Origin of the sequence: Pseudomonas muyukensis (assembly GCF_019139535.1) — a bacterium.
In the GTDB taxonomy this organism is placed as follows: Bacteria; Pseudomonadota; Gammaproteobacteria; order Pseudomonadales; family Pseudomonadaceae; genus Aquipseudomonas; species Aquipseudomonas muyukensis.
On the sequence record NZ_CP077073.1, the window covers coordinates 3372867 to 3485475 of the forward strand.

At 65.0% G+C, this 112609-nt stretch carries 104 protein-coding genes, 2 pseudogenes and 1 riboswitch (2 of these 107 only partly in view); of the genes and pseudogenes, 47 read left to right on the top strand and 59 right to left on the bottom strand.

All coding sequences use genetic code 11. The annotated features are described in order from the left end of the window. From KSS95_RS15065 to ku, 4 genes are all read left to right on the top strand, one after another. A protein-coding gene (locus KSS95_RS15065; protein WP_217847876.1) for a carboxylate-amine ligase crosses the window boundary here: on the top strand, nt 1-202 show its 3' end. 899 nt of this gene lie to the left of the window's left edge; 202 of the gene's 1101 nt are visible here — the last part of the coding sequence; its start codon lies beyond the left edge, outside the window; its stop codon occupies nt 200-202. 97 nt (nt 203-299) lie between these two features. Continuing rightward, nucleotides 300-1205 (top strand): SDR family oxidoreductase, encoded by a 906-nt coding sequence (locus KSS95_RS15070; RefSeq protein WP_217847877.1) that lies wholly within the window; start codon nt 300-302, stop codon nt 1203-1205. Nucleotides 1206-1287: 82 nt separating this feature from the next. After that, a complete protein-coding gene (locus KSS95_RS24680; protein ID WP_302467645.1) occupies nt 1288-1425 on the top strand; it encodes a PSPA7_2676 family Cys-rich small protein in 138 nt (45 codons plus the stop codon). Between the two features lie 9 nt (nt 1426-1434). After that, nucleotides 1435-2259, top strand: a complete 825-nt coding sequence (gene ku, locus KSS95_RS15075; RefSeq protein WP_217847878.1) for a non-homologous end joining protein Ku — start codon at nt 1435-1437, stop codon at nt 2257-2259. Between the two features lie 194 nt (nt 2260-2453). Here ku and KSS95_RS15080 read toward each other — a convergent pair whose 3' ends face one another. From KSS95_RS15080 to ligD, 6 genes are read right to left on the bottom strand one after another with little or no spacing between them, the layout of a single operon-like run. After that, complete coding sequence (locus tag KSS95_RS15080) at nt 2454-3116, bottom strand: glycosyltransferase (RefSeq protein ID WP_217853993.1); 663 nt, start codon at nt 3114-3116, stop codon at nt 2454-2456. Next, nucleotides 3113-3712 (bottom strand): class I SAM-dependent methyltransferase, encoded by a 600-nt coding sequence (locus KSS95_RS15085; protein WP_217847879.1) that lies wholly within the window; start codon nt 3710-3712, stop codon nt 3113-3115. The genes KSS95_RS15080 and KSS95_RS15085 overlap by 4 nt, the downstream gene beginning before the upstream one ends. Nucleotides 3713-3724: 12 nt before the next feature. Continuing rightward, on the bottom strand, nt 3725-4480 hold the full coding sequence (locus KSS95_RS15090; protein WP_217847880.1) for a PIG-L deacetylase family protein: 756 nt from the start codon (nt 4478-4480) through the stop codon (nt 3725-3727). Next, entirely contained in the window at nt 4477-5520 is a 1044-nt protein-coding gene (locus tag KSS95_RS15095) for an acyl-CoA dehydrogenase family protein (protein WP_217847881.1), read from the bottom strand. The genes KSS95_RS15090 and KSS95_RS15095 overlap by 4 nt, the downstream gene beginning before the upstream one ends. Beyond that, nucleotides 5517-5765 carry a hypothetical protein gene (locus tag KSS95_RS15100; protein WP_217847882.1) on the bottom strand — a complete coding sequence of 83 codons (249 nt, stop codon included), beginning with the start codon at nt 5763-5765 and terminating at the stop codon, nt 5517-5519. Before KSS95_RS15100 ends, KSS95_RS15095 begins: the two co-directional genes overlap by 4 nt. Beyond that, entirely contained in the window at nt 5765-8230 is a 2466-nt protein-coding gene (gene ligD / locus KSS95_RS15105) for a DNA ligase D (RefSeq protein WP_217847883.1), read from the bottom strand. The genes KSS95_RS15100 and ligD overlap by 1 nt, the downstream gene beginning before the upstream one ends. A 168-nt stretch (nt 8231-8398) precedes the next feature. On the opposite strand from ligD, the gene KSS95_RS15110 reads away from it, so the two are divergent. Then, nucleotides 8399-8860: a phosphotransferase system, HPr-related protein gene (locus tag KSS95_RS15110; RefSeq protein WP_217847884.1), complete on the top strand. Its 462-nt coding sequence runs from the start codon at nt 8399-8401 to the stop codon at nt 8858-8860. After that, the gene (locus KSS95_RS15115; RefSeq protein WP_217847885.1) at nt 8860-9090 is read left to right on the top strand and encodes a metallothionein; all 231 of its coding nucleotides are present in this window, start codon (nt 8860-8862) and stop codon (nt 9088-9090) included. The genes KSS95_RS15110 and KSS95_RS15115 overlap by 1 nt, the downstream gene beginning before the upstream one ends. A 67-nt stretch (nt 9091-9157) precedes the next feature. Here the strand turns inward: KSS95_RS15115 and KSS95_RS15120 are convergent, their stop codons facing one another. Genes KSS95_RS15120 through KSS95_RS15145 form a run of 6 tightly spaced genes read right to left on the bottom strand, consistent with a single transcriptional unit; the run spans nt 9158 to nt 13836 of the window. Next, complete coding sequence (locus KSS95_RS15120) at nt 9158-9532, bottom strand: Rho termination factor N-terminal domain-containing protein (RefSeq protein WP_217847886.1); 375 nt, start codon at nt 9530-9532, stop codon at nt 9158-9160. 17 nt (nt 9533-9549) lie between these two features. Then, complete coding sequence (locus KSS95_RS15125; protein WP_217847887.1) at nt 9550-9978, bottom strand: hypothetical protein; 429 nt, start codon at nt 9976-9978, stop codon at nt 9550-9552. 12 nt (nt 9979-9990) lie between these two features. Then, nucleotides 9991-10950: a lysylphosphatidylglycerol synthase domain-containing protein gene (locus tag KSS95_RS15130; RefSeq protein WP_217847888.1), complete on the bottom strand. Its 960-nt coding sequence runs from the start codon at nt 10948-10950 to the stop codon at nt 9991-9993. Beyond that, nucleotides 10950-12152, bottom strand: coding sequence for a cardiolipin synthase ClsB (gene clsB, locus KSS95_RS15135; protein ID WP_217847889.1), 1203 nt, complete (start codon nt 12150-12152; stop codon nt 10950-10952). Before clsB ends, KSS95_RS15130 begins: the two co-directional genes overlap by 1 nt. Next, nucleotides 12149-12922, bottom strand: coding sequence for an endonuclease/exonuclease/phosphatase family protein (locus tag KSS95_RS15140; protein ID WP_217847890.1), 774 nt, complete (start codon nt 12920-12922; stop codon nt 12149-12151). Before KSS95_RS15140 ends, clsB begins: the two co-directional genes overlap by 4 nt. Further along, nucleotides 12919-13836, bottom strand: coding sequence for a DUF72 domain-containing protein (locus KSS95_RS15145; RefSeq protein WP_217847891.1), 918 nt, complete (start codon nt 13834-13836; stop codon nt 12919-12921). The genes KSS95_RS15140 and KSS95_RS15145 overlap by 4 nt, the downstream gene beginning before the upstream one ends. Nucleotides 13837-14009: 173 nt before the next feature. Between KSS95_RS15145 and KSS95_RS15150 the strand changes: the two genes are divergently transcribed. Genes KSS95_RS15150 through KSS95_RS15160 form a run of 3 tightly spaced genes read left to right on the top strand, consistent with a single transcriptional unit; the run spans nt 14010 to nt 15102 of the window. After that, a complete protein-coding gene (locus KSS95_RS15150; protein ID WP_217847892.1) occupies nt 14010-14147 on the top strand; it encodes a hypothetical protein in 138 nt (45 codons plus the stop codon). Between the two features lie 11 nt (nt 14148-14158). Continuing rightward, nucleotides 14159-14536, top strand: coding sequence for a low affinity iron permease family protein (locus KSS95_RS15155; RefSeq protein WP_217847893.1), 378 nt, complete (start codon nt 14159-14161; stop codon nt 14534-14536). 14 nt (nt 14537-14550) lie between these two features. Continuing rightward, a complete protein-coding gene (locus KSS95_RS15160; protein WP_217847894.1) occupies nt 14551-15102 on the top strand; it encodes an ATP-dependent Clp protease proteolytic subunit in 552 nt (183 codons plus the stop codon). 84 nt (nt 15103-15186) lie between these two features. On the opposite strand, the gene KSS95_RS15165 is transcribed toward KSS95_RS15160, so the two are convergent. Continuing rightward, on the bottom strand, nt 15187-19299 hold the full coding sequence (locus KSS95_RS15165) for a CheR family methyltransferase (protein WP_217847895.1): 4113 nt from the start codon (nt 19297-19299) through the stop codon (nt 15187-15189). A gap of 336 nt (nt 19300-19635) precedes the next feature. Between KSS95_RS15165 and KSS95_RS15170 the strand changes: the two genes are divergently transcribed. Together KSS95_RS15170 and KSS95_RS15175 are read left to right on the top strand one after the other, a co-directional pair. After that, nucleotides 19636-19845, top strand: a complete 210-nt coding sequence (locus tag KSS95_RS15170) for a con-10 family general stress protein (protein ID WP_217847896.1) — start codon at nt 19636-19638, stop codon at nt 19843-19845. Nucleotides 19846-19982: 137 nt separating this feature from the next. Continuing rightward, a complete protein-coding gene (locus KSS95_RS15175) occupies nt 19983-20204 on the top strand; it encodes a DUF6555 family protein (protein ID WP_217847897.1) in 222 nt (73 codons plus the stop codon). Between the two features lie 374 nt (nt 20205-20578). Here the strand turns inward: KSS95_RS15175 and KSS95_RS15180 are convergent, their stop codons facing one another. Further along, nucleotides 20579-21193, bottom strand: a complete 615-nt coding sequence (locus KSS95_RS15180; protein WP_217847898.1) for a LuxR C-terminal-related transcriptional regulator — start codon at nt 21191-21193, stop codon at nt 20579-20581. Nucleotides 21194-21299: 106 nt separating this feature from the next. Here KSS95_RS15180 and KSS95_RS15185 point away from each other — a divergent pair, with 106 nt between their 5' ends. Beyond that, nucleotides 21300-22919 carry an ATP-binding response regulator gene (locus tag KSS95_RS15185; protein ID WP_217847899.1) on the top strand — a complete coding sequence of 540 codons (1620 nt, stop codon included), beginning with the start codon at nt 21300-21302 and terminating at the stop codon, nt 22917-22919. Between the two features lie 16 nt (nt 22920-22935). Here the strand turns inward: KSS95_RS15185 and KSS95_RS15190 are convergent, their stop codons facing one another. The 12 genes from KSS95_RS15190 to paaG all read right to left on the bottom strand — a co-directional run bounded on the left by KSS95_RS15190 (nt 22936) and on the right by paaG (nt 33517). Beyond that, nucleotides 22936-23247, bottom strand: a complete 312-nt coding sequence (locus KSS95_RS15190; RefSeq protein WP_225935509.1) for a hypothetical protein — start codon at nt 23245-23247, stop codon at nt 22936-22938. A gap of 338 nt (nt 23248-23585) precedes the next feature. Continuing rightward, nucleotides 23586-24611: a FecCD family ABC transporter permease gene (locus KSS95_RS15195; RefSeq protein ID WP_217847900.1), complete on the bottom strand. Its 1026-nt coding sequence runs from the start codon at nt 24609-24611 to the stop codon at nt 23586-23588. Further along, nucleotides 24608-25570 carry an ABC transporter substrate-binding protein gene (locus tag KSS95_RS15200; protein ID WP_217847901.1) on the bottom strand — a complete coding sequence of 321 codons (963 nt, stop codon included), beginning with the start codon at nt 25568-25570 and terminating at the stop codon, nt 24608-24610. Before KSS95_RS15200 ends, KSS95_RS15195 begins: the two co-directional genes overlap by 4 nt. Further along, on the bottom strand, nt 25567-26343 hold the full coding sequence (locus KSS95_RS15205; protein ID WP_217847902.1) for an ABC transporter ATP-binding protein: 777 nt from the start codon (nt 26341-26343) through the stop codon (nt 25567-25569). The genes KSS95_RS15200 and KSS95_RS15205 overlap by 4 nt, the downstream gene beginning before the upstream one ends. A 116-nt stretch (nt 26344-26459) precedes the next feature. After that, a riboswitch (cobalamin riboswitch) is annotated at nt 26460-26640 on the bottom strand. A gap of 71 nt (nt 26641-26711) precedes the next feature. Continuing rightward, on the bottom strand, nt 26712-27788 hold the full coding sequence (gene paaE / locus KSS95_RS15210; RefSeq protein WP_217847903.1) for a 1,2-phenylacetyl-CoA epoxidase subunit PaaE: 1077 nt from the start codon (nt 27786-27788) through the stop codon (nt 26712-26714). 15 nt (nt 27789-27803) lie between these two features. After that, a complete protein-coding gene (paaD, locus tag KSS95_RS15215; protein ID WP_134690731.1) occupies nt 27804-28328 on the bottom strand; it encodes a 1,2-phenylacetyl-CoA epoxidase subunit PaaD in 525 nt (174 codons plus the stop codon). Further along, a complete protein-coding gene (gene paaC, locus KSS95_RS15220) occupies nt 28315-29073 on the bottom strand; it encodes a 1,2-phenylacetyl-CoA epoxidase subunit PaaC (protein ID WP_217847904.1) in 759 nt (252 codons plus the stop codon). The genes paaD and paaC overlap by 14 nt, the downstream gene beginning before the upstream one ends. Before the next feature lie 8 nt (nt 29074-29081). Next, nucleotides 29082-29363 carry a 1,2-phenylacetyl-CoA epoxidase subunit PaaB gene (paaB, locus tag KSS95_RS15225; protein ID WP_134690727.1) on the bottom strand — a complete coding sequence of 94 codons (282 nt, stop codon included), beginning with the start codon at nt 29361-29363 and terminating at the stop codon, nt 29082-29084. A 27-nt stretch (nt 29364-29390) separates the two neighbouring features. Then, nucleotides 29391-30380, bottom strand: a complete 990-nt coding sequence (gene paaA / locus KSS95_RS15230; RefSeq protein WP_217847905.1) for a 1,2-phenylacetyl-CoA epoxidase subunit PaaA — start codon at nt 30378-30380, stop codon at nt 29391-29393. Nucleotides 30381-30760: 380 nt separating this feature from the next. After that, nucleotides 30761-31210 carry a hydroxyphenylacetyl-CoA thioesterase PaaI gene (gene paaI / locus KSS95_RS15235; RefSeq protein ID WP_217847906.1) on the bottom strand — a complete coding sequence of 150 codons (450 nt, stop codon included), beginning with the start codon at nt 31208-31210 and terminating at the stop codon, nt 30761-30763. Continuing rightward, nucleotides 31203-32720, bottom strand: a complete 1518-nt coding sequence (gene paaH / locus KSS95_RS15240; RefSeq protein ID WP_217847907.1) for a 3-hydroxyacyl-CoA dehydrogenase PaaH — start codon at nt 32718-32720, stop codon at nt 31203-31205. The genes paaI and paaH overlap by 8 nt, the downstream gene beginning before the upstream one ends. A gap of 2 nt (nt 32721-32722) precedes the next feature. Beyond that, a complete protein-coding gene (paaG, locus tag KSS95_RS15245; RefSeq protein ID WP_217847908.1) occupies nt 32723-33517 on the bottom strand; it encodes a 2-(1,2-epoxy-1,2-dihydrophenyl)acetyl-CoA isomerase PaaG in 795 nt (264 codons plus the stop codon). A gap of 497 nt (nt 33518-34014) precedes the next feature. On the opposite strand from paaG, the gene paaY reads away from it, so the two are divergent. Then, nucleotides 34015-34614 (top strand): phenylacetic acid degradation protein PaaY, encoded by a 600-nt coding sequence (gene paaY, locus KSS95_RS15250; protein ID WP_217847909.1) that lies wholly within the window; start codon nt 34015-34017, stop codon nt 34612-34614. A 59-nt stretch (nt 34615-34673) separates the two neighbouring features. Further along, a complete protein-coding gene (gene paaX / locus KSS95_RS15255) occupies nt 34674-35600 on the top strand; it encodes a phenylacetic acid degradation operon negative regulatory protein PaaX (RefSeq protein ID WP_217847910.1) in 927 nt (308 codons plus the stop codon). A gap of 21 nt (nt 35601-35621) precedes the next feature. On the opposite strand, the gene KSS95_RS15260 is transcribed toward paaX, so the two are convergent. The 4 genes from KSS95_RS15260 to KSS95_RS15275 all read right to left on the bottom strand — a co-directional run bounded on the left by KSS95_RS15260 (nt 35622) and on the right by KSS95_RS15275 (nt 43421). Then, nucleotides 35622-38558, bottom strand: coding sequence for an RHS repeat domain-containing protein (locus KSS95_RS15260; protein WP_217847911.1), 2937 nt, complete (start codon nt 38556-38558; stop codon nt 35622-35624). 11 nt (nt 38559-38569) lie between these two features. Next, complete coding sequence (locus KSS95_RS15265) at nt 38570-41422, bottom strand: RHS repeat domain-containing protein (protein ID WP_217847912.1); 2853 nt, start codon at nt 41420-41422, stop codon at nt 38570-38572. A 103-nt stretch (nt 41423-41525) separates the two neighbouring features. Continuing rightward, entirely contained in the window at nt 41526-42509 is a 984-nt protein-coding gene (locus tag KSS95_RS15270) for a fatty acid desaturase family protein (RefSeq protein ID WP_217847913.1), read from the bottom strand. Nucleotides 42510-42536: 27 nt separating this feature from the next. Continuing rightward, a complete protein-coding gene (locus tag KSS95_RS15275; protein WP_217847914.1) occupies nt 42537-43421 on the bottom strand; it encodes a GNAT family N-acetyltransferase in 885 nt (294 codons plus the stop codon). 660 nt (nt 43422-44081) lie between these two features. Between KSS95_RS15275 and KSS95_RS15280 the strand changes: the two genes are divergently transcribed. Further along, nucleotides 44082-44726 carry a PA3715 family protein gene (locus KSS95_RS15280; RefSeq protein ID WP_217847915.1) on the top strand — a complete coding sequence of 215 codons (645 nt, stop codon included), beginning with the start codon at nt 44082-44084 and terminating at the stop codon, nt 44724-44726. Nucleotides 44727-44959: 233 nt separating this feature from the next. Here KSS95_RS15280 and KSS95_RS15285 read toward each other — a convergent pair whose 3' ends face one another. Beyond that, nucleotides 44960-45859: a LysR family transcriptional regulator gene (locus KSS95_RS15285; RefSeq protein WP_217847916.1), complete on the bottom strand. Its 900-nt coding sequence runs from the start codon at nt 45857-45859 to the stop codon at nt 44960-44962. A gap of 92 nt (nt 45860-45951) precedes the next feature. Here KSS95_RS15285 and KSS95_RS15290 point away from each other — a divergent pair, with 92 nt between their 5' ends. Then, nucleotides 45952-46962, top strand: coding sequence for an aldo/keto reductase (locus tag KSS95_RS15290; protein WP_217853995.1), 1011 nt, complete (start codon nt 45952-45954; stop codon nt 46960-46962). Between the two features lie 119 nt (nt 46963-47081). Here the strand turns inward: KSS95_RS15290 and KSS95_RS15295 are convergent, their stop codons facing one another. The 5 genes from KSS95_RS15295 to KSS95_RS15315 all read right to left on the bottom strand — a co-directional run bounded on the left by KSS95_RS15295 (nt 47082) and on the right by KSS95_RS15315 (nt 52599). Continuing rightward, nucleotides 47082-48047 (bottom strand): hypothetical protein, encoded by a 966-nt coding sequence (locus KSS95_RS15295; protein ID WP_217847917.1) that lies wholly within the window; start codon nt 48045-48047, stop codon nt 47082-47084. 51 nt (nt 48048-48098) lie between these two features. Next, on the bottom strand, nt 48099-48719 hold the full coding sequence (locus KSS95_RS15300) for a dTMP kinase (RefSeq protein ID WP_217847918.1): 621 nt from the start codon (nt 48717-48719) through the stop codon (nt 48099-48101). Nucleotides 48720-48775: 56 nt separating this feature from the next. Further along, the gene (locus KSS95_RS15305) at nt 48776-49201 is read right to left on the bottom strand and encodes a PA0061/PA0062 family lipoprotein (RefSeq protein WP_217847919.1); all 426 of its coding nucleotides are present in this window, start codon (nt 49199-49201) and stop codon (nt 48776-48778) included. 73 nt (nt 49202-49274) lie between these two features. After that, entirely contained in the window at nt 49275-51410 is a 2136-nt protein-coding gene (locus KSS95_RS15310) for a hypothetical protein (protein WP_217847920.1), read from the bottom strand. Further along, complete coding sequence (locus tag KSS95_RS15315; protein WP_217847921.1) at nt 51397-52599, bottom strand: DUF3142 domain-containing protein; 1203 nt, start codon at nt 52597-52599, stop codon at nt 51397-51399. The genes KSS95_RS15310 and KSS95_RS15315 overlap by 14 nt, the downstream gene beginning before the upstream one ends. 314 nt (nt 52600-52913) lie before the next feature. On the opposite strand from KSS95_RS15315, the gene KSS95_RS15320 reads away from it, so the two are divergent. Continuing rightward, nucleotides 52914-54281, top strand: a complete 1368-nt coding sequence (locus tag KSS95_RS15320) for a hypothetical protein (protein WP_217847922.1) — start codon at nt 52914-52916, stop codon at nt 54279-54281. Nucleotides 54282-54391: 110 nt separating this feature from the next. On the opposite strand, the gene KSS95_RS15325 is transcribed toward KSS95_RS15320, so the two are convergent. After that, nucleotides 54392-54745 (bottom strand): hypothetical protein, encoded by a 354-nt coding sequence (locus tag KSS95_RS15325; RefSeq protein WP_217847923.1) that lies wholly within the window; start codon nt 54743-54745, stop codon nt 54392-54394. Between the two features lie 305 nt (nt 54746-55050). On the opposite strand from KSS95_RS15325, the gene KSS95_RS15330 reads away from it, so the two are divergent. The 6 genes from KSS95_RS15330 to KSS95_RS15355 all read left to right on the top strand — a co-directional run bounded on the left by KSS95_RS15330 (nt 55051) and on the right by KSS95_RS15355 (nt 60131). After that, nucleotides 55051-55827: an ABC transporter substrate-binding protein gene (locus KSS95_RS15330; RefSeq protein WP_217847924.1), complete on the top strand. Its 777-nt coding sequence runs from the start codon at nt 55051-55053 to the stop codon at nt 55825-55827. 12 nt (nt 55828-55839) lie between these two features. Continuing rightward, nucleotides 55840-56529 (top strand): ABC transporter permease, encoded by a 690-nt coding sequence (locus KSS95_RS15335; protein ID WP_217847925.1) that lies wholly within the window; start codon nt 55840-55842, stop codon nt 56527-56529. A 10-nt stretch (nt 56530-56539) separates the two neighbouring features. Beyond that, complete coding sequence (locus tag KSS95_RS15340; RefSeq protein ID WP_217847926.1) at nt 56540-57238, top strand: ABC transporter permease; 699 nt, start codon at nt 56540-56542, stop codon at nt 57236-57238. Nucleotides 57239-57247: 9 nt separating this feature from the next. After that, a complete protein-coding gene (locus KSS95_RS15345; RefSeq protein WP_217847927.1) occupies nt 57248-58360 on the top strand; it encodes a succinylglutamate desuccinylase/aspartoacylase family protein in 1113 nt (370 codons plus the stop codon). A 19-nt stretch (nt 58361-58379) separates the two neighbouring features. Next, nucleotides 58380-59144: an ABC transporter ATP-binding protein gene (locus KSS95_RS15350; RefSeq protein ID WP_217847928.1), complete on the top strand. Its 765-nt coding sequence runs from the start codon at nt 58380-58382 to the stop codon at nt 59142-59144. An 81-nt stretch (nt 59145-59225) separates the two neighbouring features. Continuing rightward, the gene (locus KSS95_RS15355) at nt 59226-60131 is read left to right on the top strand and encodes a MurR/RpiR family transcriptional regulator (protein ID WP_217847929.1); all 906 of its coding nucleotides are present in this window, start codon (nt 59226-59228) and stop codon (nt 60129-60131) included. Nucleotides 60132-60239: 108 nt separating this feature from the next. Here KSS95_RS15355 and cydB read toward each other — a convergent pair whose 3' ends face one another. From cydB to moaB, 4 genes are all read right to left on the bottom strand, one after another. Beyond that, nucleotides 60240-61256 (bottom strand): cytochrome d ubiquinol oxidase subunit II, encoded by a 1017-nt coding sequence (gene cydB, locus KSS95_RS15360; protein WP_217847930.1) that lies wholly within the window; start codon nt 61254-61256, stop codon nt 60240-60242. 14 nt (nt 61257-61270) lie between these two features. Further along, on the bottom strand, nt 61271-62662 hold the full coding sequence (locus tag KSS95_RS15365; protein ID WP_217847931.1) for a cytochrome ubiquinol oxidase subunit I: 1392 nt from the start codon (nt 62660-62662) through the stop codon (nt 61271-61273). 82 nt (nt 62663-62744) lie between these two features. Beyond that, on the bottom strand, nt 62745-65069 hold the full coding sequence (locus KSS95_RS15370; protein WP_217847932.1) for an FdhF/YdeP family oxidoreductase: 2325 nt from the start codon (nt 65067-65069) through the stop codon (nt 62745-62747). 291 nt (nt 65070-65360) lie between these two features. Next, nucleotides 65361-65900 (bottom strand): molybdenum cofactor biosynthesis protein B, encoded by a 540-nt coding sequence (moaB, locus tag KSS95_RS15375; protein ID WP_217847933.1) that lies wholly within the window; start codon nt 65898-65900, stop codon nt 65361-65363. Nucleotides 65901-66139: 239 nt separating this feature from the next. Here moaB and KSS95_RS15380 point away from each other — a divergent pair, with 239 nt between their 5' ends. From KSS95_RS15380 to KSS95_RS15390, 3 genes are read left to right on the top strand one after another with little or no spacing between them, the layout of a single operon-like run. Next, complete coding sequence (locus KSS95_RS15380; RefSeq protein ID WP_217847934.1) at nt 66140-67057, top strand: LysR family transcriptional regulator; 918 nt, start codon at nt 66140-66142, stop codon at nt 67055-67057. After that, nucleotides 67054-67554 carry a cyclic pyranopterin monophosphate synthase MoaC gene (gene moaC / locus KSS95_RS15385; RefSeq protein WP_217847935.1) on the top strand — a complete coding sequence of 167 codons (501 nt, stop codon included), beginning with the start codon at nt 67054-67056 and terminating at the stop codon, nt 67552-67554. Before KSS95_RS15380 ends, moaC begins: the two co-directional genes overlap by 4 nt. Further along, a complete protein-coding gene (locus KSS95_RS15390; RefSeq protein WP_217847936.1) occupies nt 67554-67805 on the top strand; it encodes a MoaD/ThiS family protein in 252 nt (83 codons plus the stop codon). Before moaC ends, KSS95_RS15390 begins: the two co-directional genes overlap by 1 nt. Here the strand turns inward: KSS95_RS15390 and KSS95_RS15395 are convergent. Further along, on the bottom strand, nt 67802-68332 hold the full coding sequence (locus KSS95_RS15395) for an ankyrin repeat domain-containing protein (RefSeq protein ID WP_217847937.1): 531 nt from the start codon (nt 68330-68332) through the stop codon (nt 67802-67804). The genes KSS95_RS15390 and KSS95_RS15395 overlap by 4 nt on opposite strands. Nucleotides 68333-68420: 88 nt before the next feature. Beyond that, nucleotides 68421-69959 (bottom strand): catalase KatB, encoded by a 1539-nt coding sequence (gene katB, locus KSS95_RS15400; RefSeq protein WP_217847938.1) that lies wholly within the window; start codon nt 69957-69959, stop codon nt 68421-68423. Nucleotides 69960-70130: 171 nt separating this feature from the next. Here katB and KSS95_RS15405 point away from each other — a divergent pair, with 171 nt between their 5' ends. Further along, nucleotides 70131-70736 (top strand): hypothetical protein, encoded by a 606-nt coding sequence (locus KSS95_RS15405; RefSeq protein ID WP_217847939.1) that lies wholly within the window; start codon nt 70131-70133, stop codon nt 70734-70736. 16 nt (nt 70737-70752) lie between these two features. Here KSS95_RS15405 and arfB read toward each other — a convergent pair whose 3' ends face one another. Together arfB and KSS95_RS15415 are read right to left on the bottom strand one after the other, a co-directional pair. Continuing rightward, nucleotides 70753-71166: an alternative ribosome rescue aminoacyl-tRNA hydrolase ArfB gene (gene arfB / locus KSS95_RS15410; protein ID WP_217847940.1), complete on the bottom strand. Its 414-nt coding sequence runs from the start codon at nt 71164-71166 to the stop codon at nt 70753-70755. A gap of 56 nt (nt 71167-71222) precedes the next feature. Further along, nucleotides 71223-72449, bottom strand: a complete 1227-nt coding sequence (locus tag KSS95_RS15415; protein ID WP_217847941.1) for an NADH:flavin oxidoreductase/NADH oxidase family protein — start codon at nt 72447-72449, stop codon at nt 71223-71225. 197 nt (nt 72450-72646) lie between these two features. On the opposite strand from KSS95_RS15415, the gene KSS95_RS15420 reads away from it, so the two are divergent. Continuing rightward, nucleotides 72647-73618: an acetoacetate decarboxylase (ADC) gene (locus KSS95_RS15420; RefSeq protein WP_437179616.1), complete on the top strand. Its 972-nt coding sequence runs from the start codon at nt 72647-72649 to the stop codon at nt 73616-73618. A 28-nt stretch (nt 73619-73646) separates the two neighbouring features. On the opposite strand, the gene KSS95_RS15425 is transcribed toward KSS95_RS15420, so the two are convergent. After that, complete coding sequence (locus tag KSS95_RS15425; protein ID WP_217847942.1) at nt 73647-74075, bottom strand: MerR family transcriptional regulator; 429 nt, start codon at nt 74073-74075, stop codon at nt 73647-73649. A 114-nt stretch (nt 74076-74189) separates the two neighbouring features. On the opposite strand from KSS95_RS15425, the gene KSS95_RS15430 reads away from it, so the two are divergent. Continuing rightward, nucleotides 74190-75020: an alpha/beta fold hydrolase gene (locus KSS95_RS15430; protein ID WP_217847943.1), complete on the top strand. Its 831-nt coding sequence runs from the start codon at nt 74190-74192 to the stop codon at nt 75018-75020. A gap of 69 nt (nt 75021-75089) precedes the next feature. Here the strand turns inward: KSS95_RS15430 and KSS95_RS15435 are convergent, their stop codons facing one another. Beyond that, nucleotides 75090-75539, bottom strand: coding sequence for a MarR family winged helix-turn-helix transcriptional regulator (locus tag KSS95_RS15435; protein ID WP_217847944.1), 450 nt, complete (start codon nt 75537-75539; stop codon nt 75090-75092). A 121-nt stretch (nt 75540-75660) separates the two neighbouring features. On the opposite strand from KSS95_RS15435, the gene aceE reads away from it, so the two are divergent. From aceE to KSS95_RS15450, 3 genes are all read left to right on the top strand, one after another. Further along, entirely contained in the window at nt 75661-78330 is a 2670-nt protein-coding gene (gene aceE, locus KSS95_RS15440) for a pyruvate dehydrogenase (acetyl-transferring), homodimeric type (RefSeq protein WP_217847945.1), read from the top strand. 533 nt (nt 78331-78863) lie between these two features. Then, complete coding sequence (gene cprA, locus KSS95_RS15445) at nt 78864-80021, top strand: cationic peptide resistance protein CprA (protein WP_217847946.1); 1158 nt, start codon at nt 78864-78866, stop codon at nt 80019-80021. A gap of 136 nt (nt 80022-80157) precedes the next feature. Next, nucleotides 80158-81117: a ribonuclease Z gene (locus tag KSS95_RS15450; protein ID WP_217847947.1), complete on the top strand. Its 960-nt coding sequence runs from the start codon at nt 80158-80160 to the stop codon at nt 81115-81117. Between the two features lie 143 nt (nt 81118-81260). Here KSS95_RS15450 and KSS95_RS15455 read toward each other — a convergent pair whose 3' ends face one another. Both KSS95_RS15455 and KSS95_RS15460 read right to left on the bottom strand, forming a co-directional pair. After that, entirely contained in the window at nt 81261-82832 is a 1572-nt protein-coding gene (locus KSS95_RS15455) for a sensor domain-containing diguanylate cyclase (RefSeq protein ID WP_217847948.1), read from the bottom strand. 43 nt (nt 82833-82875) lie between these two features. Further along, nucleotides 82876-83046: pseudogene (locus KSS95_RS15460) on the bottom strand (exodeoxyribonuclease III); the annotation flags it as partial. A gap of 161 nt (nt 83047-83207) precedes the next feature. Here KSS95_RS15460 and KSS95_RS15465 point away from each other — a divergent pair. Beyond that, entirely contained in the window at nt 83208-83708 is a 501-nt protein-coding gene (locus tag KSS95_RS15465) for a DUF4142 domain-containing protein (protein WP_217847949.1), read from the top strand. Between the two features lie 25 nt (nt 83709-83733). Further along, entirely contained in the window at nt 83734-84003 is a 270-nt protein-coding gene (locus KSS95_RS15470) for a hypothetical protein (protein WP_217847950.1), read from the top strand. A gap of 134 nt (nt 84004-84137) precedes the next feature. Here KSS95_RS15470 and KSS95_RS24595 read toward each other — a convergent pair whose 3' ends face one another. From KSS95_RS24595 to KSS95_RS15480, 3 genes are all read right to left on the bottom strand, one after another. After that, a complete protein-coding gene (locus KSS95_RS24595; protein WP_225935511.1) occupies nt 84138-84320 on the bottom strand; it encodes a DUF6021 family protein in 183 nt (60 codons plus the stop codon). 73 nt (nt 84321-84393) lie between these two features. Further along, complete coding sequence (locus KSS95_RS15475) at nt 84394-85224, bottom strand: DNA-binding protein (RefSeq protein WP_217847951.1); 831 nt, start codon at nt 85222-85224, stop codon at nt 84394-84396. An 86-nt stretch (nt 85225-85310) separates the two neighbouring features. Then, nucleotides 85311-86249 (bottom strand): Dyp-type peroxidase, encoded by a 939-nt coding sequence (locus KSS95_RS15480; RefSeq protein ID WP_217847952.1) that lies wholly within the window; start codon nt 86247-86249, stop codon nt 85311-85313. Nucleotides 86250-86578: 329 nt separating this feature from the next. Here KSS95_RS15480 and KSS95_RS15485 point away from each other — a divergent pair, with 329 nt between their 5' ends. The 3 genes from KSS95_RS15485 (at nt 86579) to KSS95_RS15495 (ending at nt 89320) form a co-directional block, all read left to right on the top strand. Next, entirely contained in the window at nt 86579-87367 is a 789-nt protein-coding gene (locus KSS95_RS15485; RefSeq protein WP_217847953.1) for a formate/nitrite transporter family protein, read from the top strand. Between the two features lie 260 nt (nt 87368-87627). Continuing rightward, nucleotides 87628-88926, top strand: a complete 1299-nt coding sequence (locus KSS95_RS15490; RefSeq protein ID WP_217847954.1) for an NAD(P)/FAD-dependent oxidoreductase — start codon at nt 87628-87630, stop codon at nt 88924-88926. A gap of 28 nt (nt 88927-88954) precedes the next feature. Continuing rightward, nucleotides 88955-89320: a cupin domain-containing protein gene (locus KSS95_RS15495; protein ID WP_217847955.1), complete on the top strand. Its 366-nt coding sequence runs from the start codon at nt 88955-88957 to the stop codon at nt 89318-89320. Between the two features lie 113 nt (nt 89321-89433). Here KSS95_RS15495 and feaR read toward each other — a convergent pair whose 3' ends face one another. The 5 genes and pseudogenes from feaR to KSS95_RS15520 all read right to left on the bottom strand — a co-directional run bounded on the left by feaR (nt 89434) and on the right by KSS95_RS15520 (nt 94640). Continuing rightward, nucleotides 89434-90399, bottom strand: coding sequence for a transcriptional regulator FeaR (feaR, locus tag KSS95_RS15500; RefSeq protein WP_217853997.1), 966 nt, complete (start codon nt 90397-90399; stop codon nt 89434-89436). 219 nt (nt 90400-90618) lie between these two features. Further along, the gene (locus KSS95_RS15505; protein ID WP_217847956.1) at nt 90619-91173 is read right to left on the bottom strand and encodes a DUF3156 family protein; all 555 of its coding nucleotides are present in this window, start codon (nt 91171-91173) and stop codon (nt 90619-90621) included. Then, nucleotides 91154-92653, bottom strand: a complete 1500-nt coding sequence (locus tag KSS95_RS15510; RefSeq protein ID WP_217847957.1) for an APC family permease — start codon at nt 92651-92653, stop codon at nt 91154-91156. Before KSS95_RS15510 ends, KSS95_RS15505 begins: the two co-directional genes overlap by 20 nt. Nucleotides 92654-92910: 257 nt before the next feature. Beyond that, nucleotides 92911-93402 (bottom strand): annotated as a pseudogene (locus KSS95_RS15515) (flavin reductase family protein); the annotation flags it as partial. 68 nt (nt 93403-93470) lie between these two features. Then, nucleotides 93471-94640, bottom strand: coding sequence for a p-hydroxyphenylacetate 3-hydroxylase oxygenase component (locus KSS95_RS15520; RefSeq protein WP_217847958.1), 1170 nt, complete (start codon nt 94638-94640; stop codon nt 93471-93473). 283 nt (nt 94641-94923) lie between these two features. Between KSS95_RS15520 and KSS95_RS15525 the strand changes: the two genes are divergently transcribed. The 6 genes from KSS95_RS15525 to KSS95_RS15550 all read left to right on the top strand — a co-directional run bounded on the left by KSS95_RS15525 (nt 94924) and on the right by KSS95_RS15550 (nt 101058). Further along, nucleotides 94924-96411 carry an aldehyde dehydrogenase family protein gene (locus KSS95_RS15525; protein ID WP_217847959.1) on the top strand — a complete coding sequence of 496 codons (1488 nt, stop codon included), beginning with the start codon at nt 94924-94926 and terminating at the stop codon, nt 96409-96411. Between the two features lie 2 nt (nt 96412-96413). Continuing rightward, on the top strand, nt 96414-97070 hold the full coding sequence (locus KSS95_RS15530; RefSeq protein ID WP_217847960.1) for a helix-turn-helix transcriptional regulator: 657 nt from the start codon (nt 96414-96416) through the stop codon (nt 97068-97070). A 76-nt stretch (nt 97071-97146) separates the two neighbouring features. Continuing rightward, the gene (locus KSS95_RS15535; RefSeq protein ID WP_217847961.1) at nt 97147-97965 is read left to right on the top strand and encodes a molybdenum cofactor biosynthesis F family protein; all 819 of its coding nucleotides are present in this window, start codon (nt 97147-97149) and stop codon (nt 97963-97965) included. Further along, nucleotides 97962-98753, top strand: a complete 792-nt coding sequence (locus KSS95_RS15540) for an SDR family NAD(P)-dependent oxidoreductase (RefSeq protein WP_217847962.1) — start codon at nt 97962-97964, stop codon at nt 98751-98753. The genes KSS95_RS15535 and KSS95_RS15540 overlap by 4 nt, the downstream gene beginning before the upstream one ends. After that, nucleotides 98750-99517, top strand: a complete 768-nt coding sequence (locus KSS95_RS15545) for an SDR family oxidoreductase (protein WP_217847963.1) — start codon at nt 98750-98752, stop codon at nt 99515-99517. The genes KSS95_RS15540 and KSS95_RS15545 overlap by 4 nt, the downstream gene beginning before the upstream one ends. A gap of 227 nt (nt 99518-99744) precedes the next feature. Beyond that, nucleotides 99745-101058 carry an alginate export family protein gene (locus KSS95_RS15550; RefSeq protein ID WP_217847964.1) on the top strand — a complete coding sequence of 438 codons (1314 nt, stop codon included), beginning with the start codon at nt 99745-99747 and terminating at the stop codon, nt 101056-101058. 60 nt (nt 101059-101118) lie between these two features. Here KSS95_RS15550 and KSS95_RS15555 read toward each other — a convergent pair whose 3' ends face one another. Beyond that, nucleotides 101119-101997, bottom strand: coding sequence for a Dyp-type peroxidase (locus tag KSS95_RS15555; protein ID WP_217847965.1), 879 nt, complete (start codon nt 101995-101997; stop codon nt 101119-101121). Nucleotides 101998-102168: 171 nt separating this feature from the next. On the opposite strand from KSS95_RS15555, the gene KSS95_RS15560 reads away from it, so the two are divergent. Next, nucleotides 102169-103062 (top strand): bile acid:sodium symporter family protein, encoded by an 894-nt coding sequence (locus tag KSS95_RS15560; RefSeq protein WP_217847966.1) that lies wholly within the window; start codon nt 102169-102171, stop codon nt 103060-103062. 45 nt (nt 103063-103107) lie between these two features. Here the strand turns inward: KSS95_RS15560 and KSS95_RS15565 are convergent, their stop codons facing one another. Then, entirely contained in the window at nt 103108-103569 is a 462-nt protein-coding gene (locus KSS95_RS15565; protein WP_217847967.1) for a sterol desaturase family protein, read from the bottom strand. Nucleotides 103570-103641: 72 nt separating this feature from the next. Between KSS95_RS15565 and KSS95_RS15570 the strand changes: the two genes are divergently transcribed. The 3 genes from KSS95_RS15570 to KSS95_RS15580 form a co-directional block, all read left to right on the top strand. Further along, nucleotides 103642-104412: a class I SAM-dependent methyltransferase gene (locus tag KSS95_RS15570; RefSeq protein WP_217847968.1), complete on the top strand. Its 771-nt coding sequence runs from the start codon at nt 103642-103644 to the stop codon at nt 104410-104412. A 341-nt stretch (nt 104413-104753) separates the two neighbouring features. Continuing rightward, nucleotides 104754-105467 (top strand): MgtC/SapB family protein, encoded by a 714-nt coding sequence (locus KSS95_RS15575; RefSeq protein ID WP_217847969.1) that lies wholly within the window; start codon nt 104754-104756, stop codon nt 105465-105467. A 342-nt stretch (nt 105468-105809) separates the two neighbouring features. Next, a protein-coding gene (locus tag KSS95_RS15580; RefSeq protein ID WP_217847970.1) for an RHS repeat-associated core domain-containing protein crosses the window boundary here: on the top strand, nt 105810-112609 show its 5' portion. Its footprint extends 1972 nt past the window's final position; only the first 6800 of its 8772 coding nucleotides appear in the window; its start codon is at nt 105810-105812; the stop codon falls past the right edge of the window.

The following is a 112609-nucleotide window of genomic DNA, read 5'->3' on the forward strand; positions in this document are numbered from 1 at the left end:
GACCGCCGAGGGCTGGCTGGCGCAGCTGCTGGCACAGCATCCGGTCGACAGCGTCGATGCCGAGCGCGCGGCGCTGCACGCCCGGCGGATACTGCGCGAGGGCACCAGCGCCGAGCGCCAGCTCGAGGCCTTGGCACAGGGGCTGGGGGCGGTCGTGGCGCAGGTGCTGGACGACCATCTGTCGCTGAGCGCGCCAGGTTGAACAAACCATCGCAGGCAGGTTGCCCTCGAACGCAGTAGGGCGCCAGCGCGGGGCCAACCCGCCCACGGTGCCCGCCCATTCACCCAGGAGCCGGCCCATGTCCAGCAAGCCGCAAGACCAATACAGCCTGCAAAATCCCCTGACCCAGTATCCCCATCCGCCATTCCCGGCCCAGGGCCAGGCCGCTCCCGGCCTGGATGCCAAGATGCAACCCAAGCCTGACCACGGCGAAAGCACCTACCGGGGTTTTGGCCGCCTGGCGCGGCGACGCGCCTTGATCACCGGCGCCGATTCGGGAATAGGGCGCGCCGTGGCCATCGCCTTTGCCCGCGAAGGCGCCGATATCGCCCTGAACTACCTGCCCAGCGAAGAGCGCGACGCCCGTGAAGTGGTGCAACTGATCGAGGCCGAAGGGCGCAAGGCGGTGCCACTGCCGGGCGACCTGAAGGATCCGCGCTTGTGCAGCCAACTGGTGGACCAGGCTCATGAACAGCTTGGCGGCCTGGATATCCTGGTCAACGTCGCGGGCAAGCAGGAGGCGCGCAAGGACATTGGCCAGATCAGCCACGAACAGTTCGACCACACCCTCAAGACCAACGTCTATGCGTTGTTCTGGCTGTGCCAGGCTGCGGTGCCGCTGATGCCGGCGGGGGCGACCATCATCAACACCGCGTCGATCCAGTCGTACCAGCCTTCGGCGACCTTGCTCGACTATGCCACCACCAAGGCGGCGATCGTCGCCTTCACCAAGGCCTTGGCCAAGCAGGTGGTCGAGCGCGGCATCCGGGTCAACGCCGTGGCGCCTGGGCCGATCTGGACCGTGCTGCAGCCCAGCGGTGGCCAACCGCCGGAGAAAATCCCCGATTTCGGTGGCCACACGCCGATGAAGCGCCCGGGCCAGCCGGCCGAATGCGCGCCGCTGTATGTGCTGCTGGCCAGCCAGGAATCGAGCTATATCACTGGCGAAGTGTTCGGCGTCACCGGCGGTAACCCACTGCCGTAGGGCAATTGCGACTAAACCTTCAGGGCGCCGCGTAGTCAGTTGCAGTAAGGGCCCGACTTCGCCAGGGCCAGGGAGGTGGCTGATGAAGCTTGTCTGCCTGCTGCGCGGCTGCCAATGGCGCAGCCTGCACATCGATGAGGTTGCTGGGCTGCATTGCCAGTGCTGTGAACGTTGTGGCGCGTTGCGCTACAGCCAGCCCGGGCAACCTTCGGGCGCATAGGAGCCAAGCATGGCCAGGGCTATCTGGAAAGGCGCGATCAGCTTCGGCCTCGTGCATATCCCCGTCTCCCTCAACACTGCCGTGCGCAGCGAGCGCATCGACTTCGACTGGCTCGACAAGCGCAGCATGGAGCCGGTGGGCTACAAGCGCGTGAACAAGGTCACCGGCAAGGAAATCGACAAGCAGCATGTGGTCAAGGGCGTGGAGTATGAGAAAGGGCGCTACGTGGTGATCAGCGAAGAGGAGATCCGTAAGGCGCGGCCCGAGGCGACCCAGACCATCGATATCTTTTCCTTCGTCCAGGCCGGGGAGATTCCCTTGCAGCAGTTCGACACGCCGTACTACCTGAGCCCGGAGCGTCGCGGTGGCAAGGTGTATGCCTTGCTTCGCGAAACGCTGCAGAGCACCGGCAAAGTGGCGCTGGCGACCGTGGTGCTGCATACCCGCCAGCATCTGGCGCTGCTGCGCCCGCTGGATGATGCGCTGGTGATGATCACCCTGCGTTGGCCCGAGGAGGTGCGTGGCCTGGAGACGCTGGAACTGGACAAGAGCGTCACCGACAGCAAGCTCGACAAGCGCGAGCTGGCCATGGCCAGGAAGCTGGTCGAGGACATGAGCGGGCCGTGGACGCCGCACGAGTACCACGATGCCTTCCGCCAGACCATCCTGGAGCTGGTCGAGGAAAAGGCCAGCAAAGGCAAGATCGAGACGGTGGAAAAAGGCGAGGGCATCGCGGCCGAGAAGGGCGCGGACATCCTCGACCTCACCGAACTGCTCAAGCGCAGCCTGAGCGGCAAAAAGCCCGCCAGCAAACGACCGCGCAAGGCATCCTGAGCCTTGCAGGCGAACCGGCAACGCGGTGGCTGGCACCGGCTGCGCCGGTGTTCGCCGGCAAGCCGGCTCCTACACCGATTACCGCCTGCAACACCTGTAGGAGCCAGCCTTGCTGGCGAACCAGGCAACACGGTGCTGGCCGGCAATACCTGTAGGAGCCAGCCTTGCTGGCGAACCGGGCGACGCGGTGGCATTCATGGCAGTTGCCCCAGCAACCCGTTCAGGTAATCCCCAAACCCTTGCCGCGCTCGGCTATCCCGGCGGCTGCTGGTGGCCACGCTGTGCTGGGCGGTCCAGACGATCTGCGCGCCATCGGCCTCGAGCGCAAGCACCAACTGCACATCTTCATGGGCCGGCAGCGGCTGGAACCCGCCAACCCGCTGGTAAGCCTTGGCACAGACCCCAAGGTTGGCGCCGTGGATATGCCGGTGTCCCTCCCGTGCCTGGTAACGCTCCTGGTACAGCCGGCGCAACGCGGTGCCGTGCCAGGGCTGCCAACGCTCGACATGCACCGTGCCGCACACCGCATCGGCCCGCCATTGCAGCTGCGACAGCAGCCAGTGGCGGGGCACACGGCTGTCGGCGTCGGTGAAGGCCAACCACTGCGCGCCGCGCTCGAGCATCAACGCAGCACCGGCGCGGCGGGCGATGCCGACATTGCCTGCGCTCAACTCCAGCGTGCGCACGCCATGGCGCCGGGCGATGGCCAGGCTGGCATCGCTGCAACGGTCGAGCACCACCAGGATGTTCACCTGCAAGCCGGTCAACGCCGCTTGTGCGGCGGCCGCCTGCACCGCCTTGAGGCAATGCCCGAGGCGCCGCGCTTCGTTATGCGCGGGGATCACCACCGCGATCATGGGCACGTCTCGTCCAGATCGACCACGCTGGGCTGGCATGACCAATATTCGAGCAGGAAGTCCGCTTCCTCATGGCGCAGCACCTGGTACAACGGCAAATGCCTGGCCAGTAGCTCATGCACCTGACGGCCATCCTGTGGGCAGCCAGCGACAGGGTGACGCCAGTGGCAGGCGAGCAGGCCGCCGTCGTAAGTCAGGCTGGCCACCGACTGTTCGATCACTTGCCGCCAGTCGGTGGGGTCGAGGTAATAGCCGATCTCGCTGAGCACGATCAGGTCGAACTGCCCAGCGGGCCAATCGCCAGGCAGATGGGCCTGCTCGACGCTGGCGTGGCTGACCCCGGCCAGACGCTGGCGCGCCAGGCCCACCGCGGTGGCATCGATGTCCTGGCACAGCAGGCTGGCGCAGCGCTCGGCGAGCAGCACGCTGAGCTCGCCATTGGCGCAGGCCGGCTCGAACAGCCGCGCATAGCATTGGCGCGGCAGGCTGGCCAGCAGCAGCTCGCGCTTGCGCCGTTCGTACCAGCGGGTGCGCAGCGCCCAGGGATCGTCATTGTTGGCGTACAGGTCGGCGAAATACTGCGCGTCGAGGCTCATGGCGATTCCCTTTTACAAGAACATCAGTTCGAAAGGTTGCAGCAGGCACTCCAGCAAGCGCGGCGCCAGGACCGGCGGGCGCCCGTCGTCGGCCTGCACCTGGCTGGCATGGGCGGCCAGGGCCTGGCGCTTGCGTGCCAGGCGGGTGTCGTCGAGCTGGATGCGCTGGGCCTGGGGCCAGGGCAGGCGCGCATCGTCCGGCTGCGCCCAGTGCCAGGCCCATACCGGCGCTTCGGCCAGTTGCGCCTGGCGCGCCTGGGCCGCCTGGGCACAGGCGCGCCCTGCCGCTTCATGGTCGCAGTGACCATCGCCGCGCCAGGTGCTCAGCAGCAGGTCGTCGGGCTTGAGCAACTGGTTGAGGTGGTTGACCAGGAAGGCTTCGTCGCGGGGCAGGGCGCCGTCCTTCAGGTGCAGGCGGCGCCACTCCAGGCGGCTGAGGTCAAGGTCCAGTTGTTGCAGGGCGTGGCGGCTCTCCAGCGGGCGCTGGCGGCGCAGGCGATGTTCGGTCCAGCGCGCGGAGCCTGGGTGGCTGCCTTCGCCGTCCGTGACCGAGATGATGACCAGGTCCTGTTCACGCCCGCCAAAGCCTGCCAGCAGGCCGCCGGCCATCAGGACCTCATCGTCCGGGTGCGGTGCCACCAGCACCAGGCGCCTGCCTGGCGGGCACAGTTGCTCGGGCCGGAGCCAGCGGGCCCGGGCCAGGTGCGCGCTATGCTGCCAGGCGCTCCACGGTGTGCCTTGGCTGGCCTGAATCAGGTTCTCGCTCATAGCTGCCAGGCCCCCGCGGGCACTGCGGTCACCTGGCGCCCAAGTTCGGCCAGGTCACGCTCGGCATGGCTCTGGCGCAGGAACACCGGCAGGTCGGCGCTGAGCCGGGCGAAATGGCTGCTGCGGCAATACGGCGTGGCGCCCAGCGCCCGGCCGACATGTCGAATGACCTGCTCCACTGCCTGCTCCACCTGGGCGCGGGTACGGCGCACCTCGAAGCTGGCATCGGCCCGTGGCTGGCGGTCGATCCAGCTGGCACATTCGCGCAGCGCGGCGCGGGCGCCATACAAGGCACCGTCCACGGCGCCCAGATGAGCATCGGCGTGCACATCCGCGCGCGGCTTGCGGCAATGCTCGCGCAAGTAATCGGCCAGCGCCTCGGCGGCGCCATACCAGCAGGCGGCGATGCCGGCGCCACCGTGCCAGAAGCCTGGGCGCGACAAATATTGGCCTGCAGCGCCCACGGCCACGCCCGGTGAGTCGTCGAACTCGACGGCCACGCTGGTGGTGGTGCCCATGCCCACCGCCTGCCAGTCATCGGCCTGGATCCGTTGGCTAGGGTCGGACAACTCGATGGCCACCAACTGCGATTGCGCCTGGGCGTCCCAGGCGGTGATCAACGCCCGGTCGATCTGCAGGGCCCCGGAGCACCAGGCCTTGCGCCCTTGCAGGCGTACCTGCGTGCCTTCGCGGCCAACGATCCGGGTCCGGGCGTCGGCTGGCTCGGCTGCCCACATGCCCCAGATGCCGTCTGCCGCCAGGTGTGCGGCGCCACATTCGGCGAGGATCGCCAAGGCGTCGGTATGGCCTTCGTAGAGCTTGGCCAGGGTCAGGTCGCAACCGGCGATGCGCGCCAGGGTCTGCCAGCGCTTTAGGGTATTGCCTTGGCCGGGCAGGGGCAGCAGGTCGAGGTGGTCGGCCTGCAGTGCCTGCAACAGTTCCGGCAGGCGGGTATCGAGGTCGAGCGCCCGCGGCCGCGTGCCGAAGCGCCGCAGCAGGCAGTCGAGGTGGGTCAGGTCGAAATCCTGGACGATGCTCATGGGCTCGGTTCCCCTTGGGTGTTCTTCTTCCAGCCACGCAGGTTCATGGCGCACAGGCAAAACTGCAGGACGATCAGGGCCCAGGCCTGTACCTGCCAGCCCCAGGCCACCCACAGCACATTGCTGCTGATGAAAAAACAGAAGCCGACGCGGCGCCGGCATGGCCGCCGCGAGCCGATGCACCAGGCTGCGGCTACGGTCAGCAGCATCGCCGGCCATTGCAGCAGATCGAGCAGCAGCCCCATCAGGCCAGACCAAGCTGCTTGCGCATGCGCTGGGTGATCGACTGCCGGGTGGTGGTCATCTCGGCCCAGGGATCGTCGACCTCAGCCAACCGCTCGCGCAGATTGTCGATGTTCCACTGGTTGGCGCCCTTGAGCAGGGGCAGTTCGTCACGCCAGATCGGCACCGATACCGGCAGCCCCTCACGGGCGCGCAGGGAGTAGGCGGCGACGGTGGTGGCGCCTTTGCCGTTGCGCAGGTAGTCGATGAAGATCCGCCCCACCCGGTTCTTCGGCCCCGACACTGCGCTGAGGCGGTCGGGGAACAGGCCGGCCATGTGCTCGACCAGGGCATGGCTGAAGTCTTTCACTTCGTCCCAGCCGGCACGGCGCGTCAGTGGCACCACCAGGTGCATGCCTTTGCCGCCGCTGGTCTTGAGAAACACCTTCAGGCCCAGTTCATCGAGCAAGGCCAGGGTCAGCTGGGTGGCCTCGAGCATGGCCTTCCATGGCAGCGCAGGATCGGGGTCAAGGTCCAGGACGAAACGGTCGGGGCGCTGGAAGTCCTTGTCGGTGGCATTCCAGGTGTGCAGCTCGAGCATGTTCATCTGCACCGCGCCAAGCAGGCTGTCGGCGCGGTTGAGCACCATCGCCGCCTGGCCGGCCTGGGCCTTGGTGTAGCTGACAACCTGGGGAATAGGCAGCTGCCCGGCGTTTTTCTGGAAGAACAGCTCGCCACCCAGGCCGTCCGGCGCCCGCACCAAGGCCACCGGCCTGTGCTTGAGCTGCGGCAACAGCCAGTCGGCCACCTGGGCATAGTACGCAGCCACTTGCCGCTTGGTGGCGCCGCAGGTGGCGTCGATGACACGCTCGGGGTGGGTCAGGCGCAGTGTGCCCAACGCGTCGAGCGGCGCCTTGGCGGCTTGCTTGGCTGGCATGGCGCGCTCCAGGTCGATGGCGGTGGCGGGTTTGTCGTCGCGCAGGCCGTGGAACACCGAATGGCGCACGATGCCTTCGCGGGTCATTTGCGCATAGGCCACTTCTGCCAGCAATTGCGGCCTGAGCCAGTGCACGCCACGGGCTTCGGCGCCGGTTGGCGGCTTGGGCAACGCCGGCTGGCTGATTTCCAGGGGGGCCAAGCGCGCATGCAGGGTGTCCAGGGTCGTGGCGCTGAAGCCAGTGCCCACCTTGCCGGCATAACGCAACTGCCCGCCGTCGGGGTCATGCAAGGCCAGCAACAGGGCACCAAACCCAGTACGGCTGCCTTTGGGCTCAGTGAAGCCGACGATCACGAACTCCTGGCGCTGCTTGCACTTGAGCTTGATCCAGTCGCTGCTGCGCCGGCCTGAGTAGGGGCTGCCCAGGCGTTTGCCGATCAGCCCCTCCAGGCCTAGTCGACAGGCGCTGTCGAGCAGCGAGTCGACCGGCTGCTCGAAGGCTTCGGAAAACTTCAGCCGTTCGCTGGCATTGTGCTCGAGCAGTCGCTCCAGGGCCCAGCGCCGATCTTGCACGGGTAATGAGCGAAGATCCCGGCCGCCCAGGTAGGGCAAGTCGAACAGGTAGTAGGTGATCGGTTCGTCATGTTCGGTGTCGAAGGCGTTCTGCAAGGCCTGGAAATCCGCCACGCCATTGCCGTCGACCACCACCATTTCACCGTCCAGCCACGCCGAGTCCAGGCCCAGCGCCTGCAACGCCGCGACTTGCTGCGGCATCTTCGCGCTCCAGTCATGGCCATTGCGGGTGAACAACCGCACCTTGCCTGCGGCGATCTGTGCCATGATCCGGTAGCCATCGAACTTGACCTCGTAGCACCAGTCACCGCCGGGTGGCGAATCCACCAGGGTGGCCAACTGCGGTTGCAGACGCTCGGGCAGGGCCTGCGCCTGCGCCATGCCGAGGCGCTTGGGCGCCTGCTTGGCGGCGCGCCGCGGCAACAGGGTGCGTTCACTGAGCACGCTGTCGGGCAGGGCGTCGACAATGCGGTAGTCAGCTTCGTTGCGCGCCTGCGGGTCGTTGGCCTTGACCAGCATCCACTGCTCCTTCTTGCCCGCCAGATGAGTGCGAAACAGGTTCCACACCCCCGAGAGCTTCTCGCCTTGCAGGCGAAAGCGCAGCTTGCCCTTGGCATAGGCCTCGCGCGGGTCGCCCTCGGGCTCCCAGATGCCCCGGTCCCAGACGATCACGTCACCGGCGCCGTAGTGGCCCTCGGGGATATGGCCTTCGAAGTCGGCATAGTCCAGCGGATGGTCTTCGACGTGCACCGCCAGCCGACGCACCTTGGGGTCCAGTGACGGGCCCTTGGGAATGGCCCAGCTTTTCAAGGTGCCGTCGAGCTCCAGGCGAAAGTCGTAGTGCAGGTGGCTGGCAGCGTGCTTCTGGATGCAGTACTGCAGGGCATGGGCGCGGCGCGCGCGGTTGCGCTTGGCAGCCGGCTCCGGGGTGGCGTTGAAGTCGCGCTTGCGCTGGTACTCCTGCAGGGGCTTGGCCATGGCGGGCTCCGGACGGTTCGCGGGTCTCTTGGTTGGGAGGGGGTGGGCTGGGGCGGAGTTCAAAAAAATGCTGCGGGCACTGGTAACGAGCGCATGCGGGATAAAACTCTGAATCATTTGCCGACCAAGGCAGTCGACCGCCATGAGCCCCACTGAAGGAGACCTGCCATGGCCAGACCCAAAGACCCCACCAGCGCTGCCGAGATCGACGACACCGAGGACCGCATGGGCAGCGTCCATGAACTGGATTTCAGCGAGCGCCGCGACGCGCGCCAGGGCCGGATCGGCGACCAGCGCCCGGCCCGCGAGCTGGCCCAGGACTACCCGCCACGGCGCGTCGCCGAGGGCGGCATGACCGGCGGTGAAGCGCTCAGCGACAGCGCCCACGAGGACAATGTCACCCTCGACGACCTGAGCCCCGACACCCTGTTCGACCAAAGCGGTGCCCGCGATGCCGATGAGCCGGGTCTGGGTGGCCCGGCAGACAAGCATCTGCGCCACGTCGAGGCCGATGAGATCGGTGGCGGCATCGGCCTCGATGAAGCCGAGCTGGCACGTTCCGCGCCGCTCGACGGCCGACCTTGGACGGACGACGTATCCCGTGAAGACGACGAAGGGAGAAACCACTGATGAACGAGCAAAGGTGTTCCTGCAACCACTGTTCCTGCACCGTCGACGCCAACGCCGTGGTCCAGGATGGCAAGGCCTATTGCTGCGAGGCCTGCGCCTCGGGCCACCGCGATGGCGAGCCTTGCCGCATGGCTGACTGCAAGTGCGGCGAGATGACCCAGCCCAGGGAGCGCAATGTCGACAATGCGCTGGATGAAACCTTCCCGGCCAGTGATCCGATTTCACCTTGATGGGTAGGGCGGGGCAGGCCCGTTCCCAGCAATGCTTACAGGCATTCATGGGAACGGGCCGACGCCATCAGCCCTTGCGCAGCGCCTCGATCAATTCTGCCTTGCGCATACGCGAACGCCCGGCGATCGCCTGCTGGCGCGCGCGCTCCAGCAACTGGGCCACGGTCATGTCCTCCAGGCGCTGCCCCGGGCGGGCCAGCCCTTGCTTGGTGGCCACCGCGCGACGCGCCGAGGAGGCGCGCGACCTGGCCTTGGCAGCAGGGCTTTTGGTCTGCCCCGAGCCGCCCTTGCGCTCGCCCCCACCGGACTGCTTGTTGACCGTGGCCCAGGCCCGCGCCTCGGCCTGGTCCTTGGGCACGCCTTGGCTTTGGTAACTGTCCTCGATATGTTCAGCCTTGCGTTTCTGTTTGTCGGTGTACTTGTCTTTGTCTCCACGGGGCATGGGGGTTCTCCTTGCGTTCAGTGGGTCTGCCAGATGCCATCGTTGCGTTGGCAATCGCTGCGTGCCTGGCCCAGGCTCGGGGTGTCGTAGTAGTAGGTGATGATCCGCGCCTCCTTGGGGACGGCGGGGCGCGTGGCGGGTTCGTCACGGCCGGCCGCGTCGGGATTGGCCAGGGTTTCCTGGGTCAACGGCGCGATGCAACTGCCGACGCTGCCGTCGGCGCAGCGTTCTACCGGGCGCTTGCGGCTGTTGAGCATTTCCTTGCTTTGGTTGCTGCAGGGCCAGGCAATCGCTTCGGCGGGCATGTTGCCGAAGCTGTAACAGGTATGCCCCTGCACCGGCTTGACCGATTCGCTGGACGACTGGGTGACGACGTCGCAGCTGGCGGCTTGTGCCTGGCCGCCGGCGAGGCCGACGAGCAGGCTGAACAGCAGAATCGTTCGCATGACAGATCTCCTTTAGCGCGCATCTGGCGCAGGTCTTGTCTGCTGGCGCAGGGCCTTGGCGCGTTTTTCCAGGACCAGGTAGGTGATCACCGCCAGCAGCAACGGGATCAGGTAGTACAACGTGCGGTAGCCCAACAGCGCCGCGACCAGGCTGCCTTGCCCGAGCTGGCCATGCAGCAGGGCCAGGAACACCGCTTCCAGCACGCCCAGCCCGGCGGGAATATGGGCGACCACGCCGGCCACGCAACTGATCAACAGCACGCCGAGCACCGACGGATAGAACAAATCGGCCGGCAGCAGCAGGTGGATCAGGGCCGCCATCAATGCCCAATTGCTCGCGCCCAAGGCCACCTGGCACAGCGCCAGGCGCAGCGAGGGCAGGGTGATCTCATGCCCACGCAGGTGCCAGGTACGGCGCCTGGCGAATGCGCAAGCCAACAGGTAGGCCACCGCCACGGCGATCATCAGCCCGCCGACCAGGCGCAGGCCGCCGGCGCCCAGCGCCCAACTGGCCGGTAACTTGACCTGGCCCAGGGCGAACACCGTGCCGGCCAGCAGCAGGTAGCCCATCCAGTTGGTCAACAGGCCCAGGGTGAGGATGCGGGTAATGGTCGGGGTATCCAGGCCCAGGCGGCTGTACAGCCGATAGCGCAGGGCGACACCGCCGACCCAGGTGGTGAAGTTGAGGTTGAATGCGTAGCACACGAACGCCACCGGCAGTACCTGGCGCGCCGGCAACCGATGCCCGGTGTAGGCCCGCGCCAGCAAGTCGTAGCTGGCGAACACCAGGTAGCTGCACAGGGCCAGCAGCAGGCCCAGGCCCAAGGTGGCGGGCTGGTAGGCCAGCAGCGATTGGCGCACGTCCTGCCAGTCCAGGTTGCGCGCCAGCACCAACAGCAGGCTCGGCACCAGCACGATGAACAGCAGGGTCAGCAGGCGCTTGCCCCAGACCTGCCACGGTTTGCCTGCCATCAGCTGTTGCCTCCGTGGTAGTTGGCCGTTGCCTCGTCCCCAGGGCGCAGCGAGGTGAGGCGCTGGCGGTGGGCCGGGAACCAGCCGGCAATGCGCGGGAAATAGCGGGTGATGTGAAACCCCAGGAAGATCAGCGGCGCGCGCCACCAGTAGCCGCGCACCATGCGCTCGAGCGTCACGACCTTGCACTGCCCGGCGGCCAGCTCGCTGAGGTGTTGGTACAAGCCTTGGTTGAAGGCCCGGTCGCGGATCAGCAGGTTGGCTTCCAGGTTGAACGACAAGCTCAACGGATCGAGGTTGCTCGAGCCAACCGTGGCCCATTCGTCGTCCACCAGCGCCACCTTGCCGTGTAGCGGGCGTTGGCAGTACTCGTGGATACGCACGTTGTCGCGCAGCAGGTAGTTGTAGAGCAGGCGCGACAGTGCCCGCACCCAGCGCATGTCCGGTTGGCCCTGGAGAATCAGGGTCACCTCGACGCCTCGGCGCGCGGCATTGCGCAACTCGCGCAGCAGGCGGTAGCCGGGGAAGAAGTAGGCATTGGCCACGACGATACGTGCGCGGGCCTGGCGAAAGGCCTGCAAGTAGTGCTGCTCGATGTCATTGCGGTGGCGCTGGTTGTCACGCACGGCCAGCAGCGCGCTGCAGCTACCGCTGGCGCGGGTGAGGGGGGTGACCTGGCTGGGCGTGCGCAACACCGCCGCCAGCAGCCGGCAACTGCTGGCATGCACCTGGGCCACCACCGGGCCTGTGACCTCGACGGCGTAGTCCTGCTTGGCCTGGGGCCCGAAGTCGGCGAGGTGATCGGCGCTGTAGTTGATGCCGCCAATGAACGCCCGCTGGCCGTCGATCACCAGGATCTTGCGGTGCAGGCGGCGGAACAGGTTAGTGCGCATGCCGACCAGGCGCGGCTGGGGGTCGAAGGCATGGAAGTGCACCCCGGCCTCGGTCATCGACGCCACGAAGGCATTGTCCAGGTCGGCCGTACCGTAGCCATCCACCGCCACTTCCACCCGCACGCCACGGCGAGCAGCGTCGATCAGCACCTGGCGCAACGGCTGGCCGACCTTGTCGTCGTAGATGATGAAGGTTTCCAGGAGGATTTCCTCCTGGGCCTGGGCGATGGCGGCGAACACGCGCGGATAGTATTGCTCGCCGTTGACCAGCAGCTCGACCTGGTTGCCGTCCAGCCATTGCGCGGTCATAGCGTCACCTGCGCCACCAAGGGCGCGTGGTCGGACAGGTGCGACCAGGGGTACTTGGCTAAAACGCCGGCGCTACTGGCCTGGGCATTGCGCAGGTAGATGCGGTCCAGGCGCAGCAGCGGCAAACGCGCCGGGAAACTGCGCGCAGGTCGGCCGAAAGCCTCGACCAGGCGCTCGGTCAGCACGGCATTGGCCTTCAGGCGCCAGTCGTTGAAGTCGCCGGCGACGATCACCGGCGCCTCCGGCGGCAGCCTGTCGAGCAACTGCAGGAGCAATTCCACCTGGCGTTGCCGCTGTGCCTCGCGCAAACCCAGGTGCACGCAGATGGCGTGCACCTGGGTTTGCCCGGGCACCTCCAGGCGGCAATGCAGCAGGCCGCGCTGCTCGTTGCCGTGAATTGACACATCGAGGTTGTCATAGGCGCTGATGGGAAACTTCGACAACAAGGCGTTGCCGTGGTCGCCCTGGGGATAGACCGCGTTGCGCCCATAGGCGAACTGCGGCCACATGCTGTCGGCGAGAAACTCGTACTGTGGCGCCTGCGGCCAGCTCGGGTGCCGCTCGGCGTGCTGCCGGTGGCTGCCATGCACCTCCTGTAGGAACACCAGGTCGGCCCCGGTGGCGCGCACCGCCTCGCGCAGCTCGGGCAGGATGAAGCGCCGGTTGAACAGGGTGAAGCCCTTGTGCACGTTGAGCGTCAGCACGGTCAGCTGGCGTACCGCGGTGACCTTGTCGATGATGCAGCTGGGGGCCGGCAGGGTAGGGTTCACAGTCGCACCTCCGGCGCCACGCCAGGCTCGGTGACCAATTCGCCGTCCAGTCCCAGCTTGCCCAACAGGCGCCGGGCGTCGTAAGGGGCATGCACCTTCTGGTCGTTGTCGAAATAACAGTAAACGGCGCGCGACGCCCGCTTGGCCGGGGGGCGCGCAACGATCAGCCGTGCATCGTCGGGCTGGCCTCCCTGGCTCCAGGCCTGGATGCGCAAGCGCCAATGGCGCAGCGCCTTGGCGGTGTAGCCGCTGCTGTAGAGCTCGACATCGCCATGCAGGCGCATGTAGATGAAGTCGGCGGTAACGTCCTCGGCATACGGCCATTTGCCCGCGCTGTCGGCGACCACCAGCGCCACCTTGTGCTTGCGCAGCAGCTTGACGAAGGTGCTGCAGAGAAAGCTTGGGTGGCGGATCTCCACGGCATGGCGCAGCCGAGCCTGGCCGCCGATGGCGTTGCCAGCGTTGCCCTCGAGGCGTTCAGCACAGTGTTCAGCGCAGGCGCGAGCGGCCCGCCGGTCCTTGGGCAGGCGCGCGAGGAAGTCAGCGAAGCGCTGTTCATCGAACTTCATCGACGGCGGGAACTGCCAGAGGAACGGCCCCAGCTTGTGGCCCAGCAACAGCGGCCCGGAGGCGAAGAAGTTGGCCAGCGCCTCGTCGATGTCCTTGAGCCGCCGTACATGGGTGATGTAGCGCGGCGCCTTGACGGAGAAGACAAAGTCCTCCGGCGTCTGGTCATGCCATTGGCGATAGCGCTCGGGTGTTTGCAGCGCATAGAACGAGCCGTTGATCTCGATGCTGTTCACCGCGCGCGAGGCGAACGCCAGCTCGTCGTCCTGGCGCAGGCCCTTGGGGTAGAAGTCCTTGCGCCACGGGCCATAGCGCCAACCGGAAATACCAATGCGGATCTCGCTCACGGGGTCTCCCACTGCTTCGTGGACTCATCAGTAGCGACCCGGGGCAGGCAGCGAGGGTTCAGCCTTGTTGACGAGCGGGCTGGCGAGCAACCCAGCGGAACTGTCCGCAGGAACTTTGCCTGGCAAGCGTGCCTCCACCGCATGCCGGCTGCACGAAATGGAGGAGCGGCGCAATGAACGACGACACCGATTGCGATGAGATCGACGAGCCACCGGACCGGCCTGCGCCAACGCCGCAGGATGAACCGGAGGTTCAGCCAAGCGACCCCGACATCGAAGGCCTGCCTGGCGAACAGCAACAACCTGGTTGAGGGCCTGGGCCATGAAATTCGAGCGTTTTGCCCAATGGCTGGCAAAGGTCAGCGGCCGCCCGCTGACCTTCGCCAGCGCCCTGCTGCTGATCATCACCTGGGCCGTCAGCGGCCCGCTGTTCGGCTTCAACGACACCTGGCAACTGGTGATCAATACCTCGACCACCATCATCACCTTCCTGATGGTGTTCCTGATCCAGAACACCCAGAACCGCGACAACGATGTGTTGCACATCAAGATCGACGAACTGCTGCGCACCACCCAGCGCGCCCACAAGGCCCTGCTGGACCTTGAAGACATGGACCCGGCCGAGCTGCATGCCCTGCGCAAGCACTACCAGCAGATGGGCGAGCACGAGGCCCCGGACCCAAGCGATAACCCCGACTGACCTGGGAGGACGGCATGGCCAGACATATCATTCATTACACCGGCCCGATCAACTCTGCCACCTGCGGCAACCTCATCAACACCTGTTCACGGGCGTTGCAGCAAGGCGCCGAGCTGCTGCAGATCAACGTCGCCACCATGGGCGGCGAGTGCAGTTATGGGTTCACCCTGTACAACTACCTGCGCTCGCTGCCGGTGCCGGTGCATACCCATAACCTGGGTACCGTCGAGTCGATGGGCAACATCCTGTTCCTGGCCGGCAGCCAGCGTACGGCCTGCGCCTGCAGCAAGTTCCTGTTCCACCCGTTCCACTGGACCCTGCACGGCTCGGTTGACCATGCGCGGATGGCCGAGTACGCCATGAGCCTGGATTACGACCTGCGGCTGTATGCGCAGATCGTCGCCGAGCGCACCGCGGGCGCCGACGAGGTGCTGGATGTCACGCGTTACCTGATGGCCTATCCGCGCATCCTCGGGCCCAAGGAAGCCCTGGCCAGCGGGATGATCCAGGCCATCGACGAAGTGCCGATCGCGGCGGATGCCTGCCAGTGGAGCGTGCATGCCTGAGGCGTGCGCCGCCGGGTTCGCCGGCAAGGCTGGCGACCAAGGGACGGGGCAGGGCGTAGCCGTTGCCAGCCAGGTCACTGCCGCTCAGTAGGGCAGCGACCCGTTCAGGGCCTCGATCGCCTCGATCAGCTCGTCATAGCCCACCGGTTTGTTCAGGTGCCGATCGAAGCCCGATTGCCGCGACTTGTACTGGTCGGCGCTGGCGCCATAGCCGGTCAGGGCAATGGCCGGGGTATAGCGTAAGTGCTCCAGCGCGCGCAGCGCCTTGATCAGGGCATGGCCGTCCATGCCTGGCATGCCGATATCGGACAGGATGATGTCGTACCGCCCGGCAACAGCCGCTTCCAGCGCCGCGTGCGGGTCGCTGTGGGCCTCGACCTCGGCGCTTTCCATTTCCAGCAGTTGCTGCATGACCTCAAGGATTTCCACCGAGTCGTCCACCAGCAACACACGTACGCCGCTCAATCGTCCCTCGGCGGCTACCAGGTCGGTGCCGGGCTGGGGCTGTTGCCCTGGGTCGCACAACGGCAGGCGCACGCTGAAGGTCGCGCCGCGGCCCAGCCCCTGGGAATAGGCGCTCACCGTGCCTCCGTGGGCCTCCACCAGTTGGCGCACCAGCGACAGGCCAATGCCCAGTCCGTCGCGGCTGTGGCTGGCGAGCTGGGGCGCGGCCTGGCTGAACAGGTCGAACACCGTTTCCAGGTTCTCGTCGGTCAGGCCGACGCCCTGGTCGATCACATCCAGTTGCGCCTGGCGGTCATGCCGGCTCAGCACCAGGCGGATCTCGCTACCGCTGGGGCTGAACTTCAGCGCGTTGTTCAACAGGTTCCAGACGATCTGCTCCAGCCGCGTGCCGTCACCTTCGATATACACCGGCGCGCCATCGGCGGGCAGGGCCAGGCGCACGCTGCAGGCGTGCTGCTCGTTGACCACCAGCGCGTGTATGTCCTGCAGCACCAGGCCCAGGTCGAGCTGCTGGGTCTTGAGCTTGAGCTTGCCGGTGCGGATACGCGCGACATCGAGCAGGTCATCGATGATCCGTGCCTGGCTGGCGACCGCCTCGCAGATAGTCGCCACGGCCTTGCTGGCGGCACTGGCCCCCTTGACCGCCGGGACCCGGCGCAGGATCTCGGCGTTGAGCTGGATCAGGTTCAGCGGATGCTTGAGCTCGTGGGACATGACGGCGAAGAACTCGTCCTTCATGTGGCTGCTGCTCTGGGACTCGGCCAGCTGCTTGGTCTGTTCGTCGTGCAGGCGCTTGTGCCCGGTCAGGTCACGCGCGATCTTGACGTAGCCGCGCAGGCTGCTGCCCTTCAGGCGCGACACCTCGCCGCTGCAATAAAAGCGGCTGCCGTCCTTGCGCACGTGCCAGCGTTCGTCCTGGCCACGGCCATGCAGGCGTGCGGCGCGCAGCTCGCGTTCGGGCACGCCATCGCCGCGGTCCTGCTCGGTGAAGATCAACTGGTAGTGCTGGCCGAGCACTTCGTCCTTGCCGTAGCCGAAAATCAGCGCGGCGCCGGTATTCCAGTCGATGATCAGGCCCTGTTCGTCGAGCAGGATGATGGCGAAATCGTGGGTGCTCTCGGCCACCAGGCGCATGCGCTCCTCGCCCTGGCGCAGGCGCTCCTCGGCGGCACGGCTCTTGCTGATGTCGATGAAGGTCAGCACGGTGCCGTCGACATTGCGCTCGCTGGCCCGATACGGCAGCAGGCGGGCCAGGTACCAATGCTGGTTGTGGCCGAGCACCTCGCGCTCTATGGTGGTTTCGCGCTCGACCACGGCCCGTGCGTCATCGGCCAGGCCTGGATAATCGAGCCGGTGGGTGATGTCGAGCAGCGAGCGACCGGTATCGACCGGCAGCATGCTGAAGATGTCGGTGGCACGCGGGGTGAACCAGCGGATATGCAGGTTGCGGTCGACGAACACGGTGGCGATGTCGGTGGAGGCGATCAGGTTGCTCAGGTAGTCGTTGACCTTGTCGGTTTCCTCGACTTTGGTCTTGAGCTCGTAGTTGACCGTCAGCAACTCCTCGTTGATCGACTGCAACTCTTCCTTGCTGGTTTCCAGCTCCTCGCTGGCCGAGCGCAGTTCGGCGTTTATCGCCTGCATCTCCTCGTTGGAGGCGGTCAGCTCCTGGCTGGAAAACTCCGACTGCTCGATGGTTTCCTGCAATTGCAGGCGGGTGCGGTGCAGCTCGCGCTCCAGGTTGCCCAGCAAGGTGCCCTCGGTCAGTTCGATGGCTGGGCCGACGGCCATGGGTTGGTCTGCTTCGCAGGCCTGGAACACCACCAGCAGGCATTCGCTGGCGCTGGGCTCGTCCTGGTGCGGCTGTACCAGGATGCGCACGTCGCTGCGCTGCTCATCGAGGTTGACGCTGATCGCCCGTGACGTCACCGCCTGGCCGCTGCCCTGGGCCTGCAGCAAGGCGCTGCGCAGGGCTGGGCGCAGCGGGGCGAGCACCAGGCTGAGCAGGTTGTGGCTGAGCTCGCCGCCGGCATGCCGCAAGAACGGCCCGACGCCCTCGCTCATGTGCAGGATATTACCGTCGGCGTCGACGATCAGGCTGGGCGGCGATCGACGCGCCAAGGCGCGGTGATGAATTTCGCCGTAGGCCAGCCGGCGCCCGCCCCGGGCCCTGGCGGGCGGCTGCGCCGGCAGCGGGGCCTTGAGGCGCTCCGGATGACGGCTGCTTGGCACCTCGCGGGCACGGAAGATGCGGTTGCGTTTGTCCACCGCCACGAACAGCTCGGCGGCCAGGTCCGTCGATTCGGAACTGCCCAGGAACAGGTGGCCGCCAGGACGCAAGGCAAAATGGAACAGGCGCAGGATGTCCCGTTGCACGTCTCGGTCCAGGTAGATCAGCAGGTTGCGGCAGACGATCAGGTCGAGCTGGGAAAACGGCGGATCGGACAACAGGTTGTGCCGGGCGAACAGCACTTGCTCGCGAATCGCCTTGCGCACCCGGTAGTGCTGGTCTTGCTTGGCGAAGAACTGCCGCAGCCGTTGCGGTGAAACATCGGCGGCGATCGCCTCGGGGTACAGGCCAAGCCGACCGACCGCCACCGCGCGCTCGTCAAGGTCGGTGGCGAAGATCTGCACCTGGGCACTGCGCTGGGCCAGGGCCAGTTGCTCGGTGACCAGCATGGCCAGGCTGTAGGCTTCCTCGCCGGTGGAACTGCCGGCCGACCAGACGCGGATCTCGTCGTCGCCATGATCATTGACCAGGCCTGGCATCACCTGACGCTGCAAGGCGTCGAACGCTTCGCGATCGCGGAAGAAGTTGGTCACCCCGATCAGCATGTCGGCCAGCAATGCCCGCGCTTCCTCAGGGTGCAGCTGCAGGAAGTCGCGGTAGCCCGCCAGGTCGGTCTGCCCGGTGACATGCAGGCGTCGTTCGAGACGGCGCAATACCGTGGCGCGCTTGTAATGGGCGAAGTCGTGGCCGGTGTTGCCGTGCAGCAGGGCGAGGATTTCCTCCAGCAGCGGGTCGCTGACGGTGGGGTCGCCTTCGCGCTCACCCAGCGCCGGCGGCAGGCTGTCGTCCTCGATGCGCGGCAGCTTGACCGCGCGCGCGGTGCGCCAGAGCGTCACCAGGCGGGTCGGCATCTCGGCCACCGGCAGCAGCAGGTCGACCATCCCGGTGGCCAGCGCGGCCTGGGGCATGTCGGGGTACAGGGCATCCTCGGGGGTTTGCACCAAGGTCACGCCACCTTGTTCCTTGATCCGCGACAGCCCCACGGCGCCGTCGCTGCCTGTGCCTGAAAGCACCACGCAGAAGGCGTGATCCTTGTGCACATCGGCCAGGTCGCGGAAGAACAGGTCGATGGCCACATGGTCGCCACGGCTGCGGTTGGCGGGGCTGACCCGCAGGTAGCCGTCGTTGGTCGACAGCCGGTTGGCCGGGGCGATCACGTAAACATGGTTGCGCTCGATCGGCACCGGGTCGGTGACCTGCCGCACCGGCATCCGGGTAACCGCCTGGATGATGCGGTCGGCCTGGCTCTGATGGTCCGGGGACAGGTGCAGGACCACCACGAAGGCCATGCCGCTGTCTGGCGCCATGTGCTGGAAGAAGGTGCGGATCGCCTCCAGGCCACCTGCCGAGGCACCGATGCCGACCACTGGAAAATCCAGATGGCTGGGGCTCAGCGCCGGATTGTGCGGCGAGGCGAGGGTGGTTTTGCTGGACGACTTCATGGGCACGGGCCTTGTGCGAATCGGGAGATGGCCCTGCCGGGCACGGTGGGCGGATTATAGGCTGCGGATCGGTTGGCAGACGAGCGGTCATGGGCCGTTCGACGACGGCGCCACCGAGCAGCGGGGGCCAACGGAGCCTGGTGCATGGCTGTGACCCTTGGCAGCGGACAAAAGTGCGACCGTTGTTGCCCGGCGGTGGCATTTCTTGCCGTGCTGCTTGCTGCCGCTCGTCCGAACCTTGGCGGCGCCATTGAGCAGATTCGTGCTCGGGCGGTTCGGAACCTGTGCACGGGTGATTCCGTGCCACGTCAAACCAATGGGTAAAGGAGAAACGACATGGCTCGTGACCAGGACCAGGCCGGCCAACGCGGCGGCACCAAGGAAACCAACCCAGGCAACTTCGCCAACGACCGCGAGCGCGCTTCGCGCGCCGGCCACAAGGGCGGGCAGAATTCGGGGGGCAATTTCGCCAATGACCGTGCCCGGGCTTCCGAGGCAGGGCGCAAGGGCGGCCAGAACAGCCACGGCGGCGGTCGCAACCGGTGACTTGAGCGGCATACCTGCGCTGACGCCCGCCTGTGGTTGCAAGGGAGGCGTCGCCTTGTCCGACAATCTTTTGAATTTTTTCGCCAAAGCTGGATCAGTCGAAGTGTCATCCATGGAAAAGAGGAGGGCTTCGCGCAATGCCTAATCCCCAGCTGTACACCATCGAGTACCAACTGCATGGCCAGCCACGCCAGTTCATCATCCGTCTGGAGCACATGGACAATGCCGAGGCTTGGCATTGGGCCAGTTGCGACGCGGGCCTGGGGATCATTCCGAAATTCGGCCGGGAGCGGATCAGGAAAGTCAGCCGACCAATGGCGGAGCGCTATGGGATAACGGAGGTGCGTTGGCGCGAGTAGGGCTTTGCAGGTTGTTGCAGGCGGTGGCGTGGAAGCGACCAGGTGCCAGGCGCTAGCCTTGCGCCGCGCTCGAGATCGAGCGCCGCCCGCGCGGCGCATCGCGGATGAATCCGCTCCTACATTTGTTGCAACGTGGCCATGCCTGTCAGGCCATGGTTGCCAGCCTTGGCGCAGGGCGCGAGAGGGATGGGGCGGCAGCAATGCCCACGCAAAAACCACGTCATGCCAACCAGGCTAACAACCATGGCCTATCAGGCATGGCCACGTTGCAACAAATGTAGGAGCGGCCTTGCGTCGCGATGCGCCGCGCGGGCGGCGCTCGATCGACCTGGCGCTGCCAGCCTGTCGCCGAACACCCCTGCGCCTAACGCGCCTCAACTCCCGGAATACTTCACCGCCGCCGCGGTACGGGTGGGCACGTTGAGGGTCTTGAGCAGCGACGAGACATGGATGCGCACGGTGAACGGCGAGATATCGAGTTCCCGGGCAATCTCCTTGTTGGTCTTGCCCTGGGCGATCAGCCGCAGTACATCATGCTGGCGATGGGTGAGCTGCTCCAGCTCGCTGTCGGCGGCCATCTGCGGCAGCAACCCGGAAGGGACATAGCGCACCACCACGTCACCCTCGCGAATGGCCAGGATCGCCGCCCCGATCTCATCCGGGGTCAGGCTCTTGCCAATGAAACCATCGGCACCGGCGTCCATCACTGCGCCAACCACTTCAGGATCGTCGACCATCGAGGCGATGATCAGGGTAGTGCGCGGCAGTTGCCGGCGCAGCTCGGCGAGGCGGGCGATGCAGCTCAGCCCCGGGAAGCGCAGGTCGAGGATCAGGGTGTCCGGGGGCGTGCCTTGGCTGGCCAGGCGCAGCACGTCCTGGAGGTTGCCGGCCTGGTCGAGCTCGGCGTCGGGCAACAGCCGGCGCACGGTGCTGGCCATGGCTTCCCTGAACAGCGGATGATCGTCCGCCACGATGATGCGGCAGGTCACGTCGTGGAACTCCCTGTTAGCCGACACATGCTAATTTAGCAGTCACCTGCGCCCAATGGCTGGGCACATGCAGGAAATGACTACTGGCGCACAAGGAAGTTACCCCATGAAGTTCGAGAAAAACAACGAACTGGACCAGGCCAACCTGCGCATCATCGTCGCCTCCTGCGCGATCACCTACGTGGCCCTGCTGGGTTTCCTGCCAGGCCGGGAGATCGCGACTTATCTGCCGGTGCTGCTCTATTACGCCTGTTTTGTCGTGGCCTCGGTGGGCATGCGCCAGGCCATCAAGCGTTGGCCGGGGCATTATCCGGCCCGGCGCATCCTCGGCATGCTGGGCGACTACACCGGCACCAGTTTCGGACTGGTGGTCGGTGGCGAGGCGGCGTTGCCGCTGTATGCGGTGATGGTCTGGATCAACCTGGGCAATGGCATGCGCTTTGGCTCGCGCTACCTGGCCATCGCCACGGTGCTGGCCCTGGGGGCGTTGCTGGTGGTGTGGCAGCTGACCCCGTACTGGCAGCAGCAGCCGTTCATGCTGCTGATGTTGCTCACCACCAGCACCTTGATTCCGTTCTACGCCCACCTGCTGCTGGAGCGCACGCGCAAGGCCACGGCCCTGGCCGAGGCGGCGACCCGCGAGAAATCGCGCTTCCTGGCCCAGGCCAGCCATGACCTGCGCCAGCCGATCCACTCCATCGGCCTGTTCACCGCCTGCCTGCGCGAGGCGCGCCTGGGCGATGAAGAGCGGCGCCTGGTGGACAGCATCGACCGCTCGCTGCTCAACGTCTCGCAACTGTTCCGCTCGATCCTCGACCTGTACACCCTGGACAACGGCCGGGTGCAGCCGAAGTGGGAGGCGTTCGCCGTGGAGCCGTTCTTGCGCGAACTGCTGCGCCAGAACCACGAAGCGGCGCGCTGGGCCGGCGTGGAGATGCGCCTGGTGCCCAGCCGGCACTGGACCCGCGCCGACCCGGGAATGCTGGCGACCATGGTGCAGAACGTGCTGTCGAACAGTTTCAAGTACGCCGCCGGGCGTCCCTTGCTGATTGGCCTGCGGCCCCGCGGCGAGGGCCTGGCCATCGTTGTCTGCGACCGCGGCCGGGGCATCGCCGAGGAGCACCAGGACAAGGTGTTCGAGGAGTTCTACCGGGTGCGCGAGCTGCGCGACAAGGACGTCGAGGGCGTGGGCCTGGGGCTGGCCATCGTCAAGCGCCTGGGGCAGTTGATGGGGCTTGAGGTCAGCCTGCGCTCGCGGCCTGGGCATGGCACCTGCGTGACCTTGCAAGGGTTGGCCAAAGTGCCGGCGCAAGTGCCGCGCGCGACGGTCGACCAGGCGATCCAGGCAGGCATGCTCAGTGGGTTGCGGGTGTGCCTGGTGGAGGATGACCATAACGTGCTGCAGGCCACCAGCGCCTTGCTGCAGCGTTGGGGCTGCCAGGTGCAGGCCGAGAGCTCGGCCCAGGGGCTGAGCAGTGACTGCGAGGTGATCGTCGCCGACTACGACCTGGGGCCGCAGGCCACGGGCATCGACTGCATCGATCAACTGCGCGCCCAGCGCGGCGAGCGGGTGCCGGCACTGATCATGACCGGGCATGACCTCGACCGCCTGCAGGGCGCCTTGCAGGCACGCGGCATTGCCGTGCTGGCCAAGCCGGTACGGCCGGCGGAACTGCGGGCGGCGTTGCGGGCATTGCGCGAAACCAGCGCGGCGCCGACCGGCTAGGCGGCGCTGCGGGCGGTCACTGGAAGGTCGGCGCCTGCCCTTCCTTCCAGCAGTTGGGTGACGGGGTGATCAGGCCCATGCCGGCGATGGCCACCATGCCGCCACTGGCCACCTGGCAGTCGAACTGCCCTTTGCCGGTGCTCACGGTGTAGTAGGTGGTGGTGGAGTCGCTGCGCAGGTTGCTGACCTTGCTGACCGGCACGCCGAGGGTGACCTCGGTGCGTTGCTTGAGGGTGTCGGCATTGGGCGAGGCGGTCTGGCAACCGGCCACGGCGGCGAGGCCGGCGAGCAGGACCAGGGACTTGAAGGGGAGGGACATGGGGATCATCGCGTTGCTTCCTTGGCATTGTTCTCGGAACGCCACCCGCCCGGCCAGGAAAGGGAGGTACTGGCCGGACGAGGGGTAGGGCGACTATAGCGCCGCTGTACCCTGCGGGATGTAGGGCAGATGTGCTAGGTGGCTAATGGCCGTCTCGTGGTGATTTTTGACGGGGGATTGGGGGGCGGGTATGGGTTCGTCGGAAGTGGTGCGGCGCCTGGTCGATCGAGCGCCGCCCGCGCGGCGCTCGATCTGATAGGCGCTGCAAGGGTTGTGGCGAACACCTGGCGGCCTTGATGCGGTCCTTTCCCTGGAAGGGGGCTGTCCGCCGTCAGTGGCCCCACCGCTCACCCCCTACGCCGCAGCAACACAATAAAAAACCCGCCCCCCAACGCCGCCGTGGCAATACCGATGGGCAGGTCCTGCGGCGCAATCAAGGTGCGCGCCGCCAGATCGACCCAGACCACGAACAACGCCCCCAGCAGCGCACAAACCGGCAACAGCCGGCGATGCTCGGCCCCGACCAGGCGCCGGGCCATGTGCGGCAGCATCAAGCCGACGAAACCGATAGCCCCGGACAACGACACCAGCACACCGGTGAGCAACGCGCAGCCGACGAACACCACGGCGCGCACCCGGCGCGTGTCGAAGCCCAGGCTCACCGCCGTCTGTTCGCCGCTCATCAGCGCATTGAGCGCGCGCGCCAGCGACATCAGCAGGGCAAAACCGGCCAGCACGGCCAACGCCGGCAGCCACAGCAGCGACCATTGCGCCAGGCCCAGCCCGCCGAGCATCCAGAACATCACCGAACTGGCGGCATGGGGATCGCCGGTGTACAGCAGCAGGTTGGCCAGGGCCATCACCACGAACGACACCGCGACCCCGGCCAGCAACAGTTGCTCGCTGTCCAGGCGCCCGCGCCGGCTGGCGACGCCCAGTACCAGCAGCATGCAGCCCAGGGCGCCGACAAAGGCCGCCAGCGGCAGGCTCAGCAGCCCGGCGAAAGGCCCAAGGTACAGCACCACCAGCACCGCCCCGAGCACTGCGCCTGAACTCACGCCCAGCAGGTGCGGGTCGGCCAGTGGGTTGCGGGTCACCGCTTGCAAGGCGCTGCCGACCAGGGCCAACCCGGCACCGACCAAAGCCCCCAGCAACACCCGTGGCGCGCGGATCTGCCAGACGATCTGGGCCTGGCCACGGCCGGCGTCTGTCGCTGGGGCCAGGCCCAGTTGCTGCAGCACGATCGCCAGTACCTTGCCTGCCGGCACCTGCGCTGCGCCGAAGCCCAGCGACAACAGGCACGAGGCCAGCAGCGCGGCGCCCAGGCCGATCAACAGCAGGCGGTAGCCGCCAGGGCGGCGCAACAGGCTCACCGCTGCGTCCCGGCAAAGCGCTGCGGGTGCAGCGCCTGGGCGAGGCGTTCGATGGCCTCGGCGTTGTCCACCGAGGGCGTCACCTGTAAATAGGACAACACCACGAAGCGCTTCTGGCGAATCGCCGTGACGCTGCCCAGCGCCGGGTGCTGCAGCAGGTAGTCGCGTTTCTGCTGCCAGCGGGTCGGGCCGTAGTCTACGATGACGATCACCTCAGGGTCGCGCTCCACTACGCTTTCCCAGCTGACTTCGGTCCAGCTGGCAGGCACGTCGGCCATCACATTGCTGCCGCCGGCCGTATCGATCAGGGCCTGGGGCATGCCCAGGCTGCCGGAGGTGGTGGGGCGGTCCTCGCCGCTGTCGTAGAGGAACACCCGTGGTCGATCCTGGAGCGCGGCCAGCGAAGCGCTGACCCGCGCGACACGCTGGCGCAGTTGCTCGACCAGGCGGTCGGCCCGCGCGCTGACGCCGAAGATGCGCCCCAGGTTGTTCAGGTCGGTGTACAGGTCGTCGAGGCTTGCCGGGTGCCAGGGCATGATCCGCGAGCACGACTCGCTCAGCTCGTATACCGGAATGCCGAACGTTGCCAGGCGCTGTGGGGTGAGCGGCCCACCGACCTGCATGCCATAGCTCCAGCCGGCGAACAGAAAGTCGGCATCGGCCGCGAGCAGGGTTTCCACCGACGGATAGCGCGGGGCCAGTTCCGGCAGGCCGCCCAGGGCCTGGCGCATTGCCGGGGCGAGGCTTTTCCAGCCACTGATGCCGCTGTAGCCGACCATGCGCTCGCGCAGCCCCAGTGCCAGCAGCATGCCGGTCAAGTTGACGTCGTGGCTCACCGCCCGTTGCGGTGGCTGGCTGAAGCTGACCTCGCGCTCGCAACTGCGCACGGTCACGGGGAAGCCCTGCGCCAGGGCACACAGCGGCAGGCAGGCGAACAGGGCAAGCAGCAGGCGGGTCATGCGTGACGGATCCAGGTAATGCGTGGGTGCTGGCCCACGGGGTGGCGGTCGACCAGGGCGTGAACCCCGAACACCTCGGCCAGGCATTGCTCGGTCAACACCTCGGCAGGCGTGCCCTGGGCGATGATCCGGCCTTGCTCGATCAGGTACAGGCGGTCGCAGAAGGTCGCCGCCAGGTTGAGGTCGTGGAAGCTGGCCAGCAAGCCCAGGCCGCTGCCGCGCAGGTGCTGCAGCAGGGCCAGCTGGTGGCGTGGGTCGAGGTGGTTGGTCGGCTCGTCGAGAATCAGCAGGCGCGGCTGCTGGGCCAGGGCCCGGGCCAGCAGCACACGTTGCTTCTCGCCACCGGACAGGCTGGCGAAGCCTTGCGCGGCGCGGTCCTGCAGGCCCAGTTGGCGCAAGGCCTGGTCCACCGGCGCCGGGTCGCCGTCAGCGTCGAGCCAGCCCAGGTGCGGGGTGCGGCCCATGGCGACGACGTCGCTCACGCTCAGGCCGAAATCCTCGGGAAATTCCTGGAGCATCACCGCCACCCGCTGGGCCAGCCAGCGCGGCGGGTGCAGCCAGATATCCTCGCCATCGAGCAGCACCCGGCCAGCCCGTGGCCGGCTGAAACGGTAGGCGCAGCGCAGCAGGCTGGTCTTGCCGCTGCCATTGGGCCCGATCAGGCCGACGAACTCGCCGGATTGGACCTTGAGGTCGATGCCGGCCAGCAGGTCTGGCCCGCTGGCGGACAGTGACCAGTGCAGGCGCTCCAGGTGCAGCAGGGGAGAAGACATGAACAGACACCGCAGGAATGAATGAGCCCGACGGTGACGGTGCGAGACGGCCGCGCAGGCGCAGGGGCGCCTGGCAAGCTGAGCGCACCCGCCCTCCGCGGGAATGGCCATGGGCGAATCAGGCCGGTCTCCGGGCTGGCGAGGGTCATCGGGCATTCACCTTCCCATGCGCGGGGCACAGTGGTGTATCGAATGCCTGGCTCGCTTACCGTTGCGGGGGCAGCGCCGGACTTCTCGCACGGGCGAGGCACCGGCTTCCCGTTTAATCCCTGGCGCGGCGGCCAGGGACACCTGAAAGCAGGGGCGCATCTGAGCATTTCTGCCCTTGGGAGTCAACGCATGCCTAATCGATAGCCAAGCCCTTGGCGTCAAAGCTGGTCGAAGTCCAGCACCACCTTGTCGCTGATCGGGAAACTCTGGCAGGACAGCACGTAGCCGGCCGCCACTTCGTAGTCTTCCAGGGCATGGTTGCTGTCCATCTCAACCTCGCCCTCGATCACCTTGCACTTGCAGGTCGAGCACACCCCGGCCTTGCACGAATAGGGCAGCTCGGCGCCAATGGCGTTGCCGGCGTCGAGCACGCTGACGGTATTGCGCGGCAGGTCGAAGGCCAGCGCCCGGCCATCGCTGATCACGGTGATCTGGCTGCTGCTGGCATCGAGTTGGCGAGCGGCCTCGCGTGCCTCGCGGCGGGCCGTGCCATCGGCGGCGGCGAACAGCTCGAAGTGAATGCGCGCCTTGTCCATGCCGTTGGCCTGCAAGCTGTCGCGCACGGTCTCGGTCATGGCCTGGGGGCCGCAGATGAAGGCGGCGTCGAGGCTGGGCACATCCAGCCAGCGGGAGAACAGCTGGTCGCACTTGTCGGCGTCGATGCGACCGTTGTACAGGTCGACATCCTGTTGTTCACGGCTGAACACGAAGATCAGGTTCAGGCGCTCCAGGTACTGGTTCTTCAGGTCTTCCAAGCGGTCGCGGAACAGCGCGCTGCCACTGGCCCGGTTGCCGTACAGCAGGGTGAAGCGGCTGTGCGGCTCGCAGGCCAGGGTGGTGGCGATCAGCGACAGGATCGGGGTGATGCCGCTGCCGGCGGCGACGCCCAGGTAGTGGCCCTGGTGGGTCGGCTGCAGCGGCACGAAGAAGCTGCCCGAGGGCGGCATCACCTCCAGTTGCTGGCCGGCCTTGAGCACGTCGTTGACGAACGCCGAGAAGCGCCCGCCCGGCACGCGCTTGACCGCCACGCGCAGTTCGCCGTCTTGCACCGCGCTGCAGATCGAGTAGGAGCGGCGCACTTCCTCATTGTCCAGCTGGGTGCGCATGACCAGGTACTGGCCCTGGGTGAAGCGGAAATCGTCCTGCAGGTGGCTAGGCACGTCGAAGGCGATGGACACGGCGTCCCGTGTTTCCTGACGCACTTGCTTGATGGTCAGGCGGTGAAACTGGCTCATGGTGTTCTCCACGGCTCATAGGCATTTGAAGTAGTCGAACGGCTCCAGGCACGCGCGACAGCGGTACAGGGCCTTGCAGGCGGTGGAGCCGAACTCGCTGAGCAGCTCGGTGTCGCCACTGGCGCATTGCGGGCAGCACACCACGGGGCTGTGGCCGTGCAGGCTCGCGCCGCCCTCGGGCGGGGCGATGCCATAGGCGAGCAGGCGCTCACGGCCCAGGGTGCTGATCCAGTCGGTGCTCCAGGCCGGGGTCAGCCGCCGCTCCACGGCGGGGGCCGGAAAGCCGGCGTGTTCCAGGGCCTGGCGGATATCGCCCTCGATCACCTCGGTGGCCGGGCAGCCGGAATAGGTCGGGGTCACCACCAAGTGCAGGTGGCCGGCGCGCCAGTCGAGGTCGCGGACGATGCCCAGGTCGACCACGCTGACCACCGGCACCTCCGGGTCCATCACCTCGGCCAGCACCGCCCAGGCGCGGGCCAGATCGCCCGGTTGCTGGGCCCGGGCGCCACGGTCGCCGACGATCAGCTCACCAGGTCGCATCGGGGTAGGCCCGTGGCAGAAATTGCATTTCGGCCAGCAGCAGGCCCAGGTGCTCGGTGTGCAAGCCTTGGCGGCCGTCGAGGTAAAAGTGGCTGGCGGCCTGGGGCAGCGGCAGCTCGACCGAGGCGAACAGCGCACCGACCGTGGCTTGCCAGCGACGGCCGACCTGGGCTGGGTCGGCGCCGACACCTGCCGCGGCCAGTTGCACCTCGTGGTCGCTGGCGGCGGTCAGCTCGACGGTAAAGCGCCACAGCAGCGGTATGGCGTCGAGCATGCGCCGGCGGCTTTCTGGCGTGCCGTCGCCCAGGCGCTGCACCCACTCGCCGGAGCGGCGCAGGTGATAGGTGACTTCCTTCAAGGCCTTGGCGGCGATGCCGGCGATGCGTTCGTCGCGCGAGGCGCACAGGCCGTCGAGCACGGCATGGTGCCAGGCATCGTAGAGGAACTGCTTGAGCATGGTCACGGCATAGTCGCCGTTGGGCTGCTCGACCAGCAGCAGGTTACGGAAGGCGCGTTCGTCGCGGCGAAACGCCAGGGCGTCGGCGTCACGGCCATCGTCCAGCAGCTCGGCGGCGTATTCCAGCCAGTTGCGGGCCTGGCCGACCAGGTCCAGACCTACGTTCATCAACGCCAGCTCTTCTTCCAGGGCCGGCGCCTTGCCGCACCACTCGCACAGGCGCTGGCCCTGGATCAGGGCGCTGTCGCCGAGCAGCAGCAGGTAGGGGATCAGTGCTTGCTTGTGCATGGCGCGCCTCACATATGGCCGACTTCGGCGGGCAGCTCGTAGAAGCTGGCGTGCCGGTAGACCTTGTCGTCCGCCGGGGCGAACAGCGGGTCTTTCTCGTCCGGGGAGGAGGCGATGATCAGCGCCGAAGGCACAACCCACAGGCTGACGCCTTCGCTGCGACGGGTGTACAACTCACGGGCATTCTCGATGGCCATGGCGGCATCGGCGGCATGCACGCTGCCGACATGCTTGTGGTTCAGGCCGTGCTTGCTGCGCACGAAGACTTCGTAAAGGGTCCAGGTGGACATGGGGGTTCCTCAGGATCGCGGGCCGCCTCAGGCGGCGTTCTTGTTCTGTTGCTTGCGGGCGTAGGCCACGGCGGCCTCACGCACCCAGGCGCCACCTTCGATGGCGTTGCGGCGCTTGGCCAGGCGTTCCTGGTTGCACGGCCCGTTACCTTTGAGCACCTCGTAGAACTCTTGCCACTGGATCTGGCCGAAGTCGTAGTGGCCACGCGCCTCGTTCCATTTCAGCGCCGGGTCCGGCGCGGTGCAGCCGAGCAGCTCGAGTTGCGGCACGGTCTGGTCGATGAAGCGCTGGCGCAGCTCGTCGTTGGTCTGGCGCTTGATCTTCCAGGCCATGGACTGGGCGCTGTTGGGCGAGTGCTCGTCGCTGGGCCCGAACATCATCAGCGACGGCCACCACAGGCGGTTGATGGCGTCCTGGACCATGTCCTTCTGCGCCTGGGTGCCGTGGCGCATCATGGTCAGCAGCAGCTCGTAGCCTTGGCGCTGGTGGAAGCTTTCTTCCTTGCAGATGCGGATCATGGCGCGGGAGTAGGGGCCATAGGAGGTGCGCTGCAGCACCACCTGGTTGACGATGGCGGCGCCGTCGACCAGCCAGCCCACCGCGCCCATGTCGGCCCAGGTCAGGGTCGGGTAGTTGAAGATGCTCGAATACTTGGCCTTGCCGCTGTGCAGCTTGGCGATCTCCTCGTCGCGGTCGGCGCCGAGGGTTTCCATGGCGCTGTACAGGTACAGGCCGTGGCCGGCTTCGTCCTGGATCTTGGCCATCAGTTGCAGCTTGCGCTTGAGCGACGGGGCACGGGTGACCCAGTTGCCTTCGGGCAGCATGCCGACGATTTCCGAGTGGGCGTGCTGGGAGATCTGGCGGATGAGGGTCTGGCGGTAGGCGTCGGGCATCCAGTTCTTGGCTTCGATCTTGATCTCGGCGTCGATCTTTTCCTGGAAGGCGCGTTCCTCGGGGGACATCTCTTCCAGCGTCTTGAGGCGTTTGACGCCGGTTTCCACTAGCTGTGCGTACATGGTCGGGGTTCCCGGTTGAGGGCGGGTTGGGGCGTGGGGGTATTTATATGCGATACAAAACACAACATCAAACAGTATTTGATGTATCGAATGTGATTTGTGTGTCGGGTTGGGGTTAGTGGGGGGCTGGATCTGATAGGCGCTGCAAGGGTTGTGGCGGGCTCTTGGTGGCCTTGATGCGGTCCTTTCCCAGTTGCCGGTCTGGGGAGGGTGTTGGCGTTGAGCGAGTCCGCCGTTAGCCATGCAGCGCCTATGAAACCGAGCGCCGCCCGCGCGGCGCTCGATCTGATAGGCGCTGCATATCTAACGGCGAACCCACATCACGCAGACTGCAATTACGATACAAATCGCTCCCACACCTACCCAATACAAGTCAAACCTCAGTCGTGGCCGGCCTGCGGCGCGATCACGCTGCCGCGCACCTTGTAGGACTTGCCGCGAAACAGCGCAATCAGCTCGCCCTGCTGGTTCTCGATGCGCACGTCGTAGTTGCCGGTGCGGCCCTTGCGGCTCAGTTCGCGGGCATGGGCAATCAGCCGGTCGCCGTGCCAGGCCGGTGCCACGTAGTCGATGCTGCAGCCCAGGGCCACGGCGGCTTCGTCGTAGCTGTTGCAGGCGAAGGCGAAGGCCGAGTCGGCCAGGGCGAACAGGTAGCCGCCGTGGCAGGTGCCGTGGCCCTGGATCATGTCGGCGCGCACGGTCATGCCCAGGCGGGCGCTGCCGGGGCCGGCAGCGAGTAGTTCGATGCCCAGCCCCTGGCTGGCGGCGTCGCGGGCGAACATGGCTTGGGCGCAGGCTTGGGCCAGGGCTTGGGGGGAGTGTTCAGGCATGCAGGCAGCCTCCTTCGGCGTGGGTGCGGCGCAGCAGCAGGGAAGGGCGATAGCGTGCCTCGCCGTAGCTGCGTTGCAGGTTGTCGAGCACCCGCAGGGTGAAGCCGACGCCGAGGCGATCGGCCCAGGCCAGCGGGCCACAGGGGTAATTGACCCCGGCGCGCATGGCCAGGTCGATGTCGCCAGCGCTGGCGACGCCTTGCAGCACGGCGTCGGCGGCTTCGTTGGCAAGGGTCACCACGGTGCGCAGCACCAGCAGGCCCGGCAGGTCGGCCAGCAAGCTGACCTTCAAGCCGGCCTGGCGTAGCAGCGCCACCGCCTGGTCACGCGCTTGAGGGGTGCAGTCAGCTGCCACGCTGATAGCGATGCGCGTGGCGCTGGCGTAGTCCAGGGCCAGGTCGAGCAACACCAGGTTGCGCAAGCCGTCCTCGCGGGCGCGCTGGCAGGCCAGGCGGCCATCGGACAAGGCCAGGGTGGCGTCGCCGACACGCAGCACGCCGGCACCAGCCCGCTCGCTGACGCCGATACCCTGGCCGCGCAAGCGCTCGAGCAGCGGCTGCATCACGCCCAGGTGCCCCTCGACGACGCAGCGCTGCACCAGTGCCTGGCTGCCCAGCTCGTTGGCTGCAGGCGGCGCGCTGGCCTGGTCGTAACAATAGAAACCTCGGCCGCGCTTGCGTCCCAGGTGACCGGCATCGACCAGCGCCTTCTGCATCAGCGAGGGCTGGAAGCGTGGATCGCCGTAAAAGGCCTCAAACACCGAGCAGGTCACGGCATGGTTGACGTCATGGCCAATCAGGTCGGTCAGCTCGAAGGCGCCCATGGCAAAGCCACCAGCCTCCCGCATCACGGCATCGAGGGTGGCACAATCGGCGGCGCCTTCCTGCAACAGGCGCAGGCTCTCGGCATAGAACGGCCGGGCGACCCGATTGACGATGAAACCTGGTGTCGAGCGGACCTGCACCGGCTGCTTGCCCCAGGCCTTGGCCGTGGCGTACAGCGTCGCGGCCAGTTGCGGATCGCTGGCCAGGCCCGACACCACCTCCACCAGTGGCATTCGCGGCGCGGGGTTGAAAAAATGCATGCCCAGCACCCGCTGCGGCTGCTGCAAGCCGGCGGCGAGGCTGTCGATCGACAGGGACGACGTGTTGCTGGCAAGGATACAGTCCTTGCCGCACAGGGCTTCGAGTTCGCGCAGCAGCGCTTGCTTGCTGGCGAGGTCCTCGACGATGGCCTCTATCACCAGGCGTGCTTCGCCCAGGGCGTCGAGGCTGTCGATCGGTTGCAATCGCTGGCAGATGGCAACCTGGGTGCGGGGGCTCAGCCGACCTTTCTCCACCAGGCGCGCCAGTTGTCGGTCGATGCCTCGCACCGCATCGGCTGCCGCGCCAGGGCGGTTGTCGTAGAGGCGCACGCGGTGGCCGGCCTCGGCCGCGACCTGGGCGATGCCTGCGCCCATGGCCCCGGCGCCGATCACCGCGACCAGGGCCGCGCTGTCGAGGGCGGCCATGCTCAGCGGCCCTTGAACACAGGGGTGCGCTTATCCATGAAGGCACCGACGCCTTCGCGGTAGTCCTCGCTGCGCCCGGCCAGGCGTTGCAGGTCGCGTTCAAGCTCCAGCTGCTGGTCGAAACTGTTATCGAAGCTCTGGTTGAGGGCGCGCTTGATCAGGGCCAGGCCGTAGGTGGGCTGGGTGGCGAGCTGGCGGGCCAGGGCCAGCGCCTCGTCACGCAGCGCGGCATCGTCCACCACCTGGTGGATCAGCCCCCATTGCTCGGCCTGCTCGGCGCTCAGGCGAGTGCCGAGCATGGCCAGCGCCTTGGCCCGGGCCATGCCGATCAGCCGCGGCAACTGCCAGGTACCGCCAGAGTCCGGCACCAGGCCGATCTTGCAGAACGCCTGGATGAAACTGGCCGAGCGCGCCGCCAGGACCAGGTCGCAGGCCAGCGGCAGGTTGGCACCGGCGCCGGCCGCCACGCCGTTGACTGCGCAGATCACCGGCAGCGGCAGGTCGCGCAGGCTGCGCACCAGGGGGTTGTAGAAGTTATCGATGGCTTCGGCCAGGTCGGGCATCTGCGCGCCCGGCGCTACGCTGCGGTCCGACAGGTCCTGGCCGGCGCAGAAGCCACGGCCTTCGGCGGTGAGCAGCAAGACCCGGGCGTGCTCGCTCTGGCGCACCTGGCGCAGGGCTTCGCGGACCTCCAGGTGCATGGCGGTGTTGAAGCTGTTCAATTGCTCGGGCCGGTTCAGCGAGAGCAGGGCAACGCCGTCGGCGTCGATGGAAAACAGGATGTGCTCGAAAGGCATGGGGTGCTCGCTTGGTTGTGTCGATGGGAGGGTGCGCATTATGATACTCAAATGTATCTCATGTATTGCAGTAATGTATCTTGTTTTTGGTAAGGGCAAGGCGTTGGGTATGTGGTGCCTTTGAGATCGAGCGCCGCCCGCGCGGCGCATCGCGGATGAATCCGCTCCTACATTTGTTGCAACGTGGCCATGTCTGAGAGGCCATGGTTGTTAGCCTGGTGCGCTCGACGCGGTTTTTGCGTGGGCGTTGCCGCCGCCCCGCCTTTCTTGCGCCCTGCGCCAAGGCTGGCAACCATGGCCTGACAGGTTCGGTACGTTGCAACAGATGTGGGAGCGGATTCATCCGCGATGCGCCGCGCGGGCGGCGCTCGATCTGATAGGCACGGCAAGGCCAACGCCCTGCACCCAAAAACGATACAAAACCAGATGAAACGAGCAAGTAACAGCAACCAATAGACCCTCCATCCACCCCGCTAACCACATCGAGCCCTGCGCCCATGCCCTGCTACCGCCTCGACGGCCTCACCCCGGTGATCCACCCCAGCGCCTACGTCCACCCCAGCGCCGTACTGATCGGAGACGTGATCATCGGTGCCAACTGCTATGTCGGCCCACTCGCGGCACTGCGCGGCGACCTGGGGCGCATCGTCATGGAGGAGGGCGCCAACCTGCAGGACACCTGTGTGATGCACGGCTTCCCCGGTGGCGACACGGTGATCGAACGCAACGGACATATCGGCCACGGCGCCGTCATCCATGGCTGCCGGATCGGCGAGGATGCCCTGGTGGGCATGAACGCGGTGGTGATGGACGGCGCACACATCGCCCCGCGCTCCATCGTCGCCGCCACGGCCTTCGTCAAAGCCGGCTTCCAGTGCCCTGAGCAAAGCCTGGTGGTGGGCGCCCCAGCCGTGGTCAAGCGCCCGCTCAGCGACCAGGAACTGGCCTGGAAGCGCCGCGGCACGGCGGAGTACCACCGCCTGACGCAGCGCTGCATGGCAGGCCTGGTGGAGTGCGCGCCGCTGTCTGCCGCCGAGCCGCAGCGTCCGCGCATGGGCGATTCCGGGGTGCGGCCCAAGGCCGAGGGTGGCGCATGAGCCTTGCGCGGTCGCGGCAGGCAGGTATAGTCGAGGCTTTAGCCGTGCCTCGTCCCCTCATGAGCAGCCTTGCCCCCCTGAATCACCTGATCACCCGCTTCCAGGAGCAGACACCGATCCGCGCCAGTTCGCTGATCATCACCCTGTACGGCGATGCCATCGAGCCCCACGGCGGCACGGTGTGGCTGGGCAGCCTGATCAACCTGCTGGAACCGATGGGCATCAACGAACGGTTGATCCGCACCTCGATCTTCCGCCTGACCAAGGAAGGCTGGCTAACCGCCGAGAAGGTCGGCCGGCGCAGTTACTACAGCTTGACCGGCACCGGCCGGCGGCGTTTCGAGAAGGCCTTCAAGCGCGTCTACAGCGCCAACCTGCCGGCGTGGAACGGCGCCTGGACGCTGGTGTTGCTCAGCCAACTGGAGGCGCCCAAGCGCAAGGCCGTGCGCGAAGAACTGGAGTGGCAGGGGTTTGCCGCCATGGGCCCGAACCTGCTGGGTTGTCCGCGCAGCGATCGTAGCGACCTGGCCGCCACGCTGCGCGAACAGGACGCCGAGGATGGCAGCATCGTGTTCGAGACCCAGGCCCAGCAGGTGCTGGCCTCCAAGGCCCTGCGCGCCCAGGTGCGGGAAAGCTGGAACATCGACGAACTGGGGCAGCACTACAGCGAATTCATTCGTTTGTTCAGGCCACTTTGGCAAGCCATGAAAGCGCTGCAAGCACCTGAGCCGCAGGATTGTTTCCTCGCCCGCATGCTGCTGATTCACGAGTACCGCCGGCTGCTGCTGCGCGACCCGCAGTTGCCGGAAGAACTACTGCCCGGCGATTGGGAAGGGCGCGCCGCCCGGCAACTGTGCCGCAACCTGTATCGCCTGGTGCAGGCCAGGGCAGAGGAGTACCTAGCCGATGCGCTGGAAACGGCGGATGGGCCGTTGCCAGATGCCAACGAGAGTTACTTCCGCCGCTTTGGTGGGCTGGAGCCATGAGTGAAGCCGGCAGCGCGGGGCTTAACTGCGAAACGCATTGATATGAGCCCTGGTTTTCTGAATATTGGCCGTGGCCATTGTGTAGGTATTCATATAGTCATTTTTGAGCGCCCAGCCACCGGATAAAGGGTGCCTAATGACATCTATTTTTACACCGACATCCTGTCCATTTATGCCCCTGTCCTTCCTAGGTTGAGTCGTCCACCCCCCCGGCCCCAAGTCGCCCAGCCGTGTACCGGCTTGCATGTACTGGACGCTCCTGCCATGGGTTTCGAACCCTTCCATGATGGATGCATGCAACTCGATTAAATAACCCTCAGCCCGCGCAAGGCTCTCGAGCATGGTGTCGATCAACTGCTCTTTTGTCAGTTTTGACGCCTTGAGAAGGTCTTCGACGGCATGGATGAAGCCAGAGAATGGGATAGATAAGCCCATGGCTGCGTCACCGGCTTGTGTAATGGGCAGAACCACAGAGGTTTCGCCTCCAGCACGCTGCAGCGCATCGGTAAGACGGTCATTGGTACCACTGTCGCTCAGCTTGTCGCGGACTTTTTCGGGATGAAGCTTGTCCTTGAGAAAGTCTGTTGCCACCTCGCCTGCACCACGGGTTTGTTTTTTCATTTGATCGGCTATTTTTATGTTGGGGGTAGCCGGCACTTTTGGCAGGATGGCTTTTACCCCTTCTTTTGCCAGCAAATTCCCCAGGTAGGCCCCCTTGGGTCCCGCCACCACCAAGCCTGCAATACCTCCCAGCTTTCCGTAGAGCGTGGCAAGAATCTCCGCACCGACGGTGTAGGTAAAAGCAAAGGCAATCGCGGATCTTTTATTTTTCAGGAAAGCGGCAACGTGTTCGTGGGTCTCTTGGACAATACGTGAAGCAGCAGCTACACCCTGCATCTTGTGATACATCTCGTGGACGCTAATCGCATCCAGGCCGCTGTCATCGCTGAATGTCGTGGGATTGTTTCTTGCCATCGCGTACAAGTTGAGCCCATCGACGGCGCCTGCCGGATCGGCACTCAACCAACGCCCAAACGGCTGGTAGTAGCGATAGCCGTAGTAGTACAGGCCCGTGGCATCGCGCTCCTTGCCCGAGTAGCGCACGGTCTTGTAGTCAGCCTCCACCTGGCTGCGCGCGGACCAGACCGCAGTACCGCCGTAGGGGTAGTATTCCTCTTGGCTAATGACCAACCCTTTGTCGTCCAGCTCCAGGCAACTGCTGCCGATGAGGTTGTCGTAGCTGTAGCGCAGGCCATCATTGGCAATGCCCCCCGGCAGCCCGCTGTCCCAATGCAGCGCCCGCACTTGCGCGCGCGCCGCCTGGCCAACCGTCACCACCTGCAGCGCTTCCTTGGGCACGTCATCCTGGTGGCGCGTGCGGACTTCCAAACCCGGCAGGTAGAGCACACGCTGACGATGGGTCACCGCCTTGGCTTCGCGGCTGGAGGCTTTGACAATGCGCAGGCCGTCAGCGCCGTAGCGGTAGCTTTCCTGGTCATCCAGGCCCGCGACATCGCGCGCAACGGGGGTCACCCGCAACAGCTGTTCACGCCAGGTCCAATCCAGTGTCTGCCCAGGCTGCAACTGACGCTGGTTGCCTGCGGCATCGAAGAAGCTATCGACCAGCGCCGGATCCGTGGTGAGGGTGTCTGGGACCGCGCGGTTGCTATGGCCGGATACCGTCAGGCTGAAGGTGAAGTCGTGCTCGGCGACGTCGCTGGTGTGGGCCGTGCTCAACAGGTTGCCGCCCCGATCGTAGGCATAGCGACGGGTGTAGTTGGCGTAGCTGCCATCGTTGACGGCCACGGGCAGGGCCGCTGGGCGCTGGCGGTTGTGTCGTCCTGAACCAGCCATTTCGCGGCCTGTGGCCGTGATCAGCTGGTACAAGGTGTCATAGCCATAGGTGTTGACCGCCTCGATGGCGCGGTTGCGGGCGAAGCGCCTGGCCTCGGCGGCATTGCTCACACGCAGCACGTTGCCAACCGGATCGAACGCATAGTGCAGGTCCTGCAGTACGGTTGCCTTTGCCGAGTGCTCGGTCTTCAGCCGTAGCAGCCGCTGGGTACGGGGCTCATAGGTAAAGTGGGTGACCACGTCGTTGGCATGGGCTTCGCGCAGCTTCTGGCCGGCGGCAGAGTAGCTGAGCGATGTGAGGACTGGCCGTTCGCCCATGCCCTTGAGGGCGAGGAGGGTGCCCGCCAGGCTTGCGGTGACGTCATAGTGGTGGCGTTGCCCATGCCCCTGGGCATCGACCTGGGTCAGCGGCGCCCCGGTTGCATCAACGCTGCAGCTGCTGGTGAATACATCAGGGGCGAGCAGGTCTGCCCAGGTGGCTTCGTCCGCGCCTTGCCAATCTGCGCTGTCGCCGTCCTCGAGCAGTTGTCGAGTGGCCGAAAGCGTCGCGCCGGTCAAACCCAGGCTGTCGAGTTGCTGCCGGCCGGCGGTGTCGTAGTGCCGGCTCAGTTGCCCGGCCAGGTTGCGCGCCTTCGCTGCCGGGTCGTTGGCCGCCCAGACCAGCCGCTCGGTTATCTGCGCGGGTGCGGCGGGCAGTTGCTCATCGACCTGGAGCAAACGCCCGGGCTGCGGCGCCTGTTCATAGTGCCAGCGGCGCATGACGCCTGTGGCGCCGACCCGCAGCAGCGGGCGACCGGCGCAGTCATTCAAGGTGATTACATTGCCAGCGTCGACGCTTTGGCTGGCAAGCACTGCGCCGGTAAATGCCGGCTGCAGGACCAGGTTGGCTTTTACGCTCGGGTCTGTCTGCTGGAGCGCGGCAAGCCTGGGGTCGATGCTTTGTACCGGATGGCCTAGGGCGTTGCACCGGTGTGCGGTGATGCGCGTATCCAAGCCTGGCAGGTCAGGATGCCGGCAATAGCGTATTTCGCGAAGGACCTCTGCGCGATTGCCCTGTACAGTCACAGAGGGCGTGCCTTTATGGAGCGCATGATTGTCAGCCACCGGGTCCACCCTCATTTTTTGTATGCAGCCGCGTATAACGTCACCTTGGTTCGGGTGCGTCGTATATGGTTTTGAGCTTGCTCATAGTTCTCCATATAGGCGCGCTTGCTGATCCACTCGTTCTTTCTGGTCGCGCGCGTCAATACGGAAACCTTGATACCGATGTCCTGCTCACTGGCGGTGGGAGGCGCTGCCAGCCACTGCCCCTTGTACAGCCCAATAGGCACCCCTTCATTGTCAAAGGCTTTCAGCACCTCGTCGTTCAACTGTTGCAGATACTGCTCCAGCCTGGAGAGGTCCTCCAGCATCGACTTCATCAGTTCAGGCTTCGACAGGTTGGCCGCTTTGCGGATCAACTTGCTGGCGTTGTAAACGGCCATGAAGGGCAGGGATACAGCTGTGCCGGAAAAGTAGCCAAGCATCTTGTTCAGCCCTGCGTTGACGAGCGTGTCACGCAATCCGCCTTCTTTCACATAACTCACGGCCTTCAGCTTCAGTTTGCTGAAGAGGCTTCGCGTCTGGCTCTCGACCATCGCTTGCACGTTGGTATCAGGGAGCGGCCGAGGTACCGCGCCCGATACACTGATAGCCAGACTGGTCGTCGTGCTCGCAGCGGTGCCTACCAGGGGGTTGCCACTCAAGCCGGTTCCCAGTGCCCCAACAAAACTATTGAAGAATTCCGCCGTGATCATCGAGACCCCGCCCAGCACGACGGTTCTGGACTTTGATTTGACGAAGCCGGCTACCGCTTCTTCCGCGTCATGAACGATGCCGATCGTCGCCTTGACCGCGCTGTACTTGTTGTACACGTCTTCATCTTTTTCGCTGTCACCGGGGGCCAGCCCAAGGAGATCCTTCAGCGTCGCCGGGTTGTTGCGGACCATTCGGTACAAGTTGAGCCCATCGACGGCGCCTGCCGGATCGGCACTCAACCAACGCCCAAACGGCTGGTAGTAGCGATAGCCGTAGTAGTACAGGCCCGTGGCATCGCGCTCCTTGCCCGAGTAGCGCAGCGTCTTGTAGTCAGCCTCCACCTGGCTGCGCGCGGACCAGACCGCAGTACCGCCGTAGGGGTAGTATTCCTCTTGGCTAATGACCAACCCTTTGTCGTCCAGCTCCAGGCAACTGCTGCCGATGAGGTTGTCGTAGCTGTAGCGCAGGCCATCATTGGCAATGCCCCCCGGCAGCCCGCTGTCCCAATGCAGCGCCCGCACTTGCGCACGCCCCGCCTGGCCAACCGTCACCACCTGCAGCGCTTCCTTGGGCACGTCATCCTGGTGGCGCGTGCGGATTTCCAAACTCGGCAGGTAGAGCACGCGCTGACGATGGGTCACCGCCTTGGCTTCGCGGCTGGAGGCTTTGACAATGCGCAGGCCGTCAGCGCCGTAGCGGTAGCTTTCCTGGTCATCCAGGCCCGCGACATCGCGCGCAACGGGGGTCACCCGCAACAGCTGTTCACGCCAGGTCCAATCCAGTGTCTGCCCAGGCTGCAACTGACGCTGGTTGCCTGCGGCATCGAAGAAGCTATCGACCAGCGCCGGGTCCGTGGTGAGGGTGTCTGGGACCGCGCGGTTGCTATGGCCGGATACCGTCAGGCTGAAGGTGAAGTCGTGCTCGGCGACGTCGCTGGTGTGGGCCGTGCTCAACAGGTTGCCGCCCCGATCGTAGGCATAGCGACGGGTGTAGTTGGCGTAGCTGCCATCGTTGGCGGCCACGGGCAGGGCCGCTGGGCGCTGGCGGTTGTGTCGTCCTGAACCAGCCATTTCACGGCCTGTGGTCGTGATCAGCTGGTACAAGGTGTCATAGCCATAGGTGTTGACCGCCTCGATGGCGCGGTTGCGGGCGAAGCGCCTGGCCTCGGCGGCATTGCTCACACGCAGCACGTTGCCAACCGGATCGAACGCATAGTGCAGGTCCTGCAGCACGGTTGCCTTTGCCGAGTGCTCGGTCTTCAGCCGTAGCAGCCGCTGAGTACGGGGCTCATAGGTAAAGTGGGTGACCACCTCGTTGGCATGGGCTTCGCGCAGCTTCTGGCCGGCGGCAGAGTAGCTGAGCGATGTGAGGACTGGCCGTTCGCCCATGCCCTTGAGGGCGAGGAGGGTGCCCGCCAGGCTTCCGGTGACGTCATAGTGGTGGCGTTGCCCATGCCCCTGGGCATCGACCTGGGTCAGCGGCGCCCCGGTTGCATCAACGCTGCAGCTGCTGGTGAATACATCAGGGGCGAGCAGGTCTGCCCAGGTGGCTTCGTCCGCGCCTTGCCAATCTGCGCTGTCGCCGTCCTCGAGCAGTTGTCGGGTGGCCGAAAGCGTCGCGCCGGTCAAACCCAGGCTGTCGAGTTGCTGCCGGCCGGCGGTGTCGTAGTGCCGGCTCAGTTGCCCGGCCAGGTTGCGCGCCTTCGCTGCCGGGTCGTTGGCCGCCCAGACCAGCCGCTCGGTAATCTGCGCGGGTGCGGCGGGCAGTTGCTCATCGACCTGGAGCAAACGCCCGGGCTGCGGCGCCTGTTCATAGTGCCAGCGGCGCATGACGCCTGTGGCACCGACCCGCAGCAGCGGGCGACCGGCGCAGTCATTCAAGGTGATTACATTGCCAGCGTCGACGCTTTGGCTGGCAAGCACTGCGCCGGTAAATGCCGGCTGCAGGACCAGGTTGGCTTTTACGCTCGGGTCTGTCTGCTGGAGCGCGGCAAGCCTGGGGTCGATGCTTTGTACCGGATGGCCCTGGGCGTTGCACTGCTGGCGGGTGATGCGCGTGTCCAGCCCCGGAATCTCGGGGTGGCGGCAATAACGAATTTCACCGACAGCTTCGCCACGGTTGCCGCGCACGGCGACCGATGGGGTGTCGCGATCCAGTGCTCCACGGCCCATATGCTTGATCCTTGAGCATGCCGACGGACAGTGGAGGACAGCTTAGGCTGCAAGCCCGAGCACCGCACCTGATAGAAATAACAGGTGCGGTGCAATTCAAGGGTTAGCCCCGTCGATCGAAGAAGTGCCCCATCAGCTGAAGCAACGGCCGCCGACGATTTTTTCGGGCAAAGGCCCATTCATGGATTTGCGAAGGCTCATGGCCAACCTCCTGTTCGTGCAGCAACCTGTTGACCTCGGGCAGGCGGTACCAAGGCACGGAAGGGAAGGCGTGGTGGACGATGTGCAGGTTGAAGTTGAGGATCACGAAACGTGACCACAGCGGCAGGCTCTTGCAGTCATGGGACACCTGGTCCTGCTCCCAGAACTGCAGGCGCTCGGCATCCCTGGCCAGCAGGGGCGCCTCGGCATGGTGCGGCAAGTTGAGCAGTTCGACCATGAAGAACAGGAACACCCAGACGATCAGGTAGAACGACAGCAGATCCAGCAGGTGCCCCAGGCTCAAGGCCAGCGCCGCCGCCACCCCGTACCCCAGCAGGTACAGCTGGGCGAAACGCACCTCCTTGAGCAGCCGTGGCGAATCATCGCCCTTGGCCCTGGCGATGAACGGTGCGCGCCAGTTGAGCAGGAAATGGTTGGCGGCGATCATCGGGATCCAGTGCTTCCAGATGAACTCCAGCGTGCGCTCTTGTTTCTTGGTCATCACCGCGAACTTCTCGATCATGCCGCGGTTTTCTGGATCGTTCAGCGGGTGTGCGGTCCAGGTGTGGTGGGCCATGTGGAAGCGCCGGCGGACCAGGAACGGCAAGGCGATCAGCCAGCCACTGCAATGGCCGATGAAGTCGTTGAGTCGCCTGTTCTGCGCGGCCGCGCCGTGCAAGGCCTCGTGCAGGATCAGGTAGACCTGCACCGTGGCGAACCCTGCCAGCACCAGCCCCAGCACCTTGAGCAGCAGGGCATCCGTCAGCCACAGGTTCCAGGCGAGCACCAGCAGCAACAGGTCGGCCAGCCACAACATGACGGTCCAGGGTTCCTTGGCGCCGTCGGGGATCTGCTGGCGAGCGGCCAGCCATTGGTCTTTGGTCATTGTCTTGATTCCGTGAAAGAGTGGGCGTCAGGCATGCGCCTGGGCAAGGCGCAGCCCGCACAGGCGCTTGGCCAGCTGGGCATAGGCCAGGTCGAAGAAGGTCACCTGGTCGTCGAAACCGTGGCTGCGCGGGCGGCTGGCGAAGGTCTGCAGCACCAGTTGGATGCAGTCGTAGCGTGCGCCGCCCTCGAGGTGCCAGGCGGGCAGGTAGGCCGTGATGGCGAACCCCAGGCCGACCAGGCCGGCGAGCAGCTCCAGCTTGTCGGCAAGAATCTGTACGCAGACGTACTGCAAATCTGGCGATTGGCGCAGCAGGCTGTTGATCTCGGCCAGCGCACGCGGCTGCGGCAGGTAGCCGCCCGCCTGGCCCGACAGCGTCAGGGTGCTGTTGTCGGGGTCGTGGCAGTAGAGCAACTGGCCATGGCTCGCCAGGCTGGCCGGGCCACTGAGGCAGGTCTGCGGATAAGTGCCTGGCCTGGCTTCAAGGCCAAGCGCCGGATACAGGTGCTGGCTGATCACCTCTGTGCCGGGGGCGCGCGCGTACCACGGGGCGATATGCCGCAAGCCAGCCAATTTGGCAGGGAGCAGGGCGGTCAGGTGGTATTCGCGAATGCCGTCCACCGTGTCGGGACCGCCGTCGTGGCCCACCAGTACGCCAGGCCGGAGCTTGAGCATCAAGGCATGGCTGGCGATGTTGCGGGTGACGTAGAACCCCAGCTCCATGGGCTGTGGGCGATGGCTGTCGAAGCTCAGCTCGATCAGCTTGGAAATGGCGCCGGTCCTGCGCGCGGCGGGATGGACCACGCCGTGACAGACCTCCCAGGACTGGTTCCAGGGGCGCCGGGCAATGCAACCGCAACCCATGATGATCGAATCAAGTTCCACCACATACCAGAGTTGTAGCCCGGACATCAGCGAATCGCGTATATAACCGGGACTTTGGCAGGGGTGAGTGGTATTACCATAAACCGTCTGAAACAGTTCGGCCAGGCGTGCGCTATCCTTGAGCGCAGCGGGTCGATAACTGAATGGATCATTGTTATTGCCGATATCCCCGCAAAGGGATACCGCATTGCGCGCATGGTGTTTCAAGGTCATGGCACACCTCTATATGGGTATTGTCGGAAACGCCAACGCGGTGACGACTGCAGGGCAGGTCACAGGCAGGCAAGACGGTGCCGAACAGTCGCGGATCTCAGCTGCGCCTTGACCGTGATGGGTGGCAAGCCCGCGCGGTCGCATGGGCCTTTGAGGGAGGTGAGGCGTGGGTTTTCCGATAACGCGGCTGTGCATCATCCCTGTGCATGAACATCCAATAACTCCTGTATTACGTAGTTGCCTTGAACAGGCCCTGGGAATCCTTCCGCAGGGCACGTCCGACTATAGATCGTCATTGCCCGCTGTCAAACCCGCTATATATGAGTAATCCAAAAGGAGGTTTACTCAACTAAATGGTTATTTAGTTGAGTTATATTTCAGGGGCATGAAAACGAGGGCAGGGTGTATCTGACCTATAAAGGTTACAGACCCTTCATTTAATATGGCAAACCTTCAAAGGAATGGGACGCCTGCATGCGCCGGTTCACCGTAGCGCCATTGCTGCTCCCCATGATCGCCTGGGGCGATTGCGCCCAATACCTGCAAGCCTGGGCCCAGACCCTGCATCCGACGCTCAAGCTCGACAGCGAGCATGCCGTGTGCAAGGTCAATCCAGCGGCTGCCAGCCTGCTCCTGACAGCCTTGCCAATGAAGGTGGACGTCGATGAAGACGGCCAAGGTGATTATGGCCTTGAGGTGCTGGTGGCTTTGAGGTGCTGGTGGCCGATGCCAGCAGCGGCAAGATCCTGGCCCACCGTTATCAACGCGCCGCGATTGTTTCTGACGCGATGCGTTAACCAGGCCTTGAGCCTCTATGTGAAAGACGCTTCGCAACTGCGCCAGATCATGGGCCACCTGGTGGTCGCCGAGAGCCACGGCGAGTGGGATGGTTTGTGTGCCGGGGATTTCAGCGAGACAACGCGGACCTTGGCCATCGGCAAATCAGGCAAGAATGGTTTCGCCAGCTTGCGCGTGACTGAGGTGTCGAGCGCAAGACAGCGCGTGCTCAAGGGCGAGCATGATTGCCAGGGCATCCCGGGCGAACCGCGCACGACGCTGTTCAGCTTGGATTATGACGGCAGGCGCTATGCGCTGCCGAAGGCTTTGACGTATCAGTGAACGGGACCGGAGCGTGGCTGAGGCATTGTTGGGGGCTGAAATCTGGCCTCCCACTGGGCGTGGTGCTTAATACGAATGTGCGCATAATGTATATTATGTTAAATTGCGTAATCTCGCCAGGCCGCTTCAGCGAGCATTAAGCGATCTCTGTCGCCCATCCTTTCGAGCTCATGAACGTCCAAGCAAATGTCTTAGGGTTTTTCAATTTTCCCTCAACCCTCACATTTGGGTTTTCATGGCTGCTGCGTTTCACGCACAAACTCGATCAGTGCCTGTAGCGCTGGCGGTACGTGACGCCGGCTCGAGTAATAGATAAAAAACCTGCTTGGCAGGACTTTCCAGTCTTCAAGGATTTCCTCCAGTTGCCCCTGAGCCATGCACTCCCTGACCATTTCTTCATACACATACGCGATCCCGGCACCGTCCTTCGCGGCTTGGATCATCAAGGTGTCATCTTCCAATATCAACGGTCCTGCCACGGCCAGGCGCATGGGCCGGCCCTCGGCAAGATATTCCCACTTGTACAGTTTGCCGCTTGGGAAACGCCTGCCGATGCAGGTGTGCTCAAGCAGCCTCTGTGGCGTGTCCGGTGTCCCGTGCTTGCTGAGGTAACCGGGGGCGGCAACGGTGACAAATCCCTGTGGTGAGCCGACCGGGACGGCGATCATGTCCCCGGCAAGGCTCTCGCCGAAGCGCACGCCTGCATCGAAACCTTTGTCGATGATGTCGCTCAATCCATCGTCAGTCACCAGCTCCACGTTGATACGTGGGTAGGCGGCAATGAATGGCGCCAGCAGTGGCGCAATGACGAGGCGAGCTGCAGGTCGCGATACGTTCAGTCGCAGCGTACCGGTGGGAACTTCCTGTTTGAAGGTCAGCTCATGCAGCCCTTTGGCGACCTCCGCCAACGCTGGAACCAGCGTGGCGAGCAGTTGATTGCCCGCTTCAGTGGGCGTCACGCTGCGAGTGGTACGGTTGAGCAGCCTGACCCCCAACCTGCCCTCCAGGGCGCGCATGGCGTGGCTCAGGGCCGATGCCGATACGCCTCGCTCGTCGGCTGCTTTACGAAAGCTGTGATGGCGAGCCACTGCGGCGAAGGCGTCGAGTTCGGAAAGATCACATGGGGTTTTCATGAATAGAATTCAGCAGTTCAAACACGATTGGCTATCTTATCGTCGGTAACCTTCTGATGGACACTTTGCGCATCAATCGACGTGAGGTGTTTATGCAAAAGAATCGACTGGGTACATCCGAGTTGCTGATTTCGCCAATTGGCATGGGCACTTGGGCCATTGCGGGGCAAGGGTGGGAGTTCAGCTGGGGGGCACAGGATGACCGCGATAGCCTGGCAGCGTTGGAGTACGCGCTAGAGCGTGGGGTCAACTGGATCGACACGGCGGCGGTCTATGGACTGGGGCATGCTGAACGATTGACGGGACAATTGCTGCGTCAAGTGCCAGCTTCGCGTCGTCCACTGGTATTCACCAAAGGCAGTCTGGTGTGGGATCCCGAGACCCTTGAGATCTCTCATTCGCTCGCCCCCCCGTCACTGATGAAAGAGATTGAGGACAGCCTGCGTCGCTTGCAGGTCGATGTCATCGACCTCTATCAGATTCACTGGCCAGCGTTCCCGGCAGATGGGACCAGCGAAGGCATCGAGGAGGCTTTGGCGACTTTGGCCCAGGCCAGGGCGCAGGGCAAGATAAGGGCAATTGGCGTGTCCAATTTCGATGTTCCCCAGCTTGAGCGAGCCCGCTCGATCACCGATATCGCCTCCCTTCAACCGCCGTATTCAGCGTTGATGCGTGATATTGAGGAGCAGATTCTGCCTTATTGCGCAACGACGCAGGTCGGCGTGATTGCCTACTCGACTTTACAATCTGGCCTACTGACGGGAAGCATGACGCGCGAGCGGATTGCACAGCTGCCCGACGACGACTGGCGAAAAACGCGCAGCGCCGACTTCCAGGAACCTCGCCTGAGCAAGAATCTCGCTTTGGTAGAAGTGATGGCAAACATTGGTGCCAGGCAGGGAGTCAGTGCGGCCGCCATCGCCATCGCTTGGGTACTGCGTGATTCGGCAGTCTCCGGCGCGATAGTGGGTGCACGCCGGCCCGAACAGGTGAACGGGTTGATCGATGCCATCAGCGTTCGTCTTGGCCAGGCTGAAATAGAAGAGATAAGCCACTATTTACCTGAAGGCATGGGTACTAACGTACCCAGCAGTGTGGCCTGAGCAAGCTAGTATCTGCCCGTTGATGCTCTGCGACGCGTGATCTGCGGAGTCAGCGAGTGACGCCTTGAGATCATGCTGGCTGATGGCCTGCTATCAGCCATAACAAGCGCGCTCGCCTCTTATGCGCCCGGCACATCCAAGGCAGCCTTGGCGTTTCTTACGCGCCGTCTCGACGCAGCCAGCGTTACCCGCTTTCTTGCGAGAACGATTGGCTCAGGAATGTCCCACCCATTCGCAACCATTGACCGCAAGTCGTAGCCCATCATGAAGAGCCCCGCTTCAAACCGGTGGCAGCGTTCTTCGAGGCTCGGCCCTGGGAAGATCTCACCGTGGGTTTCCAGCAAGTGGCGCACGATCCAACCGAGCTTTAACTGGCGGGCCGCCCATTCGTGTGGTTTTTTTCGATTCAACCGTTGCGTCCCCGAGTACTTGTCATCGAGCAACTGGGGGTTTCTCAGCTGTATCCCTGGGCCCTCATCCCAAGCAAAAATCTCGTGGTTGGCTGCAGGTCCACTGTGCGGACAGACACTCGATCGGTACAGGTGGTAAAGCGTCGCTGCGGCGGCGGCCACTCTCCCATCCAAGATAGGTGAACCGGTTTGGTCGAAGATGGCGTGGATCTTGGTCAGCCCGGAGTTAAATGCTGGAACGGATTTAATGGTGATACCGGATAGCCGATTGGCGCCGTCCAGTCGCAGCAACGCCTCGACGCTGTGCAGATACGTCAGCAGTTCACCGCTGTTTGCCAGTTCCGTCAGGAATGAGACAGACGCAGGTTTGAGAACCCCTCCCCATTCAAGGATCTCTTCGCATACGGTATACGCCGATTTCACGTCATTGCTTGCTGACGCAAGGCGTAGGCGTTCACGAAATGCCCGGAGGATAGCGCTCACCTGGTCCCACTCCCCCGCCCACTGATAAGCCTGCTGGGCACCCTCGATACCCACGACCTTTTTGTTCAGCCCTCCTTTTACATACTTGCTGCGAGCAAAACGCAGGTCGATGGGCAAGTCAGGCAGGGTCACCGCCATCCATGAGACAAAACCCTGCACATCATCAGACTTCAAAAATTCATCACGATTCATCCATTGCTCCGAGTCGTTTCTGCAAGAGGCTCTCGCCAGTGAACAATGATCTTATTCCTGCGATGCAAACACCCGCCGAATCTGCGCCACCACCTGCATCGTCGCTTCTTCCAAGCGCCCTTCGTTGCGACACAGCGCCCACCCTTGTTCCACAGCCACCCGCTCGAACGCCTCGGTACACGCTACATGTTCATCGAACGCATGCATCACCGTGCTGCGCAACCCACTGCTGCGTGCCGTCGCCCTGGCCCAGGAAATCTCCGGCGCCGTGACAACCCCCACATGCACATCCGGCACCCGCACATTGCGCTCGAGGTTCATCTGCAAGATCTCGGCAAACGGCACCAACCGGCGAAACGCGGCATCGGACGGATACCAGCGATCGATCAGGATGATGCTGCCCGCCGGCTGCTGGGTCAGCACCTGCTGCGAGATCCACGCGCGGCTATCGGCCAGGCGCTGGCAAACCCGCAGCTCCAACTCCCGGCACGGGTTCCTGACGAACTGGTTTACCAACGCCATGGTTTCTGCCCGGTAAGGATCGCGGTTTCTCTCGCTGATGCGAATCACCATCCTGTTGTCTGCCCGCAGCACCTGGGTGACGGCCTCCAGCAAGGTGGTCTTGCCGGTACCCTTGGGGCCATCCAGCGAAATGAACAGCGATCGACTCATGCTTCAGGCAACACTCGGGCAGGCATGGGAAAACACTCAAGGTGAAGGTGGCGCCGCTACATCAGGCAGTAGTACTCGCTGACCTCGGCGACGATCTGGCGTGCCGCATTGTACAGCCTGGCCTCCGGCGTCAACGCCATGGAGCGTGCCTCGAGCACGTAGCGTTGGCCAGCCTGGAAATGCGGGTACTGGAGGGTCAGGTAGCACTGGCGCACGGTGGTGCCGCCCATCAGGCCCATGCCGCCGCCACCGTTGGCCTCGTAATCGAAGCGCACCACCAGTTCATGGCTGCCGGGGCTGACCTGGAAGAAACGGCCCTCGCTCAGGCGCTGTCGATCCAGGCGTTCGGCCAGCAGCACACGGTCGTTGGGGAACGGCATCGACAAGTCGACCCAGGCCATCTGTGGGTCGGCGGCGGGCATGGGCGCCTGGCACGCGGGCGTCGCGGTGATGGCAAGCAACAACAGCATCAACCTGCGCATGATCAGTTCCTCATGGTCGGGTCGTATAGCTCAACTACAGGTTAAGTCTAGTTGAGCCATACCCACCCTCCTCCTACGCCTTCGACTTGCGCCGCCGCAGCCAGAGCCAGGCCAGCCCGGCCACGACCACCAAGCCGGCCGGCAGCACCTGGGCCTTGTAGGGCCGCAGCGTGGCACGCGCCTGATCCAGTGACTCGGTCAGGTAACGCTTGTTGGCCTGGTCGAACCTGGGCTGTTCGCACTGCTTGCCGAAATCTTGCGCCCACATCACGAAGGGCCCTTGCTGGACGTAACGTTTATACAGGGCAATTTCCTGGTCGCTGCCCGCCACCCAGCCGGCCGCCGTGCACAGCACCGCCGCGAACGCCTGGCTGCTGTGGGGCAACTGGTCCGCGGCCTGGTTGGCCAGGTCGGCGGCGATATAACGGTAGTGGTAACGCGCGTCAGGCTTGGCTGCGCTCGCCAGTTGACGCTGCAGCTCGCCCGCGCCAATGAAGGGCCCTGGCTTGAGCTCGGCGCTGCCGAGGCTGTAGCTGCCGCCCAGCCAGGCATAGTCCGGCGCCATTTCGTAACCGAGAATCTCCATGCCTGCCGTGCGGGCCAGGGTTGCCGCCGCGTACAGCGCTTCGGCGCGGCCAGTGGCGGTCCAGCGCGAGTTGGCGTCCTGGCGGTTCTGGCCATAGGCCTTGGCGTCGGCTTGCAGCTGCGGCGTGGCGAAATACCCAGGCGCTTCGTTGTAACGCCCTTCGCGCAGCAAGCGCCGGCCCAGCAGCTCGCGCAACTGCGTGGCCACGGGTCGCGCTAGGTAACCGCCCTCCTCGGCCTGCACGGCTGGCGGCGCCGGCACCTGGGCATCAACGTAACCCTTGAGCTCGTCGACAGTCAGCACCCGTTCGGCGACGTTCGCCGCATCCTGCCAGTAGATGTCCTGGCTGCGGTACAGCAGGTCGAACGCTTGCAGGTAGTCGCCGCGCTCCAGCGCCAGGATCGCGCCCTCGCCTTCGACCCGGCAACCGGGCTTGACGCTTTCGTAGTCCCACGCCGGGGTTTGCCGCGCGCCCCACGACTCTTCACGGGGGAACGCCGCGGCAGCCTTGGCATAGGCCGCCGCGGCCTGGGCCTTGTCGCCCTCGCGCAAGGCCAGTTTGGCCCGCAGCCACCAGGCCAGGCCGGTGTCGCCTGCCTGTTGCAGGTAGTCCTTGGCCGCCGCGAAGTCACCCTGCTGGTAGCTCAGCGCCGCCAGCCGGTCGGCATCGTCCAGTTGCCCGCCGGCACTGGCCCGCAACAGGTCGGCCAGGCGTTGTTCCTGGGGCGGTTGCTGGCGCTCGTAATCCCAGCCGATATGGCTAAGCAGGTAGGCGGTCAGCAGCTTGCGCGGCAGCGGTTGCTGCAACTGCACCTGCAGTTGCTCATCGGGCATGGCCACCAGTTCGTCGGCCAGTTGCCGCAATGAACTATAGCCGCTGCCCGAGCCCAGGCGGCTCTGGTTGGCGTACAGCTGCACGGCGCTGTTCCAGTCGCCGGCCAGCTTGGCCAGGCGGGCTTCCTCGCCGAGGCTGGCAACGCCCAGCTCCAGCGGGTCGCTGAAACCTTCGGCACTGAGCGCCCGGGCCTGCTGGAACGCTTGCCGGGCCTGGGCTTGAAGCGCCTGCGCGGCATCGCCGGCCGCCTCGCTCTGGGCGGCCAGGGCACGTCCCCGTGAATACGCCGCCCAGGTACTGCGCAGCTTGCGTTGCTCGGCGGGCAAGGCCAGCACCTGGGCAAAATAATCCGCCGCCAGGCCATGCTCGTCGGTGTCGAAGGCTACCGCGCCAGCCAGGTACAGGCGCAGCTCAGCGGGCAGATCGGCGCCCTGCTCCATGACCTGTCGAGGGTCGTCAAGGCTGCGCAACTGCGCGACTTTCGCCTGCAGCGGCGCCGGCAGCTCGCTGGCCTCGGCCTGGCTGCGCTGCTCGCGATAAGGCCGGGCGTTGTCGTCGCTGTCCCAGTACGGGGTCAGGGTGATGTCGGTGGTGGGTTTGAGCCCCGCCACCTGCTGGCCCAGGCGGTTGACCTCGAAGGCAAAGTTGCCTTCTGGCAACTCGGCCAGGGTTTGTGCGCGGTCACCCAGCAACTGCATCGGGAAGTCGGGGCCGCAGGCCAGCGTTGCGCCGGCCGGCAGGCTCAGGGACAACGCCAGCAGGCGCCGGGGCCAGTTAGGGGTAGACATTCCACGCTCCTTGATCGATGCCATGGCAGCGTGCCCAACCCAGGGCGCGCCGGCCGCCAGCGGCGATGCGCGCGCTGGACTGGCGGTTGAACAGCAAATGTTCGGGGGACTGTTGCAGGCGGTAGCCGTTCACGCCGTCCGCGGCGTCGCACAGCTCGACGGCAAGGGCCACCTGGGCGGGCAACGGCAGGTCGAGGTTGCCGACGTTGGCCAGGCTGATGTCGTACAGCCCCGCCTGCTCCGACAGCTCGACCCGCCACTGGCTGGCGAGCACTTCGCCGCGCGCCACGGCCTTGAGGGTGGTCAGGCTCCAGGCGCGGCGGTCGCCAGGCAATGGCAGACGGAACCAGATCAGCCCGGCCAGGTGCGCAGGCGCCTGGTTGCGCAGTTGCCGGCCCAGGTCGGCCAGCTGCTGCGGATCGGCCAGCAGCTCGTGGCGCTCGCCGGCTCGGTTCAAGGGGACTTCGCTTTCCACCACCGGCGCGCCACCGGTATCAGGCAGCAGCGCGACGCCATAGGCAGGCAAGGCCAGATAGAACGGTTTGGCGCTGACGTGGCTCCAGCGTTCGGCCCATTGCCTGGCCTGCACCGGGTCGAACAGGCCGCGGCGTGGATCGCTGACCGCGTGTACCTGCAGCACGCTGCTGTCCACCGCCTGCAACAGCGCGGGCAGGTGCGGGCTGGCGAGCCAGGCCGGCAAGGCAGTGATGCTGAGCTTCATGGCGGGCGGCAGTCGCTCGCGCAGGCTCAGGAGGAAGGCGGTATACCCAGGCAAGCGGGCGCTGGCGCTGTCATGGTCGATCTCCAACCCCTCTGGCGTCACGCCGGCGGCTTGCCAGTCCGCCAGCAGCCGGGCGATCTGGGCTTGGGCGGCGGCAAGGTCGAGCGCGGGAAGCTGGCCGTCCAGGCGCACCACCGCGATCAGCGGGCGGCCATCAACCTTGAGCCGGGGCAGGTCGACCAGCGCCCTGCTCCACCCCGCCTTGGGCTGGGCCTGCAGCGCCAGCACCCTGAGGGTCGAGAAATCCGCCCGGCTGTCGGCCAGGGCCTGGGCGTGGGCCGGGCGCCATTGGCGCTGCCAGATATACAGTTGCTGGTCCAGGGGCGGCGCGGGGTCCGGCTGGCAGCCGGCGAGCGCGGCAAGAACGAAACAGCCGAGCAGGCGGCGCACGGGCGACTTGGTGGGCATACAGTCCTTTGTCTGGCGCGGTTGGGTGCCGTTGCGAGGGGGCGATAGTACCTCAACGCAGCACCCGGCGAACACCTCGGGGCCAGACAGTGTGCGACTGCCGATAGGCGTATTGTTGCGTACTTGCCCTGGCTCCTATCCAATAGGCAGGCGCATGGTGAGCGTCTCAAAAGCCTTGATACGCGTTCATGCTGCGTTGAAAACAGCTTCGCCTACCCTTCGTCCCAAGACTTTTCACACTAGAGACCGCCCTGTGCACCCTCTGCCACGCAAGGACCGCTGCAACTATGCCGGATACATGGACCCTGTATGCATTGATCGACGAAAACGCCTGGGATACCGGCGATGAGCGAACGCTGGTGCTCGACGGTGTCGAAGCAGGCTCATTCAGCCGCGCCGGGAGAACGCTTTTCGCCAATGAAGCGTTATGGGAGCCCGAGACCTGGCTGATTGCCCTGGATTCCCCCGTGACCTTTCCAGCCTTGGCCAATGTGACGGCACACGCCTTTGGTGAAGGCGTTTGGTACAGGGTGACCTTCCAGCGAACCGCTCTCGCCGATGCCAATGGTGCGCTCTATCCCCTGCAGGCATCGCCGGACACCCCACGGGAGCGCGTCAAGGTCACACAGGTCGAAGAGCTCAACGACATCCGCATCCGCAACAAACTCGAGCGGTTTGCTCGTTTGCAAGGTGGGCCGCGTGCGACCAAGGCCGAAGTCAAAGCGTTGCTCGACGCCGCTGGAGCCGATATCGCCGAGCCAATGCTCGTCGTCTATGACGTCGGCCAGGGCAACTGCAACGCGCTGGTCGATGCGGGCGCATGCCCTGGATCACCGCCCAAGGTGCATCTGTTCTTCGATTTCGGTGTGCCAACAGGATGGAATTACCCAACCTTGCCGACCCCTGCCCTGGACCCGTTATCCTCCCCGCCTGCCACCCTGCCGCCTCCGGTCGTTCTGTCCCATTGGGACATGGATCACTGGGCGGCCGCGGTGGGGGGCGGGCCGCACTATGGCAGAACCGGCGCGGTGATCCACTGGGATTCGCGTGCAATCGCAGATCGTAAATGGCTCGTTCCCAGCCGAGGTCGAGGCGGGCTGGGCCAGCGCCTTACACCCACTGCTTGGCGGCTGGCGCTGGCCCTGCACCGGCATGGCAACCTGATGATCTGGCCGACCTTGATGAACTCGGTACGTTCCGCCGCTGGTCACTGGATCATCAAGTGCGTGCCGCAGCCCGGGGTCAAATGGGACAACAATAATACGGGGCTGGCCTTGTCGGCACTGCTGTGCACGCGCTATGGCGATCATGCGCTATGCCCTGGCGATGCCGAATACTCATCCATACTGACCAACGCAAGCCAACCGATGGAGATCTTCCATCTGGTCGCCAGCCATCACGGCGCCAACCTGACCCACGCTCACGCCATTCCCGATGCGTACTACAGTGGGATGTCCACACTCGCCTTTTCTCACGGTGCGCAGTATGGGCATCCCAAAGCGGGGGCAATAAGCGATCACCTTTCCCACGGTTGGAACATTCAGCACGAGACCCATAACCGGCGTGCGCTTGCGGGTTTCACTCATGGCACGGTTGGGCTGTCGTACTGGCAGCGCAAGGTCACCCACAAGATGTGCAGTGGTTGCGCTTCCAGGATTGCCACCTGTCCTGTCTGGGTATAAGCCCTGTTAATAGCGTCACGCGGTCCAATGGCGATCAATGACTTGCGCCGCGATCGTCCGCCTGTGCTCGACCCGCTGCCTGGAGTTTCCAGTAGAGGATCTGCTGCTCACTAGCTCCTGGCGCATACCTGCGCGGCATCGAGCAAGCGCCCATGGTCGTACCAGGCGTTGCGCTGGTAGGCCGCGTACGGGTGCTGGCCACCAGTGGCGCTGACCTTGACCAGGCCGTCGGCCTTGTTCGGGTCGGTGCTGGCAAGGTACAGCTCCAGCCCATCCTGGTTCTGCACCAGGAAGGTCTGTACCGAGCCTGGCAGCTCACTTTTCACGCAGCCCAGGTAGCGCGACGGGCTTTTCGCCGTGGCGCCGAAGGTGTTGTCGTGGCCTGCGCGTATATCCGGGTCATGCGCGCAACCGGCCAGTAGCATGCCGGCGGCCAGGGCCAGGCCTGTCATCGAGCGTTTCATCTAACCTCCGATCCCCCAGGGCAAGGGCTGGACCGATACCTGCCTTTTTAATAGTTAGCTCACGATTACCAAGACTAGCCTCTGCGGGCGCGGCCCGTTAGGCCAGTTGGTTATGGGGCAACGCCTGCTCGGCACCGTCGTGCAGCCCTTGGGCAGAGCGCTATGGGGCTACAGGCGCAGACCATCAGTCACCGACTCTGACATGTTTATTTTCACCGTATTGATTTGTGAAATTAAACGTGTCATTTTGCATTTCGCCGATGCCACCGCTGGCCGGTACCGCCCTACCCACCGGAGTCGAAAACATGAACAAGACCGGACTTCCCCTCGCGCTGGCACTCTGTGCCTTGAGCGCATTCGCCCAGGCCGAGCAGGACAGCCTGCGCATCGGCATCGAGGCCGCCTACCCGCCCTTCTCCTACCGCACCCCCGCCGGCGAGCTGGCCGGCTTCGACTACGACATCGGCAACGCCCTGTGCGCGCAGATGCAGGTGAAATGCCAGTGGGTGATCCAGGAGTTCGACGGCATGATCCCATCGTTGAAAGTGCGCAAGATCGACGCGGTGCTGTCGTCGATGTCGATCACCGAAGACCGCCTCAAGTCAGTGGACTTCACCGACCGCTACTACCACACCCCCGGCAAGTTCGCGATGAAGGCTGGCAGCCAGCTGCACAACCCGGCCTTGGAGCTCAAGGGCAAGCGGGTCGGGGTGCAGCGCGCCTCCACCTACGACCGCTTCGCCACCGAGCAGCTCGAACCGGCCGGCGTCGAGATCGTGCGCTACGCGGCGCAGAACGAGGCCTTCCTCGACCTGACCGCCGGGCGCCTGGATGCCACCCTGGCCGACAGCGTCAATACCGAGGAAAGCTTCATCAAGACCGCCGCCGGCCAAGGCTTCGCCCTGGTCGGGCCGGACATCAACGACCCGCAGTATTTCGGCCGTGGCGCCGGCATCGCCGTGCGCAAGGGCGATAGCGCCAACCTGGCGCGCTTCAACGCCGCCATCGCCGCGATCCGCGCCAACGGCACCTACCAACAGGTGCAGAGCAAGTACTTCCCGTTCGATATCTACGGCCAATAAAGGGTGCCCATCATGTTGCATGGCTATGGATCGAGCATCCTCGATGGCGCCTGGCTGAGTATCAACCTGGCCCTGCTGGCGATGGCCGTGGCCATCGGCCTGGGCCTGTTCGGCGCGCTGTGTCGGCTGTCGCCGCTGCGCTGGCTGGCGGCCCTGGGCGAGGTCTACACCACGGTGGTGCGCGGCATCCCCGACCTGGTGCTGATCCTGCTGGTGTTCTACGGCGGCCAGGACCTGGTCAACCGCCTCGCGCTGGCCCTGGGTTACCCGCAGTACATCGACATCAACCCATTCATCGCCGGGGTCTGCACCATGGGCTTCATCTTCGGCGCCTACCTTTCGGAGACCTTCCGCGGTGCGTTCCTGGCCCTGCCCGCAGGCCAGGCCGAGGCCGGCGCCGCCTATGGCATGGCGCCCTGGCAGGTGTTCTGGCGCATCAGCCTGCCGCAAATGGTGCGCCTGGCGCTGCCGGGGTTCACCAACAACTGGCTGGTGCTGACCAAGTCGACCGCGCTGATCTCGGTGATCGGCCTGCAGGACATGATGTTCAAGGCCAAGAACGCCGCCGATGCCACCCACCAGCCGTTCACCTTCTTCCTGGCCGTGGCGGCGCTGTACCTGCTGCTGACCAGTGTCTCGCTGCTGCTGTTGAAGGGTGTGGAAAAACGTTACTCGGTGGGCCTCAAGCCTGCCGAGCTGTAAGGAGCTCGCGATGATGCTCGACTACTTGCTGATCTGGCAGAACCTGCCGCTATACCTCAATGGCATCGCCCTGACCCTCAAGGTGCTGCTGGTGTCCCTGGCATGCGGCCTGGCCCTGGCGATCCCGCTGGCGCTGCTGCGGGTGTCGCGCAACTGCCTGCTGCGCGTGCCGGCCTGGCTCTACACCTATGTGATCCGCGGCACGCCGATGCTGGTGCAACTGTTCCTGATCTACTACGGCCTGGCCCAGTTCGAAGCCGTGCGCCAAAGCGTGCTGTGGCCATACCTGTCCAGCGCGACGTTCTGCACCTGCCTGGCCTTCGCCCTCAACACCAGTGCCTACAGCGCCGAACTGCTGGCCGGCAGCCTGCGCGCCACGCCGCGCGGCGAACTGGAGGCGGCGCGGGCGATGGGCATGTCGCGCCTGACCCTGTACCGGCGCATCCTGCTGCCCTCGGCGCTGCGCCGGGCCCTGCCGCAATACAGCAACGAGGTGCTGATGATGCTGCAGACCACCAGCCTGGCCTCGATCGTCACCCTGGTGGACATCACCGGCGCGGCCAAGACCTTCAACGCCCGCTATTACCTGCCTTTCGAGGCCTTCATTACCGCCGGGCTGATCTACCTGGCCCTGACCTTCATGCTGGTGCGCCTGTTCAAGCTGGCCGAACGCCGCTGGCTGGCCTACCTGGCCCCGCGCAAGCACTAAGGAGCGCTCATGCAGCAAATCGACCACCTGTTGCCCTGGAGCGCCTGCGGCACCCAGCGCACCCTGCGCGTGCTGCGCTTTGGCAGCGGCCCTCGCAAGGCCTACATCCAGGCCTCGCTGCATGCCGACGAACTACCGGGCATGCGCGTAGCCATCGAGCTCAAGCGCCGCCTGCTCGAGCTCGAAGCCCAGGGCCGCCTGACCGGCACCGTGGAACTGGTGCCGCTGGCCAACCCGATCGGCATCGGCCAGATGTTCCAGGCCACCCACCAGGGGCGCTTCGAATTCAACAGCGGCAAGAACTTCAACCGCGACTTCCCGGCACTGACCGAGGTCCTGGCGGCCCGCCTGGAGGGCCAGTTGGGCCATGATGGCGAACACAACACCGAGGTGATCCGCCAGGCCATGCTGCAGAGCCTGGACGAGTTGCCGCCGGCCCAGTCCGAGCTGGACGGCTTGCGCCGCCTGCTGCTGCGCCATGCCTGCGACGCCGAGCTGGTGCTCGACCTGCACTGCGACTTCGAGTCGGTGATGCTGCTCTATGCCATGCCGCAGCACTGGCCGCGACTGCGCAGCCTGGCCGCGCGCCTGGGCGCCGAAGCCGCGCTGCTGGCCGAAGACGCCGGTGGCGATGCCTTCGACGAGGCCTGTGCGCTGCCCTGGCTGCGCCTGCGCGAGTACTTCCCAGAAGCCCAGATACCGCTGGCCTGCGTGGCCACCACGGTGGAACTGCGCGGCATGGCCGACACCGAGCGCGAGCAGTGCCAGGCCAGCGCCGAGCAGATCCTTGGCTACCTCGCCGAGCAAGGGCTGATCAGCGGCCGCTGGCCGGCGGCGCCCGAGCAGTGCTGCCAAGCCACGCCGTTCGCCGGCGCCCAGTATGCCTACGCCGAGCACCCCGGGGTGGTCAGCTACCTGCAACCGCTGGGTGCCCAGGTACGGGCCGGCGACCCGCTGTTCGAGGTCATCGACCCGCTCAGCGACCGCCACAGCGTGGTGCGGGCCAGCACCGACGGGGTGCTCTACGCCCGTGAGCGCCTGCGCTTCGCCCAGCCCGGCCTGTGGCTGGCCAAGGTCGCCGGCAACACCCCCATTCGCCAAGGTCGCTTGTTCAGCGACTGACAACCGTGAGTAGCCAAAGATGACCAAACTGCACGTACACGACCTGCATAAAAGCTATGGCGCGCACCAGGTGCTCAAAGGGGTTTCCCTGCAGGCCGGCGCTGGCGATGTGATCAGCATCATCGGCTCCAGCGGCTCGGGCAAGAGCACCTTCCTGCGCTGCATCAACCTGCTCGAGCAACCCAGCGCCGGGCAGATCCTGGTCAATGGCGAACAGCTCAAGCTGCGCCAATGCCCGCGCGGCGGCCTGCGCGCCGCCGACCCTCGGCAACTGCAGCGCCTGCGCGCGCGCCTGAGCATGGTGTTCCAGCACTTCAACCTGTGGTCGCACATGAGCGCCCTGGAAAACGTCATGGAGGCCCCGGTGCAGGTGCTGGGCAGCAACCGCAAGGAGGCCCGCGACAAGGCCGAGCATTACCTGGACAAGGTCGGCGTCGGCCATCGGCGCAACGCCTATCCGGCGCATATGTCCGGCGGCGAGCAGCAGCGCGTGGCGATCGCCCGGGCGCTGGCCATGGAGCCGGAGGTGATGCTGTTCGACGAGCCCACCTCGGCCCTCGACCCGGAACTGGTCGGCGATGTGCTCAAGGTCATGCAGGACCTAGCCCGCGAAGGCCGCACCATGGTCGTGGTCACCCACGAGATGGGCTTTGCCCGGGAAGTCTCCAACCAGCTGCTGTTCCTGCACCAGGGCGTCGCCGAGGAACACGGCCACCCACGGGAGGTGCTGGCCCGGCCGCGGTCCGAGCGCTTGCGCCAGTTCCTCGCCGGCAGCCTCAAGTAAGGTGCCTGGCGCTGCCTGGCAGGCCGCCGCGCAGCGCCTTGGGATACACTGTCGGCCACCTTTCACGGAGCTTCGCAACGGATGTCCAGCCATTCGAAGAACACCACGGTCTACGCCGCGCCGGTGATGCGCACACTGTCCGAGCGCCTGGGCAACCTGCCGCCGTCGTTGCGCAAGGTTGCCGACTACATCCTGCGCCACCCGCTCAAGGCCGCGACCTTGACCATCGAGGACATGGCCCAGGCCACCGCCACCTCGCCGGCGGCGGTCAACCGCCTGGCCAAGGCCCTCGACCTGGGCGGCTACAGCGGCATGAAGGCCGAGCTGGTGGCGACCTTGCAACAGATGGTCTCGCCGGTGGACAAGCTGCGCAACGAACTGGCCCAGCGCCCAGGCGGCGACTTTGGCCTGCACGAGCAGATCCAGAGCGCCAGCAGCAACCTGGCGACCACCGCCAGCATCAACCAGGCCGACGCCTTCGAAGCCTTCGTCGACACCTTGATCAACGCGCGCAAGGTCTATGTGCTGGGCTTTGGCAACAGCGTCTACCTGGCCGGTCTGGCGGCCTCGACCCTGGTCCCGTTCTGCCGCGACGCCTGCGCCATCAGCATGGAGGGCGGCAACGAGAATGCCGCCTACCGCCTGGCGGCGATCAACGAGGCCGATGTGCTGCTGTCGATCGCCCTGCCACGCTACTCCCAGGACACCCTGCAACTGTCGCGCTTTGCCATGGAGCGCAAGGCCAAGGTCCTGGCGATCACCGACTCCCCGGCCTCCCCCCTGGCACCCATCGCCCACCATGTGTTGTACGCGCCTGCCGATCATCCGGTGATGACCAGCTCCAACATGGCCGTGCTGGCCTTGATCGAAGGCCTGGTGGCGGGCGTCATGGCCCGCAACAAGGAGGCGGTGAGGTTGGCAACCGAGCTCACCGAAAGCGTGATGTCCTACCTGCACGTACCCGGTGGCAAAACGCCGAAAAAGTAAGTGGCCGTGGCAGGATCCTCGCCAGGAGCACATCTGTACTCCTGGCGAGGATCCTGCCATCAATGCAAAAAAAGGGCCGCATCGCGGCCCTCTCGCTGACATCGACACTCAGTGGTAAGCGTCCCCCGGCAGCACCTTGCCGCGGAACACGTGGTAGCTCCAGAAGGTGTAGGCCAGGATGATCGGGATGATGAACAGCGCGCCGATCAACGCGAACAGCTGGCTGGTCAGCGGCGCCGCGGCCTGCCACAGGGTCAGCGCCGGTGGCACGATGTTCGGCCAGATGCTGATCGCCAGCCCCAGGTAGCCGAGGAACACCAGCCCCACCGCGGCCATGAACGGCAGGTGCGAATGGCGCTTGCGCAGCGCTTTCTGGATCACCACCACCGCCACCACGGCCAGCACCGCGATCAGGGCCGAGCGCAGCCAGTGGCTGGCACCGAACCAGCGCTGGGCGATGTCGTCATGCAGCCAGGCGGTCCAGGCGCAGATCACCACGATCACCGCGGCCAGGGCGTAGGTCAGCGGTCGGCTGTAGTGACGCATGCGCGCCTCGAGCATGCCATCGGTCTTGATCAGCAGCCAGGTGCTGCCCAGCAGCGCATAGGTCAGCAGCAAGCCGACACCGCAAAACAGCGGGAACGGTGCCAGCCAGTCCCAGCCCGAGCCGGCGAACTGCCGGTCGAGCACCGGGATGCCGCAGATGTAGGTGCCGATGGCCACGCCCTGGAAGAAGGTAGCCAGCACCGAGCCGCCGATGAACGCCTTGTCCCACCAGTGGCGCTTGTGCGCCTCGGCCTTGAAACGGAACTCGAAGGCCACGCCGCGCAAGATCAGCCCGGCCAGCACCAGCACCAAGGGCAGGTACAGCGCCTCGAGGATCACCGAGTAGGCCAGCGGGAAGGCCCCATACAGCGCCGCCGCGCCGAGCACCGCCCAGGTTTCGTTGCCGTCCCACACCGGGGCCACGGTGTTCATCATCACGTCGCGCTCACGCGAGTCGCTGATCAGCGGGAAGAGAATCCCCAGGCCCAGGTCGAAACCGTCCATGATCACGTACATCATCAGGCCGAAGGCGATGATCACGCCCCAGATGATCGACAGGTCGATACCTTGAATCGTCATTGTTCAGCTCCTTCTCAGTCGGCGACGGACAGCGGGCGACGCGCGGTGGCCAGCGCTTGCGGTTGTTCGGGGCTCGGCAGTTGCTCGTGGGCGACCGGGCCCTTGCGCACCAGGCGCATCATGTAGCCGATCCCCACGGTGAATACCGAGAAGTAGATGAGCACGAACAGCGCCAGGGTCAGGCTCATCTGCGCGACACTGTGGTTGGACGCAGCGTTGGTGGTGCGCAGCATGCCGTAGACCACCCAGGGCTGACGGCCCACTTCGGTGGTGAACCAACCGGCCAGCAAGGCGATCAGCCCCGACGGGCCCATCAGCAGGGCGAACCGGAGGAACAGGCGGTTGCGGTACAGCGCGCCGTTGCGCCGCAGCACCAGGGCCAGCAGGGCACAGGCAAGCATCAGCATGCCCAGCCCGGCCATGACCCGGAAGCTCCAGAACACGATGGTCGAGTTGGGCCGGTCCTCCTTGGCGAAGCTCTTGAGCGCGGGGATCTGCTTGTCCAGGCTGTGGGTCAGGATCAGGCTGCCCAGGTACGGCACCTCGAGGCTGTAGCGGGTGGTTTCGCCGGCCATGTCCGGCAGGCCGAACAGCACCAGCGGCGAGGCCTCGCCCGGCGTGTTCTGCCAGTGCCCTTCGATGGCGGCGATCTTCGCCGGCTGGTGCTCCAGGGTGTTCAGGCCGTGGGCATCGCCCACCACCACCTGCACCGGGGTGGCCACCAGGATCATCCACATGCCCATCGACAGCATCTTGCGGATCTGCGGGGTGTCGCGCCCGCGCAGCAGGTGCCAGGCGGCCGAGGCCGAGACGAAGAACGCGGTGGAAAGGAACGCGGCCAGCGCCATGTGTGCCAGGCGGTACGGGAACGACGGGTTGAAGACGATCTTGAACCAGTCCAGCGGCACCACCCGGCCATCGACGATCTCGATGCCCTGGGGCGTTTGCATCCAGCTGTTCGAGGAGAGGATCCAGAACATCGAGATCAGCGTGCCGATGGCCACCATCACGGTGGCGAAGAAATGCAGCTTGCGCCCGACCCGGTCCCAGCCGAACAGCATCACGCCGAGGAAGCCGGCCTCGAGGAAGAACGCGGTAAGCACCTCGTAGGTGAGCAACGGCCCGGTGACGCTGCCGGCGAAGTCGGAGAAGCGCGCCCAGTTGGTGCCGAACTCGTAGGCCATGACCAGGCCCGAGACCACGCCCATGCCGAAGTTGACGGCGAAGATCTTCGACCAGAACGTGTACAGGTCCTTGTACACCGCATTGTGGGTTTTCAACCAGCAACCTTCGAGCACGGCCAGGAAACTGGCCAGGCCGATGGTGATGGCCGGGAAAATGATGTGGAACGAGACCGTGAAGGCGAATTGAAGCCGCGCCAGGTCCAGCGCACCCAGGTTCGACATGACAATATCCTTGTGGACAGGCAGCGCCCGCGGGCGAGGTACGCCCGGGGAGCCGCAGTCGATGAATGAAGGAAATGAAGGCTCAGCCGGCGACGGCGTGGATCAGACCGTCGGCTTGCGCCTTGGCCAGCTTGATCGCGACGAACTTGGAGGTCGGCGTGAAGGTGCGATCGCCGTAGCTTTCCAGCGGCACCAGCGGGTTGGTCTCCGGGTAGTACGCCGCGGCCTGGCCCTGGGGAATGTCGTAGGCCACCAGGGTGAAGCCATTGACCCGGCGCTCCAGGCCGTCTTCCCACAGCGACACCAGGTCGACCTTCTCACCCGGCGCGAAGCCCAGGCGGCGGATGTCCGCTTCGTTGGCGAACACCACTTCGCGCAGGCCGAACACCCCGCGATAGCGGTCGTCCAGGCCATACAAGGTGGTGTTGTACTGGTCGTGGGAGCGCAGGGTCTGCAGGATCAGGTCCGGCTTGTCGCCACGCGCCAGCACCGCCTCGTTGACCAGTTGCGCCGGCAGCTCGGTGGCGCTGAACTGGGCCTTGCCGCTGGCGGTGTTCCACTCGCGCTCGGCGGCAGCGTTGCCCAGGTGGAAGCCGCCCGGGTGCTGCAAGCGGGCGTTGAAATCGTTGAAACCAGGGATGGTGTCGGCGATCAGGTCGCGGATGCGCCCGTAGTCGGCCACGGTCCAGTCCCAGTCGATCGGCCGGTCGCCGAGGGTGGCCTTGGCCATGCCGGCGACGATCGCCGGCTCCGAACGCAGCAGCGCCGAGCGTGGCTGCAACTGGCCATGGGAGATGTGCACCATGCTGAAGGTATCCTCCACGGTCACGCCTTGCGGGCCTTCGGCCTGCAGGTCGATCTCGGTGCGGCCCAGGCACGGCAGGATCAAGGCATCACGGCCGGTGACCAGGTGCGAGCGGTTGAGCTTGGTGGAGATGTGCACGGTCAGCTCGCAGTTGCGCAGCGCCGCATGGGTACGCGGGGTGTCTGGGGTGGCCTGGGCAAAGTTGCCGCCCAGGGCGATGAACACCTTGGCGCGTTTTTCTTCCATGGCCTGGATCGCCAGCACGGCGTTGTGGCCGTGGCCGCGCGGCGCGTCGATGGCGAAGCGTTTCTCGAGGTTGTCCAGCAACCAGGTCGGCGGCTTCTCGTCGATGCCCATGGTGCGGTCGCCCTGTACGTTGCTGTGCCCGCGCACCGGCGACAGGCCGGCGCCCGGCCGGCCAACGTTGCCGCGCAGCAGTTGCAGGTTGACGATTTCCTGCACGGTCGGCACCGAGTGGCGATGCTGGGTGACGCCCATGGCCCAGCACATGATCACCCGTTCGGCCTTGCGGTACATGCGCGCGGCCAGCTCGATCTCGGCCAGGCTCAGCCCGGACTGCTCGACGATATGCGCCCATGAGGTGGCGTCGACCTGGGCCAGGTAGGCGTCCATCCCGCGGGTATGGGCCTTGATGAAGGCATGGTCGAACACCGCCGGCATGCCGTTGGCCTGGGCTTCGCGCTCCCACTGCAAGAGGAACTTGGCCATGCCGCGCAATACCGCCATGTCGCCGCCCAGGGCCGGGCGGAAGTAGGCGGTATTGGTGGGCTCGGAGCCGTTGCGAAGCATCTCGAACGGGTGTTGTGGGTGCTGGAAGCGCTCCAGGCCGCGCTCTTTGAGGGGGTTGAAGCAGACCACCTGGGCGCCCCGCTCCACCGCCTCGCGCAGCGGTTCGAGCATGCGCGGGTGGTTGGTGCCGGGGTTCTGGCCAATGACGAAGATCGCGTCGGCTTGCTCCAGGTCATGGAACACCACGGTGCCTTTGCCCACCCCCAGGGTATCGCCCATGCCCAGGCCGCTGGCCTCGTGGCACATGTTCGAGCAGTCGGGGAAGTTGTTGGTACCGAAGCTGCGCACGAACAGCTGGTACAGGTAGGCCGCCTCGTTGCTGGCCCGGCCAGAGGTGTAGAACTCGGCCTGGTCGGGCGACTCGAGGCCGTTCAGGTGCCGGGCGATCAGGGCGAAGGCTTCGTCCCAGCTGATCTGGACATAGTGGTCGGTGCTGGCGTCGTAGCGCATCGGATGGGTCAACCGGCCCTGGTATTCGAGCCAGTAGTCGCTCTGCTCGAGCAAGGCGCTGACGCTGTAGCGGGCGAAGAAGTCCGGGTCGACCGAACGGCCAGTGGCTTCCCAGTTCACCGCCTTGGCGCCGTTCTCGCAGAACTTGACCATGCCGTTTTCGGGCGACTCGCCCCAGGCACAGCCGGGGCAGTCGAAGCCGCTGTTCTGGTTGGTCTTGAGCATCGCGCGGACGTTCTTGACCGCATTCTCGCTGCCCAGCCAGGCCTTGGTCACGCTCATCAGCGCGCCCCAGCCGGCCGCCGGGCCGTTGTAACTTTTGATATGTTCTTCTTCGCTCATCAGGATCACCCTTGATCGATTCACGCGGGAGGGCCAGTTTGAACTTTCGGTTTGGTTAATTAACCGGCACTTCGAAACTGTCGAGCGCTGCAGGCTATTTTTGCCAGGCGCAGGCGTCAAATCAAAAGTAATGACAGGTTGATCAGTGCGCTCTATCAGCACGCCGTGATAGAGCGCACTGATCAACTGTTCATTCATTGTAATTGGACGCGCTGTTATTTGTGCCCTAGGCTAGGGCCGCGCTTATCGCGCCTGAACTTCATTGCACTCAGGTTTATATAGGAAGCGCGCTCATGGCCGTGGCCCGCAGCGGCTTGCGGCCTTCAGGTGGGGCACGAAGTTGCAGGGCCGATGGCGGGCGTCGAGCTGCTCCACCAGGATGCCCTCCCAGGCGGTTCGGCACGCCCCGGTCGAACCCGGCAGGCAACACACCAGGGTGCCATTGGCCAGCCCGGCCAGGGCCCGGCTCTGCACGGTCGAGGTGCCGATGTCGAGGATCGACAGCGCGCGGAACAGCTCGCCGAAACCATCGATCTGCTTGTCCAGCAGGCACGCCACCGCCTCGGGCGTGCTGTCGCGTCCGGTAAAGCCGGTGCCACCGGTGATCAGCACCACTTGCACGCCATCGTCGGCGATCCAGTTGGCCACCTGGGCGCGGATCCGGTACAGGTCGTCCTTGAGCAACACCCGCGCCACCAGGCGATGGCCCATGTCCACCGCGCGGGTGGCCAGCAGTTCGCCGGAGGTGTCGGTTTCGAAAGTACGGGTATCGCTGACGGTCAATACGGCGATATTCAGCGGAACAAATACGGCATCAGGTTTTACGCTCATGGCTAACCCCACAGTGCTGGCGAATAATCCGCAGAAACTAGGGCGACTATAAGCAGGCGTCCAATCGATAATATGAACCGGCCCATCAACAGGCTCTATCAACGCTCATCATCAATCACCTCTATCAGTTCTTCGTTATTTCCCATTGGACGCCCTGGGTACTTCACTTTACTTTTCGTCGCCTTGAAACATGGTCGGCAACGCCATGTCCCGATTGCAACTTACCGGCAAGGCGTCACATGGATATCAAACAACTCAAGTTCCTGATCGCCCTGGACCAGACCCGACACTTCGGCCAGGCCGCCGCGCTGTGCCACATCACCCAGCCAACGCTGTCGATGCGCCTGCGCAACCTGGAAGACGAGCTTGGGCTGGTACTGGTGACCCGTGGCCAGCGGTTCGAGGGTTTCACCGAGGCTGGCGAACGTATCCTGGCCTGGACCCGCACCTTGCTGGCAGCCTATGACGGCCTGCTAGCCGAGGCCGCCAGTTGCCGCGGACGATTGGTCGGCAGCCTGCGCATCGGCATGGTGCCGCTGTCGAGCTTCAACCTGATGGGCCTGCTCAAGCCGCTGATCGAGTGTTATCCGCAATTGCAGATCCAGCTGACGTCGCTGAGCTCCGAGCAGGTGACCGATGGCCTGAGTCGCAACCAGCTGGACCTGGGCATCTGCTACCTGGACCGGATCAACCGCAACCATTTCGATGTCATCGAGCTGGGCGCCACGCGCATGGGCCTGCTCTACGACAGCCGGCACTTTCGCTTCAGCACCCCAAGCCTGGCCTGGGAAGCCTTGGAGCAGCTGCCGCTGGGGCTGTTGTCCCAGGGCATGCACTACCGCCAGTCGATCGACCTGAGCTTTCGCAGCCGTGGCCTGCACCCGCAATCGATCCTCGAGAGCGACTCGACCTACCAGCTGATCCAGGGCGTCAGCGCCGGCCTGTGCTGCGCGATCATGCCCCTGGACCACGGCCTGGAAGGCCTGAGCGAACATATCCGCATCCTGCCGATCAACGCCGCTGCCATCCATGCGCCAGTCGGCCTGTTGCTGCGCCGCAGCGAACCGCGCTCGGCCCTGGCCCAGCAGTGCTTCGCCGAGGCCCGCGCCCTGCTGTGCCCGGACCTCGCCCCCAGCCGTACCCTGGAGACCCCATGAACCACGCCCCTGCCCCAGCCAGCCCGCTGACCCACCTGGACAATCGCGGCCACGCGCACATGGTCGATGTCACCGACAAGGCCGACACCCGCCGCGAAGCCGTGGCCGAAGCCTGGGTACGGATGAAACCTGAGACCCTGGCCCTGATCAATGCCGGCGGCCACCCCAAGGGCGATGTCTTTGCGGTGTCGCGCATTGCCGGGATCATGGCTGCCAAGCGCACCCACGAGCTGATCCCGCTGTGCCACCCGCTGCTGCTGACAGCGGTGACCGTCGAGCTCAAGGCGGTGGCGCCGGATTCGGTGCGGATCATCGCCACCTGCACCCTCAAGGGAGCCACCGGGGTCGAGATGGAGGCCTTGACCGCCGCCAGCGTGGCGGCGCTGACCCTGTACGACATGTGCAAGGCGGTCGACCGCAGCCTGCAGATCGACTGGCTGCGCCTGCTGCGCAAGTCGGGTGGGCGCTCGGGCTTGTATCAGCTGGAGGACGCCTGATGATCCGGGTGAACTACTTTGCCCGCTACCGCGAGTTGCTGGGCAGCGACGGCGAGGACCTGGCCTGGACGCCGGCCCTGGCCACCTTGCAGGGCCTGCGGCAGTTGCTGGTCGCGCGTGGCGAGCCGTGGGCGCGAACCCTGGGCCAGGCCAACTTGATGTGTGCCCGCAACCAGGACCTGTGCAGCCTCGACGAGCCCTTGGCCGACGGCGACGATGTTGCCTTTTTCCCACCGGTCACCGGCGGCTAGCGAACGCCGTTGAGCTCACCCCGGCGCAGGCTGTCGACGCTGTTGCCCAAGGCATCCTGGGCGTGCGGGTCGGCACCACGGGCGGTCAGTGCCTGGAGCAGGTCGTCACGCTTGAACAGCGCCGCGTACATGGCGGCGGTCTGGCCGCTGGCGTTGCGCTGGTCGGGGCTGCAGGGGGCCTCGAGCAGGCGCCGGGCAATGCGCAACTCGCCCTTGAAGATCGCCCCCATCAGCGCGGTATTGCCGCGCAGGTCCTGGGCGCAGGGGTCGGCGCCGGCCACCAGCAGTTGCTCCACCGCTGCGCCCTGGCCATGGTAGGCGGCAAGGATCAGCCCGGTGTAGCCCTTGGCATCCTGCACGTTGAGGTTGTAACCGGCCTGGATGAATTGCCCGAGCACGGCCTGATCGCCCTGGCGTGCCGCTTCGAAGTAGTAGTCGCGCAGGCGTTGCTCGACCTGCGCGGCGTCCCCGGCCTGGGCCGTGGCGGCCAACAAGCCGAGCACGGCGGCGAGTATGCATTGGTACATGGCAGCCTCCTGGGGAGGAGCCAGCCTTGCTGGCGAACCAGGCTACGTGCAACCTGGCACCGGCACAGCCGGCTCCTGCATGACAAGGTCAGTCCTGCAGCTTCGCCGCCAACTGCTGAACACGCTTCAGGTCGGCCTTGGCCACCTTGGCCAAGCCAGTGCCGTAGTCGGCGTCGGCCTTGTAGAAGAACGACAGCATGATGTAGCGGCTCTGCTCGTCGGTGATCGCCAGCGCCCCGCCGAGGCTGTTGATCAGGTCGGTCTGCTCCTTCTTGCTGTACGAGCGGAACAGCTCGCCGGTCTGCTTGAAGTTCTGCTCGCGCTGGATCTTCGCCTGCTGGGTGGTGCCGCTCAGTGGCGCCTGCGAGTATCGCGCGCTGGCCTGCTCGTCACGCGGCTGCAGGCGGCTCGGCTGGTAGTTGACGCCACTGCTGGTGTGGCCGTTGTTCGCCGCGCCATCCTGGTTGAGGGTGTTCACCTCGTTGCGCGGACGGTTCACCGGCAGGCCCAGGCCGTTGGCACCAACCCGGTACATCTGGGTGTCGGCATAGGCGAACAGCCGGCCTTGCAGCAGGCGGTCCTCGGAAGGCTCGATGCCCGGCACCAGGTTCGACGGCGCCATGGCCACCTGCTCGGTTTCCTGGAAGAAGTTGTCGACGTTGCGGTCCAGGACCATCTGGCCGATCTTGCGCTCCGGCACGTCGGGCCAGATCTTGGTGGCATCCAGCGGGTCGAAGTCGAAGCTGGCCAGTTGCTCAGGCTTGAGTACCTGGATGTACAAGTCCCATTTCGGGAAATTGCCCTTGTTGATCGCCGTGACCAGGTCGTGGGTCATGTGGCTGTAGTCGCGGCCCTGGACCTGCTCGACCTGTTTCGGGTCGAGGTTCTTCTGCCCTTGCAGGCTCTTCCAGTGGAACTTCACGTAGTGCACCTGGCCCTTGGCGTTGACCAGCTTGTAGGCATGCACGCTGTTGCCGTCCATTTCGCGGTAGCTGGCCGGGGTGCCCTCGTTGGAGTACAGCAGGGTCAGGGTGCGGGTGGCCTCAGGTACATGGGAGAAGAAGTCGAAGCGCCGCGCGTCGTCGTCGAGGTTGCTGCGCGGGTCGGGCTTGAAGGCGTGGACCATGTCCGGGAACTTGATCGCGTCGCGGATGAAGAAGGTCGGGAAGTTGTTGCCCACCAGGTCCCAGTTGCCGTCGGCGGTGTAGAACTTGGTGGCGAAGCCGCGCGGGTCACGCAGGGTTTCCGGCGAGTGGTTGCCATGCACCACGGCCGAGAAGCGCACGAACACCGGGGTCTTCTCGCCAGGGCGGAACACTTTGGCCATGCTCAGCTCGCTGATGTCGGCGCTGGCGGTGAACTGGCCATGGGCGCCGGTGCCGCGGGCATGCACCACGCGCTCGGGAATCCGCTCACGGTCGAAGCGCTGCAGCTTTTGCAGCAGTTGCACGTCCTGCAGCAACACCGAACCGTTGGGGCCGGCGGTCTGCGAGTTCTGGTTGTCGCCCACTGGCGCGCCGTTGTCGCGGGTCAGCGTGGCGGCCTGCACCGACAGCGACAGCAGGCTGGCGGCCAGGGCGCTGGCCACCAGCAGGCGACCAGGCTGAAACAGTTTGAACGGGATCATGATGTACTCCTAAAGGCTCTATACAGGCGTCTTGATGCGCCTGGAAAAGGTTAAGGAGGCCACGCCCGATCGCTAAATTGATCCTGCCCATCAGCGCTATTGGTAATTTCAATCCAGCTGCTTATATACAGATGCTATAGACTCGCGCGCTCATTGAAGGGAGTCGAAACGATGATCGTGGTGGTCGAGGGGATCAGCGCCGGTGGCAAGACCACCTGGTGCAGCAGGCACGGCGGCGAACATGTCGTCGCCGAACACGGCCGTTTCGCCAACGCCCCGGACCGCGCCCAGCAGCCGCAGGCCGCCGCCGCGTTCTGGGCCGAGCGCAATGTCGAGCGCTGGCAGGCAGCGTTGCAACAGCAAGCACGCAGCGCCTGGGCGATCTGCGACAGCGACCCGCTGAAGCTTCACTACATCTGGACCTTGTGGCGGACCGGCGAGGCCAGCGAACAGGACTGGCGCCTGGAGCGGGACGCCACCCGTGCCACCCTCGCCCAGGGGCGCATCGGCTTTGCCGACCGCTACCTGGTAGCACGCATCGACCCGCAACTGGCGCGCGAACGCGCCAAAGCGGATCTCACCCGCCGGCGTTCGAATTTCGAGTTGCATGTGCGCCTGCAGCCGGCGCTGCTGGAATGGTACGCGGCCCTGGAGTCGGCGCTGCCCGGTCGGGTACGCTTCGACTTACCCGCTGCGCTGCCTGCGCTGGAGCGTCAGGCCAGTCCCTGCGCCCTGACAACGTTCGACCGTATGCTCGCCGCGTTGCCGCGTGCTTAGGTGCTGTACGAAAAGCCTAGTACTGCACCTTGCCCCGCCCCGCCTTGAGCGTGCCACGCCGGCTCTTGGACTCCAGCCGACGGGTCTTCGAACCCAGGGTCGGCTTGGTCGGGCGGCGCTTTTTCTCGACCCTGGTGGCACCCTGGATCAGCTCGACCAGGCGCGCCAAGGCGTCGGCGCGGTTCTGCTCCTGGGTGCGGTACTGCTGGGCCTTGATGATCAGCACCCCATCGGCGGTGATGCGGCTGTCACGCAGCGCCAGCAGGCGTTCCTTGTAGAACGCCGGCAGCGACGAGGCAGGAATGTCCAAGCGCAGGTGCACGGCGCTGGAGACCTTGTTGACGTTCTGCCCACCCGCGCCCTGGGCGCGGATGTAGGTGAGCTCGATGTCGGCATCCGGCAGATGCACGGTGTTGGAGATGGTCAGCATGCGCAAGCCCTGGTGATAACCCCGGCATTATCGCATCTGCGGGCCCTGCCGGGGCGTTATTGTCGCGCCATGCGCCGGCGGTACTGGCGGGTGCGCGCGGCATCGGTCCATTGCTGGCGCAGCAACGCCCACCAGGGGGCCACCTGCGGGTCGGGCGCCTTGGCCTCGCTCAATTGGCGCAACTGGAACTTGACCATGGCCATGTTGCCCAGCGAGGCCAGCGCCTTGTTCTTCCAGGTGATCGGCCGCAGCGCTGGCACCGCGTCCCTGCCCGCGCGCCACGCCTGGGGCAAGGCCGGGTCGATGGCCAGCGCGGTGCCGATGCCGACCATCTCCACGCCGCTGTGCACCACCTGCTCGGCAATCGGCCGGCGGCGGATCCCGCCGGTGACCATCACCGGCATGTTCGCCACCGCGCGAATATCCTTGGCGAACTCCAGGAAATAGGCCTCACGCGCCAATGTCCGGCCATCCCGGGCCTGGCCCTGCATCGCCGGCGCCTCGTAGCTGCCGCCGGACAGCTCCACCAGGTCTACCGACAAGCCGTTGAGCAGGCCGACCACCTGCCTGGCATCGTCGGCACTGAAGCCGCCGCGCTGGAAGTCCGCCGAGTTGAGCTTGACCGCCACGGCAAAGCCCGGCGCCACCACCGCGCGCACCGCCTTGACGATTTCCAGCAGCAAACGCGCGCGGTTTTCCAGCGAGCCGCCCCACTGGTCGGTACGCTGGTTGGTCAGGGGCGAGAGGAACTGGCTGAGCAAGTAGCCGTGCGCGGCATGGATTTCGACCCCGGTAAAGCCCGCCTGCTCCGCCAACCGGGCGGTGTTGGCGAAGCGCCGGATCACCTCCTCGATCACCTCGGCCGTCATCGCCTGCGGCGTGGCGAAATGCTTGGACATCTTGCCCAGGTCCAGCGCCACGGCCGACGGCGCCCAGGTCACCTGGCCCAGGTTGGCGCGCATCTGCCGGCCAGGGTGGTTGATCTGCAACCAGAACTGCGCGCCCTTGGCCCGCCCGGTGGCGGCCCACTGGCGAAAGCGCGGCAGTTGCCGGTCATCCTCCAGCACCACCCCGCCCGGGCCGGTCATGGCGCGGTTGTCGACCATGACATTGCCGCTGATGATCAGCCCGACGCCGCCCTCGGCCCAGGCCTGGTACAGGCGCATCAATTGCGCGGAGGGGGCATGCTCGGCGTCGGCCATGTTTTCCTCCATGGCGGCCTTGGCAATGCGGTTGGGGATGATCGAGCCATTGGGCAGGGTCAGGGGGGAGAACACGTCCATCGACAGTACCTCAGCGAGTTGGTACGGCGACCTTAGCCTTGAAGTCAACTTTAAGGTCAAGCCCGCCACAGCGAAAAACTTGACCATTGACTCTCAAGTTGGGTTGAACGTTAGGGTGCAGGTGCAGTGACTTTCCTTCTCGCTTCGTCAAGCACGCCCTGGAGAACCGCAACGTGAAACTTGGACCTGTCGCCGCCCTGGCCGGCGCCCTGCTGGCCCCTGTCAGCCATGCCGCCAACGGCATCCCCGAGCACGCCGACACCACCCTGATCGACATCGCCGGGCACCCCGTGCCGGTGCTAAAGGGCGGGCTGTACGAGCGCTATCGCTCCAACCCGCCGCTGTCGGTGATCCACCAACAAGCGCCGGAGCTGGACCTGAGCTGGTTCAAGGGGTTGCAAAAGACCCAGGTCGACATGGGCTTTGCCTCCTACTCGCCGAACTTCTACTACCAGAACAGCCGTATCACCGCGGTGTACACCGCCGACCTCGAACGCCTGCGCGCGCTGATGCCCGCCGAGGTACTGGCCCAGGTGCAGCCGCTGCAAGTGTGGCCAGGCCGTGGCCTGGTGGCGCTCACCGCCTACAGCTATGACTATTGCGACAACGACAGCTACAACGAAATCGCCCTGTCGATCATCACCAACACGCCGGGCAAGTCGAACTTCGGGCCGTTCACCCTGGTCGGGCAATCGCTGTCCAAGGACTTCTGGGGCTATGTCCTCAAGCTGCCGGTGAACACCGAATTGGCGCGGGTGCGCGGCGTGGTCGGCTACAACCTGCCCAAGTGGCTGACCCCGATCAACCGCCGCGAGGACACCGCCGCTGTAACCTACGACATCCTCGACGCACAGACCGGCAAGCTCGATGTGCTGATGCGTGGACGCAAGCTGCAGGGCCTGTCCGATGAGCCGGAGCTGGTGACCAACAGCTTCACCAACCTCGATCACCAGGGGCGGTTGGCCTATGGCTACGCCACCTCGCGGCAGACCGCCCATGCCTCGAGCATGAGCGCCGACGCGGTGGAGCTGGTGCTTGGCGATGGCAGCCTGGCGCAGTACATCCGTGAGCTGCAGTTGGGGCGGATGCTGAAGTACGAGTATGTGCCAGCGTTCCAGAGCGCGCTGTATGCGCCCAAGCCGTTGGCGGCGTTGCACGCCGACAACTGACGCCACAGGGCCGCGTTGGGCCCCTGGCTCAACGCCCTGCCTTGTCCTGGGCGATCTCTTCACGCAGGCGCTCCAGCACCCGCTGCGAATTGTCCACGCAGGCCATCCCTTCGGGCTTGCTCTCGATGCCTTCGATCACCAGCAGCAACTGCGCCTTGTTGCGCGCCAGGCGCTCCTGCAACCGCTCGATCTCCTCGACCTTGCGCTTGAGCCCGCCAAGCAGTTCATCGTGCTGCCAGCCCTTGGCCCTGGCTGGCAGCAAGTGGCGGATTTCATCCAACGAGAACCCAGCGGCCTGGGCGTTGGTGATCATCTCCAGTACCCACACCGTGTCGGCATCGTAGGCACGATAACCATTGGCCTTGCGCTGCACCGGCTGGATCAGCCCGCTGGCCTCGTAAAACCGAATCCGCGACGGGGCAAGGCCTGTGACCTTGGCCAGTTCACCTATTCTCATGCGTCACCTTGCAATGCGATTGACCTTGAAGTGCACTTTAATCCTAGAGTTACCCGGCGGCCAAGCGATGGCCCACCCTCATGAGCAGCACCCCTCGATAACAGGAGACGCGAAATGGGATACGTCACGACGAGCGAAGGCATCGACCTGTTCTACAAAGACTGGGGCCCACGCGATGCCCAGGTGATCTTTTTCCACCATGGCTGGCCCTTGAGCGCCGACGACTGGGACGCGCAGATGCTCTACTTCGTCGCCCAGGGTTACCGGGTGGTCGCCCACGACCGCCGCGGCCACGGGCGTTCCAGCCAGGTCTGGGATGGCCATGACATGGACCACTACGCCGATGACGTCGCCGCCGTGGTCCAGCACCTGGGCGTGCGTGGCGCGATCCATGTGGGCCACTCCACCGGCGGCGGCGAGGTAATACACTACCTGGCCCGCCACCCCGAGGACCCGGTGCCCAAGGCGGCGATCATCGCCGCGGTGCCGCCGCTGATGGTCAAGACCGCCAGCAACCCCGGCGGTTTGCCCAAAAGCGTGTTCGATGACCTGCAGGCGCAGCTCAAGGCCAACCGCGCGCAGTTCTACCACGACATCCCGGCGGGGCCGTTCTACGGCTACAACCGCCCCGGCGCCAAGGCCGACCAGGGCGTGATCCTCAACTGGTGGCGCCAGGGCATGATGGGCTGCGCCCAGGCGCATTACGACGGTATCGTCGCCTTCTCCCAGACCGACTTCAGCGAAGCGCTCAAGCAGGTGAACATACCGGTGCTGGTGATGCACGGCGACGACGACCAGATCGTGCCTTACCAGAACTCGGGGCCGCTGTCGGCCAAACTGCTGCCCCAGGGCACGCTGAAGACCTACGCCGGTTTCCCCCATGGCATGCCGACCACCCATGCCGAGGTGATCAATGCCGACTTGCTGGCGTTCTTCCGTAGTTGATACAGGAGTAGGCTCGCAACCGCTGTAGGCGCCGGCGCCGCCGGGGCCATCCTGCGCGGCGCCTGGCTGTCAGTTTTTACCTGAGGTTCGGGCGTTGCGGCTGGCCTGCTCCAGCGCCCGGGCGAACACCCCGCGCTGCTGTTCGTCGAACTCGACCAGGAACAGCTCGGCCACCGATTGCTCGTACACCTGCCACATCTGCTTGCGCAGCGCCCGGCCACTGGGGGTGATCCGGGCGATCGCGCCGCGGCCGTCGTCCAGCGCCTTTTCCCGGGTGACCAGGCCTTCCTTTTCCAGCCGATCGACCAGGCGTGTCAAGTTGTAGCGCTCGATCGCCATGGCGTCGGCCAGCTCGTGCATGCGCCGCGCGCCATCCTGGCCGCTCTCGATCCCCCACAAGGTGTCGTACCAGGCATAGGACGGCAGTTTCTGCTCGGCCAGGCGCCGTTCGATCTCGCGGATCAGGCAGCGGTGGGCACGGATGAAGCTGTACCAGAGGTCTGGCGCGGGGGTGGTCATGATCTCTCCAAGGGCTTTTCGTTGCAGTTGCAATGATACCGTCGTCAGCGTTAGATTCAATTGCAACTGCAACGACATCCGCTGCCGGAGATGCCCGGCCCCTGCAACAAGGAGCGTTACCATGACCCCGCAACATGCCCTGCGTGATGAAGACCCCCAGGAAACCCGCGAGTGGCTCGACTCCCTCGCCTCGGTGGTGGAAGCCGAGGGGCGCCCCCGGGCGCACTACCTGATCGACCGCCTGCTCGAATTCGATGTGTCGCGCCATGGCGACTTCCATGGCCGGGTCACCACGCCCTATGTCAACAGCATCCCGCCCGAGCGCGAACTGCCCTACCCTGGCGACCTGGCCATCGAGCAGCGGCTCAATGCCTATATTCGCTGGAACGCCCTGACCATGGTGCTGCGCGCCGGCCGGCATTCCGGGGTTGGCGGGCATATCGCCACCTATGCCTCGGCAGCGGTGCTGTATGACGTGGGCTTCGAGCACTTTTTCCGCGGTCGCAGCGACAGCTTTGCCGGCGACCTGGTGTACATCCAGGGGCATTCCGCGCCGGGGATCTATGGCCGCGCCTACACCGAAGGGCGCTTGAGCGAGGCCCAGCTGGACAACTTCCGCCGCGAGACCGACCGCGACGGCCTGTCGTCGTACCCGCACCCACGGCTGATGCCCGACTTCTGGCAGTTCCCCACGGTGTCCATGGGCCTGGGCCCAATCACCGCCGCCTATCAGGCGCGCTTCATGCGCTACCTGGAGAACCGCCAGCTCAAGGCGCACCAGGGGCGCAAGGTGTGGGCCTTCCTCGGCGATGGCGAGATGGACCAGCCCGAGTCGCTGGCGGCGATCTCCCTGGCCGGTCGCGAGCGGCTGGACAACCTGATCTTCGTGGTCAACTGCAACCTGCAACGCCTCGACGGCCCGGTGCGCGGCAACGGCAAGGTGATCCAGGAGTTCGAAGGCCTGTACCGCGCCGCCGGCTGGAACGTGATCAAGGTGGTCTGGGGCAGCGGCTGGGATGCGCTGCTGGCCAAGGACCACAGCGGCCTGCTGCAGCAACGGATGATGGAATGCGTCGACGGCGAGTACCAGACCTACAAATCGCAGAATGGCGCCTATGTGCGCGAGCATTTCTTCGGCAAGTACCCCGAGTTGCTGGCCCTGGTCAGCGACCTGTCCGACGAGCAGATCTGGAAACTGGCCCGTGGCGGCCATGACCCGGTCAAGGTGTACAACGCCTACGCCGCGGCCATGCGCACCACCGGCCGGCCCACGGTGATCCTGGCCAAGACCGTCAAGGGCTTCGGCCTGGGCGAGGCCGGCGAGGCGCAGAACATCAACCACCAGTTGAAGAAGATCGGCGCCGATGCGGTCAAGGCCTTCAGCGACCGCTTCGGCCTGGCGCTGGACGACACGCAACTGGGCGAGCTGCCCTACCTGCGCCCGGCACCGGACAGCCGCGAAGCCGAGTACCTGCGGGCGCGGCGCGCCGCGCTGGGCGGCCAGGTGCCGGCGCGCCATGCCCAGGTGGCGGCGCTCAAGGTGCCGCCGCTGGCCGCGCTCGAGGCGCAGCTCAAGGGCACCGGCGAGCGGACCATCTCCACCACCATGGCCTTCGTGCGCATCCTCAGCACCCTGCTCAAAGACCCCGAGATCGGCCGCCTGGTGGTGCCCATCGTGCCGGATGAATCGCGCACCTTCGGCATGGAAGGCCTGTTCCGCCAGATCGGCATCCATTCCGCCGTCGGCCAGCTGTACACGCCCCAGGACGCCGGCACGCTGTCGTACTACAAGGAGAGCGTCGACGGCCAGATCCTCCAGGAAGGCCTCAACGAATCAGGCGCCACCTCGTCGTGGATCGCCGCCAGCACCGCCTATGCCAACCATGGCGTGATGACCGTGCCGTTCTATATCTTCTACTCGATGTTCGGCTTCCAGCGGGTCGGCGACCTGCTGTGGGCGGCCGGCGATGCCCGTGCCCGGGGCTTCCTGCTGGGCGCCACTTCCGGGCGCACCACCTTGATGGGCGAAGGCTTGCAGCATGACGATGGCCACAGCCATGTCATGTCGGCCACCGTGCCGTGCTGCATCTCCTACGACCCGACCTACGCCTACGAGCTGGCGGTGATCGTGCAGGACGGCCTGCGGCGCATGTACCAGGAACAGGAGGATGTGTACTACTACATCACCCTGCTCAACGAAAACTACCCGCACCCCGACCTACCCGTCGGTGCCGAGGCGAACATTCTCAAGGGCTTGTATCGCCTGCCCATCGAGCACAAGGTGCGTCCAGGTCGGCATGTCCAGCTCGCTGGCAGCGGCGCGATCCTGCCCGAAGTGATCGCCGCCGCCGAGATACTGGCCAACGACTACGAGGTCAGCAGCGAGCTCTGGAGCGCCACCAGCCTCACCGAAGTGCGCCGCGAGGCCCAGCAGGTGGAGCGCTGGAACCTGCTGCACCCGCTGGACACGCCCAAGCTGCCGTTCGTCACGCAGTTGCTGCAGGCCCATGCAGGGCCGCTGGTCGTCGCCACCGACTACATGAAGATCCACGCCGAGCAGATTCGCCCCTGGGTCGGTGCGCGTCGCTTCGTCCCCTTGGGCACCGATGGTTTTGGCCAGTCCGATACCCGCGAGGCGCTGCGCCGGCATTTCGAGGTGGACCGGCAGTTCATCGTGCTGGCAGCGCTCAAGGCCCTGGCCGACGATGGCGCGTTGCCGCGCGAGGTCGTGGCGCAGGCGCTGGAGCGCTTGCAGATAGCGGTGGACAAGGCCGACCCGGCCCGCGTCTGAATAGGCGATGGCCGTTTCCCGTCAAGCTTGCTGGGGCTGTATTGCAGCCCCGGCAAGTTCAACGCTAGGCTCTGTATGAACAGTCTTGAGACGAAGGTCAGGCAAGGCGAAAGCAGCCGAGCAAGCGCAGTGTACTGGCGTACATGAGCATGGCGAGGCGGTTTTCAACGCAGCATGAACGAGTATCAAGGCTTTTCGTACAGAGCCTAACGACAGATCTGCAAACTTTAAACTTATTTACACATTCCCCCTAGACACTTACACCCTCTCAACATGCATTAAAATTCTTTCACTAAAACCCCCTCAAACTGTCTGATCTGTTAATTGAATTAATTGTTTCCCCCGCCGACAATCAGTCGCCGGCCAGCCTTGGTCGGCACTTGCCTTGCTGTGCCCGCCCAGGCGCAGACGCCTGTTACCAGGGGCTACGCCCCTCGACCTCAGTTAAATGCTTAGTTGAGGCCAAACTTTTCACACAACTTTTACATCACCCCAAGTGATGTAAAGCAGGCAACTCATTGCCGAGGAAACTTATGAACGCCCCCGCCATTAGTGCGACCATCACCTTCATCCCACCGCACGAATGCATTCTGCTGACGGGCGCCACCGGCTTTCTCGGGGGCTCGGTGGCCGCCCAACTGATCGCCAGTGGCCATGGCCCGGGCCTGCTCTTCCTGGTCCGCGCGCAAACGCCTGAGCAAGGCCTGCAACGCCTGCGCGACAACCTGCGCCAACACGGTGTCAGCGCAGCCCAGAGCAGGGCCCTGAGCGAGCAGCAGATCATCCTCGGCGACTTCCTCGACACCGCCTGGCTGGCTCGCGAAACCCCGCGCCTGATGCAAGTCGACCGGGTAATCAACTGCGCCGCGGTGGCCTCGTTCTCGAAGAACCCGACCATCTGGCCGGTCAACGTCGAAGGTACCTTCGCCTTTGCCCAGGTGCTCAGCCGCTCGCCACGCCTCAAGCGCTTCCTGCATGTCGGTACCGCCATGTGCTGTGGCCCACAGCGCGAATCGCCGATCAGCGAATCCTGGGAATTCCCCGAGGCCGAGCAGCAACTGGTGGACTACACCGCGTCCAAGGCCGAGATCGAGCAGCGCATGCGCCAAGCGCTGCCCACCCTGCCGCTGGTGGTGGCGCGCCCCTCCATCGTGGTCGGCCACCGCAGCCTGGGCTGCCAAGCCTCGGGCAGCATCTTCTGGGTATTTCGCATGGGCTTTGCCCTGGAAAGCTTCACCTGCGGCCTGGACGAGCAAATCGACGTGATCCCGGTGGACTACTGCGCCGAGGCGCTGATCGGGCTGACGCTCAAGCCGGCGCTGGGCCATGACCTGTACCACATCTCCGCCGGCCATGGCTCGGCCTGCACCTTCGCCGAGATCGACGAGGCCTTTGCCCTGGCCAACGGCGCCCAACCGGTAGGCGAGCGCTACCGCAAGGTCGAGCCGGACGACCTCAAGTCCCTGGCCAGCAGCTTCGCAACCCGCATCGGCCCGGCCAACCCACGCCTGGTGCTGCGTGCGCTGCGCCTGTACAGCGGCTTCGCCGACCTCAACTACCTGTTCGACAACAGCCGCCTGCTCGAAGAAGGCATCGCGGTGCCGCCGCGCTTCACCGACTACCTGGATGTCTGCGTGAAGTCCTCCAGCGGGGTGAGCATCGCCACGCAGATGCAGGCGGATTTCAAGTAAGCCTGGGGTTGCCGGCGCCTACAGGGGCTGGTCTTGCCGGCAGGCTGTGGGTGCGATGACAGCCCCAGACCAGCGTGCTAGCCTCCGCACGCTCCGGTTCACGGGGCGGTACGTGGTTCGTTCAAGGAGTCAGGCAATGGACCTGCAGTTTCTAGGCACCTCCTCCGGGGTGCCCACCAAGGCCCGCAACGTCAGTGCCACCGCGGTCATCGAGGCCAGCGGCAGCCGCTGGTACCTGGTCGACTGCGGCGAGGGCACCCAGCACCAGTTGCTGCACAGCCCGCTTTCGCTGCGCGAGCTACGCGCCATCTTCATCACCCATGTGCACGGTGACCATTGCTTCGGCTTGCCAGGCTTGCTGGCCAGTGCCGGCATGTCCGGGCGCAAGGAGCCCTTGTTGCTGGTGATGCCCGCGGCGTTGCAGGCGTGGGTCCGCCAGAGCCTGGCGGTCAGCGCAAGCTACCTGGCATTCGAGCTGCAGTTCACCGACCTGGAGACCTTCACCGGGATGGCATTCGACAATGTGCAGATCAGCGCCTTGGCGCTGTCGCACCGCGTGCCGTCCTGGGGCTTTGTGTTCGAGGAGAGCGACCCCGAACCCCGGCTGGACACCGCCCGGCTGCGTGCCGAAGGCATTGCGCCGGGGCCGCTATGGGGGCAACTGGCCCACGGCCAGGCCGTCGAGCATCAGGGGCGCACGCTCGATCCGCGCCAGTACCTGCTGGCCACGCGCCCGGTGCAACGCTTTATCGTTTGCGGCGACAACGACCAGCCGCAGCTGTTGGCCGAGTGGGCGCGGGATGTCGATGTGCTGGTGCACGAAGCGACCTTCACCCAACCGGTGATCGAGCGCGCCCAGGGCAGTTTCGGCCATAGCACGGCCGCCGCGGTGGCGCGCTTTGCCGAGGCGGCCGGGGTCAGGAACCTGGTGCTCACGCATTTCAGCGCCCGCTACCAGGACAAGGGCGGGCGCGGCAGTTCGATCGAGGAGGTGCGCGAGGAGGCGCGCGCGTGTTACCGCGGGCACCTGACCCTGGCGCGGGATCTGCGGCGGTATCGGTTGGGGCGGGACGGGGTGTTGGTGGAGGTGGAGTGAGGGGGTGAAGGGGTTCGCCGTTAGCGATGCAGCGCCTATGAAACCGAGCGCCGCGTGGGCGGCGCTCGATCTGATAGGCGCCGCATCTGTAATGGCGAACTCCTCCCAGGCGCAACATCTGCTGTGGCGAACGCTTTCCCATCTCAATGGCGCTGCATCCCCACCTCCACTCCCGCCGCCAGGCAATAACGATCCCGCCCCTGGCGCTTGGCCTGATATAACGCCGCGTCCGCCGCCGCCATCAGGTTCTCCGGGGTCACCTCCTCCACCGTCGGTGCCCCCACCGCAATCCCGGCGCTGGCCGACACCAGCCCCAGCGGGCTGCCAGCGTGCGCCATGCCCTGGCGGCGCAGCAGCGCCAGGATCTCCTGGACGATCTGGGTCGCCCCCTGGGCATCGGTATTGGGCAACAGCAAGGTGAACTCCTCGCCACCATAACGCACCGCCAGGTCCCCTGGGCGCTTCAGCGCCTGGCGCAACACCTCGGCGAAACGCCGCAGGCACTGATCACCGGCGGGGTGCCCGTAGCGGTCGTTGTAAGCCTTGAAGTAGTCCAGGTCGAGCATTACCAGCGCCAGGGCATGGCCCTGGCGGCGCGCCCGGCGGATTTCTGGCTCGAGCACCGCATCCAGGCGCCGACGGTTGCCCAGGCCGGTCAGGCTGTCGGTCAGCGCCAGGGCCTTGAGGGTCTGGTGCGCCTGGTGCAGCGCGCGCTCGATGACGATCCGCTCGCGCAACTGGCGCAGGACGATCCAGCCGAAGCCGGACAACCCGATCAACAGCAGCGCCAATACCAGCACCGACTTGAACATGTCGTGCCGCCACGGGGCGATGATCGATTCGCGCGACAGGCCTGCCTCCACCACCAATGGATAGCTCGACAAAGCCCGGAAGCCATACAGCCGCGGCGTGCCGTCGACCACCGCCACCGCTTCGACCACCCCCTCGCTGGCGTAAGGCAGGTACTTGCGGAAGATGTCGCTGGCCGACAGATTGCGGCCAATCACCTGTTCGACGAACGGTCGGCGCACGAGGATGGTGCCGTCGCGCTTGGCCAGCACCAGGGCGCCCCGCTCGTCGATCTTGAAATCGCCGTAGTAGCGCACGAACCAGTCGACCTTGATGGTGCCCAGCAGTACCCCGGCGAAGCTGCCGTCCGGGTGGTCCAGGCGCCGCGAGATGGGGATGATCAAGTCGCCGGTGGAGCGGCTGCGCACCACCGAGCCGATGCGTACCTGGCGGTCGGCATGGGTGCGGTGGTAGATGAAGTAGTCGCGGTCGGCATTGTTGGCATTGGCCGGCACCGCGTCCTTGTCGGTGACGATCCAGCTGCCGTCGGCGCCATACACGAACAAGCCATGCAACTGCGGCATGATCTGCGCCTGCTGCTTGAGCAGCGCGTGCAGGCGTGGGCGGTCGATATGGGCGAAACCGTCACCCTCCAGGCGTTCGGACAACGCGGCGGTGATCGCGTCGACCTGGCGAATGGAATCCTCGGCGTGCTGAGCCGTGGCGCGAGACAAGTTGCTCACGGCGTTCTCGGCATTGATGAAGACCTGGCGATAGTCGCGCCAGATCCGCCAGCCCTCGACCAGCACGAAGGCGAGCATCACCACCGCCATGAAACTCAGGATCAGGCGGAACAACGACACCGCGCGGCCCTCCCCCGTCACCGGGAAGACACCGTCGTCGGTCTGTTTCCTGGCTGTGCGCATTGAAGTCCCTTGTCATCGAGCGTTTGCCGCAAATGACTATAGTTCAGCGGCGCTTGGGCGTGCCCATGGCAATCCACGCCGGCGCGTGATCGCTGGCGTGCGCCTCGTTGCGCACCCAGGCATCGACACCTGCGTCCTTGAGGTAGGGCGCTAGCGCTGGGTTGAGCAAAAGATGATCGATCCGCAGCCCGGCATTGCGCGGCTTCGAGTGGCGCAATGTTGCGTTCGACACTCATGGGCCTCGGCCATCTTTGACGGTGTGAGCCTGTCGTGGCGGGCATCGTTCAAATCAAGCGAAAAAATTAAACCTTTGCCCGCGCCCCATGCTCAACCGTACGCGACACTGAGGTCGCGCCAACGGATAAGGAGTCACAGATGAGCAATCTTTTTCTCAAGCGGGTCGGGCTTTCCCTGGTACTCGGCGCGGTGTCGATGCAAGCCATGGCGGCCTCTTCCAACGACTTTGTCGATACCGCCATCGAGTCCGGGATCGCCGAGGTGGTAACCGGCAAGCTGGCCCTGGACAAGAGCAAGGACGCCGAGATCAAGACGTTTGCCCAACAGATGGTCAGCGACCATACCCAGGCCAACCAGAAGCTTGGCGACATCGCCCGCCAGCTGGACATCAGCGTGCCTGACGAAGCCGCGCTGACCGACAAGGTCAAGAAGATGATCCTCGAGTGGCGCGACGAATCGTTCGACCGCTCCTACGTCAACAACCAGGTCCAAGCCCATGAAAAGGCCGTGGAACTGTTCAAGAAAGAGGCCAGCACGTCCGACAAGCCCGAGCTCAAGGCCTTTGCCAGCGAAACACTGCCCAAGCTCGAAGAGCACCTGAAACATGCCAAGGCACTTCAGGCCAAGCACGGAAAGTGATGGCTGGCCTGCTACTGGAGGATTTATGAGCAACGATCCCCTGCGTACAGAAGTACTGACCCGCCTGCTGCATGCACACCCGCAAGGGTTGGGCAAGGAACTGCTGGACAACTATCGAGGCGAAAAAGCCGTGGCGGGCATGCTCCAGACACTGCAAGGAGAAGGCCTGATCCAGGATGGCAGCGTGAGCATCGAAGGTGAGCATGTACTGAGTGTCGCCTACCCGATCAAGCTCTCGGCTGCCGGGGTCGAAGCCGCCAGGCGCGTGGACGGCGGATCGCTCGGCGCAAGCTGAAGGTGGACACGCCGGCCGTGGCTGCATGGCATGCACCGACCGTTTGAATAGGCCGAGTGATGGGTGGGCGTCGGCTGGCCCAGCAGGGTCAGCCCGCTCCCACCTCGCAGATACTTGAAAGCGGGCGCCCTGGATCAACGATCTTTTTCACTGTCTCTGGGCGGCTTGGCTGGGCCTTGAGGATCTATCTGCGGATCCTCCAGATCGGGCGAATCCGGATCGAAGCCAAGGTCGGTTTGCTCCGTGGCCTGTTCTGTGGAGTGTGGCCCTTGACCAGGCTGAAGGGGCGGGCATGGAGGGTTGCGCTGTTCGCTCATGGTAAGTGCTCCGAAGGATGTCCTTCAAAGAAAACACCGGCCCCCAAAAGTTTGATCGATATGCCGGGCGGTATCAGCGTTGCTCGCAAGCGGCCAGTCGCCGGCGCATTTCCTCGCTCGCGCCCTGGGCCTGGGCAAGCATGGCGCGCAGCCCCTGTACCTGGGCATCGCGCTGTTCCAGCTGCTGGGCCAGCACGCCCTGTTGCGCCAGGGCCTGGCGCTGCTCGGCGAGCAGTCGCTCGTTGGCGCGATTGAGCTGGGTCGACTCCTGCTGATGGGCCAGCGCGCCCTGCTGCAAGGTCTGCAACTGCCCTTGCAACTGCCGCACCTGGGTATCGATGCGGCGCTGTTCCTGGTCGCGCTGGGCGCGGTACAGCTCGAGCGCTTCGCGGGCATCACGGTGCTTGGCTTCCAGGGAGTGGACCTGCCCGTCCTTGTCGGCCAGGCGCAGTTGCACCTCGCCCAGCGCTTGCTTGAGGCTGGCGCTGCGCAACTGCTCGGCCTGCAACCGCTCCTGGGCCGTTGCCAGTTGCCGCGCCTGGGCCTCGTTGTGCTGGTGGGCGGTGGCAAGGGCACGCTGGGCCAATGCCAACTGCGCCTGCAACTGCTCGCCTCGTTGCTTGAGCGCCGCTTCGCCAGCCTCGACCCGCGCCTGCCCTTCTGCCTGCAGTTGGCTGGCCAGTTGTTCGACCAGCTTGGCCAGCGGCTGGCTCAGGCAGGCCGTGCCTTCAAGCCCAAGCTTGGGCTGCTGGCCGAGTTCGCGCAGGTAGCGATGGATGGTGGTCTTCGAACCGGTATTGCCCAGCTCGATACGTACCGCATCGATACTGGGGTGTACGCCACGGGCCAGTAGCGCATCGCGTGCCCGCTCCACTACGCCTCTATCTATCCCGGCCCTGGCCATTCGTCACTCCGCTTTAGCATACCGTGGTATGTAACATGTAATACGTGACGAATGATGAACCTAAGGCCCGCACAATTCAATACACCTCAGCCCTCGAGCCCCTCGAGAAAATCCACTGTCGGCACGAAGAACAACCCACCGGTCACCGCCCGGCTGTAGTCCAGCAAGCGGTCATAGTTGCCCGCAGGCTTGCCGACGAACATGTTTTCCAGCATCTGCTCGATGGGCGCTGGCGATCGGGCATAACCGATGAAATAGGTGCCGAACTCCCCCGCGCCGGGGCGGCCGAAGGGCATGTTGTCGCGCAGTATCTTGATTTCCTGGCCACCCTCCTCCAGGGTCGTCAGCGAACTATGGGAGCAACTTGGCTTGGTCGCAGCATCCAGTTCGATATCGGAAAGTTTGGTCCGGCCGATGATATGTTCTTGCTCGTGGGTGGATAATGCCTCCCACCCGGCCATGTCATGCAGGTACTTTTGCACCAGCACGTAACTGCCACCGGTGAAGTTGCGATCTTCTTCGCCCACCAGGGTGAACTTGGCCACTTCCCGTGGCCCGGGGTTTTCGGTGCCATCGACGAAACCGATGATGCTGCGCATGTCGAAGTAACGAAAGCCCTGCACTTCATCGACCACGGTCACCGCCGCGCCGAGGCGCTTGAGCACCAGTGCGGCCAGTTCGAAACACAGGTCCATGTGCTCGGCACGAATATGCAAAAGAATATCCCCCGGCGTCGCCAGCGCCTTGCGCTGGCCGCTGCCGAATTCGCGAAAAGCGTGCAGCGAAGCGGGCTGCGGCGCACCGAACAGCGCCTGCCAGGCCGCCGCGGCAAAGCCGATCACGCACGACAGATTGCCCGTCGGCACCCGCTTGCCCACCGAGCGGACCAACCCGCCCAGGTCGCCGCACAAGGCTCGCACCTGTTCCCGGGCCGATTCGCCGGGGTTGAGTGTGGCCACCAGGAAGATTGCGCTGCGGGTCACGGCACTGTCGACGGCCTGGGATTCGATGTCGTGGACATCCATGGCATTCATACCTCGAGAAAAAGGTGGAGAAACTTCGGATTCTTGCGCTGCATTCAACGAGTTGAATACCATGACAACCGCTGTGGTATAGCACAGTTGGATATCACGCTAATGCGTGATCGATAATATCTATCAACTCATCCACGCTATCGATTTGACTGCGTCAAATTGCCTCAGCTAACGTGCCGTCCTGTTCGAAGTTGCTACAGAGATAGCCGTTGCCCGGTCCTTGAATCACTCCCCGCTGTACGTCCCTGCGCCCTGTTGTTCAACCCACTATTGTGGCGAGCCTCGTGCCATCGCCGCTTTCCTTGCGTTCGAGTTGCCAAATGTCCGTCATTGCCCCGTCCCAGATCACCGAGCTCGTCATCGCAGCCGGTGTGAAGAAAGCCCATCTGCCCACCCGCGCCACGTTGATCCTGGGCTTTCTTGCTGGCGCGTTCATTTCGCTGGGGTTCCTCCTGGCGATCCATGTCAGCACCATGATCCCTGCGCAATGGGCCTCATTCGGCAACCTGTTGGGCGCCGCGGTGTTCCCCATCGGTTTGATCCTGGTGATCCTGGCCGGGGGTGAACTGCTCACCGGCAACATGATGAGCCTGCCACTGGCGATGTTCGCCCGGCGTATCGGCCTTGGCGCGGTGGCGCGCAACTGGCTGCTGGTGACCCTCGCCAACCTGGCGGGCGCACTGTTCGTGGCCTGGTGCTTCGGCCACCTGCTCGGCCTTACCGAAGGCCCCTACCTGGGCAAGACCCTGGCCGCGGCAACCAGCAAGGCCGGCGCCGACTTCGTCCATGCCTTCGTCTCGGGCATCGGCTGCAACTGGCTGGTGTGCCTGGCGGTCTGGCTGTCCTATGCCAGCCGCGAAATGAGCGGCAAGATCCTCGGCATCTGGTTCCCGATCATGGCCTTCGTCGCCATCGGCTTCCAGCACGTGGTGGCCAACATGTTCCTGATCCCGGCGGCGATCTTCGCCGGCTACCTGGACTGGGCCCAATTCGGCCACAACCTGCTGGCGGTGTTCCTGGGCAACGCGGTGGGCGGGGCGATCTTCGTCGGCCTGGCCTATTACGTTTCCTATGGTGCGTCGGGGCAAGAACAGCAAGCCCTGCAATAACCCCCTCCTGTTCAGGTGAATTGCGCCGAGCCGCAATTTACTTAACATCTTCATGAGGCGCATGATGCCGGAACCTTGTTCGAGGTTCTGGCATCTGCCGCATTCCCGCCGTCACCAGCTCATCAATGGCTGGCACCCTCGATCAAAACCCTGGCAGCCCCAGGCAAGACACCTACCGATCGTTAGGTGCTCAATGCCGGTCACAGCCAGCGCTTGTGCAAGCCCTGCTTTCCAATAATTCCAACTGTCCAGGCTGCGCCATGATCAACATCGAAACGCCTACCTATTACACCGCGACCAAGAAATACAACTTGAGCTTCCCGACCCTGGAAAGCGATATCGACGCCGATGTGGTGGTGATCGGTGGCGGCTTCTCGGGCATCAACACCGCCCTGGAGTTGGCCGAAAAAGGCATCACCAACGTCGTCGTGCTCGAAGCCCGCTACCTGGGTTTCGGTGGCACCGGGCGCAACGGCGGGCAGATCATGGCCGGCATCGGCCACGACCTGGAGAAGATCAAGAGCAGCGTCGGCGACCAAGGCCTGCGCGAAATTTTCGAGATCAGCGAGCTGGGCGCCGGCATCATCAAGGACCGCATCGCCCGCTACGCCATCGACGCCGACTTCTGCCACGGCTACGGCTACATGGGCTTCAATGCCCGCCAGGCCAAGACCCTGCGCGCCTGGGAAAAGGACTTCAAGGCCATCAACGGCAAGGATGAGATCCGCTTTCTCGGCGGCTCGGAGGTCAAGCAGATCATCGGCTCCGAGGCCTACAGCAGCGCCCTGCTGCACATGGGCGGCGGCCATGTGCATTCGCTGAACCTGCTGCTTGGCGAGGCCCAGGCCCTGGTCGGCCATGGCGCGCGAATCTTCGAACACAGCCCGGCCCTGCAAGTGCACTACGGCGAGCGCATCACCGTGCGCACCGGACGCGGCTCGGTCAAGGCCAGCAAGCTGCTGTGGGCCTGCGACAGTTTCCTCAACAAGCTCGAACCCGAGCTGCACGCGCGTACCGTCAACACCTATGCCTTCCAGCTGATGAGCGAACCGCTGAGCGATGAGCTGATCCAGCGCATCAGCCCGATCCGCGGTGCCTACAGCGATATCCGCCCGGTCATCGACTATTACCGGGTGACCCGCGAGAACCGCCTGCTGTTCGGCGCCGCCACGCCCTTCGTCGAGCACATCCCCAAGGACCTGAAGGCCTGGAACCGCAACCTGATGCTGAAGATCTTCCCTTATCTGAAGGACGTGCGCATCGACCTGGCCTGGGGCGGACCGATGGCCACCAGTGCCAACCTGTTCCCGCAGATCGGCACCCTGAGCAATCGCCCCAACGCCTTCTACGTGCAGGGCTATTCGGGCTTCGGCGTCACCCCCAGCCACATCATTTGCAAGATTCTCGCCGAGGGCATGAGCGAAGGCTCCAGCCGCTACGACCTGATCAGCTCGGTCAAGCACGCCCGCATCCTCGGCAAGGACCATATCCGCCCACTGCTGCTGACCGCCGGCAAGACCGTGCATCAGTTGTCGGGCTTCTTCAACGGCCGCCGTTGAGCCCTTTCATCCGACCAGGAGATCCATCATGACCCTTACCGCCGTCCGCCAGGGTGTGCAACTGTCCGAACTCGACGCCTGGGGCACCGTTGCCGACCTTGGCTCGACCATCCTCGAAGGCGAGGTCAAGTGCTACGGCAAGATGACCCACGGCGCACCGAGCGACCCGGTCAGCAGCGCCTATTTCGGCACCACCCAGGGCAAGTTCCGCATGGTCTATCCGTTCAGCGAGCAGGCGGTGATCGTCACCGGCGAGATCCAGCTGACCGATGAAGCCACCGGCCAGGTCACCCGCTACAAGGCCGGCGATGCCTGGTTCGTGACCAAGGGTACGGCGGTGCTGTGGGAGGTGTTGAGCGAGACCTTCGTCAAGCATTACCTCGCTGTCGCCTGATAGCGTTCGCCACAACCCCTGCAGCGCCTATCAGATCGAGCGCCGCCCGCGCGGCGCTCGGTCTGATAGGCGCTGCAAGGCTATCGGCGCACCCCCTCGAACGCCTTGCCCCCTCACCGCCCCACCATCAACGCCATGGCCCGATAATCCTTCGGCGACTGCTCGAACTGCTTCTTGAACGCCCGGCTGAAATGCGCCGAATCGGTGAACCCCCACTTATAGGCAATCGAGGTGATCGACTCGCGCTTGAGAAACGGGTTGGCCAGGTCGTCGGCGCTACGCTTGAGCCGTGAACGCTGGATATACCGGCAGACACTGTCCCCCTCCTCCTCGAACAACCGGTACAGGTGGCGTACCGAGATGCTCAGGCGCTCGGCCAGGTTGGCCGGGGTCAGCCCCGGCTGGCCCAGCGACTCGTCTATGACCTTCTGCACATAGCCGCGCAGGTTCGTCCCAGCGAGCCCCGACAGCGCCCCGGGATCATCCCCGCTGCGCTCGAAGCCCGGCGCCAGCAAGGCGATGAACGCCGACTGCAAGGCTTCGCCCTGGGCATCACCGCTCGCGTCGCCCTCACGGCACAGCTGGTCCATCAACACGTGCAGCATGCGCCCGCAGGCATTGGTCGAGGAGATCTTGCCGAAGGTTGCCCCGGGTCCGCTCAGGTGCTTGCGCACCTGTTCACGGGACAACGACAGCGAGACGTGCTCGATCAGGCCGAACGGGGTGATCTCGCACGGCCCTACCGAATCCATCAGCAGCAGCTCACCGGGCGCCAGCTGGATGCTGATGCCATCCTGGGTGATCCGCGAATAGCCCATGCGCTGGCTGACCAAAAAGCAGTGCTGGTCGTCGTCGCAGTCGGCCTTGTCGCCCATGCGGCGAATATTGCCGGCGTTGGTACGCAGGTTGGCCAAGGCCAGGCCGGCGCGATTGAAGGTGCAAATTTCACCGATGAACAGTGAGCGGTTGAACGCAAGCTCGGTCTGGAAGCGACCGCAGACCTGCTGCATGGCGCTGGTCCAGCGCTCCAGGCCGTCGACGACCAGGTGTGCGCTGTGCGGTGAAGCGGGCTGGGGCATGGGCATGGCGACCTCCACACGCAACGATTGTTGTTATGGAGTAATTGTTAACATGTTATCTATAAAGGTACAACCTCTCCCAGGAACACGCCCCCTTTGTAGGAGCGGCCTTGTGTCGCGAATGGGCTGCGGATTTCAGCACCCAGCGAGATCGCAGGGGCCGCCATGCGGCCCTTCCCGACCGATCCGACGCCTCCCCCACAAAGGGCCGCATTGGCTTCAAAGGGCTTGCAGGGTATCTGCCAACACGTCGAACGCCCGCCACAGCAGGCGACGCTGTTCGGTGTCGAGGGGAATGTAACGACGCAAGGCGGGCATGCGGTTGACCACCTCGCTGGCGCCCATGTGCTCCAGGGTCACCCGCCACTCACCCTCGTCGCAGTCGATGACCAGGCGCTTGAAGTCCAGCGGCATCAGCATGGCGTCAACCTTGCCGAGGCGCGCCTTGAGCGCCTCGAACAATACCGGGTCGCCGCCCCGCAGGCGGCACGCCAGGCCGCTGCGGCGAAGTACGCCGGTATGCTGTAACTCGACGCGCAGAGTCCCCTGGTTGTGGGCAGGCACGCGCAGGATGAACTCGCACATCACCAGGTGCATCAGCAGGTGGCTCTCGGTGCGTTCGCGCACCTCGATACGTGGACCATCCTCGCGGTAGGAAAAACGGCTGAGATCCGCAACCCCGAGGTTGCGCGCCAGCCGCTGCAAGGTCGCCCCTGGCCGGTACCCGGCCGGGGCGCGCGGCGCGGTCAGGCGCTCAAGCCAGCTTGCCGACATGCTGCACCTGCTCGCTGATGGCCTGGCCGGGTTCGGCGGCGAATGCCTCCTCCAGCACCTCTTCGACCCGCGCCGGCTTGAACGGATTGACCTTCTGCACGCACAGGGTCCAGAACAGCGCATAGGCCGCCGTGGCACCGAGCATCACGGCAAAGGGGATATAGACTTCGGCAGGGTTCATGCCCGGTGGCGTGATGAACCACATGCCCAGCAAGATACCGATGCTGGAGACGATCTGCGGCAATGGGAACAGCGGCGAGCGGTAGGCACGCGGCAGGTCCGGGCGGCGGATGCGCAGCAGCACCACCGACAGGGTCACCAGCAGGTATGCGGTGCTCCAGGCGCACACCGCCGCCAGCACCAGGTGCAGGATGTTGTCGGTGTTGCCGCCCAGGTACCAGGCGTGCAGGCACGGAACCAGCGCCACCACCAGGATGCACAGCAGCGGCGTCTTGAAGCGTGGATGCAGGTAGCTGAACACCTTGGGCAGCGCGCCATCCACCGCCATGCCGTAGAGAATCCGCGGCACGCCGGCCATCAGCGTGTTGATGGTGGCGGCACCGGCGAACAACAAACCGATGCCCAGCCATACCGGGCCGATATCGCCCATCACCTGCTCGGCGAAGCGTGGAATGGCCATGGGCGTGTCCAGCAGGTGCACGCCGCTGGCGGCGTCGAGCACCACGTTTTCCACCTGGCGCTTCATCGCCGCGCCGTAGATGAACATGCAGCTGGCCACGCCGAACAGGCCCAGGGCCATGGCCTTGGGCATCACCCAGGCCGAGCGCTTGAGCTCCGGGGCCAGCGGGGTGACGAACTCGCAGCCGACGAACATGAACATGGCCATGCCCACCAGCGAGAGGATGGTCATCAGGTCGGTGCCGACCAGCGACACACCGAACGGCCCATCCAGTTCCACCGCCGGCGCGGCAAGCAGGCCGAGCACGCCGAACACCATCAGCGTGGTCCACATGCCGAAGGTCAGCACCACTTCGGCGCGACCGAAGGCGCTGACGCCAAAGGCGTTGAGCACGCCGAACACCAGCACGAAGCCGACCCCCAGCAACCAGGAGCCGCCGGCCGACTCGGCCAGGGTGTTGAGGTGCTCGAAGTTCACCAAGGCCATTACCCCGGACAGGATGGTCTCGGCGGTGCCGGCGAACACATGCACGATCAGGTACGCCGACAGCGTGCCGGTGATGGCGAAGAAACGGCCCAGGCCGCAGTTGATGTAGTCGTACACCGAACCGGTGGTCGGCAGGATCGCCGCCGCCTCGGCAAAGGTGGTCGACTGGGCCAGCATCATCACCGCGGCGATCACCATGGCCACGGCGAAGGCGCTGCCGCCGATGCCGAAGCCCATGGTCGCGGTGAGGATCACGGGGCTGGCCATGATCAGGCCGACAGTGCTGGCCAGCGCGGTAGGAAAACCGACGCTGCCGCGGTTGAGGTGCTCGGTGAGCTTATTGTTGATTGTCATGGCTGGGCCCTGGATGGACGAGGGAAAGATGACTGCTTGGCCCGCGCGCCGCAAGTGCTGGCGCGTGTCGGGTCGACCTGGTCACTTTGCGGCCTCGTAGCTGGCGGGTCTTGCCATTGCCTGCCGCCGGCCTTGACCGGTGCTGCCAGGGGCTGGGAGCACGTCTTGCGGCGCCTGTCAGATCGAGCGCCGCGCGGGCGGCGCTCGATCTCATAGGCGCCACCACTCCCCCGCCAAGCCCCCTACACTCAACCCTCCATCCGCCCATGGGGCAAGACCCTCGAATACCCCCCCTGGTGGTAGAGCAGCGGCGAGCGCCCCAGGTCATCGAAGGCCAGCACCCGGCCGATGAGGATCCAGTGGTCACCGCCATCGATCTGCTGGAACTTCTCGCAGCGAAACCGTGCCGAGCACCCCGGCAGCAACGGTGCGCCCCCCTCGCCGCTCTCGTGCTCGATTCCGGCGAAGCGGTCGTCGCCGGGCCGGGCGAAGGTGTTGGACAGCTCGACCTGGTCGACGGCCAGGACGTTGACGGCGAAATGCCCGGCGGCCTCGAACACCGCATGGCTGCGCGAGCGCTTGTCGATGCTCCAGAGCACCAGCGGCGGATCGAGGGACACCGAGTTGAAACTGTTGGCCGTGACGCCCACCTTGCGCCCCGCGGCGTCGCTGGCAGTGATCACGGTAACCCCGGTGGCGAAGTTGCCCAGGGCGCGGCGGAAGGCGCGGCTATCGAAAGGAGTGGCCATGCAAGGCTCCATGCTGGTTGTCGGTCTGGGCCGGGGCGGTTGTCCCGGCCACGCTCAGCGGTCGCGGCTCAGGTCATCGCAGGATCCGGCTCCAGGCCCATCAACTCGCGGCCGAGGATCTGCGCGCAGACGTCGTAGTCGGTGTAGGCATGGGCCCCGGTCATGTGCGCATCGCGAAACAGCCGCTGCATTTCGTTGCTGTCGAACCAGGCGCCGCCGCCGGCCGCCTCCATCAGCCGGTCCACCGCCTGGATGCACAGCTTTACCGCATAGCCCTGGTTGGTGCGCCAGAACGCCAGCTCGGTGCGGGTCGGGTACTGGTGCCGGGCACTGTAGTCGGCGATCTGCTCCCAGCTCTTTTCCAGCAGCGCCCGCGCCGCGGCCACCTGGTGGGTCGACTCGGCCAGGCGCATCAGCGCTGGGGTGGCGGCGCCCACCGCAGCTCCGGTGTAGGCGCGCACGCGGTGGCGGGTCTTGTCCTTGAAGGCTTCGAGCATGCGCTCGGCGATACCCAGGCTGACGGTGGAGAACCCGCTGGCGAAATAGGGCCGGTAGGGGTTGAAGTAGATTGCGCTGTCCGGGTACAGGCCAAAGCCTGCCGAGGTGCCTTCCATCATGTCCCTGGCCCGCTGGATGCGGTGTTCGGGCACGAAAGCGCGATCGACGATCAGCGTGCGGCTGCCACTGGCGCGCAGGCCCGCCGCGTACCAGTCGTCACGGATCTGGTAGTCGCTGCGCGGCAGCACGGCGAAGCAATAGTCCTGGCCGCCATCACCATTGGCCCGGCGAAACCCCATGATCGCCCACTCGGCATGGTCGCAGCCACTGCTCCAGCCCATCTCGCCACTGAACCGCACACCGCCGTCGACCTCTTCGGTACGGCCGAACGGGGCGATGCTGCTGCTGGCGGTGGCGTCTGGGTCGCGCCCCCAGATTTCATCCTGCAAACGTGCCGGGAACATCGCCAGCTGGTGGCTGTGGGTGCACAGCAGGCTCATGGCCCAGGCGGTGCTGGCGCAGGCGCCGGCCAGCGCGGCGATGCATTCGGCGAACTGCGCCAGGCTGATCTCCAGGCCACCATAGTGGCGCGGCTGCAAGGCCCGATGCAGGCCGATGCCCTTGAGCAGGGCGATGTTCTCGGCGGGCACGCTGCGCGCACGCTCGGCCTGGTCGGCACGGGCGGCGATGGCTGGCAGCAGGGGCTTGAGGTCTTCGAGCAGGGCGTTTGGCTTTTTCATGGTCTGGCTCATTGTTATTGGACCGTGGCGGGGATGGGCCTGAAACAGGCTGCCCGCGAATGAATGCCGGATCAGTATGAGAGGCGGTCGGGGCCTGGAAAATGCAACTTCCGCAGCTCGCATTGCACTTTCCCAAGGGCTGGCAGGCTGGGTCATGGGGCTGGCATGGGCAGACAAGCAGCCGACGCCGCCAGCCCCGTAATCTGGCTGCGACCTGGGCCGCTGCGCGGCCCTTCGCAGGCCAACTGCCACAGGGACAGCATCCATTGCCCGGAGCCATAGCATGAGCGACATCCCCCTCCTACCCACCGTCAACGCCTTCCTGGCCCGCGACCACGGCCTGTACATCCATGGCCGGCACGTCGCCAGCCAAGCCAGTGGCCGCCTCGCCGTGCACAATCCGGCCAACGGCCAGGTCATCGCCCAGATCGCCGACGCCAACCAGGCCGACGTCGACCGCGCCGTCGATTCCGCGCGCCAAGGCTTTGCCGCCTGGTCGCGCACCAGCCCCGCCGCCCGCGCCGCCGTATTGTTGCGCCTGGCCGACCTGCTCGAAGCCCACCGCGAGGAACTGGCCCAGCTCGAGACCCTGCAATCGGGCAAGCTGATCGGCATCGCCCGGGCCTTCGAGGTCGAGCAGGCGGCGCACTTCCTGCGCTACTACGCCGGCTGGGCGACCAAGATCACCGGCCAGACCATCACCCCGTCGCTGCCCTCCTTCGCCGGCGAGCGCTACAGCGCCTTCACCCTGCGCGAACCGGTGGGCGTGGTGGCCGGTATCGTGCCGTGGAACTTCGCCACCATGATCGCCTTGTGGAAACTGGCCTCGGCGCTGACCACCGGCTGCAGCATCGTGCTCAAGCCCAGCGAGTTCACCCCGTTGACCCTGCTGCGCATCGCCGAGCTGGGCAGCGAGGCCGGGTTGCCGGCCGGCGCGCTCAACGTGGTGACCGGTGCCGGTCACGTTGGCAAGGCGTTGGTCGAACACCCCGGCACCGACAAGGTCTCGTTCACCGGTTCCGTGCCCACCGGCATCGCCGTCGGCCAGGCGGCCATGGGCGCCAAGCTGACCCGCGCGACCCTGGAGCTGGGCGGCAAGAATGCCGTGGCCTTCCTCCCTGACGTGGGCCTGGACAAGGCGGTGGACGGCATTATCGAGGCCGGCTTCCTGCACAGCGGGCAGATCTGCGCCGCGGGCGAGCGTTTCTATGTCCAGCGCTCGCGGCTCGAGCCCTTGCTCGACGGACTGGGCCAGCGCCTGGGGCAACTGAAGATCGGCTCGCCGCTGGACGAAACCACCCAGTTCGGGCCGGTGGCCAACAAGCCGCACCAGCAAAAACTCGGCGAGCTGTTCGCCACCGCCCGCGCCGAAGGCAACCGGATCGTCCACGGTGGGCGCCTGGGCGAGGGCCCGGGCTGCTTCGTCGAGCCCACGGTGATCCTTGCCAACCAGGCCAGCGACACCCTGCTCAACCAGGAAACCTTCGGCCCGGTGGCGACCTTCCTGCCCTACGATGACGAGGACGAGCTGCTGCACCTGATCAACGCCTCGCCCTATGGCCTGAGCGCGAGCCTGTGGACCAACGACCTGGCCAAGGCCATGCGCCTGATCCCCGAGATCCAGGCGGGTACCTTGTGGGTCAACATGCACACCCTGCTCGATCCGGCGGTTCCCTTCGGCGGCATCAAGGCCTCCGGCATCGGCCGCGAGTTCGGCTCGGCCTTCATCGACGACTTCACCGAGCTCAAGTCGGTGATGATGCGCTACTGACCGTGACCAGCACCGCCCAGGCGCTTGGTCGCTACTGCCTGCAAGCCTTCAGCCAGCAAGTGCCGGCGTCGCTGGCGGCGTTTTATCGGATCGACGCCGAGCAGCAGGCCTGCGACTTCCTGTTGCAGGACCTGCAGGCACCCATGCATGCGCGCTACCTGGCGCACTACCGGGCCTACGACCCGCTGCAACCGGGGCGCTGCCTGGCCATCGGCCAGCCGGTGGTGTCGCTGCGCCAGGGCCTGGCCTGCCTGCCCGAGGCCCAGGGCCAGACCTACCGACGCTTTCTGGCGCAACACCAGGTGGTGGATGTGGTGGAAATCATCGCCCAGGTCGATGCGCGCCCGGTGGCGGGGGTGTCGCTGTTGCGCTGTCCGGACCTGGGCCAGTTCCAGGCCGACGAACTCGAACGCCTGCTGCCGCTGCACGGCCTGATGCAGCTGGCCCTGGCCAGCCAAGCGCCGGCCCGTTGCGTCAGCCCTGAACTGACCCCAAGGGAACGGCAGATCGCCGAACTGCTGCGCCAGGGCTGCAGCAACAAGCTGATCGCCCGCGCGCTGGGCCTGGGCCTGCCGACCGTGAAGACCCACCTGATCAACCTGTTCCGCAAACTCGGCGTGAGCAACCGCACCGAGCTGGTGGCGCAGCTGTACCTGTGACTCAACCTTGCGGTTGATACCGTCGCGTGCGCCTGCGCTGCAACCTGTGGGTCTCTCAACCACAGGAGTCACCGCCATGTCCCCGCAAGCCGACTGGATCACCGTGGGCGCCCTTGCCGAAGGCTTCGCCCCTGGCGCCTTCATCCTGCCGCAACTGGCCGACCTGTCCGGGCGCAGCCTCAGCCTGCACTTCGCCAACGGCTGGGTCATCGAGCACCGTTTCGACGCCGAGCGCCTGCACTGGCACGCCGCCGATGGCCACAGCAGCGGCAGCGCCGACTATCGCGCCACCTCGGTGCGCCCGGGCATCTACCTGGTGGATTTCATCAAGCACGACGCCGGCCAGGCCTGCTCGGTGTCGCTGGTGCTCGACACGCACACCCAGGCCTTCACCGCCGTGCTCGGCCGCCTGCCCGAGCAGGCCCGCACCCAACGCGGGCTGTATGCGCTGGCCCTGGCCGGCGAGCCACTGACCGGCGTCGAGGCCACCTTCCTGCACGGCAGCCTCGACCGCCCCTGGCAACCAGGCGCCTGCCCGCACGCGCCGAGCACCGAGCTGGTGGGCCTGCGCAACCATTACCGCTACAGCCCCAGCGAGGAATACGAGCACCTCTACCTCAACGCCAACCACTACAGCTGGCAGTGCCTCAAAGGCGTCGAGCAGGGCCTGTGCGACACCGACCGCGCCTACTACTACAAGATCGCCGAGCAGCTGTACCTGTTCGTCTGGTGCGAGAAGATCGTGCCGACCCTGGGCCTGGTGCTGATCGACCTGGCGCAACAGCGCAGCGACGGCAAGATCTTCGGCTACCAGGGGGGCAGCTTCGATAGCCTGGCCAACTTCCCAGTGTCGTCCTATTGCCGGGTGGTCAATCGCACGGAGTACCCGCTGTGAGTCGCAGTGTCCTGATCACCGGCGCCGGCAGTGGCATCGGCGCGGCCTGTGCCCAACGCCTGGCGCGCCAGGGCTGGCAGGTGGCGCTGCTCGGCCGGCGCCGGGCGGCACTGGAGCAGGTGGCGCAGGCCTGCGGGGGCCTGGTGCTGGCCGGCGATGCGGCAGACAGCGCCGCCTGGCCCGCGTTCATCGGCCAGCTGCGCGAACGCTTTGGCGGCCTCGACGCGGTGATCGCCTGTGCCGGCGGCCACGGCCTTGGCCGCGCCGGCGATATCGATGACGCGGCCTGGCGCGAGGCGCTGCGCAGCAACCTCGACAGCGCCTTCCAGACCGCCCGCGCCTGCCTGCCACTATTGCGCGAGCGGCGTGGCAGCCTGGTGCTGCTGGGCTCCATCGCCTCGCTGGCGGCCGGCCCCGAGGTGTGCGGCTACACCACCGCCAAGCACGCGCTGATCGGCCTGACCCGCTCCCTGGCCCGCGACTACGGGCCGGACGGCGTGCGGGTCAACTGCGTCTGCCCAGGCTGGGTGCGCACGCCCATGGCTGACCAGGAAATGCAGGCGCTGATGAGCCATCATCAGGAGGACCTGGAGGCCGCCTACCGCCGGGTCACAGCGGATGTGCCGCTGCGCCGCGCCGCCAGCAGCGACGAGATCGCCGCGGTGTGCCAGTTTTTGGTCGGCTGCGACGCCAGCATCGTCACCGGCGCGGTGATCACCGCCGATGGCGGCGCCACCGTGGTCGATGTGCCGACCTTGGCCTACGCCCGCCTGGCGCCACAACCATGAACGCCCGCTACGACTTCACAGGCAGCACGGTACTGGTCACCGGCGCGGCCGGCGGCATCGGCCAGGCCATCGTCGCAGGCTTCGCCAGCGGCGGCGCCCGGGTGCTGGCCGTGGACCTCAATGACGCAGCGTTGCAAAGCCTGCAGGCCCGGCATTCGGCATTGGGCCATGCGCTGCAGGCCCATGCCCTGGACCTGGCCGACCACGACGCCATTGCCGCACTGCTGGCGGGCCTGGAGCGCCTCGACGTGCTGGTGCACAACGCCGGGTACTTCCCCCTTACCGCGTTCGCCGAGCTCGACCCGGCGCGGCTGCGGCGCACCTTGGCGGTGAACCTGGAGGCGCTGTTCTGGCTGACCCAGGGCGCGTTGCCGCTGTTCACCCGCCAAGGCGGTGGTTGCGTGCTGGCCACCTCGTCGGTGACCGGGCCACGGGTGGCCTACCCCGGGCTCTGCCATTACGCCGCATCCAAGGCCGGGGTCAATGGCTTCATCCGCAATGCGGCGCTGGAGCTGGCTGCGCTGAATGTGCGGGTCAACGGCGTCGAGCCGGGGATGGTCCGCACCCCGGCCATGGGCAACCTGGGCGACACCGCGTTGAACGCGCGGATTGCCGCCGCCGTGCCTCTGGGGCGGCTGGGCGAACCGGCCGATATCGCCGCGGCGATGTTGTTCCTGGCCTCCGACGCCGCCCGCTATGTCACCGGGCAAACCCTGGTGGTCGACGGCGGCGCCACCTTGCCAGAAAGCCTGGCCTGCTTGTAGGCGCCAGCCTCGCTGGCGAACCAGGCAGCGCCGTGGAGGGCACCGGCTACGCCGGTGTTCGCCGGCAAGCCGGCGCCTACATCTACCCCGCCCCGTGGCGGTGACAGCCAAGCCCCCTGGCAGCCATGGACAAGACCGCGCCCGCCCGGCCACGCGCTAATACCCCGTCACCTGCCTCCACAACGACGCGGCAACCAAGACCGCACACAACAAACGAGGATCGACCCATGCGTCTCACCCCACGCCGCACCGCCCTGGCCAGCGTCCTGGCCCTGCTGGTCCACGGCCCGGCCAGCCTGGCCCATGAGCTGTACGCCGACGACGACACCCACCTCAACGCCGACCTGCTCGCGGTCTGGGGCATGTTCAACAGCCGCCACAACTACGATGGCAGCCCCGGCGGCTCGACCTGGCGCGAAGGTTTCATCAAGTACGGACTGAGCGGCGACCAGGGCCTGGGCGGCAACGGCACCCTGTATGGCGCGCTCAACTGGGTCAGCTCCAGCGCCTGGGGCGATGGCGATGCCGGGGGCAACCAGGACGGCTCCGAGCGCACCAGCAAGATCGAGGACGCCTACCTGGGCTGGCGCTCCGGCGCGTTGTTCCCGGGCCTGGGCCAGGACGGCGTGGACATTTCCGGCGGTCGCCAGGTGATCCAGCTGGGCAGCGGGTTTCTGATCAACGACGACGGCCCCAACCTGGGCAAGGGCCCGGCCGAGGGCCAGCTCAACCGTGGCGGCGGGTTCTACCTTGGCGCCCGCCATGCCTTCGACCGCACCGCGCTGCTGCGCCTGGGTGGCAAGGACGGCCTGCATGGCAGCGTGCTGTGGCTCAAGTCCGATAACCGTGCCCAGGCCGAGACCGAACTGGCCGCCGGCACCCTGGACTACACCTATGCCCTGGGCACCCTGGGGCTGACCTACATCCATGGCATCGACGTCGCCGACCAGTGGGCCAGCGAATTCCAGAAGGCCCGCGAGGGCATGGATGTGTACAGCCTGCGTGGCGAAGGCAGCGCCGGCCTGGACAACACCCGCCTGGCGTTCGAGTACGCCTGGCAGGACAAGCGCGGCGGCAGCGAGAGCGCCTGGTATGCCGAGGCCGGCTACACCTTCGCCGACCTGCCCTGGGCGCCGCAGCTGAGCTATCGCTACACCCGCTACTCGGCCGGCTGGGACCTGCTGTTCACCGGGTTGTCCAGCGGCTACGGCACCTGGATCCAGGGCGAGGTGGCCGGCAACTATGCCGGGCCGTTCAACAGCAACAGCGGCATCCACCATGTCGGCCTGAAGGCCACGCCGCGGGACGATGTCACCCTTGGTGCGCTGTTCTTCGACTTCAATACCGTGCGCAGCCGCGACACCCTGAACCTGGATGCCCGGGAGCTGGACCTGTATGTGGAGTGGGCGGTGACCCCGCACCTGATCGTCACCCCGCTGCTGGGGCTGTTCAAGCCGCGCAAGGATGCCAGCAATGGCGGCAACCAGGTGGGCAGCGGGACCAATGTGTACAGCCAGCTGACGGTGGCGGTGCCGTTTTGAGTCATCGCCGGGCATCAGGCTCAGGGCGTGGGAGCAGCCTTGCCCGGCGATGAGGGCCGGTCAGCCCAACAGCAGGCGCAGGTCGGCGCCGGTTTCAGCCAAGGGCGGGCACCAGTAGTAGCCGCCGCTCAACGGCCGGCTGAAGCGGTACAAGCCGTCGATCACGCCATCTTCCAGCCCGCTCATGCGCCGCAGCTGTACCTCGAAGGCATCCAGCGAGAAGCCCAGGGCGACGAACGCCAGGCCCGCGCCGCGCTCGTCGGCCCAGGCCACCGAGCGGCGCACCACGAACGCCTCGGGGGCGAAGCTTTCCTGGGCGGTGCGCTTGACGTGGGCCGACGCCGGCGCGTCGTCGAGTTCTTCGTTGTCGCTCAGGCGGCGGCCGATGATGTTGTCCTGCTCAGCCTGGGGCAGCGCCTTGAAGTAGTTCAGGTCGTGCTGCCACAGCTGGAAAGCCGCAAAGCTGGAGCCGGCCAGGCCCGGGGCATCGCCCGGCACGATGGCGGCGGCCACGGCGTCTTCGTCCACCGGGTTCTCGGTGCCGTCTTCGTAACCGGTCAGGTCATGGCCGCCGCGGTGCAGGAAACCGTCGACGCTGTCGACCAGGCGCAGCGCCGGGGCCAGCAACTGGCGCAAGGCTTCGCCGCGCAGGAACAGATCGCCGCGTTCCTCGCCGCGTAGCCACAGCCACAAGGCGTGCTGGGTGGCCGGGTTCTCCACCACCGCATCCAGTTGCGGGAAGCTGCGCAGCCCCGGCACTTCGCGGCCCAAGGCTTTGACCAGGGGAGCGCCGATGGCGAGGATCAGGTTCTGGCCATCGACCTGGGCGATCAACTGGTCGAGTACCCCAGGCAAGGCCTCGTGCGAATCCAGGGCAAAGAACAGGTGGCGGGCATGGGCCGGCACCGGGGTGGCAAGCAGACCTTGCTGGAACGGCATGACGGGCTAATCCTCGGCAAAAGCGCGAATGCTACTGCGCTGGGCGCCTGATCGCAACGCGCTGCAGGCCAGGGCCTTGGTAACAAACGGTTACCAATGCCGGCCCGTTGCGATTAGCTATCGTTCAGGGGACGCCTACACTCGTCGAATCCTTCGCCCGAGAGCCCGCACATGACCGCCTCGCCCCTGCTGACCGCCGTCCTGCCCCTCGCCCTGGGCATCATCATGCTGGGCCTGGGCCTGTCGCTGACCCTGGCCGACTTCGCCCGGGTGGTGAAGTACCCCAAGCCGGTGCTGATTGGCCTGGCCTGCCAGATTATCCTGCTGCCGCTGGTGTGCTTCCTGATCGCCAATGGCCTGGGCCTGGAGGCGGCGCTGGCGGTGGGCCTGATGCTGCTGGCCGCCTCGCCGGGCGGCACCACCGCCAACCTGTTCAGCCACCTGGCCCATGGCGACGTGGCGCTGAACATCACCCTCACCGCGGTCAACTCGTTGATCGCCATCCTGACCATGCCGTTGCTGGTCAACCTGTCGTTGAGCTGGTTCATGGCCTCCGACCAGGCCATCCCGCTGCAGTTCGCCAAGGTCATGCAGGTGTTCGCCATCGTCCTGCTGCCGGTGGCCCTGGGCATGCTGGTCCGCCACTGGGCGCCAGGTTTTGCCGCGCGCATGGAAAAACCGATGAAACTGGTGGCGGCGCTGTTCCTGGCCTTCACCATCGTCCTGGCGCTGGCCAAGGACTGGCAGACGGTGGTCGAGTACGCGCCGATCGTTGGCGGCGCCGCGCTGCTGTTCAACCTGCTCAGCCTGGGGGTGGGCTACTGGGTGCCGCGGCTGCTGAACATTCCCAGGCGCCAGGCGATCGCCATCGGCATGGAGATCGGCATCCACAACGGCACCCTGGCCATCGCCCTGGCGCTGAGCCCATCGCTGCTCAACAACGCGACCATGGCAGTGCCGGCGGCGATCTACAGCTTGATCATGTTCTTCACCGCGGCCGGGTTTGGCTGGTGGGTCAGCCGGGGGCAACGTGCCGAGCGCGTGGCCAGCGAACCGCTCGGTTGATGCGCCGGGGCTGCGTGGCAGCGGGCTTGCCCCAGCACAGGCCACTCAGCCCCGCCGTCGCTTCAGCTGCCCTTTCAACACCCGCAATGGCGGCGCATAGAAGAAGCCGAACGACACGCTGCCCTGGCGCCCTTTTACCGCATGATGCAGCCGATGTGCCCGGTACAGACGCTTCAGATACCGATTGACCGGCTTCGGCGCCCGCGGCCAGTGGCGGTGGAACAAGCCGTCATGGGCCAGCACATAGGCCACCCCATAGCCGGCCACCCCGGCGCCCACCCACTGCAGCGGCGCGTGCCCGGCCTTGCCCAGCGCTACCAGGGCCAGGGCGATCAGGCCCAGGGCCACCAGGTACAGGTCGTTGGTCTCCAGCATGCCCAGCTGCGGCTCGTGGTGCGAGCGGTGCAGCCACCAGCCCCAGCCATGCATGACGTACTTGTGGGCCAGCGTACCGACGCCCTCCATGGCCACCAGGGTGCCGAACAGCACGGCAAGATTGAACAGCATCAGACGATCCGGGGGTTGGCAACGAAAGGCGCAAGGGTACCATTGCCGGCAGGTCAATCGGAGGGGCTTTCGATGAAGGATGTACACACCGCGGCCAGTACCGGCTATTCCCGCTACTCGGGCAACTACGAGCAAGGCCGGCCCGACTATCCCGTCGCCCTGCAGGGCTGGTTGCGCGACACCTTGGGCGTCGCCCGCGGCACCCCGGTGCTGGACCTGGGCGCCGGCACCGGCAAGTTCACCCGCCTGCTCAGTACCCTTGCGCCGCAACTGACGGCCGTCGAGCCGGTGGCGGCAATGCGCGGGCAATTCGCCGCGCACCTGCCGGGTGTGCCGGTGCTCGACGGCAGCGCCCAGCACATCCCCCTGGCCGACGCCAGCCAGCAGGTGCTGGTGTGTGCCCAGGCCTTCCACTGGTTCGCCAGCAGCGACGCCCTGGCCGAGATGCATCGGGTGCTGGCCCCCGGTGGCCGCCTGGGGCTGGTGTGGAATGTGCGCGACGAATCGGTGGACTGGGTGGCGCGCATCACCGCGATCATCACCCCCTACGAGGGTGACACCCCACGCTTTCACAACGGGCGCTGGCGCGCGGCCTTCGATGGCCGTTGGTTCAGCGCGCCGCAGTTGACCACCCTGCCCCATGTGCACCAAGGCAGCCCGCAGGCGGTGATCCTCGAACGGCTGCGCTCGGTGAGCTTCATTGCCGCCCTGCCCCAGGCCGAACAGGACCAGGTCATGGGCCAGCTGCAGGCGCTGATCGACAGCCACCCCGACCTCAAGGGCCGCGAGCACATCGCCTTCCCCTACCAGACCCAGGCCTACGTCTGCCAGCGCCTGGCGTAACACAATCGTCATGTGCCACGCCTTGACCCCGGGCGGGTCGAGGCGTATGGTCCGCCGCGCACTCAAGCATCCCCTCACAGGAGACCCCTGCATTGGACAGTAGCCCCAGTCGATTGCGACAGGCCCACACGGCGAGCTAGTCCGGCAGCGTCCCTGCCACTGTCTCGCCGCCCACGGTAGACGGTGGTTTCCCGGCCCTTGGCGGCCGGTTCTTCCCCCTGTTTCCCCACACCTTGCCCGCTGCCGGGCCGGGTCGGTGGTCCTGCGCATTCGTTGCTTTCAATCGCGCCGCCGCAAGGTTGGCGCCTGAACGGGCATTCGCCCGTGGAACGAGGTTCGCTATGGATTGGAAAGTCTTTCTGCTGCGCGTGAGCGTGGCCCTGCTGCTCGGCGCGCTGATCGGCGCCGAGCGTCAACTGCGCCAGCGCCTGACCGGCCTGCGCACCAACGCGCTGGTCAGCACCGGCGCCTGCCTGTTCGTGCTGATGACCCAGGCCGTGCCGGGCATGGCCCCTACCGATGCCTCGCGCATCGCCGCCTATGTGGTGTCGGGCATCGGTTTTCTTGGCGGCGGCGTGATCATGCGCGACGGCTTCAACGTGCGCGGCCTGAACACCGCCGCGACCCTCTGGTGCACCGCCGCGGTCGGTGTGCTGTGCAGCCTCGGCCTGCTGCTCGAGGCCAGCCTGGGCAGCCTGGTGGTGTTGTGCGCAAATATCCTGCTGCGCGACCTGGCCCAGCGCCTGGACCGCCAGGAGGTGCTGCCGGCCAGCGAGGTCGAGCAGCGCTTCGAGGTGCGCATCGTCTGCCGCGCCGAGGACGAAATCCAGGTCCGCGGCCTGATGCTGCACAGCCTGAGCGACCCGGGGCTGCGCCTGCAATCGCTGCACAGCGAGGACCTGGCCGACCCGACACGCCTGGAAGTGCGCGCCGAACTGCTCGGCACCGCGCAGGCGCCCACCCAGCTGGAACGCCTGGTCGGCCGGGTGAGCCTGGAGAAAGGCGTCAGCTCGGTACGCTGGCAGCTCCAGGCCCAGGGGTTGAACGCCGACTAGGAACTCCGAGCAAGCCGTTCAGCAACCTGCAACAGTGAGTCTCTTGAATCACCTGAGCCAACGTTCAGGTGTCGATGACACAAGCATCCCCTCTGGCCGTGGTCAAGCACTGCCAGAGCCCCTCCTACAGCCCCGACAGCACGGCCCTTGTGGTCCGTAGCTACGCCTCTGAAGTAGGGCTTCATATAACCAAATCAATGCTTGCTCAGCCGAAACTAACTCATAAGGTCAATCATTACGACATCGAACTAGTATTTTTACCAGGTGACAAGCCTTCCGACACCCCAGACACTGAACGTAAACCGACGCTTTTCAAACCTTGAATTCGGTGGAGAATACGAGATGAGCCGTTTTTCAGCGTCCACAGTAATTGGCTACAACAGAAGCGTCATTGAAAGCTCCGGTTTGAAACCAGGAGACAAGATCAGACTCAATGACGATAACAAATACGCCTGGCTCATAAGAATTACAGACAACCATCTCGAAATTGATTTCAATCGTGAAGACGGATCGCTTTCAATACCTGCCTACTACGACAAAAGCGACCTCCACTTTCAATCTGTGCATTGCGCTTCCATTGAGGGCATCAGCCCAGAAAACATTACGCTAACCAGCCAAAATAAAAGTAAGTATGAAGGATTGGAGCGCGAACTTGAAAACGCATTCGACTGCCTCACCAGCCTAGGGGCAGAAAAAATAGACCCCAATCAAATATCTTCATTCCCTTTCGAGCCCTTACTCGCACTCGTCGAGCTAAAAGTTAACGCCCCTGCTTTATACCCCCGCCAGCGCTCCTCCGGAGCCCACTATGGATTCCTATGCATCATAGAGGGCTCTACACTTCCGGAATTTCATGATCACTTAATCATCTCAACGGACAGCCTGTTAGGCCCGGTGCTGTCAAACTTGGACAAAGACGTTCTTGAGAACTTCCTTAGGGACTGCCCAGAGGACTTCCCTGAGGAATTTTTCTCCCGCCGCCAAGCAATCCGCTATTTTTTTTGCGAACATTTTAAAACGCCAGACACCCAGGATTTGGGTTACCTCGCCAAGAATCATATTCACGCCATCTACGATCTCACAGCACTCGACGCTGCAAAATCCATGGTCGAAAGAATCAACACCCGGACAGCCACCCTGTGCAGGTTGGTCGAGAACAATGCCCAGCGGATAGAAATAGACCCGAACAGGGGTAAGCAAGATGCCCCTTCAGGCCCGGCAATCATCGAATTCAATGATACTGTCTATGAAGTTGGCAACAGCAGTGGATATGGCACAATTGCTGCGATCGAGTATGGTGAATTAGATATTTCCTGCTCCGAACAAACCCAAGATGACTACAAGGCCTTGAAAGATAAATTCGACTGCCTCTCTTGTTTCTCGCCCTTGGAAAATATCGACCTATACGACCGCTCCATTAAAGCCATCTACACCACTTCGGGCATGACAGCGGAGCCACCCATCGCCCTCCAGATGCACTCGCGGTCAATACCTTACCTGATCTCCAACCAGCCTAACGGCGCGCTGCCCGACATGACGGACTTTTCGCTCGAGCGCGTGGGTAGCGTCAACGGCGGCTGGATCAGCAGCAGTACGATCAAGGCAGGTCGCGCACTGGCCGAGGGCGAGGTATTAAGCGTTTTCCTCATCGACCGCCAGGACGGTGAAATCCGCAAAATCGATTATCCGGCGCAAAAGGGCAAGCTCGCTGCCGAGCATTGGCCAAAAGCCTTCGCCGATCATCTGGTGGCTGCTGGCGAACCAATGACCGCCGGAAGCTTTAGCGGTGACAATAGCTTTTCCACCACTACCACGCCCCTCCGGCTGTGGAGCCCAGCACGCTATCGCGCCTTCAGCACCGCACCCTTTGCCGCCAACCTGGTACAGGCATTAGCCTGCGACGAATCGTTCGCCCTCACCACAGGCGCAACCCTTTGCCTGCAAGTACGCGACCTCACGTCCCAGACCTTGTACGAGCACCATTTCTTCACCCCCACGGCCACGCAAGCCGGCACGCAGTGGTCCAAGGCGCTGTGTGAACAGATCAACCGCGACAGCCGCCTGCTGCGTGCGGGCGTGCGCGATGACTGCAGCGTGACCCCCGCCGAGCATGACAATGCCTTCTGGGTGCCGCAATGCGCCGAGCTGGCGGTCACCCTCACCGAGACGCGCTGGTGGCAAAGCCAGGCTGTCCAGAATCTACAGCGACTGGAAGAAGGACGCACAGTGCAAGCGTGGGTCTATGATGCGTTTTCTCATCATTTGCTCGCTCATCATGAGTGGACGCCAAGCGGGGCCCAGCGCGCCGCAGGCAAATGGCACCAGGCCTGGGCCAATGCCCTGAACGCCTCATCGGTATCGCCCTACCTGCGAGCGGCCACGCATAGTCCTCAGACCGAGCAGGCCAATGGCACGGATCTGTACCTGTGGCAACGTGGTGATGCACTGCGTATTTTCACTACCCTGCCCGACGCAGGTAATCGCCTGCCAGGCCCTACCCTGCAATCGGCCTGGAAAGCCAACATCAAGGATGAAGTTCTAGTCACTGTACGCCATCCGTTCAGCCGTAAACCGCTGCACCACGCATTGTTCAAACCCCAGGATGTCGACACGATCAGTGACCGGGATACCTGGTTGCAGGCCTTGGCCGATTTCCTCAAGGCGCAGGCCTGGCCCGAGGTGCAGGTTGGGGCAAGCGACGAACCGCTATCCGTCCCTCGCCTCAGCGAGTTGCAGGTTCTGCTGGAGAACGTCAGCGACGGCAAAACCGAAAGCGATGGCGACAACCTCAAGCACCTGCTCGAGCTGGACGACTTGCCTGCAGAACAAGCCCGCTTCACCGTGACGACACAGGCGACTACCGTGCGGGTCGATGTGCATTCGTTGAACGGCGAACTGCAGTTCCGCCTGAACCAGCGCGCATACGATAAAGGCTATCGAGTAGCCGCCTGCACGCCACGCACCAGTGAACTTGCGTTGTGGCCGGTGGACGTGACCGACACCCAGATCACTTGGGCAGGGCCAATTGACAATGGCGTCTATGATCTCTACCTGGCCTACCCAGAAAGTGCTCGCGACCACACTGCGCTGACCGTGGGCCATATCGGCGCTTTCCACCCCAGCCACTTTTGGCACGGTGTGCAGGCCGTCGAATTTACCCCGCCTGCGTCCATGAAAGCCTATGACGAAATCAGCTTCTTATGCGAGGACTACGCCAACACCAACCAATCAGAAGTCTTTGACACCAGTCCCCATGACCGCAACGGTGTGGACGAGCGCAGCGGCCTGTTCCATGCCCATTACCCGATCACTATCCTACAAGGGTTACTTGGGCTTGGCCCGGTGTGCGACCTGAGCATTCACTACTCGGCGCTTAGAGCCAACGAAGCGGGCTTGGGTGATGGTTGGGCCTGGCGCTTTTCCAGCATCATCACCAGCTCCACTCAGGAGAATGACCACCGCCAGCTCACACTCGCAGATGGAGCCCCGATCCTGTTCAGCGATGAACAGTGGACCCAGCTTGGCACAGGCCAAGCCATCAAGACCCGGGAGTGCCGGGTAAGCTGTACCAGCGATTACAGCCAGTTCACCCTCGACTTCCCCAGCGGCCGCCAAGAGATCCTGAGCAAACCTGCTGCACCAGGCAGTGATGAGATCGAACCCAACGATGCATTCCGCAAAGCCGTGCTAGCAGCCTTAAAGGCGATCAAGGCCGGTAGCGAGCCGGACCCTCTGTTGATACCTGAACACTGGACGCAGGGGATTTTGGCGGTGATTTTCCCTTATGGATACCTTGTCGGAGGAATCATTGATTACGCAGAAGCCCGCAAAGCATGGAGAGAACATGCCAACACCAAGGAACTGAACAGGCGTATCGCGCTGTATGAACGGCCGTTCGTGCAACTGCTGCCGTCACGCATCGTTTCGCAATATGGCGAAGCGCTAGATCTGCAGTGGAAACGCCAGAAGGGCCAGTTCCTGCTGATGAGCATCAAGAGCGGCGCAACCGAGCTGTTCAGCGCGGAGTATGTCAACCCTGAGGCCAAGGCCGGTAGCCAAGTGCACATGCAGCTTTGGCCTGGCACCCCCGAAGCATTCAAGGTCGAGCTCACACTCGAACATTACTTGCTGCGCACACTCAAGCGCGAGCGCAACGGCAGCGTCGTGCAACGGGTGGATTGTGGCTACGACGATGATCCTGCGTTGGACAGGGTATTGTGCCGCTTGGAGGAGCTGGACGGTTCTGTCGAATGCGTCCAGTACGTCAAGCATGAAGCCAAGCCGGATCAGCCGCCGGCTCTGCCCAAAGCAGTGTTGCATGCGCTGCTACCCGGCCGCGGGCAGCAGAACCATATCAACCGCTACACCTATACCGGCAGCTTCCAGAACTGGCGTGACCAGATAGCCATCGTCGCCGTGCAAAGCGGTGCCCATGCCAGCGTGGTGCATGACCTGCATGCTTTCGGCCGGGACACAAAAGGGACACGGATCTGCCTGCTGCGGGGCTCGGCCTCTGCTCAGGCTCACTGGCTGGAATTCTACCTGCAGCACGAGCAGACCACGGCCACCTATCGCTACACAGGCTGTGGCGATGAACTGGCCGAAATCATCAAGAACATAGTCACCAAGATAAAGGCGGAGTCGATCGAAGTGACAGCCAACGCCTCGGCGGTCGAGCGCCGGACGGCGGTATTGCAATTGTTGTGGCGGTACTCGACCAAAAACCGTGAACGACTGCACGGAGCGATCAAGCACATGCTCAGCCTGTCTCCAAAGGCAGAGCGCGAATGCCTTGGCAAAACCCTGGACGCAACCACGATCGTGACTGATGCACAAGGAAACCCCCGGCATCTGCATGTCAAGGGCTCGCATAAGATTTACTACTGCTATTACGGTGAGCAGAGGCAAAGCCAGATCGTGCTTGGCAGCGTACCAGCACTGAGCGCCGTGCCTACCCTGGAGTGCCCTGTCGTGCCGGCATATGCCAGCGCTCCGCTGATGGCGGAGTATCAGTGTGACGACTTCGGCAACCCTCAGGGCTTGAAACTCTACGGTTATCGAAACGTCACCCGTGCTGGCCGCGAATACCTGGAACTGGCCGAAATAGTGATAGTGGACGGCATCCGCGGCACGCTGGTCAACGACACCCTCGACCAACACAGCACCTGGGCGCTGACCGGCAAGGACGTCCTGTGGCACCAGATCAGCACCACCACGTCAGTCCCCGCCAGCAAGAAAACCACCAGCGAGCAAAGCAAGGTCAAGGAATGGTCGATCACCAGCCAACAGACGACGCACCACGGCGGTAATAGCTATACACTGACCAATGTTCAGCAATTCATCGACAATCCCACCCAGCCGGGTATCGAGGTAATCGTCAGTGCAACGACGCCAGCCGGCACTGCTCAGGTCAGCAAGGAACTCCGTTCGCGCTACAGCAGGCGCGCCCTGCAAAAGGTCGAGAATGGCCTCGAGACCCACTGGGAGCGCGATGCCTCGGGTCGAGTAACCCAAGAAACCCGCTACCGGCTGGCATCCGGTAGCAACCGCAAGACGGCCAGAAAGGAACTCGCCGAGCACATCGTTTCGATCTACACCGACAGTAACGACAAAACAACGGTTGAGCGCACCTTCAAGGATGGCAGCCAGAGCCTATCGCAACTCGATGGCCTACAACGGGACTGGCTCACCGCGTGGCGCAGATCAGCCACCGACGACTATGTTCCCCTGGAAGAACACTGCTTCACAGGCCTGGACGATGCTTGCGTATTGGGCAGTTGGGCGTGGGATTACCTGCCAGGTGGGCAGGCCGTGCGCAAGGGCCCGCCCCTGCCGGGATTGGCGGGGAAGCAGCTCTGGATGGCGCAGGAAACGCGCGAGCTGACGCAGCGCTCGGCTACTGTTGAAGCGGACACGCTTAGCGCCACACGGCGCAGTGCCCGAGTGGATGCTACTGCTGCCGAAAAGTTTACTGAGGCGCTATTTGCAATACTTGCGTGCATCGACACTGAAGACCCACTTGCAGCCCAGGCATTCACTCTCCACAGAGACGGCTCCAGCTATACATCTAACACCATACGCGCCGCGTACGAGCAGATAATGCTTGCAGCAGAAATTCACAACATAACAACAACGGATCACTACAAATTAATTAAATATATTCAATACCTTTCCGGCCTGACCGACTTGAAAGGCATTGAGGATGCGGACGAATGGATTCATTTGGGTCACTGGATCGCCTCCAGCGTCACGGAAGAGAAACTTTCAAAGTTTGAGGCAACCAGCGATGACTTCGACATCGTCAGCCTATTCGCCTTGGCTAATTCCTCTGACAACGAAGAACTAGAGATAACTGCAAGATCTCTTTTTCAAGGCAGCCTATCAACCGATAACTTCCTTAGCGTAGATTCAACCGTGCAACTCACCGAGCGACAAGGCTTGGGCACCCAGTGTCTATCAAAGCGTACCACCATCAGCACCGCAAAAACCGATGGCACCTTCCAACGCTCGGTGCAATGGGCGGATGACACTGACACGCAGCACCTGCAAATCGATCAGCACTACGACGCCAACGGCCAGGTCATCAGCCATACCCGCACCCTGGGTGAGCAAACGCTGAGCTACACGCTCGAGCGCGATATTCTCGGTCGGGTAACTAAGGTGACCCGCCCCGATACTACGACCATCGAGCGCGCATACCACGGCTTCAGCAATCGGGTTTCCACACTGACCGTGGACGGCAACGTCGTCGCGACACAGGCTGTGAACGACCGCGGAGAACTCACGACACGCACCGTCGGCAACCGCGAATATCGGTTTGACCAGCAGACCGTGACACTGCCCGACAAAACCCAGCTGCAGCAGGTTCGCACTGCCAATGGCGAGCGCTTCGAGGCAAATGGCAGCGCGCTGTACAGCGAGACACATCCTGATGGATCGACCGTGGTGCAGGCCGCGCCTGGTCAGCAGAGCAGTGTCGGCTGGCGACACACATTGGCTGACGAGCAGGTGCCCGGCTGCCGGAAAATCATCGAAAAAACGCCCCGTGGCACGGTCAAGGGCACCGAATGGCAGAGCCTGCGCGGGCAACGCATCGCCGCGCTGCGCGCCGACGGCCACACGCAGCGGATGTTCCTCGATAG

Coding starts and splice junctions, on each gene's coding strand:
- aceE (WP_217847945.1), top strand. CDS start 75,661: ATGACCCCGCAACATGCCCTGCGTGATGAAGACCCCCAGGAAACCCGC.
- KSS95_RS15305 (WP_217847919.1), bottom strand. CDS start 49,201: ATGCGCAGGTTGATGCTGTTGTTGCTTGCCATCACCGCGACGCCCGCG.
- KSS95_RS15490 (WP_217847954.1), top strand. CDS start 87,628: ATGATCAACATCGAAACGCCTACCTATTACACCGCGACCAAGAAATAC.
- paaI (WP_217847906.1), bottom strand. CDS start 31,210: ATGCCTGAACACTCCCCCCAAGCCCTGGCCCAAGCCTGCGCCCAAGCC.
- KSS95_RS15350 (WP_217847928.1), top strand. CDS start 58,380: ATGACCAAACTGCACGTACACGACCTGCATAAAAGCTATGGCGCGCAC.
- KSS95_RS15495 (WP_217847955.1), top strand. CDS start 88,955: ATGACCCTTACCGCCGTCCGCCAGGGTGTGCAACTGTCCGAACTCGAC.
- KSS95_RS15430 (WP_217847943.1), top strand. CDS start 74,190: ATGGGATACGTCACGACGAGCGAAGGCATCGACCTGTTCTACAAAGAC.
- KSS95_RS15415 (WP_217847941.1), bottom strand. CDS start 72,449: ATGGACGTGTTCTCCCCCCTGACCCTGCCCAATGGCTCGATCATCCCC.
- KSS95_RS15115 (WP_217847885.1), top strand. CDS start 8,860: ATGAACGAGCAAAGGTGTTCCTGCAACCACTGTTCCTGCACCGTCGAC.
- KSS95_RS15070 (WP_217847877.1), top strand. CDS start 300: ATGTCCAGCAAGCCGCAAGACCAATACAGCCTGCAAAATCCCCTGACC.
- KSS95_RS15310 (WP_217847920.1), bottom strand. CDS start 51,410: ATGTCTACCCCTAACTGGCCCCGGCGCCTGCTGGCGTTGTCCCTGAGC.
- KSS95_RS15300 (WP_217847918.1), bottom strand. CDS start 48,719: ATGAGTCGATCGCTGTTCATTTCGCTGGATGGCCCCAAGGGTACCGGC.
- KSS95_RS15275 (WP_217847914.1), bottom strand. CDS start 43,421: ATGTCCGGGCTACAACTCTGGTATGTGGTGGAACTTGATTCGATCATC.
- KSS95_RS15340 (WP_217847926.1), top strand. CDS start 56,540: ATGATGCTCGACTACTTGCTGATCTGGCAGAACCTGCCGCTATACCTC.
- KSS95_RS15555 (WP_217847965.1), bottom strand. CDS start 101,997: ATGCCGTTCCAGCAAGGTCTGCTTGCCACCCCGGTGCCGGCCCATGCC.
- KSS95_RS15150 (WP_217847892.1), top strand. CDS start 14,010: ATGAACGACGACACCGATTGCGATGAGATCGACGAGCCACCGGACCGG.
- KSS95_RS15560 (WP_217847966.1), top strand. CDS start 102,169: ATGACCGCCTCGCCCCTGCTGACCGCCGTCCTGCCCCTCGCCCTGGGC.
- arfB (WP_217847940.1), bottom strand. CDS start 71,166: ATGCTGACCATCTCCAACACCGTGCATCTGCCGGATGCCGACATCGAG.
- KSS95_RS15185 (WP_217847899.1), top strand. CDS start 21,300: ATGAAGTTCGAGAAAAACAACGAACTGGACCAGGCCAACCTGCGCATC.
- KSS95_RS15365 (WP_217847931.1), bottom strand. CDS start 62,662: ATGTCGAACCTGGGTGCGCTGGACCTGGCGCGGCTTCAATTCGCCTTC.
- KSS95_RS15315 (WP_217847921.1), bottom strand. CDS start 52,599: ATGCCCACCAAGTCGCCCGTGCGCCGCCTGCTCGGCTGTTTCGTTCTT.
- KSS95_RS15345 (WP_217847927.1), top strand. CDS start 57,248: ATGCAGCAAATCGACCACCTGTTGCCCTGGAGCGCCTGCGGCACCCAG.
- KSS95_RS15505 (WP_217847956.1), bottom strand. CDS start 91,173: ATGTCGGCAAGCTGGCTTGAGCGCCTGACCGCGCCGCGCGCCCCGGCC.
- KSS95_RS15425 (WP_217847942.1), bottom strand. CDS start 74,075: ATGAGAATAGGTGAACTGGCCAAGGTCACAGGCCTTGCCCCGTCGCGG.
- KSS95_RS15265 (WP_217847912.1), bottom strand. CDS start 41,422: ATGGGCCGTGGAGCACTGGATCGCGACACCCCATCGGTCGCCGTGCGC.
- cprA (WP_217847946.1), top strand. CDS start 78,864: ATGAACGCCCCCGCCATTAGTGCGACCATCACCTTCATCCCACCGCAC.
- KSS95_RS15100 (WP_217847882.1), bottom strand. CDS start 5,765: ATGGGGCTGCTGCTCGATCTGCTGCAATGGCCGGCGATGCTGCTGACC.
- KSS95_RS15170 (WP_217847896.1), top strand. CDS start 19,636: ATGGCTCGTGACCAGGACCAGGCCGGCCAACGCGGCGGCACCAAGGAA.
- KSS95_RS24680 (WP_302467645.1), top strand. CDS start 1,288: ATGAAGCTTGTCTGCCTGCTGCGCGGCTGCCAATGGCGCAGCCTGCAC.
- katB (WP_217847938.1), bottom strand. CDS start 69,959: ATGATCCCGTTCAAACTGTTTCAGCCTGGTCGCCTGCTGGTGGCCAGC.
- KSS95_RS15120 (WP_217847886.1), bottom strand. CDS start 9,532: ATGCCCCGTGGAGACAAAGACAAGTACACCGACAAACAGAAACGCAAG.
- KSS95_RS15165 (WP_217847895.1), bottom strand. CDS start 19,299: ATGAAGTCGTCCAGCAAAACCACCCTCGCCTCGCCGCACAATCCGGCG.
- KSS95_RS15535 (WP_217847961.1), top strand. CDS start 97,147: ATGTCCCCGCAAGCCGACTGGATCACCGTGGGCGCCCTTGCCGAAGGC.
- KSS95_RS15160 (WP_217847894.1), top strand. CDS start 14,551: ATGGCCAGACATATCATTCATTACACCGGCCCGATCAACTCTGCCACC.
- ku (WP_217847878.1), top strand. CDS start 1,435: ATGGCCAGGGCTATCTGGAAAGGCGCGATCAGCTTCGGCCTCGTGCAT.
- paaG (WP_217847908.1), bottom strand. CDS start 33,517: ATGCCTTTCGAGCACATCCTGTTTTCCATCGACGCCGACGGCGTTGCC.
- KSS95_RS15095 (WP_217847881.1), bottom strand. CDS start 5,520: ATGAGCATCGTCCAGGATTTCGACCTGACCCACCTCGACTGCCTGCTG.
- clsB (WP_217847889.1), bottom strand. CDS start 12,152: ATGACCGCGCAATGGCTGGACGGCAACCAGGTCGAGCTGCTGGTCAAC.
- KSS95_RS15480 (WP_217847952.1), bottom strand. CDS start 86,249: ATGGATGTCCACGACATCGAATCCCAGGCCGTCGACAGTGCCGTGACC.
- paaE (WP_217847903.1), bottom strand. CDS start 27,788: ATGAGCCAGTTTCACCGCCTGACCATCAAGCAAGTGCGTCAGGAAACA.
- KSS95_RS15550 (WP_217847964.1), top strand. CDS start 99,745: ATGCGTCTCACCCCACGCCGCACCGCCCTGGCCAGCGTCCTGGCCCTG.
- KSS95_RS15520 (WP_217847958.1), bottom strand. CDS start 94,640: ATGAAAAAGCCAAACGCCCTGCTCGAAGACCTCAAGCCCCTGCTGCCA.
- KSS95_RS15325 (WP_217847923.1), bottom strand. CDS start 54,745: ATGAAACGCTCGATGACAGGCCTGGCCCTGGCCGCCGGCATGCTACTG.
- KSS95_RS15455 (WP_217847948.1), bottom strand. CDS start 82,832: ATGCGCACAGCCAGGAAACAGACCGACGACGGTGTCTTCCCGGTGACG.
- KSS95_RS15125 (WP_217847887.1), bottom strand. CDS start 9,978: ATGCGAACGATTCTGCTGTTCAGCCTGCTCGTCGGCCTCGCCGGCGGC.
- KSS95_RS15110 (WP_217847884.1), top strand. CDS start 8,399: ATGGCCAGACCCAAAGACCCCACCAGCGCTGCCGAGATCGACGACACC.
- KSS95_RS15090 (WP_217847880.1), bottom strand. CDS start 4,480: ATGAGCGAGAACCTGATTCAGGCCAGCCAAGGCACACCGTGGAGCGCC.
- KSS95_RS15395 (WP_217847937.1), bottom strand. CDS start 68,332: ATGTACCAATGCATACTCGCCGCCGTGCTCGGCTTGTTGGCCGCCACG.
- KSS95_RS15175 (WP_217847897.1), top strand. CDS start 19,983: ATGCCTAATCCCCAGCTGTACACCATCGAGTACCAACTGCATGGCCAG.
- KSS95_RS15200 (WP_217847901.1), bottom strand. CDS start 25,570: ATGACCCGCCTGCTGCTTGCCCTGTTCGCCTGCCTGCCGCTGTGTGCC.
- KSS95_RS15450 (WP_217847947.1), top strand. CDS start 80,158: ATGGACCTGCAGTTTCTAGGCACCTCCTCCGGGGTGCCCACCAAGGCC.
- KSS95_RS15470 (WP_217847950.1), top strand. CDS start 83,734: ATGAGCAACGATCCCCTGCGTACAGAAGTACTGACCCGCCTGCTGCAT.
- KSS95_RS15405 (WP_217847939.1), top strand. CDS start 70,131: ATGATCGTGGTGGTCGAGGGGATCAGCGCCGGTGGCAAGACCACCTGG.
- paaD (WP_134690731.1), bottom strand. CDS start 28,328: ATGCGACCTGGTGAGCTGATCGTCGGCGACCGTGGCGCCCGGGCCCAG.
- KSS95_RS15370 (WP_217847932.1), bottom strand. CDS start 65,069: ATGAGCGAAGAAGAACATATCAAAAGTTACAACGGCCCGGCGGCCGGC.
- KSS95_RS15280 (WP_217847915.1), top strand. CDS start 44,082: ATGCGCCGGTTCACCGTAGCGCCATTGCTGCTCCCCATGATCGCCTGG.
- KSS95_RS15155 (WP_217847893.1), top strand. CDS start 14,159: ATGAAATTCGAGCGTTTTGCCCAATGGCTGGCAAAGGTCAGCGGCCGC.
- KSS95_RS15390 (WP_217847936.1), top strand. CDS start 67,554: ATGATCCGGGTGAACTACTTTGCCCGCTACCGCGAGTTGCTGGGCAGC.
- KSS95_RS15130 (WP_217847888.1), bottom strand. CDS start 10,950: ATGGCAGGCAAACCGTGGCAGGTCTGGGGCAAGCGCCTGCTGACCCTG.
- paaY (WP_217847909.1), top strand. CDS start 34,015: ATGCCCTGCTACCGCCTCGACGGCCTCACCCCGGTGATCCACCCCAGC.
- KSS95_RS15475 (WP_217847951.1), bottom strand. CDS start 85,224: ATGGCCAGGGCCGGGATAGATAGAGGCGTAGTGGAGCGGGCACGCGAT.
- paaB (WP_134690727.1), bottom strand. CDS start 29,363: ATGTCCACCTGGACCCTTTACGAAGTCTTCGTGCGCAGCAAGCACGGC.
- ligD (WP_217847883.1), bottom strand. CDS start 8,230: ATGGCCAAGCCCCTGCAGGAGTACCAGCGCAAGCGCGACTTCAACGCC.
- KSS95_RS15290 (WP_217853995.1), top strand. CDS start 45,952: ATGCAAAAGAATCGACTGGGTACATCCGAGTTGCTGATTTCGCCAATT.
- KSS95_RS15380 (WP_217847934.1), top strand. CDS start 66,140: ATGGATATCAAACAACTCAAGTTCCTGATCGCCCTGGACCAGACCCGA.
- paaX (WP_217847910.1), top strand. CDS start 34,674: ATGAGCAGCCTTGCCCCCCTGAATCACCTGATCACCCGCTTCCAGGAG.
- KSS95_RS15285 (WP_217847916.1), bottom strand. CDS start 45,859: ATGAAAACCCCATGTGATCTTTCCGAACTCGACGCCTTCGCCGCAGTG.
- KSS95_RS15435 (WP_217847944.1), bottom strand. CDS start 75,539: ATGACCACCCCCGCGCCAGACCTCTGGTACAGCTTCATCCGTGCCCAC.
- KSS95_RS15565 (WP_217847967.1), bottom strand. CDS start 103,569: ATGCTGTTCAATCTTGCCGTGCTGTTCGGCACCCTGGTGGCCATGGAG.
- KSS95_RS15485 (WP_217847953.1), top strand. CDS start 86,579: ATGTCCGTCATTGCCCCGTCCCAGATCACCGAGCTCGTCATCGCAGCC.
- KSS95_RS15330 (WP_217847924.1), top strand. CDS start 55,051: ATGAACAAGACCGGACTTCCCCTCGCGCTGGCACTCTGTGCCTTGAGC.
- paaH (WP_217847907.1), bottom strand. CDS start 32,720: ATGGCCGCCCTCGACAGCGCGGCCCTGGTCGCGGTGATCGGCGCCGGG.
- moaC (WP_217847935.1), top strand. CDS start 67,054: ATGAACCACGCCCCTGCCCCAGCCAGCCCGCTGACCCACCTGGACAAT.
- KSS95_RS15465 (WP_217847949.1), top strand. CDS start 83,208: ATGAGCAATCTTTTTCTCAAGCGGGTCGGGCTTTCCCTGGTACTCGGC.
- KSS95_RS15205 (WP_217847902.1), bottom strand. CDS start 26,343: ATGTCTTCTCCCCTGCTGCACCTGGAGCGCCTGCACTGGTCACTGTCC.
- feaR (WP_217853997.1), bottom strand. CDS start 90,399: ATGCCCCAGCCCGCTTCACCGCACAGCGCACACCTGGTCGTCGACGGC.
- cydB (WP_217847930.1), bottom strand. CDS start 61,256: ATGACGATTCAAGGTATCGACCTGTCGATCATCTGGGGCGTGATCATC.
- KSS95_RS15545 (WP_217847963.1), top strand. CDS start 98,750: ATGAACGCCCGCTACGACTTCACAGGCAGCACGGTACTGGTCACCGGC.
- KSS95_RS15575 (WP_217847969.1), top strand. CDS start 104,754: ATGGATTGGAAAGTCTTTCTGCTGCGCGTGAGCGTGGCCCTGCTGCTC.
- paaC (WP_217847904.1), bottom strand. CDS start 29,073: ATGCACAAGCAAGCACTGATCCCCTACCTGCTGCTGCTCGGCGACAGC.
- KSS95_RS15085 (WP_217847879.1), bottom strand. CDS start 3,712: ATGAGCCTCGACGCGCAGTATTTCGCCGACCTGTACGCCAACAATGAC.
- KSS95_RS15190 (WP_225935509.1), bottom strand. CDS start 23,247: ATGATCCCCATGTCCCTCCCCTTCAAGTCCCTGGTCCTGCTCGCCGGC.
- KSS95_RS15080 (WP_217853993.1), bottom strand. CDS start 3,116: ATGATCGCGGTGGTGATCCCCGCGCATAACGAAGCGCGGCGCCTCGGG.
- KSS95_RS15570 (WP_217847968.1), top strand. CDS start 103,642: ATGAAGGATGTACACACCGCGGCCAGTACCGGCTATTCCCGCTACTCG.
- KSS95_RS15525 (WP_217847959.1), top strand. CDS start 94,924: ATGAGCGACATCCCCCTCCTACCCACCGTCAACGCCTTCCTGGCCCGC.
- KSS95_RS15295 (WP_217847917.1), bottom strand. CDS start 48,047: ATGAATCGTGATGAATTTTTGAAGTCTGATGATGTGCAGGGTTTTGTC.
- paaA (WP_217847905.1), bottom strand. CDS start 30,380: ATGTACGCACAGCTAGTGGAAACCGGCGTCAAACGCCTCAAGACGCTG.
- KSS95_RS15355 (WP_217847929.1), top strand. CDS start 59,226: ATGTCCAGCCATTCGAAGAACACCACGGTCTACGCCGCGCCGGTGATG.
- KSS95_RS15335 (WP_217847925.1), top strand. CDS start 55,840: ATGTTGCATGGCTATGGATCGAGCATCCTCGATGGCGCCTGGCTGAGT.
- moaB (WP_217847933.1), bottom strand. CDS start 65,900: ATGAGCGTAAAACCTGATGCCGTATTTGTTCCGCTGAATATCGCCGTA.
- KSS95_RS15510 (WP_217847957.1), bottom strand. CDS start 92,653: ATGACAATCAACAATAAGCTCACCGAGCACCTCAACCGCGGCAGCGTC.
- KSS95_RS24595 (WP_225935511.1), bottom strand. CDS start 84,320: ATGAGCGAACAGCGCAACCCTCCATGCCCGCCCCTTCAGCCTGGTCAA.
- KSS95_RS15270 (WP_217847913.1), bottom strand. CDS start 42,509: ATGACCAAAGACCAATGGCTGGCCGCTCGCCAGCAGATCCCCGACGGC.